General features: G+C 63.0%; 109 protein-coding genes and 2 tRNA genes (2 of these 111 only partly in view). 61 read left to right on the forward strand and 50 right to left on the reverse strand.

The window, feature by feature from the left end:
• The 7 genes from NTA49_RS08860 to purC form a co-directional block, all read right to left on the reverse strand.
• Nucleotides 1–85: the 5' portion of a Hint domain-containing protein gene (locus tag NTA49_RS08860; RefSeq protein WP_258294356.1), read on the reverse strand. 1,058 nt of this gene lie to the left of the window's left edge; 85 of the gene's 1,143 nt are visible here — the first part of the coding sequence; its start codon is at nt 83–85; its stop codon lies beyond the left edge, outside the window.
• Between the two features lie 297 nt (nt 86–382).
• On the reverse strand, nt 383–3,259 hold the full coding sequence (locus NTA49_RS08865; RefSeq protein WP_261368223.1) for a ribonuclease E/G: 2,877 nt from the start codon (nt 3,257–3,259) through the stop codon (nt 383–385).
• A 519-nt stretch (nt 3,260–3,778) separates the two neighbouring features.
• Nucleotides 3,779–5,119 carry a sigma-54-dependent transcriptional regulator gene (locus NTA49_RS08870; RefSeq protein ID WP_261368224.1) on the reverse strand — a complete coding sequence of 447 codons (1,341 nt, stop codon included), beginning with the start codon at nt 5,117–5,119 and terminating at the stop codon, nt 3,779–3,781.
• A gap of 3 nt (nt 5,120–5,122) precedes the next feature.
• Nucleotides 5,123–6,892, reverse strand: a complete 1,770-nt coding sequence (locus NTA49_RS08875) for a sensor histidine kinase (RefSeq protein ID WP_258294359.1) — start codon at nt 6,890–6,892, stop codon at nt 5,123–5,125.
• A 38-nt stretch (nt 6,893–6,930) separates the two neighbouring features.
• A complete protein-coding gene (purQ, locus tag NTA49_RS08880) occupies nt 6,931–7,599 on the reverse strand; it encodes a phosphoribosylformylglycinamidine synthase subunit PurQ (RefSeq protein ID WP_258294360.1) in 669 nt (222 codons plus the stop codon).
• A 33-nt stretch (nt 7,600–7,632) separates the two neighbouring features.
• Nucleotides 7,633–7,863: a phosphoribosylformylglycinamidine synthase subunit PurS gene (gene purS, locus NTA49_RS08885; protein ID WP_258294361.1), complete on the reverse strand. Its 231-nt coding sequence runs from the start codon at nt 7,861–7,863 to the stop codon at nt 7,633–7,635.
• 65 nt (nt 7,864–7,928) lie between these two features.
• Entirely contained in the window at nt 7,929–8,690 is a 762-nt protein-coding gene (purC, locus tag NTA49_RS08890; RefSeq protein ID WP_258294362.1) for a phosphoribosylaminoimidazolesuccinocarboxamide synthase, read from the reverse strand.
• Between the two features lie 187 nt (nt 8,691–8,877).
• Between purC and NTA49_RS08895 the strand changes: the two genes are divergently transcribed.
• The 3 genes from NTA49_RS08895 (at nt 8,878) to bmt (ending at nt 12,303) form a co-directional block, all read left to right on the forward strand.
• Nucleotides 8,878–9,204, forward strand: a complete 327-nt coding sequence (locus NTA49_RS08895) for a DUF1476 domain-containing protein (protein WP_258294363.1) — start codon at nt 8,878–8,880, stop codon at nt 9,202–9,204.
• A gap of 145 nt (nt 9,205–9,349) precedes the next feature.
• Nucleotides 9,350–11,242 (forward strand): phosphatidylglycerol lysyltransferase domain-containing protein, encoded by a 1,893-nt coding sequence (locus tag NTA49_RS08900; protein ID WP_258294364.1) that lies wholly within the window; start codon nt 9,350–9,352, stop codon nt 11,240–11,242.
• Nucleotides 11,243–11,283: 41 nt separating this feature from the next.
• Nucleotides 11,284–12,303, forward strand: a complete 1,020-nt coding sequence (bmt, locus tag NTA49_RS08905) for a betaine--homocysteine S-methyltransferase (RefSeq protein ID WP_258294366.1) — start codon at nt 11,284–11,286, stop codon at nt 12,301–12,303.
• Between the two features lie 103 nt (nt 12,304–12,406).
• Here bmt and NTA49_RS08910 read toward each other — a convergent pair whose 3' ends face one another.
• Nucleotides 12,407–13,483, reverse strand: a complete 1,077-nt coding sequence (locus NTA49_RS08910; RefSeq protein WP_258294367.1) for a PA0069 family radical SAM protein — start codon at nt 13,481–13,483, stop codon at nt 12,407–12,409.
• 200 nt (nt 13,484–13,683) lie between these two features.
• Here NTA49_RS08910 and NTA49_RS08915 point away from each other — a divergent pair, with 200 nt between their 5' ends.
• The 3 genes from NTA49_RS08915 to NTA49_RS08925 all read left to right on the forward strand — a co-directional run bounded on the left by NTA49_RS08915 (nt 13,684) and on the right by NTA49_RS08925 (nt 15,006).
• Nucleotides 13,684–14,382 (forward strand): corrinoid protein, encoded by a 699-nt coding sequence (locus tag NTA49_RS08915; protein ID WP_258294368.1) that lies wholly within the window; start codon nt 13,684–13,686, stop codon nt 14,380–14,382.
• 90 nt (nt 14,383–14,472) lie between these two features.
• Nucleotides 14,473–14,688: a hypothetical protein gene (locus NTA49_RS08920; protein WP_258294369.1), complete on the forward strand. Its 216-nt coding sequence runs from the start codon at nt 14,473–14,475 to the stop codon at nt 14,686–14,688.
• Nucleotides 14,689–15,006: a YbjQ family protein gene (locus NTA49_RS08925; RefSeq protein WP_258294370.1), complete on the forward strand. Its 318-nt coding sequence runs from the start codon at nt 14,689–14,691 to the stop codon at nt 15,004–15,006. It begins immediately after the preceding gene.
• Here NTA49_RS08925 and NTA49_RS08930 read toward each other — a convergent pair.
• Entirely contained in the window at nt 14,990–15,487 is a 498-nt protein-coding gene (locus NTA49_RS08930; RefSeq protein ID WP_258294371.1) for a hypothetical protein, read from the reverse strand. The genes NTA49_RS08925 and NTA49_RS08930 overlap by 17 nt on opposite strands.
• Before the next feature lie 107 nt (nt 15,488–15,594).
• Between NTA49_RS08930 and NTA49_RS08935 the strand changes: the two genes are divergently transcribed.
• Nucleotides 15,595–16,245, forward strand: a complete 651-nt coding sequence (locus NTA49_RS08935) for a DUF1638 domain-containing protein (protein WP_258294372.1) — start codon at nt 15,595–15,597, stop codon at nt 16,243–16,245.
• A gap of 91 nt (nt 16,246–16,336) precedes the next feature.
• On the opposite strand, the gene NTA49_RS08940 is transcribed toward NTA49_RS08935, so the two are convergent.
• Nucleotides 16,337–16,744, reverse strand: coding sequence for a SufE family protein (locus NTA49_RS08940; RefSeq protein WP_258294373.1), 408 nt, complete (start codon nt 16,742–16,744; stop codon nt 16,337–16,339).
• Between the two features lie 127 nt (nt 16,745–16,871).
• On the opposite strand from NTA49_RS08940, the gene NTA49_RS08945 reads away from it, so the two are divergent.
• Nucleotides 16,872–17,399 carry a hypothetical protein gene (locus tag NTA49_RS08945; RefSeq protein ID WP_258294374.1) on the forward strand — a complete coding sequence of 176 codons (528 nt, stop codon included), beginning with the start codon at nt 16,872–16,874 and terminating at the stop codon, nt 17,397–17,399.
• A 72-nt stretch (nt 17,400–17,471) separates the two neighbouring features.
• On the opposite strand, the gene rnd is transcribed toward NTA49_RS08945, so the two are convergent.
• The 3 genes from rnd to purM form a co-directional block, all read right to left on the reverse strand.
• Nucleotides 17,472–18,632, reverse strand: coding sequence for a ribonuclease D (rnd, locus tag NTA49_RS08950; RefSeq protein ID WP_258294375.1), 1,161 nt, complete (start codon nt 18,630–18,632; stop codon nt 17,472–17,474).
• An 89-nt stretch (nt 18,633–18,721) separates the two neighbouring features.
• Nucleotides 18,722–19,312, reverse strand: coding sequence for a phosphoribosylglycinamide formyltransferase (purN, locus tag NTA49_RS08955; protein ID WP_258294377.1), 591 nt, complete (start codon nt 19,310–19,312; stop codon nt 18,722–18,724).
• Nucleotides 19,309–20,358, reverse strand: a complete 1,050-nt coding sequence (purM, locus tag NTA49_RS08960; protein ID WP_258294378.1) for a phosphoribosylformylglycinamidine cyclo-ligase — start codon at nt 20,356–20,358, stop codon at nt 19,309–19,311. The genes purN and purM overlap by 4 nt, the downstream gene beginning before the upstream one ends.
• 126 nt (nt 20,359–20,484) lie before the next feature.
• Between purM and NTA49_RS08965 the strand changes: the two genes are divergently transcribed.
• Nucleotides 20,485–20,561: transfer RNA gene (locus tag NTA49_RS08965), tRNA-Ile, on the forward strand.
• A gap of 126 nt (nt 20,562–20,687) precedes the next feature.
• Here NTA49_RS08965 and NTA49_RS08970 read toward each other — a convergent pair.
• A complete protein-coding gene (locus NTA49_RS08970) occupies nt 20,688–22,001 on the reverse strand; it encodes an ATP-binding protein (RefSeq protein ID WP_261368225.1) in 1,314 nt (437 codons plus the stop codon).
• A gap of 46 nt (nt 22,002–22,047) precedes the next feature.
• Here NTA49_RS08970 and NTA49_RS08975 point away from each other — a divergent pair, with 46 nt between their 5' ends.
• From NTA49_RS08975 to NTA49_RS09000, 6 genes are all read left to right on the forward strand, one after another.
• Nucleotides 22,048–22,959: an MBL fold metallo-hydrolase gene (locus NTA49_RS08975; protein ID WP_258294381.1), complete on the forward strand. Its 912-nt coding sequence runs from the start codon at nt 22,048–22,050 to the stop codon at nt 22,957–22,959.
• Between the two features lie 80 nt (nt 22,960–23,039).
• Nucleotides 23,040–23,114: transfer RNA gene (locus tag NTA49_RS08980), tRNA-Asn, on the forward strand.
• A gap of 503 nt (nt 23,115–23,617) precedes the next feature.
• Nucleotides 23,618–24,853: a M24 family metallopeptidase gene (locus NTA49_RS08985; protein ID WP_258294382.1), complete on the forward strand. Its 1,236-nt coding sequence runs from the start codon at nt 23,618–23,620 to the stop codon at nt 24,851–24,853.
• A 160-nt stretch (nt 24,854–25,013) separates the two neighbouring features.
• Entirely contained in the window at nt 25,014–26,027 is a 1,014-nt protein-coding gene (gene dctP / locus NTA49_RS08990) for a TRAP transporter substrate-binding protein DctP (RefSeq protein WP_258294383.1), read from the forward strand.
• A gap of 85 nt (nt 26,028–26,112) precedes the next feature.
• Complete coding sequence (locus NTA49_RS08995; protein ID WP_258294384.1) at nt 26,113–26,595, forward strand: TRAP transporter small permease; 483 nt, start codon at nt 26,113–26,115, stop codon at nt 26,593–26,595.
• 3 nt (nt 26,596–26,598) lie between these two features.
• Complete coding sequence (locus NTA49_RS09000) at nt 26,599–27,888, forward strand: TRAP transporter large permease (protein ID WP_258294385.1); 1,290 nt, start codon at nt 26,599–26,601, stop codon at nt 27,886–27,888.
• Nucleotides 27,889–28,209: 321 nt separating this feature from the next.
• Here the strand turns inward: NTA49_RS09000 and NTA49_RS09005 are convergent, their stop codons facing one another.
• The 4 genes from NTA49_RS09005 to NTA49_RS09020 are packed head-to-tail and all read right to left on the reverse strand — an operon-like array spanning nt 28,210 to nt 32,597.
• Nucleotides 28,210–28,983, reverse strand: a complete 774-nt coding sequence (locus NTA49_RS09005; protein ID WP_258294386.1) for a hypothetical protein — start codon at nt 28,981–28,983, stop codon at nt 28,210–28,212.
• A 34-nt stretch (nt 28,984–29,017) separates the two neighbouring features.
• The gene (locus tag NTA49_RS09010; protein ID WP_258294387.1) at nt 29,018–30,586 is read right to left on the reverse strand and encodes an acyl-CoA synthetase; all 1,569 of its coding nucleotides are present in this window, start codon (nt 30,584–30,586) and stop codon (nt 29,018–29,020) included.
• Nucleotides 30,583–31,752: an acetyl-CoA acetyltransferase gene (locus NTA49_RS09015; RefSeq protein ID WP_258294388.1), complete on the reverse strand. Its 1,170-nt coding sequence runs from the start codon at nt 31,750–31,752 to the stop codon at nt 30,583–30,585. The genes NTA49_RS09010 and NTA49_RS09015 overlap by 4 nt, the downstream gene beginning before the upstream one ends.
• A complete protein-coding gene (locus NTA49_RS09020) occupies nt 31,749–32,597 on the reverse strand; it encodes an IclR family transcriptional regulator (RefSeq protein WP_258294389.1) in 849 nt (282 codons plus the stop codon). The genes NTA49_RS09015 and NTA49_RS09020 overlap by 4 nt, the downstream gene beginning before the upstream one ends.
• Nucleotides 32,598–32,715: 118 nt before the next feature.
• On the opposite strand from NTA49_RS09020, the gene NTA49_RS09025 reads away from it, so the two are divergent.
• From NTA49_RS09025 to NTA49_RS09035, 3 genes are read left to right on the forward strand one after another with little or no spacing between them, the layout of a single operon-like run.
• On the forward strand, nt 32,716–33,720 hold the full coding sequence (locus NTA49_RS09025) for a DctP family TRAP transporter solute-binding subunit (RefSeq protein ID WP_258294390.1): 1,005 nt from the start codon (nt 32,716–32,718) through the stop codon (nt 33,718–33,720).
• 54 nt (nt 33,721–33,774) lie between these two features.
• On the forward strand, nt 33,775–34,266 hold the full coding sequence (locus tag NTA49_RS09030) for a TRAP transporter small permease (protein WP_258294391.1): 492 nt from the start codon (nt 33,775–33,777) through the stop codon (nt 34,264–34,266).
• Nucleotides 34,259–35,575, forward strand: a complete 1,317-nt coding sequence (locus NTA49_RS09035) for a TRAP transporter large permease (RefSeq protein WP_258294393.1) — start codon at nt 34,259–34,261, stop codon at nt 35,573–35,575. Before NTA49_RS09030 ends, NTA49_RS09035 begins: the two co-directional genes overlap by 8 nt.
• A 303-nt stretch (nt 35,576–35,878) precedes the next feature.
• Here NTA49_RS09035 and NTA49_RS09040 read toward each other — a convergent pair whose 3' ends face one another.
• From NTA49_RS09040 to NTA49_RS09060, 5 genes are all read right to left on the reverse strand, one after another.
• The gene (locus tag NTA49_RS09040) at nt 35,879–37,003 is read right to left on the reverse strand and encodes an AI-2E family transporter (protein WP_258294394.1); all 1,125 of its coding nucleotides are present in this window, start codon (nt 37,001–37,003) and stop codon (nt 35,879–35,881) included.
• Between the two features lie 41 nt (nt 37,004–37,044).
• Nucleotides 37,045–37,968, reverse strand: a complete 924-nt coding sequence (locus NTA49_RS09045) for a CAP domain-containing protein (RefSeq protein WP_258294395.1) — start codon at nt 37,966–37,968, stop codon at nt 37,045–37,047.
• A 131-nt stretch (nt 37,969–38,099) separates the two neighbouring features.
• Nucleotides 38,100–38,453, reverse strand: coding sequence for a PRC-barrel domain-containing protein (locus tag NTA49_RS09050; RefSeq protein WP_258294396.1), 354 nt, complete (start codon nt 38,451–38,453; stop codon nt 38,100–38,102).
• A gap of 101 nt (nt 38,454–38,554) precedes the next feature.
• The gene (locus tag NTA49_RS09055) at nt 38,555–41,632 is read right to left on the reverse strand and encodes a CheR family methyltransferase (protein WP_258294397.1); all 3,078 of its coding nucleotides are present in this window, start codon (nt 41,630–41,632) and stop codon (nt 38,555–38,557) included.
• Between the two features lie 140 nt (nt 41,633–41,772).
• A complete protein-coding gene (locus NTA49_RS09060) occupies nt 41,773–42,534 on the reverse strand; it encodes a Crp/Fnr family transcriptional regulator (RefSeq protein WP_258294398.1) in 762 nt (253 codons plus the stop codon).
• A gap of 261 nt (nt 42,535–42,795) precedes the next feature.
• On the opposite strand from NTA49_RS09060, the gene NTA49_RS09065 reads away from it, so the two are divergent.
• Both NTA49_RS09065 and NTA49_RS09070 read left to right on the forward strand, forming a co-directional pair.
• Nucleotides 42,796–43,335 carry a DUF421 domain-containing protein gene (locus NTA49_RS09065; protein WP_258294399.1) on the forward strand — a complete coding sequence of 180 codons (540 nt, stop codon included), beginning with the start codon at nt 42,796–42,798 and terminating at the stop codon, nt 43,333–43,335.
• 123 nt (nt 43,336–43,458) lie between these two features.
• Nucleotides 43,459–43,755, forward strand: coding sequence for a PRC-barrel domain-containing protein (locus tag NTA49_RS09070; protein ID WP_258294400.1), 297 nt, complete (start codon nt 43,459–43,461; stop codon nt 43,753–43,755).
• Nucleotides 43,756–43,822: 67 nt separating this feature from the next.
• Here NTA49_RS09070 and NTA49_RS09075 read toward each other — a convergent pair whose 3' ends face one another.
• The 10 genes from NTA49_RS09075 to otsB all read right to left on the reverse strand — a co-directional run bounded on the left by NTA49_RS09075 (nt 43,823) and on the right by otsB (nt 54,205).
• On the reverse strand, nt 43,823–44,827 hold the full coding sequence (locus NTA49_RS09075; protein WP_258294401.1) for a glycosyltransferase: 1,005 nt from the start codon (nt 44,825–44,827) through the stop codon (nt 43,823–43,825).
• On the reverse strand, nt 44,827–45,399 hold the full coding sequence (locus NTA49_RS09080) for a nodulation S family protein (protein ID WP_258294402.1): 573 nt from the start codon (nt 45,397–45,399) through the stop codon (nt 44,827–44,829). The genes NTA49_RS09075 and NTA49_RS09080 overlap by 1 nt, the downstream gene beginning before the upstream one ends.
• Nucleotides 45,396–46,103 (reverse strand): PIG-L deacetylase family protein, encoded by a 708-nt coding sequence (locus NTA49_RS09085; RefSeq protein ID WP_258294403.1) that lies wholly within the window; start codon nt 46,101–46,103, stop codon nt 45,396–45,398. The genes NTA49_RS09080 and NTA49_RS09085 overlap by 4 nt, the downstream gene beginning before the upstream one ends.
• Nucleotides 46,100–47,176, reverse strand: a complete 1,077-nt coding sequence (locus NTA49_RS09090) for a hypothetical protein (protein WP_258294405.1) — start codon at nt 47,174–47,176, stop codon at nt 46,100–46,102. Before NTA49_RS09090 ends, NTA49_RS09085 begins: the two co-directional genes overlap by 4 nt.
• A gap of 278 nt (nt 47,177–47,454) precedes the next feature.
• The gene (locus NTA49_RS09095; RefSeq protein WP_258294406.1) at nt 47,455–49,641 is read right to left on the reverse strand and encodes a xanthine dehydrogenase family protein molybdopterin-binding subunit; all 2,187 of its coding nucleotides are present in this window, start codon (nt 49,639–49,641) and stop codon (nt 47,455–47,457) included.
• On the reverse strand, nt 49,638–50,624 hold the full coding sequence (locus NTA49_RS09100; RefSeq protein ID WP_258294407.1) for an FAD binding domain-containing protein: 987 nt from the start codon (nt 50,622–50,624) through the stop codon (nt 49,638–49,640). Before NTA49_RS09100 ends, NTA49_RS09095 begins: the two co-directional genes overlap by 4 nt.
• Nucleotides 50,621–51,127: a 2Fe-2S iron-sulfur cluster-binding protein gene (locus tag NTA49_RS09105; RefSeq protein WP_258294408.1), complete on the reverse strand. Its 507-nt coding sequence runs from the start codon at nt 51,125–51,127 to the stop codon at nt 50,621–50,623. The genes NTA49_RS09100 and NTA49_RS09105 overlap by 4 nt, the downstream gene beginning before the upstream one ends.
• 106 nt (nt 51,128–51,233) lie before the next feature.
• A complete protein-coding gene (locus tag NTA49_RS09110; RefSeq protein ID WP_258294409.1) occupies nt 51,234–51,653 on the reverse strand; it encodes a VOC family protein in 420 nt (139 codons plus the stop codon).
• An 18-nt stretch (nt 51,654–51,671) separates the two neighbouring features.
• The gene (locus tag NTA49_RS09115; protein WP_258294410.1) at nt 51,672–53,447 is read right to left on the reverse strand and encodes a glycoside hydrolase family 15 protein; all 1,776 of its coding nucleotides are present in this window, start codon (nt 53,445–53,447) and stop codon (nt 51,672–51,674) included.
• A 29-nt stretch (nt 53,448–53,476) separates the two neighbouring features.
• Complete coding sequence (gene otsB, locus NTA49_RS09120; RefSeq protein WP_258294414.1) at nt 53,477–54,205, reverse strand: trehalose-phosphatase; 729 nt, start codon at nt 54,203–54,205, stop codon at nt 53,477–53,479.
• A 198-nt stretch (nt 54,206–54,403) separates the two neighbouring features.
• Here otsB and NTA49_RS09125 point away from each other — a divergent pair, with 198 nt between their 5' ends.
• The 9 genes from NTA49_RS09125 to NTA49_RS09165 all read left to right on the forward strand — a co-directional run bounded on the left by NTA49_RS09125 (nt 54,404) and on the right by NTA49_RS09165 (nt 64,614).
• Nucleotides 54,404–55,438, forward strand: coding sequence for a DNA topoisomerase IB (locus NTA49_RS09125; RefSeq protein ID WP_258294415.1), 1,035 nt, complete (start codon nt 54,404–54,406; stop codon nt 55,436–55,438).
• Between the two features lie 156 nt (nt 55,439–55,594).
• On the forward strand, nt 55,595–57,001 hold the full coding sequence (locus tag NTA49_RS09130) for an alpha,alpha-trehalose-phosphate synthase (UDP-forming) (RefSeq protein WP_258294417.1): 1,407 nt from the start codon (nt 55,595–55,597) through the stop codon (nt 56,999–57,001).
• Nucleotides 57,002–57,210: 209 nt separating this feature from the next.
• Entirely contained in the window at nt 57,211–57,783 is a 573-nt protein-coding gene (locus NTA49_RS09135) for a hypothetical protein (protein WP_258294418.1), read from the forward strand.
• Entirely contained in the window at nt 57,780–58,178 is a 399-nt protein-coding gene (locus NTA49_RS09140) for a phage holin family protein (protein ID WP_258294419.1), read from the forward strand. The genes NTA49_RS09135 and NTA49_RS09140 overlap by 4 nt, the downstream gene beginning before the upstream one ends.
• Nucleotides 58,168–59,412, forward strand: a complete 1,245-nt coding sequence (locus tag NTA49_RS09145) for a DUF3618 domain-containing protein (protein ID WP_258294420.1) — start codon at nt 58,168–58,170, stop codon at nt 59,410–59,412. The genes NTA49_RS09140 and NTA49_RS09145 overlap by 11 nt, the downstream gene beginning before the upstream one ends.
• A gap of 64 nt (nt 59,413–59,476) precedes the next feature.
• Nucleotides 59,477–60,421 carry a YihY/virulence factor BrkB family protein gene (locus NTA49_RS09150; protein WP_258294421.1) on the forward strand — a complete coding sequence of 315 codons (945 nt, stop codon included), beginning with the start codon at nt 59,477–59,479 and terminating at the stop codon, nt 60,419–60,421.
• A gap of 68 nt (nt 60,422–60,489) precedes the next feature.
• Entirely contained in the window at nt 60,490–61,314 is an 825-nt protein-coding gene (ku, locus tag NTA49_RS09155; protein WP_258294424.1) for a non-homologous end joining protein Ku, read from the forward strand.
• Entirely contained in the window at nt 61,314–63,764 is a 2,451-nt protein-coding gene (gene ligD / locus NTA49_RS09160; protein WP_258294425.1) for a DNA ligase D, read from the forward strand. Before ku ends, ligD begins: the two co-directional genes overlap by 1 nt.
• An 85-nt stretch (nt 63,765–63,849) precedes the next feature.
• A complete protein-coding gene (locus tag NTA49_RS09165; RefSeq protein ID WP_258294426.1) occupies nt 63,850–64,614 on the forward strand; it encodes an ion transporter in 765 nt (254 codons plus the stop codon).
• A gap of 7 nt (nt 64,615–64,621) precedes the next feature.
• Here NTA49_RS09165 and hemN read toward each other — a convergent pair whose 3' ends face one another.
• On the reverse strand, nt 64,622–65,977 hold the full coding sequence (gene hemN, locus NTA49_RS09170) for an oxygen-independent coproporphyrinogen III oxidase (RefSeq protein WP_258294427.1): 1,356 nt from the start codon (nt 65,975–65,977) through the stop codon (nt 64,622–64,624).
• Nucleotides 65,978–66,029: 52 nt separating this feature from the next.
• Between hemN and fnrL the strand changes: the two genes are divergently transcribed.
• The 11 genes from fnrL to NTA49_RS09225 all read left to right on the forward strand — a co-directional run bounded on the left by fnrL (nt 66,030) and on the right by NTA49_RS09225 (nt 75,821).
• Entirely contained in the window at nt 66,030–66,764 is a 735-nt protein-coding gene (gene fnrL / locus NTA49_RS09175) for a transcriptional regulator FnrL (RefSeq protein ID WP_258294428.1), read from the forward strand.
• Between the two features lie 75 nt (nt 66,765–66,839).
• On the forward strand, nt 66,840–67,247 hold the full coding sequence (locus NTA49_RS09180; protein ID WP_258294429.1) for a universal stress protein: 408 nt from the start codon (nt 66,840–66,842) through the stop codon (nt 67,245–67,247).
• 123 nt (nt 67,248–67,370) lie between these two features.
• Nucleotides 67,371–68,966 (forward strand): cytochrome-c oxidase, cbb3-type subunit I, encoded by a 1,596-nt coding sequence (gene ccoN, locus NTA49_RS09185; RefSeq protein ID WP_261368226.1) that lies wholly within the window; start codon nt 67,371–67,373, stop codon nt 68,964–68,966.
• Between the two features lie 13 nt (nt 68,967–68,979).
• Complete coding sequence (gene ccoO / locus NTA49_RS09190) at nt 68,980–69,804, forward strand: cytochrome-c oxidase, cbb3-type subunit II (protein WP_258294430.1); 825 nt, start codon at nt 68,980–68,982, stop codon at nt 69,802–69,804.
• A 9-nt stretch (nt 69,805–69,813) separates the two neighbouring features.
• Nucleotides 69,814–70,017 (forward strand): cbb3-type cytochrome c oxidase subunit 3, encoded by a 204-nt coding sequence (locus NTA49_RS09195; protein WP_258294431.1) that lies wholly within the window; start codon nt 69,814–69,816, stop codon nt 70,015–70,017.
• Entirely contained in the window at nt 70,010–70,873 is an 864-nt protein-coding gene (gene ccoP, locus NTA49_RS09200) for a cytochrome-c oxidase, cbb3-type subunit III (RefSeq protein ID WP_258294434.1), read from the forward strand. Before NTA49_RS09195 ends, ccoP begins: the two co-directional genes overlap by 8 nt.
• A 145-nt stretch (nt 70,874–71,018) precedes the next feature.
• Entirely contained in the window at nt 71,019–72,572 is a 1,554-nt protein-coding gene (gene ccoG, locus NTA49_RS09205; RefSeq protein WP_258294436.1) for a cytochrome c oxidase accessory protein CcoG, read from the forward strand.
• Nucleotides 72,569–73,024: a FixH family protein gene (locus tag NTA49_RS09210; RefSeq protein WP_258294437.1), complete on the forward strand. Its 456-nt coding sequence runs from the start codon at nt 72,569–72,571 to the stop codon at nt 73,022–73,024. The genes ccoG and NTA49_RS09210 overlap by 4 nt, the downstream gene beginning before the upstream one ends.
• Nucleotides 73,021–75,174 carry a heavy metal translocating P-type ATPase gene (locus NTA49_RS09215; RefSeq protein WP_258294438.1) on the forward strand — a complete coding sequence of 718 codons (2,154 nt, stop codon included), beginning with the start codon at nt 73,021–73,023 and terminating at the stop codon, nt 75,172–75,174. The genes NTA49_RS09210 and NTA49_RS09215 overlap by 4 nt, the downstream gene beginning before the upstream one ends.
• Entirely contained in the window at nt 75,171–75,332 is a 162-nt protein-coding gene (ccoS, locus tag NTA49_RS09220; RefSeq protein ID WP_258294439.1) for a cbb3-type cytochrome oxidase assembly protein CcoS, read from the forward strand. Before NTA49_RS09215 ends, ccoS begins: the two co-directional genes overlap by 4 nt.
• A gap of 123 nt (nt 75,333–75,455) precedes the next feature.
• Nucleotides 75,456–75,821, forward strand: a complete 366-nt coding sequence (locus NTA49_RS09225; RefSeq protein WP_258294440.1) for a DUF983 domain-containing protein — start codon at nt 75,456–75,458, stop codon at nt 75,819–75,821.
• A gap of 34 nt (nt 75,822–75,855) precedes the next feature.
• On the opposite strand, the gene NTA49_RS09230 is transcribed toward NTA49_RS09225, so the two are convergent.
• Nucleotides 75,856–76,791 (reverse strand): aminotransferase class IV, encoded by a 936-nt coding sequence (locus tag NTA49_RS09230; protein WP_258294442.1) that lies wholly within the window; start codon nt 76,789–76,791, stop codon nt 75,856–75,858.
• A gap of 85 nt (nt 76,792–76,876) precedes the next feature.
• Here NTA49_RS09230 and NTA49_RS09235 point away from each other — a divergent pair, with 85 nt between their 5' ends.
• The 3 genes from NTA49_RS09235 to NTA49_RS09245 all read left to right on the forward strand — a co-directional run bounded on the left by NTA49_RS09235 (nt 76,877) and on the right by NTA49_RS09245 (nt 78,666).
• On the forward strand, nt 76,877–77,830 hold the full coding sequence (locus tag NTA49_RS09235; protein ID WP_258294443.1) for an aldose epimerase family protein: 954 nt from the start codon (nt 76,877–76,879) through the stop codon (nt 77,828–77,830).
• 307 nt (nt 77,831–78,137) lie between these two features.
• Nucleotides 78,138–78,308 (forward strand): YqaE/Pmp3 family membrane protein, encoded by a 171-nt coding sequence (locus NTA49_RS09240; RefSeq protein ID WP_258294444.1) that lies wholly within the window; start codon nt 78,138–78,140, stop codon nt 78,306–78,308.
• Complete coding sequence (locus NTA49_RS09245; RefSeq protein WP_258294445.1) at nt 78,301–78,666, forward strand: DUF4112 domain-containing protein; 366 nt, start codon at nt 78,301–78,303, stop codon at nt 78,664–78,666. The genes NTA49_RS09240 and NTA49_RS09245 overlap by 8 nt, the downstream gene beginning before the upstream one ends.
• 78 nt (nt 78,667–78,744) lie before the next feature.
• Here the strand turns inward: NTA49_RS09245 and ndk are convergent, their stop codons facing one another.
• Nucleotides 78,745–79,167, reverse strand: coding sequence for a nucleoside-diphosphate kinase (ndk, locus tag NTA49_RS09250; protein ID WP_258294446.1), 423 nt, complete (start codon nt 79,165–79,167; stop codon nt 78,745–78,747).
• A 132-nt stretch (nt 79,168–79,299) separates the two neighbouring features.
• Here ndk and NTA49_RS09255 point away from each other — a divergent pair, with 132 nt between their 5' ends.
• Genes NTA49_RS09255 through NTA49_RS09265 form a run of 3 tightly spaced genes read left to right on the forward strand, consistent with a single transcriptional unit; the run spans nt 79,300 to nt 82,434 of the window.
• A complete protein-coding gene (locus NTA49_RS09255) occupies nt 79,300–81,147 on the forward strand; it encodes an ABC-F family ATP-binding cassette domain-containing protein (protein ID WP_258294447.1) in 1,848 nt (615 codons plus the stop codon).
• A 52-nt stretch (nt 81,148–81,199) separates the two neighbouring features.
• The gene (locus NTA49_RS09260) at nt 81,200–81,826 is read left to right on the forward strand and encodes a MarC family protein (RefSeq protein WP_258294450.1); all 627 of its coding nucleotides are present in this window, start codon (nt 81,200–81,202) and stop codon (nt 81,824–81,826) included.
• Between the two features lie 26 nt (nt 81,827–81,852).
• On the forward strand, nt 81,853–82,434 hold the full coding sequence (locus tag NTA49_RS09265) for a retropepsin-like aspartic protease family protein (protein WP_258294451.1): 582 nt from the start codon (nt 81,853–81,855) through the stop codon (nt 82,432–82,434).
• Nucleotides 82,435–82,439: 5 nt separating this feature from the next.
• Here NTA49_RS09265 and NTA49_RS09270 read toward each other — a convergent pair whose 3' ends face one another.
• Both NTA49_RS09270 and NTA49_RS09275 read right to left on the reverse strand, forming a co-directional pair.
• On the reverse strand, nt 82,440–82,892 hold the full coding sequence (locus tag NTA49_RS09270; protein ID WP_258294452.1) for a DNA polymerase III subunit chi: 453 nt from the start codon (nt 82,890–82,892) through the stop codon (nt 82,440–82,442).
• Nucleotides 82,893–82,895: 3 nt separating this feature from the next.
• Nucleotides 82,896–84,389 (reverse strand): leucyl aminopeptidase, encoded by a 1,494-nt coding sequence (locus tag NTA49_RS09275; protein WP_258294453.1) that lies wholly within the window; start codon nt 84,387–84,389, stop codon nt 82,896–82,898.
• A 219-nt stretch (nt 84,390–84,608) separates the two neighbouring features.
• Between NTA49_RS09275 and lptF the strand changes: the two genes are divergently transcribed.
• From lptF to rsmA, 6 genes are read left to right on the forward strand one after another with little or no spacing between them, the layout of a single operon-like run.
• Nucleotides 84,609–85,742: an LPS export ABC transporter permease LptF gene (gene lptF / locus NTA49_RS09280; RefSeq protein ID WP_332844283.1), complete on the forward strand. Its 1,134-nt coding sequence runs from the start codon at nt 84,609–84,611 to the stop codon at nt 85,740–85,742.
• Nucleotides 85,739–86,836 (forward strand): LPS export ABC transporter permease LptG, encoded by a 1,098-nt coding sequence (lptG, locus tag NTA49_RS09285; protein ID WP_258294455.1) that lies wholly within the window; start codon nt 85,739–85,741, stop codon nt 86,834–86,836. The genes lptF and lptG overlap by 4 nt, the downstream gene beginning before the upstream one ends.
• Nucleotides 86,820–89,042 carry an LPS-assembly protein LptD gene (locus tag NTA49_RS09290; protein WP_258294456.1) on the forward strand — a complete coding sequence of 741 codons (2,223 nt, stop codon included), beginning with the start codon at nt 86,820–86,822 and terminating at the stop codon, nt 89,040–89,042. The genes lptG and NTA49_RS09290 overlap by 17 nt, the downstream gene beginning before the upstream one ends.
• Nucleotides 89,043–89,053: 11 nt before the next feature.
• Nucleotides 89,054–90,259, forward strand: a complete 1,206-nt coding sequence (locus NTA49_RS09295) for a peptidylprolyl isomerase (protein ID WP_258294457.1) — start codon at nt 89,054–89,056, stop codon at nt 90,257–90,259.
• A complete protein-coding gene (gene pdxA / locus NTA49_RS09300) occupies nt 90,256–91,242 on the forward strand; it encodes a 4-hydroxythreonine-4-phosphate dehydrogenase PdxA (RefSeq protein ID WP_258294458.1) in 987 nt (328 codons plus the stop codon). The genes NTA49_RS09295 and pdxA overlap by 4 nt, the downstream gene beginning before the upstream one ends.
• Complete coding sequence (gene rsmA, locus NTA49_RS09305) at nt 91,239–92,081, forward strand: 16S rRNA (adenine(1518)-N(6)/adenine(1519)-N(6))-dimethyltransferase RsmA (protein ID WP_258294459.1); 843 nt, start codon at nt 91,239–91,241, stop codon at nt 92,079–92,081. Before pdxA ends, rsmA begins: the two co-directional genes overlap by 4 nt.
• Before the next feature lie 89 nt (nt 92,082–92,170).
• Here the strand turns inward: rsmA and NTA49_RS09310 are convergent, their stop codons facing one another.
• From NTA49_RS09310 to prfA, 3 genes are all read right to left on the reverse strand, one after another.
• Nucleotides 92,171–92,920, reverse strand: coding sequence for a DUF4167 domain-containing protein (locus NTA49_RS09310; RefSeq protein ID WP_258294460.1), 750 nt, complete (start codon nt 92,918–92,920; stop codon nt 92,171–92,173).
• A 213-nt stretch (nt 92,921–93,133) separates the two neighbouring features.
• Nucleotides 93,134–93,976: a peptide chain release factor N(5)-glutamine methyltransferase gene (prmC, locus tag NTA49_RS09315; RefSeq protein WP_258294461.1), complete on the reverse strand. Its 843-nt coding sequence runs from the start codon at nt 93,974–93,976 to the stop codon at nt 93,134–93,136.
• Nucleotides 93,973–95,022 carry a peptide chain release factor 1 gene (gene prfA / locus NTA49_RS09320; protein WP_258294462.1) on the reverse strand — a complete coding sequence of 350 codons (1,050 nt, stop codon included), beginning with the start codon at nt 95,020–95,022 and terminating at the stop codon, nt 93,973–93,975. The genes prmC and prfA overlap by 4 nt, the downstream gene beginning before the upstream one ends.
• Nucleotides 95,023–95,085: 63 nt before the next feature.
• On the opposite strand from prfA, the gene NTA49_RS09325 reads away from it, so the two are divergent.
• Complete coding sequence (locus NTA49_RS09325; RefSeq protein ID WP_258294463.1) at nt 95,086–95,373, forward strand: hypothetical protein; 288 nt, start codon at nt 95,086–95,088, stop codon at nt 95,371–95,373.
• On the opposite strand, the gene NTA49_RS09330 is transcribed toward NTA49_RS09325, so the two are convergent.
• The 3 genes from NTA49_RS09330 to NTA49_RS09340 are packed head-to-tail and all read right to left on the reverse strand — an operon-like array spanning nt 95,314 to nt 97,887.
• Nucleotides 95,314–95,721 (reverse strand): DUF1499 domain-containing protein, encoded by a 408-nt coding sequence (locus NTA49_RS09330; RefSeq protein ID WP_258294464.1) that lies wholly within the window; start codon nt 95,719–95,721, stop codon nt 95,314–95,316. The two genes, NTA49_RS09325 and NTA49_RS09330, sit on opposite strands and share 60 nt — an antisense overlap.
• A gap of 45 nt (nt 95,722–95,766) precedes the next feature.
• Nucleotides 95,767–96,714 carry an agmatinase gene (gene speB / locus NTA49_RS09335; RefSeq protein ID WP_258294465.1) on the reverse strand — a complete coding sequence of 316 codons (948 nt, stop codon included), beginning with the start codon at nt 96,712–96,714 and terminating at the stop codon, nt 95,767–95,769.
• Between the two features lie 3 nt (nt 96,715–96,717).
• Nucleotides 96,718–97,887 carry a M20 aminoacylase family protein gene (locus NTA49_RS09340; RefSeq protein WP_258294466.1) on the reverse strand — a complete coding sequence of 390 codons (1,170 nt, stop codon included), beginning with the start codon at nt 97,885–97,887 and terminating at the stop codon, nt 96,718–96,720.
• Between the two features lie 75 nt (nt 97,888–97,962).
• Between NTA49_RS09340 and mazG the strand changes: the two genes are divergently transcribed.
• The 4 genes from mazG (at nt 97,963) to NTA49_RS09360 (ending at nt 101,776) form a co-directional block, all read left to right on the forward strand.
• A complete protein-coding gene (gene mazG, locus NTA49_RS09345) occupies nt 97,963–98,799 on the forward strand; it encodes a nucleoside triphosphate pyrophosphohydrolase (protein WP_258294467.1) in 837 nt (278 codons plus the stop codon).
• Between the two features lie 118 nt (nt 98,800–98,917).
• Entirely contained in the window at nt 98,918–99,883 is a 966-nt protein-coding gene (locus tag NTA49_RS09350) for a nucleoside hydrolase (RefSeq protein WP_258294468.1), read from the forward strand.
• Nucleotides 99,880–100,329, forward strand: coding sequence for a GNAT family N-acetyltransferase (locus tag NTA49_RS09355; protein ID WP_258294469.1), 450 nt, complete (start codon nt 99,880–99,882; stop codon nt 100,327–100,329). The genes NTA49_RS09350 and NTA49_RS09355 overlap by 4 nt, the downstream gene beginning before the upstream one ends.
• A 31-nt stretch (nt 100,330–100,360) precedes the next feature.
• Nucleotides 100,361–101,776: a protein adenylyltransferase SelO gene (locus tag NTA49_RS09360; protein WP_258294470.1), complete on the forward strand. Its 1,416-nt coding sequence runs from the start codon at nt 100,361–100,363 to the stop codon at nt 101,774–101,776.
• 75 nt (nt 101,777–101,851) lie between these two features.
• Here the strand turns inward: NTA49_RS09360 and NTA49_RS09365 are convergent, their stop codons facing one another.
• Together NTA49_RS09365 and NTA49_RS09370 are read right to left on the reverse strand one after the other, a co-directional pair.
• Nucleotides 101,852–102,727, reverse strand: coding sequence for a DMT family transporter (locus tag NTA49_RS09365; RefSeq protein WP_258294471.1), 876 nt, complete (start codon nt 102,725–102,727; stop codon nt 101,852–101,854).
• Between the two features lie 224 nt (nt 102,728–102,951).
• Complete coding sequence (locus NTA49_RS09370; protein WP_258294472.1) at nt 102,952–104,283, reverse strand: DEAD/DEAH box helicase; 1,332 nt, start codon at nt 104,281–104,283, stop codon at nt 102,952–102,954.
• A 368-nt stretch (nt 104,284–104,651) separates the two neighbouring features.
• Between NTA49_RS09370 and NTA49_RS09375 the strand changes: the two genes are divergently transcribed.
• Nucleotides 104,652–105,062 (forward strand): Fur family transcriptional regulator, encoded by a 411-nt coding sequence (locus NTA49_RS09375; RefSeq protein ID WP_258294473.1) that lies wholly within the window; start codon nt 104,652–104,654, stop codon nt 105,060–105,062.
• 92 nt (nt 105,063–105,154) lie between these two features.
• Entirely contained in the window at nt 105,155–105,856 is a 702-nt protein-coding gene (locus tag NTA49_RS09380; RefSeq protein WP_258294474.1) for an NYN domain-containing protein, read from the forward strand.
• Between the two features lie 3 nt (nt 105,857–105,859).
• Here the strand turns inward: NTA49_RS09380 and NTA49_RS09385 are convergent, their stop codons facing one another.
• On the reverse strand, nt 105,860–107,158 hold the full coding sequence (locus NTA49_RS09385) for a TrkH family potassium uptake protein (protein WP_258294475.1): 1,299 nt from the start codon (nt 107,156–107,158) through the stop codon (nt 105,860–105,862).
• Between the two features lie 189 nt (nt 107,159–107,347).
• Between NTA49_RS09385 and NTA49_RS09390 the strand changes: the two genes are divergently transcribed.
• Both NTA49_RS09390 and eno read left to right on the forward strand, forming a co-directional pair.
• Nucleotides 107,348–108,301: a DMT family transporter gene (locus NTA49_RS09390; protein ID WP_258294476.1), complete on the forward strand. Its 954-nt coding sequence runs from the start codon at nt 107,348–107,350 to the stop codon at nt 108,299–108,301.
• The gene (gene eno / locus NTA49_RS09395) at nt 108,298–109,572 is read left to right on the forward strand and encodes a phosphopyruvate hydratase (RefSeq protein WP_258294477.1); all 1,275 of its coding nucleotides are present in this window, start codon (nt 108,298–108,300) and stop codon (nt 109,570–109,572) included. The genes NTA49_RS09390 and eno overlap by 4 nt, the downstream gene beginning before the upstream one ends.
• A gap of 201 nt (nt 109,573–109,773) precedes the next feature.
• Here eno and NTA49_RS09400 read toward each other — a convergent pair whose 3' ends face one another.
• From NTA49_RS09400 to NTA49_RS09410, 3 genes are all read right to left on the reverse strand, one after another.
• The gene (locus NTA49_RS09400) at nt 109,774–110,367 is read right to left on the reverse strand and encodes a hypothetical protein (protein WP_258294478.1); all 594 of its coding nucleotides are present in this window, start codon (nt 110,365–110,367) and stop codon (nt 109,774–109,776) included.
• Between the two features lie 226 nt (nt 110,368–110,593).
• Nucleotides 110,594–112,312, reverse strand: coding sequence for a histidine kinase N-terminal 7TM domain-containing protein (locus tag NTA49_RS09405; protein ID WP_258294479.1), 1,719 nt, complete (start codon nt 112,310–112,312; stop codon nt 110,594–110,596).
• A gap of 276 nt (nt 112,313–112,588) precedes the next feature.
• A protein-coding gene (locus tag NTA49_RS09410) for an NAD(P)/FAD-dependent oxidoreductase (RefSeq protein ID WP_258294481.1) crosses the window boundary here: on the reverse strand, nt 112,589–113,396 show its 3' portion. It continues 308 nt past the right edge of the window; the window shows 808 of its 1,116 coding nt (coding positions 309–1,116); its start codon lies off the right edge, out of view; the stop codon is at nt 112,589–112,591.

The raw sequence follows: 113,396 nt of genomic DNA on the forward strand, positions 1-113,396 counted from the left end.
TCTTGCTGTTCACGCGTTGGTTGACGTAATCACGCATGACCGTGACGTCGTTTTTCGAGACAATATAAATTGTGCGCTCAGCCATCTCGGGCGACCTGCAATTCTCTGACGTTTTTAACCTTGCCGCAGGTCACGAAGGGTCTGGATGCCCTTGTTTTTTGTGTGTGAAACGCGGCGTGCTGCTCTCAAGGTTAAGCTACTCAGGATTGCTTTTGTCGGCAACCGCTAAACCCAGAAACCGCGCAGGATTTGCATGACTGTGGCCAGACGGCACGCGGTCAGCGGTGCTGGGTCGCGGGCCAAAGATCTGTTGTTCCCCTGCCCAGACGCAAAAAGGGCGCAGCCGGATGGCCACGCCCTTTTCTGTCAGGTGTTCGTAGGCTTAGCCCAGAGACCACCAACCCTTGCGCTTGGGTTTGGCGGGTTTGTCCTCGTTCGCGGCCTTTTCCTCAACCGGTGCAGGGGCCGGCGCTTCGGTCTTGACCTCTGCCACTTCTGCGGGTGCCTCCGGCGCTTCGGCAGGCTGTTCAGACGGCGTATCGGACACGGGCGCATCCGACACGGGTGCTTCAGAGACAGGCGCTTCGGCGGCAGAGGTTTCTGCCGGGGCGTCCGTTGGCGTAGCAACCTCGGGCGCTTCCGCTGCTGCTGCTTCCGCTTCGGCGGCGGCTTTCGCCTCGGCCTTGGCTTTGGCAGAGGTCCGCGTGCGCTTGGGCTTGGGCTTTGGCGCGGGCGCTTCGGCCTGGGTGGTCGCATCCGCCTCTGTCGCACCTTCAGCTACAGCGGCGGGTGCCGCCTTGGCCGGTTTGGCACGTGTCGAACGGGTGCGCGTCACCTTGGGCTTGGCGGGTGCATCGGCATCGCCATCCTCGGCAGCCGGTGTATCCGCGTCCTCGGCGGCAGGTTCCGCTTTCTTGGCAGGGCTGCGCGACCGGCGCTTGGCCGGAGCCTTCTTGGGTGCGGCTGCGCCCTCGGGCTTGGCTTCAGCGGCGTCTGAACCGCTTTCGGCCTTGGATGCGTCACCGGACAGGTCCTGATCGGCAGGGTCAGCCGCATTGGCGTTGGCGTCGCTGTTGTTCTCGCCGTTCTCGCCGTTCTGATCCTCGCCCGTCGAGGATTTGCTCCGCCGACGCCGACGCCGACGGCGCCGTTTCGGTTTGGCCTCTCCGTCATCGCCCTCTTCCGCAGCGGGATGCGCGGGTGCGGACTGTTCCGGTTGCTGATGCTGCGAGGCTTTGGCCTCTTGCGCGGCTTCGGCTGCGATATCAGCGGCTTCGGCGGCATCAGCGGCGCGCGCATCGGCCTCGTCGATCTGGTCCATGATCGAAGTGTCAACCGAAACCACCTGTGTCGCAGCAGTGATCGCGCGCGTGGCGGTCTTGAACTTTTCGATGTTGAAATCGGGGCTGACGAGCGAAGGGTCCCCTTCGATCCGCACCGACAGGCCATAGCGCACTTCGATCTGTGCGATGTGCTCGCGTTTCTGGTTCATCAGGAAGTTCGAGATGCCGACCGGGCATTTCACCAGCACTTCGCGCGACCGTCCGCGGGTGCCCTCTTCCTCGATCTGGCGCAGGATCGACAGCGCAAGGTTGTCGTCCGACCGGATCAGACCGGTGCCGTGGCACGCCTGACAGGGCTGTGTCGTCGCCTCGATCATACCGGGGCGCAGACGCTGACGCGACATTTCCATCAGGCCAAAGCCTGAAATGCGGCCCACCTGAATGCGTGCGCGGTCGGTCTTCAGCTTGTCCTTCATCATCTTTTCGACGGCCGCGTTGTTCTTGCGCTCGTCCATGTCGATAAAGTCGATGACTATCAGGCCCGCAAGGTCACGCAGACGCAACTGGCGTGCCACTTCGGCGGCAGCCTCAAGGTTGGTCTTGGTCGCGGTCTGCTCGATCGAGCCTTCCTTGGTGGCACGGCCAGAGTTCACGTCGATGGCCACCAGCGCTTCGGTCACGCCGATCACGATGTAGCCGCCCGAGGGCAGTTGAACAGTGGGGTTGAACATGCCCGCGAGATAGCTTTCGACCTGATAGCGGGCGAACAGCGGCAGGCTGTCTTCGTAGCGCTTCACGTTCTTGGCGTGGGACGGCATGATCATCTTCATGAAGTCCTTGGCGATGCGGTAGCCGCGCTCGCCCTCGACGAAAACCTCGTCGATATCGCGGTTGTAAAGATCGCGGATCGACCGTTTGATCAGGTCGCCCTCTTCATAGATCTTTGCTGGCGCGATGGATTTCAGCGTCAGCTCGCGGATCTGTTCCCACATCCGTTGCAGATACTCGTAGTCGCGCTTGATCTCGGCCTTCGTGCGTTTGGCACCGGCGGTGCGCACGATCAGGCCGGCACCACGGGGCACTTCGATCTCGTTGGCGATTTCTTTCAGCTTCTTGCGGTCTATGGCATTGGTGATCTTGCGGCTGATGCCACCGCCACGGGCCGTGTTGGGCATCAAAACGCAATAGCGGCCGGCCAGCGAAAGGTATGTGGTCAGCGCAGCACCCTTGTTGCCGCGCTCTTCCTTTACAACCTGCACCAGAAGGATCTGGCGCACCTTGATGACTTCCTGGATCTTGTAGCGTTTCGGGCGCGGTTTGCGCGCCGGGCGGATATCATCGCTGTCGTCTTCGTCCGCGACGGATTCGATGCTGTCATCCTTGTCGGCGGCATCGGCTGCGGTGTCTTCATCCGCATCGTCATTGTGATCGTGGTCGTGATCGTCGTCCGACGCAGGGGTTTCCACCGGCGTATCGCGCACGGTTTCCATCGGCGAAGAGCCTTCGTCGACAATGTCGTCTTCGTCCGACAGATCGATGGTTTCCATGCCGCCCACCTCGTCCGAGGATGTCACGGCATCGTCACTGTTGGTGTCTTCGGCTTGCGATCTGGACCGGCTGCGCGAACGCGACCGCGAAACCCGCTTGGGCTTCTCGTCCTCGTCGTCCTTGGCGCGCTGCGCCTCTGCGAACGCGCGCTCTTCCTCCATCAGCGCCTCTCGGTCGGCGACGGGGATCTGGTAGTAATCGGGGTGAATTTCCGAGAACGCCAGAAAGCCGTGGCGATTGCCGCCGTAATCCACGAACGCCGCCTGAAGCGACGGTTCGACCCGCGTTACCTTGGCGAGATAGATGTTACCGGCAAGCTGGCGTTTGTTTTCAGATTCAAAATCGAATTCCTCAACCTTGTTTCCGTCGACCACCACAACGCGCGTTTCCTCGGCGTGGGTGGCATCGATAAGCATTTTCTTAGGCATATTGTCCGTTTGCACGTGCGCAGCGCCACATCACCCGGGGGTGCGGCGGCTCTGGAGACGTGTCTATTTAAGGCGAATAGCGACGCGCGGCAGCACCGGCCCCTGGGGCCTGCTGCAATACTGCTCTTGGCAAGTGCGCGCGTCATCGCGGTTCTTCTCCGACACGCAAAAGCGTTTCGCCCTGCGCATCCATTCAAAAGCTGCGCATATGAACACTCATACCGCCGGCATCTCACAGCCGTTTCCGGCCCAATCGGTCTGTTCCGGGTCGGGGAGGTCTCTCCGCCAAACGCCGTTACAGCGAAACTCTCATCAGGCTCGACGTGTGGATAACGTCAAAAGCCTGCCCCTTAGTTAATGCTTTTCACTGGGCTATTACAATCGCTAACTGCCGCAGGTGCACTGCAATCGCGGTTTCAGGGGCGGAATGCAAAGGTGCAGCGGCCTGCGGGGCCACTGCACCATATGGTTGAAACGGGGTCATGCCCGAAATTGCGGCACAGCACGCCCGCACAAAGCTTAGTTCTGCAGGTAGTCTGACCGCTGCAGTGCGTATTTGGCCATCTTCTCGTTCAGGGTCCGGCGCGGCAGGCACAATTCGTCCATCACCGACGCGATCGACCCCTTGTGGCGGCGCATGGTGTTGTCGATCAGCATCCGCTCGAACGCCTCGACGTATTCTTTCAGCGGCTTGCCTTCGGTGGTCATCACTGGCTGCATTTCCTCGTGATCGGACATCAGCAGCGACGCGATGGTGCCCGTGCCGCGACGCGACTGCAGCACCGCGCGTTCCGCGATGTTGATCAGCTGGCGCACGTTTCCCGGCCAGGGCGCTTGCAGCAGCTGTGCCGCCTCCTGCGCGCTGACGTTCGGCGCTTCGCAGCCGTATTCATCTGCGAACTGTTCGCTCAGCCGGGTGAACAGCGTCAGGATATCCTCGCCGCGCTGGCGCAACGGTGGCACGGTGATGCGCAACGCCGCTAAGCGATAGAACAGATCGGGGCGCAGCGCGTCCTCGCAGGTGCGACCGGCCTCTTGCATGTTGCAGATGCCCACGATGCGGGTCTCGGCCGGGGTGCCCTGATCGTTGATGGCGCTTAGCAGACGTGCCTGCTGCGGCTCGCTCAGCGCTTCGATGTCTTCCAGAACCAGCGTGCCGCCGCGCGCCTCTTCGATGGCGGGCAGTTGCGCGTCCTCGGGCTGCATCGGGCCGAACAGGCGTTTGGCCAGCGCTTCCTCTTCCAACGCGGAGCAGCTGACCAACACAAACTTCTTGCCAGCGCGGCTGCCGACCGCGTGCAATGCGTGGGCCACCAGCGTCTTGCCGGTGCCGGTCTCGCCGTCGATCAGCACGTGGCCATCGGCCTGCCCCAGATCGAGGATGTCCTCGCGCAGACGATCCATCACCGGGCTCTGCCCGATCAGCTTTTTCATCAGCTGGCTGCCGTCCGACAGCTCGCGGCGCAAGGCGCGGTTGTCCATCACCAGACGGCGCGCGCCGGTGGCTTTCTTGGCAAGCTCGCTCATCCGGTCTGGGTTGAACGGCTTCTCAAGGAAATCGAACGCGCCCACGCGCATCGCCTCGACCGCCATCGGCACATCGCCGTGGCCGGTGATCATGATGACGGGAAGCGCGCTGTCGTTGCCCATCAGCTTCTTGAGAAACTGCATCCCGTCCATGCCCGGCATCTTGATGTCCGAGATGACGATACCGGGATAATCCGGCCCCAGAACCTTCAGCGCATCCTCGGCGCAGGCAAAGGTTTCGGTGTCATAACCCGACAGCGCCAGCCACTGGCTGATGGACTGCCGCATATCTTGTTCGTCGTCGACAATCGCTATCTTCATGGCTTGGGTCATTCTTTACTCCGCCGCTTGGCTGTTATTGCTTTCGTCATCAACGCGCGAAAGGACAGGAAGTTGCATTTCGAACACGGCACCGCCCCCCTGGCCGTTGCGTGCCGTCAGTCTTCCGCCCAGGTCGTTGACGATCCCCGAGGAAATGGCAAGGCCGAGCCCTACCCCGTCTCCGGGCTGTTTGGTCGTGTAGAAAGGTTCGAACAAGGCGTCCAGATCCTCGATGCCGGGGCCGTTGTCGCGTACCGTCAATGTCGCAGTCTGACCCGCGGACAGGATAATATCCACCTGCGGGTTCCGTTCCGATCTGGTGGCGTCGATGGCATTGCGCAAGAGGTTGACCATAACTTGTTCGATCCGCATCCGGTCGCCCATCACGAAAACCGGCTCATCAGGCAGGATGCGGGTGATCTGAACTTGCCGCTGGCGCAGCTGCGGCTCCATCATCGAGAGGCTTGATGCCAGTGCTGCGCCCATATCCACAGGCGAAAGCGCGTCGGCGCCCTTGCGCGCATAGGATTTCAACTGCCGGGTGATCGCGCCCATTCGTTCGATCAGATCGTCAATGCGGCCAAAGGACGACAGCGCTTCGTCCTTGCGGTTGCGGGTCAGCAGCAGACGCGCGCCGGCCAGATAGGTCTTCATCGCGGCTAGCGGCTGGTTCAGCTCGTGGCTGACGGCAGCCGACATTTCGCCCAAGGCGGCCAGCTTGCTGGATTGTTCCAGCGTCTGTTCGGCCACTGCAAGGGTTTCCTGAACACGCTCGCGTTCGGCGATTTCCCGCTGCAAGCGTGCGTTCAATGCGCGAAGCTCTGCCGACTCGCGTTGGAACAAGGCCATGCGAAACGCCGTGCGCCGCGACAGGAAATAGAACGCCACGGCCAGCAGAATCGCAAATCCCATGATCTCCAGCGCCAGAACACCATTCACGCGCTCGCGCACCGAGGCATAGGTGGTGAACGACGCCATGCGCCAGCCGCGGAACGGAATACGGGTTTCCAGACGCATTACGCCCTCGCCCTGGATGTAGGCATCCGGCGGCAGCGCGGTCCAGTCGGCGGTGGCCTGAATGGCGCGCTCGATGGCGCTTTGCGGGGTCTGGCGGGCCAGGGCTTCTGCCTCGGTCCGGCCCCGCCAGCGCGGTTCGGTCGCAAGGATGATCGCGCCGGTGCTGTCGGTGACCAGAACCGCGTCGGAAATCCCGGCCCAGGCCCGTTCAAACTTTTGCAGATCAACCTCGACCGCGATCACGCCCAGCACGTCACCGCCCGATTGGACGCGCCGCGAATAGGTAAAGGAATACCCGCCGCTTTCGCGCGGAATCACCGCAAAGATCGTGCCCGCCGCGCGCATTGCATCAACGAAATACTGCGCGTTGCGGTGCGACGATCCCAACCGGTTACGGTCAGTCGCGGCCACGGTGCGCCCGTCGCTGTCCAGCAGCATCAGGGAGGCAGCCCCAATTTCCTCGACAAAGGAAATCAACCGTTGCGTCGACTGCGAATAATCCTGTGAATTCAACGCGCCGATCAGCGACGGGTCGCGCGCCAGCAGTTGCGGCACGATGGCGTTCTGGCGCAGTTCCGACAGAAGGTTGCCGGAATAGAGCGCCAGCCGCAGCTCGGCCCGGTTGCGCGTGGTCTGGGTAAACCGGTCGGTCAGCAGGTTGTTGGTGAACCATACGGTGCACAGCGCCAGCACGAACAACAGCCCCAAGGCAACGCGGACGCGCCAGCTGATCGCCTTGTTGTTGCTGAAAACGCCCTGACCCTGCATAGCGCGCACCTTAAGCGCATCGGCGCCCCGCGCTCAAGTCACGCCGGTGTCAGCGCGCCCATCAACGCGCGGAAAAGCGCCGCCCCGTCGGTGCCGCCATGCCCCGCATCTGCCGCCCGTTCGGGGTGGGGCATCATGCCCAGCACACGCCGGTTTTCCGACAGGATGCCCGCGATGTCCTTGGCCGCCCCGTTGGGGTTCTCGGTATAGGTAAAGGCAATCCGGTCCTGATCGTGCAGGGCTGCGATGGTGGCGTCATCGGCGTAGTAATTGCCATCATGGTGGGCAATCGGAATTCTGATCTCGTCGCCCGCGTTATACCCTTGTGTAAACGCGCTGTCGGAGGTCACGACCTTCAGGCCGATAGTCTTGCAGATGTATTTCAGCCCCGCATTGCGCAGCAGCGCGCCGGGCAGGATGCCGGTCTCGGCCAGCACCTGAAAGCCGTTGCAGATCCCGATGGCATAGCCGCCGCGATCCGTATGTGCCTTGAGCGAATTGCAGATCGGCGAGTTGGCAGCGATAGCGCCGCAGCGCAGGTAGTCGCCGAACGAAAACCCGCCCGGCACACCGACGATGTCGATGTCGCGGGGCAATTCGGTGTCCTTGTGCCAGACCATTTGCACATCCGCGCCCGCCGCCTCGAAGGCGACAGCCAGATCGCGGTCGCAGTTCGATCCGGGGAAAACGATGACAGCAGCTTTCATGGAGGTATTCCTTGTCGCGGGCGCAGAAGCGCCTTAGCCGATTTCGACCGAATAGGATTCGATCACCGTGTTCGCCAGCAGCTTTTCGCACATGGCCGTCACGTCTGCCTCGGTGGCACCCTCGGCCAGGTCCAGCTCGATTACCTTGCCCTGACGCACGCCGTTCACGCCCGCAAAGCCAAGCGCGCCCAATGCGTGGCGCACGGCCTCGCCCTGCGGGTCCAGAACCCCGTTTTTCAACATCACATGTACCCGAGCTTTCATCGCGCCGTGGTCCTTTTCGCTATCGTGTCGTTCGCTGTCTTCGTGGTCGGTCACCGCCGCCGATCTCAGTTGATCAGCGTCGGCTTGGTGATGGGCGATGCGTTCTTGGGCAGAACGCCCAGACGCCGCGCCACTTCTGTATATGCATCGGCCAGGTTGCCCAGATCGCGGCGGAACACGTCCTTGTCCAGCTTCTGACCGGTTTCCATGTCCCACAGACGGCACGAGTCCGGGCTGATCTCATCGGCGACAATCAGACGCTGGAAATCGCCGTCGTAGACGCGCCCGACCTCGATCTTGAAGTCGACCAGCTTGATGCCGACGGCAAACATCACGCCGGACAGGTAATCATTGACCCGCAGCGCGAGGCTGAGGATATCGTCCATGTCCTGCTGGCTGGCCCAGCCGAAGGCCGCGATATATTCCTCGGTGACAAGCGGATCACCCAGGGCGTCGTCCTTGTAGCAATATTCGACGATGGGACGCGGCAGCTGCGTGCCCTCTTCGATGCCCAGACGGGTGCTCATCGAGCCCGCCGCATAGTTGCGCACGATGATTTCCAGCGGAATGATCTCGCAGGAGCGGCACAGCTGTTCGCGCATGTTGATCCGCTTGATGAAATGCGTCGGCACGCCGATCTGCGCGAGGCCGGTCATGAAATATTCGCTCAGACGGTTGTTCAACACGCCCTTGCCTTCGATCACGTCCTTTTTCTGCGCGTTGAACGCGGTGGCGTCGTCCTTGAAATACTGCACGATCGTGCCCGGCTCGGGGCCTTCATACAGGATCTTGGCTTTGCCTTCGTAAATCTTTTTGCGCCGCGCCATTCACGTTCCCCTTGGTGCTGACGGGGCCGAGTCCCTGTCAGGTTAGCGTTCTCTTAGTGCAAGGGGCGCAGTGCCGCAAGGAACAGAGGCAATCCGGGGCGCATCAGGGGACTTGTATGCCCATCCGACACACCGCATATTCCCTATCAAGACGATCAACCTGGCGCTAAATTCCAAAGGAAACACCATGAGCTCATTCGACGACCGCGAAAACGCCTTTGAATCCAGATACGCGCATGACGCGGAAATGCAGTTCAAGGCCGAAGCTCGCCGGAACAAACTTCTGGGCCTCTGGGCGGCGGACCTGATGGGCAAGACCGGCGACGACGCCAAGGCCTACGCCGTTGAAGTGGTTAAATCCGACTTTGAAGAAGCAGGCGACGAGGACGTCTATCGCAAGGTTTCGGGCGATCTTGGCGACAAGGCAGACGAGGTCACGATCCGCACCAAGATGATCCAGCTGATGGCCGAGGCCAAGGCGCAGCTTCTGGTCGAGGTCAAGAAAGACAGCTGATCCGCAAATCCGGTTTGTTTCAAACCTGTTGGATTAATCCGGCGCGCATCCCGCTTTGCGCGCCGTTTTCTTGTCTGCTGTTAACGCGCTTCTCAGTCCCTGCACTTTAGGCCTTCGGTCGGGTGTAGTCGGGGGAGCAGGCGTCATGGCGCAATTATTGAATACGAACGCGCTTTTGCGGTGCGCGCTGCGGGCACCGGTGCCGACGCTTGTGCTGGTCATCTGCCTTTGGGCGCTGGCAGCGCGGCTTGAACCTGGAACAAGCAGTGCGGTCTGGGCCTATGTGGTGCAGGTGACGCCGCTGGTCTGGCTGCAGGCGCTGGGTCTGAGCATTGCCAGCCTCTGGGCTGTCGGGCGTTATGACGGCGTGGGGCACCGCCATCTGCAAACCGGCGTGCGTGACCGGCCCGCGCGCCTCGCGGGCACCGTGTCAATTGCGCTTGCGCAGACCCTTGGCATGGGCGTGTTGACCGGTGCATTGGCCCGCTGGCGCCTTCTGCCGGATTTGACACTTGCCCAGGCGTTTCGGCTCAGTGCCTTCGTTTCGGTCTCGTTTCTGGGTGGTTGGGCGGTGGTGACGGCGATGGCCTGCCTTCTGCTGCCGTCTCCGGGCTGGACCCTGTGGCCTGCAATCGCGGTTCTGACATTGGCTGCGGTTGCGTCGGTGCTGCAATTCCTGTTTCCGGTTCTGCGGCTTTGGGGCAAAACCGTGCATCTGCCCACCCTGCCCGCCTCTGCCGCGATCATGCTCTGGACGCTGATCGACACGCTTTGTGCTGCGGGCGCGCTTTACGTGGTGCTGCCCGCCGATGCCGGCGTTACCGTCGCGCAATTCCTGCCGCTGTTCCTGCTGGCGCTCGGCTCTGCGCTGATCTCGAACACGCCGGGCGGTGTTGGCCCTTTCGAGCTTATGATGCTGGGGCTGTTGCCGCATCTGCCTGCATCCGACGTGCTGGGAAGTATCGTGGCCTTTCGCATCGTCTACTACGCCCTACCCGCGCTGCTGGCCGCAGCCGCGATGATGCGCCCCTTGCGGAACACGCAAGCGAATTTGCCCGCGCCCGCCGCCTTCGATCCGCGCACCGCCTATCGCGCCGAAGTGGGCGTGATGCGTCAGAACGGGGCGCAGGCATTCGTCTGCGGGGCATCGACACTTGTCGCATGGAAGACCGGACAGACCCTGACGGGCCTTTGCGATCCTCAGGCAGGCTGCACACCGCACACACTGAGCGCGTTGCAACACCTCGCCCGAAGCCAAAGCCGCATTCCGCTGTGGTACAAATGCAGCGCGCGCACGGCGGCACAGGCACGCAAGGCGGGTTGGGCTGTGATGCACATCGCCGATGATGCCGTCATATCCACGGCAGACTTCGACACCGACCGCCCGCTCTATCGCCGGTTGCGCCGCAAGCTGCGCACAGCACAAAAGGCGGGTGTTGTGGTTACCCAGACCTCGCTCCTGCCGATTGCGGAAATGACCCGTATCGACGCTGAATGGCAAAGCAGCCACGGGCGCGCCCGCGGCGGCACCATGGGGCAGTTCGAAGTGCGCTATGTCACCGACCAGCGTTGCATGCTTGCGCACCTGAACGGTCGGCTTGTGGCCTTCGCCACCTTTCATGCAGGCGCACATGAATGGTGTCTGGATCTGGTGCGCCACGGCGATGATCTGCCGGATGGCTCGATGTTCGCGCTGGTCGATGCGGCGATCAGTACCGCCAGAGCCGAGGGCGTGGGCAGGGTCAACCTGGCCGCGATCCCCGCCTGCGCCGATCCCGGCAACAGGTTCTGGCGCTGGTTGGGCGCGCAAATGGTCACCTTTGGCGGCGGCGCGGGGTTGAGACAGTTCAAATCGGGTTTCGCCCCGCAGTGGCAGCCGCGCTATGCCGCCGCTCCGAACTGGACTGCGCTGACGCTGGCGCTGGCCGACATCGCCCGCGCCGTGCACCATCCCGCGCCTCTGACTTCGTACCCATCTGCGCGTCCGCTTCATGAGCAAGATGAAAATTATGAGCTAGCCTCGCGCCGTGCTTCGTGAGAGATACAACGATCACGCCCGCGCGAGGAAGGCCCTGCGACATGACCAATATGCTCAGCAAACTGCTGGAAACACACGACACCCTTCTGGCCGATGGGGCCACGGGCACCAACCTGTTCAACATGGGGCTGATGTCCGGTGACGCACCCGAGATGTGGAACGAGGAGCACCCCGACCGCATCACCAAGCTCTATCGCGGCGCGGTCGATGCAGGCTCGGATATTTTCCTGACCAACTCCTTCGGAGCAAATGCCTCGCGCCTGAAATTGCACGGGGCCGCCAAACGCGCGCACGCGCTGTCGCGCATCTCGGCCGAGATTGCCCGCGAAGTGGCTGACACCGCAGGCCGCCCCGTCGTGGTCGCAGGCTCGGTCGGCCCCACGGGCGAGATCATGCAGCCCGTGGGCACGCTGAGCCACGCCGCCGCCGTCGAGATGTTTCACGAAACCGCCGACGGGCTGAAGGCAGGTGGTGCCGATGTCGGTTGGCTGGAAACCATCTCGGCCCCCGAGGAATACCGCGCCGCCGCAGAAGGGTTCGCGCTGGCGGGGCTCGACTGGTGCGGCACCATGAGCTTTGACACCGCCGGGCGCACCATGATGGGCCTGACCAGCGAAGGCATGGTCGAACTGGTGCAGGAGCTGGAAAACGCACCGATGGCATTCGGTGCCAACTGCGGCACCGGATCGTCCGACCTGTTGCGCACGATCCTGGGCTTTGTCGCTGCAGGGCCGAACCGTCCGATCATCGCCAAGGGCAATGCGGGCATCCCGAAATACCACGACGGCCACATCCACTATGACGGCACGCCGGAACTCATGGCCGATTATGCCGTGATGGCGCGCAACTGCGGCGCGCGTATCATCGGCGGTTGTTGCGGCACCATGCCCGAGCACCTGACCGCCATGCGCGAGGCACTGGACACGCGCCCCAAGGGCGACGCGCCCCTGCTGGAAGAGATCGTCGCCAAACTGGGCGCGTTCTCGTCCGAGAACGACGGCACCGGCGACCAGTCCGACGCGCCGCAACGGCGCAGCCGGAACCGCCGCAACCGAACGTAATTATAGCGTCCCGCCTTTACCCTGAAACACGATGATCGCTTTTCGCGTTGGAGGTGCCGCCGACAGGCAGCAAACAAGCGATTCAAGTTTAAGGTGGGGCGCTCTAGAACAACGACATCTGCGCGCCCGGCAACACCGGGGGCCGGAACAGATCGCAGCGCATCGGTGTTCCGGCAGTCTGCAAGCCCAGCCGTTTCACCGCCACATTGAACCGCTGCGCGACCATCTCTGCATAAGGCCCGGTGCCCCGCATCCGCCGCCCCCAGGCCGCGTCATATTCCGCGCCGCCATGCATTTCGCGCAACCGCGCCATGATCCGCGCTGCCCGGTCCGGGTAATTTTGCGCCAGCCACTCCTGCACCAGCGGCGAGACCTCACGCGGCAGGCGCAGCATGATCCAGCTGGCACTGCGCGCGCCCGCATCCTTGCCTGCCGCCAATATGGCCTCAAGCTCGGGATCGGTCAGCGCCGGGATCATCGGCGACGCCATCACCCGCACCGGAATGCCCGCCTGCGCCAGACGCCGGATCATCGCAATCCGTCGCTTGGGCGCTGGCACCCGCGGCTCCATCAGACGTGACAGACGCGCGTCCAGCGTGGTCACCGAAATACCGACCCGCACCAACCCGCGCCGTGCCATATCTGACAGGATGTCGATATCACGCTCGATCAGCGTGCCCTTTGTGACGATGGCGACAGGGTGATCCGCATCCGACAGCACCTGCAGACAGGCCCGCGTGATGCCGTGTTCCCGCTCGATCGGTTGATAGGGATCGGTGTTGGTCCCCATCGCAATCGGCGCCACCTTGTACCGCCGCGCTACCAACTCGCGCTGCAACACCTGCGGCGCATCGGGGCGTGCGATCAGCCGTGTCTCGAAATCCAGCCCTGGTGACATCCCCAGATAAGCGTGGCTGGGCCGCGCGAAACAATAGACGCAGCCGTGTTCGCAGCCGCGATAGACGTTGATCGACCGATCGAACGGCAGATCGGGCGATTTGTTGTAGGTGATGATGCTGCGCGGCACTTCGATACTGACCTCGGTGCGCAGCGGGGGCAGCGGCTCACCTGCATCCCAACCGTCGTCTTCCTCGGTCCGGTCCAACCGTTCGAACCGGCTGACCTGATTGCTGGACGATCCACGCCCGAGGGCGCGCATGGCATAGGTTTGACGTGACATGGCAAGACTATAGAACATAAGGCGAACATTCTGCCAGCGCAAAAGCCTCCGCGCGCCCACGCCCCTGATCTCCAAGTCGTTTTCGCGCACCCAAAGTCGCACTTCGCGCTGCGCATGTCGTAATTTTGACAGTCGCCCTGCGACTTTCTGTCAAAAGACAGGGAAACGCGGTTTTCGCGCACTGTCATAAAGGATCTACCATGTCAGACGAAGGCGATATCATCCTGTCGGAACTGGACGACGAAGAACTGGTTCAGCAGATGTTCGACGACCTTTATGACGGTCTCAAGGAAGAGATCGAAGAGGCCGTGCACCTGCTGCTCGAACGTGGCTGGGAACCATATGACATCCTGACCAAGGCGCTGGTCGGCGGCATGACAATCGTCGGTGCCGACTTCCGCGATGGCATTCTCTTCGTGCCCGAGGTGCTGCTGGCCGCCAACGCGATGAAGGGCGGGATGTTCATTCTCAAGCCGCTTCTGGCCGAAACCGGCGCACCGCGCGTCGGCAAGATGGTCATCGGTACGGTCAAGGGCGACATCCACGACATCGGCAAAAACCTCGTCGGCATGATGATGGAAGGTGCCGGCTTCGAGGTCGTCGATCTGGGCATCAACAACCCGGTCGAGGCCTATCTGGAAGCGCTGGAAACCGAAGGTCCCGATATCCTGGGCATGTCGGCACTGCTTACGACCACGATGCCTTACATGAAGGTGGTGATCGACACGCTGATCGAACAGGGCAAGCGCGAGGATTACATCGTTCTGGTCGGCGGTGCGCCCCTGAACGAGGAATTCGGCAAGGCCATCGGTGCGGACGCCTATTGCCGCGATGCGGCAGTCGCTGTGGAAACGGCCAAGGACTTCATGGGCCGCAAGCACAACCGCGCCAACGCCTGATCGAATTTACGTCGGCAAAAGCCCCGCCCTGATCCGGCGGGGCTTTTATTTCGGACCAGGGCACCCCAGATTAAGCTCAAAGGAGTGCCCATGCCGCTTGACCGTCTCGTTCTGATCATAGTCTGCGTGATCGCCGCCGCAGGTGCGACCATCTGGCTGGCGCTTCTGGTGCTGGCCACCTTCACTGTGCCACAAGTCGGAGTTGCCCTGCTTCCGGTCGCCCTGATCGCCTACGTGCTCATCCGCCTGATCCGCGAGCGTGTCGGCAACCCGACCGAGGATCACTATGACAACATGGACCACTGAATGCTGATCGCGACCTCGGACACCGTAGCCCCCCACCAGATTGCCGAGACGCTTGGCATCGTGCGTGGATCGACCGTGCGGTCAAAGCACGTGGGCACCGACATCGTCGCCTCGCTCAAGCAGGTGATCGGCGGCGAGCTCAAGGGCTATTCTTCGTTGCTGGCAGGCGCGCGCGAACAGGCGCTGGACCGGATGATCGAAGACGCCCGCGCACTTGGCGCGGACGCTGTGGTCGCGGTGCGGATACAAACCTCTACCATCACCCAAGGCGCGTCGGAGATCCTTGCCTATGGCACGGCGGTCAAGCTGAAGCCTTAGATCTGGTTAGCCAGACCATCACGGCAACCATCACGATCCCGTAAAGAACATGCCCCACCAGTGCGACCCAGGTGATGCCGGTAAAATTCAGGAAAAACGGCAACCCCGCAATGCTGGTGATCCCGCCGATGGCAAAGACCCAGAGGCCAAAGCCGTAGATTGCCGCCGGCACGATCCAAGCCACATCGGCACCCACAACACGGGTCCAGAGCGGCTTGAAGATGAACAACCAGCCCACCGGATAACCGATCAGCCCGACCAGATAGAAATGCATGAAATAGCCCGCAAAATCTCCGTTAGGCAGCCCCAGCGCGCCAAACAGGCTTTTGGCCAGCCCATGCGGCGACAGGTTGGCGAACCCCAGCGCAGGGCTGATCACCTGCCCCCACAGATCGAAGGCCATCGTCGCAAAACACCCCGATATGAACATCAGCCCCAAGGTGGCGGCGTCCACACCCGCTTTGGTGGTATAAGTCGTCATTTCGTCTGATCCTTATGTGAAATGTCGTATCTGTCCGATCCACCTAAGCGGCTTCCGTGCCAGACTGGCAATGATCCCCGCAGACGCCACACGCATTGGTTAGAATTGTGACAGACCGCCGCCAGACTTTCCCCGACCTTGACCAGCTGACCGAGACCGGATTGCGGGCGAAGGGTACGGGGTCTATTCTGCTGATCGCCTGCGGTGCACTGGCACGCGAAATCCTCGACCTCAAGGCGGCCAATGGCTGGACTCATCTGGACCTGACCTGCCTGCCTGCGAAATACCACCTCTACCCCGAAAAGATCACCGCCGCCGTACGCGAAGCCGTCGCGAAGCACCGCGACAGCTACGACAGCATCTTCGTGGTCTATGCAGACTGCGGCACCGGAGGGCTCTTGCAAGCCGCCTGCGCCGAGATGGGCGTCGAGATGGTGGCAGGCCCGCACTGCTACAGTTTCTTCGAAGGAAACCAAAGCTTTGCGCGCCAAAGTGAAAGCGAAATCACGACCTTCTACCTCACCGATTTCCTCGTTCGACAGTTCGAGGCGTTCATTATAAAACCGATGGGCCTCGACCGTCACCCGCAACTGCGCGACATGTATTTCGGAAATTACGAAAAACTGGTCTACCAAGCCCAGACCGACGACCCGGCCCTGACCGAAAAGGCCCGCGTAGCCGCTGCCCGCCTCGGGCTTGCGTTCGAGCGTCGCTACACCGGTTACGGCGACCTCGCGACGCATCTCGCAAAACTCTGAACTTCTTCTGGCCTAAAATATCCCAGGGGGCCCGGGGGCTGGCCCCCGGCATTCTCACGGTATGCTGGCCCCCGACATCCTCACTCCCAGACTACGCTGAGGCCGCCACTTCGCGAATACGCTCGATCATCGCGCGCAACCCGTTCGAACGTTGTGCCGACAGATGATCGTTCAGCCCCAGACGCTCCAATTCGGCGCGTGCATCGACCGACAGCACCTGCGTCACCGGCACGCCGTTATAAAGCTTGCGCAGAACCGCAATCAGCCCGCGCACGATCATCGCGTCGCTTTCGCCCTCGAAATGGAACACCCCGTCGTCGATCTGCGGATGCAGCCAGACCTGGCTTGCGCAGCCTTCGACCTTAGTTGCGGGCACCTTCAGCGCGTCGTCCAGCGGGTCCATCGCCTTGCCCTGTTCGATCACATAGCGATAGCGATCCTCCCAGTCCTCAAGGAACTCGAAATCTTCAACAATCTCTTCAAATGCGGCCTGCGCCATGAAAAACACCTCTCTGATGACATCTCGGAGGTATGTCGCCCCCGGCAAAAGGTCCACCCCCCCGCGCATGATGCTTTTCAACCAGACCCCGATGGGTTACCAAAAGCCAAACAACAGGCAGTCCGACATGCGTCTTACACTTTCCGCCCTTCTGATCTCGTCCCTCGCCCTCGGGGGCTGTGCCGCCGTGCGCGACAGCCGCGTCAATCCGTTCAACTGGTTCGGCAGTTCGCGATCCGAGCCGGTCGTGGCCGAGCCCGCCGCCAGCACCAACCCGCTGATTCCCGTGGGCGGTGTGGGCCTGTTCCAGCGCGGCCGCGCCGAGCGTAACCTGTATCAGGGCGCGCCCATCGACACAGTCTCCGATCTTGTGGTCGAGCGTGTGCCGGGCGGTGCGATCATCCGCGCCTCGGGCATCTCGCCCACGCAAGGTCTCTACGAGGTCCAGCTGACCCCCGAAAACGAAGATGACGAAGCCGTCGACGGCGTGCTGAGCTATCGTCTTGAGGGTCGCCTGCCCGAAAACGCACCTGCGGGCGGGTCCGTGGCGACACGCACCGTCACGGCAGCCCATGCGGTGACGGAACAGCAGTTGCGCGGCGTGACCACGATCCGCGTGGTGGGTGCCACCAACGCACGGACGACGCGCCGCTGACCGCGGATTAGAGGCGACCTTTAACGCATTGAAAAAGAACAATAAGATCGGCCTGCGCTGCCCGCGCAGGTTTCAGTCCAGCTCGACGACCCTGACGGTCTGACCCTTTGCCGCAAGGGCGATCTTGCCCTCGCACAGACGCAGCGCGTCCTTGCCGAACACCTCCTTGCGCCAGCCGTTCAGGGCCTGCACATCGCGCATGCCGGCAGCGATGGCATCCAGATCGGCGGCGGGCGCGATCAGCTTGGCCGCGACCCCTGCGCTTTCGGTCTTTGCCTTCAGCAAGACCCGCAGCAGATCCGCCAGCGCCGGGTTCACCTGCAGCTTTTCGCGGCTGGTGTCCGGCTTTGGCAGATTGGACGCGTCCATGTTCACGCCGCGCTTGACCGCCTCCAGGATGCCATCCGCAATCTCGCCCCGCCGCGCTTCGCGCAACAGAAGGCGCGCGCGGTTCAGCTCTTCGAGGGTCTGCGGCTTGTTGCTGGCCAGCTCGACCAGCGCATCGTCCTTGTAGACGCGGTTGCGCGGGATGTTGCGTTCCTGCGCATAGACCTCGCGGAACGCGGCCAGTTCGCGCACAATCCCCAGGAACCGCGCGCTGTTGGTGCGGGTCTTGACCCGTTTCCATGCTTGGTCCGGGGCCACGGTATAGGTGTCGGGTGACAGCAGGATCTTCAGCTCTTCCTCGACCCAGGCACTGCGCCCGGTCTCTTCCAGCCGCGCGGCGAGAAACTCATAGATCTGGCGCAGGTGCGTCACATCGGCCAGCGCATAGGTCTTTTGCGCATCGGTCAGCGGGCGGCGCGACCAGTCGGTAAAGCGTGAAGTCTTGTCCAGCGGGGCCTTGGCGATCTTGCGCACAAGGGTCTCGTAGCCGACCTGCTCGCCGAAGCCGCAGACCATCGCCGCCACCTGTGTGTCAAACAGCGGCACGGGAAACACGCCCGCATCGACAAAGAAGATCTCCAGATCCTGACGCGCCGCATGGAACACCTTGACCACGGACGGGTCGCGAAACAGCTCGTAAAGCGGCTCCATCGACAGCCCCTCGACCAGCGGGTCCAGCAGGACCGCACCGCTGTCGTCGGTGCCGGGCATCGCCAGCTGCACCAGGCAGAGTTTGGAATAATACGTGCGTTCGCGCAGGAATTCAGTGTCGACAGTCACATAAGGGTGTTTAGCAGCTTCTTCGCAATAGGCTGCCAGTTCTTCGGTCGTCGTCAGTGTTCTCATTGTCGGGTCTTAACCTTATGTCCGTTCCGCGCGGGTTTCAGATGCCTACACCAAAGGACAGGGCAAGGCCAGAGAGCACGGTGGAGCACTTACAGATCGAGACGCTGCGTATTCCCGGCGGCAAAGCGGCGCAATACGGCAGGGTACAGTCGGTGTTCCTGTTCCAGCACCCGCGCCGACAATGTGTCGGCGGTGTCTTCGGGCAGGATCGGCACCGTTGCCTGTCCCAGAACCGGGCCATCGTCCAGTTCCGGCGTGACCAGATGCACCGTGCAGCCGTGGGTCGCATCGCCCGCTTCGATGGCGCGGCGGTGCGTGTGCAGGCCGCGATATTGCGGCAGCAACGAGGGGTGTATGTTCAGCATCCGACCCGCCCAGGGGCTGACGAACCCCGCCGTCAGCACCCGCATGAAACCCGCAAGGCAGATAATGTCAGGCGCGTGTCGGGCCAGTGCCGCGTCCAGCGCGGCTTCGAAGGCAGCGCGGTCTTCACCGTATGGGCGGTGATCGACGACTTCGGTGGCAATGCCCTGCGCCTCGGCCCAGGCGATGCCGCCGGCACCTGCGTTGTTCGACACCACGACGACGGGCCGCGCCGCATGGTCACCGACCATGTCCGCGACCAGCGCGCGCATGTTCGACCCGCCCCCCGAGACGAAAATCGCGACGCGTTTGGTCACACCAGCGTCCCGGAATATGCCACGGCACCGTCGCCTGCCACGACATGACCCAATGTAAAGACTGTCTCGCCCGCCGCCTCGAGCAGCGGCACGATGCTGTCGACCGCGTCTGCATCCACGACCATGACCATGCCGATCCCGGCGTTGAACGTTTTCAGCAATTCGCCCTGATCCATCCCACCATTGTCCACCAGCCAGCGGAACACGGGCGGCAGCGTCCAGGTGTCTAGGTTGACCGTGCACGCCAGCCCCTCTGGCAGCACGCGCGGCAGGTTTTCGGTCAGACCGCCGCCGGTGATATGCGCAAGACCCCGCACGCCGCCCGCACGGATCGCTTCCAGCACCGATGTCACGTACAGCCGCGTGGGCGTCAGCAGCGCGGCACCCAATGTCGTGTCCCCCCACGGGCAGGCATCGTCCCAGCCCAGCCCCGAAAGCTCGACAATCTTGCGCACCAGCGAGAACCCGTTGGAATGCACACCGTCCGAGGCCAGGCCCAGCAGAACCTGCCCCTCTGCGATGCCCGCAGGCAGTTCCTGCCCCCGCTCCATCGCACCGACAGAGAACCCGGCCAGATCGAAATCGCCCGCCGGATACATCCCCGGCATCTCTGCCGTCTCGCCGCCGATCAGCGCACAGCCCGACGCCTTGCAGCCTGCTGCAATCCCTTCGATGATGCGCGCGGCCTGATCCAGTTCCAGCTTGCCGGTCGCGAAATAATCCAGGAAAAACAGCGGCTCCGCGCCCTGGCAAACCAGATCGTTGACGCACATGGCGACCAGATCAATGCCCACGCCATCGACGTTTCCTGTGTCGATGGCGATGCGCAGCTTGGTGCCCACGCCGTCGGTCGCGGCCACCAGCACCGGATCGGCAAAGCCTGCGGCCTTGAGGTCAAAGAGACCGCCAAAGCCACCCAGTCCCGACATTACACCGGACCGCTGCGTGCTCTTGGCCGCGGGTTTTATCCGCTCGACCAGCGCATTGCCTGCGTCGATGTCCACGCCGGCTTCGGCATAGGTGATTCCGTTTTTCGGCTCGGTCATGGCGCTGTCCTTGGGAAAATGTGACGGTTTTGACGTGCTTTTGACGGGGGGTTAGAACATCCCGCGCGCGCGCGCAACGCTCTCTCTTGACGAACCGGCTGCGGCGACATACCCAAACGCGCAAGGGGGCCTGTAGCTCAACTGGTTAGAGCAGAGCGCTCATAACGCTTTGGTTGCGGGTTCAAGTCCTGCCGGGCCTACCAAATTCCCTATATTTCGGCGCGTTGTGAGCGGACTTTAACGCAAGTTGCGCCACTCGCCAACGCGTCGCGATGCTGGGCAGTCCAGCACAACGACTCGTATCTTCCGCCGAGACGCCCCCAGAAACCTCAGCGCGCGATCACGATGTCGGCCTGCAAACCACCCAGCCGTTCGCTCTTGCCCAGACGCAGCACCCCGCCGTGGGCGCGTGCGATGTCGGTGGCGATGGCAAGTCCCAGACCGACGCCGCCGCCCTTGTCCTGATTGCGCGCAGGGTCCAGCCGCGTGAACGGGCGCTGCGCGTCGGCGCGGCGGTCCTCGGGGATGCCGGGGCCGTCGTCCTCGACCCGGAAACGCAGCGACTTTTCGGTCAAGACCACGCTGACCTCGGCCTTGGCCCCGTAGCGCACGGCATTGCTGATCAGGTTTTCGATGGCGCGGCGCATCGCGATGGGGCGCAGGTTGATGGTGCCCTCGCCCGTGGCCGTCACCAATGTCACGGGGCGCCCTGCCCGCTGCTGGTCGTCCACGATGTCGCGGATCAGGGCCAGCGGGTCGATCCTTTCCGGCTCGCCCTCCTGCGCGCCCTTGGCGAAGTTCAGGAACTCGTCGATCATGCTTTGCATCTGGTCCACGTCCTGTTCCAGCGCCTCGCGGTCGTCGTCGTCCAGCATCGACAGCGACAGGCGCATGCGCGTCAGCGGCGTGCGCAAATCGTGGCTGACGCCAGACAGCATCAGCGTGCGCGTCTCGATCTGCCGCTCGATCCGGTTGCGCATATCGACGAATGCGGCCCCGGCGGCGCGCACTTCGGTGGCCCCGGCGGGCGTATAGGGCACGTGCCGCCCCCGCCCGAACGCCTCCGAGGCGCGCGCCAGCCGTTTGATCGGGCGCAATTGGTTGCGCAGGTAGATCAGCGAAATGATGGTGATCAGAACGCTAAAAAAGATCATGTTCACAAACAGCTGGTGCGGGTTTGACGCCGACACCCGGCGCCGGTCAAAGTCCAGCTTCACCAGACCACTGGGCATCTCGACATAGACATGCACGCGCTTGTTTCTGGACAGATCAACAGTGACGGCACGTGGCACCCGTTCGTGCAGGCGTGCCACGACGTAGCTGCCCGACAGATCGTACCAGTCCCAATCATCCACCAGCGGAGCCTCCTCCACCGCGCTGGCATAGATTTCAAGCTGCGGAACGCGGGTCTGCACCGTCTGCCCGATCAGCGTACGGTCAGGGGCTTCGGCCACGGTGTCCAGCACCAGTTCGATCTCGCGCCCGACGGCGTTGGTCATCTGCGCGGTCACGCCTTCGAAATGGCGCTGGGTGAACAGTACCGATACCACGATCTGCACGAAAACCACCGGCAGCAGCAGGATCAGTGCAGCACGGCCATAAAGGCTTCGGGGCATATAGTGTTTGAGCCATTCAAAGGACATCTCTAAACCCTAACGGTGAACCGAAGCGGATAGAAGAGCCCCTGCCATGCTGCCACCCGATGATTTTGACCCCACGATCGGCGTGGCCGACACGCTGGAGCCCGGACTGCGCCGTATCGTGGCCCCGAACCCGTCGCCGATGACCTATCGCGGCACCAATACCTATATTCTGGGCACGCGCGGTCTGGCGGTGATCGACCCCGGCCCTGCGGACGATGCGCACTTGCAGGCGATCCTGTCCGCAGTGGAGCCCGGTCAGCGCATCACCCACATCATTGTCACCCACACGCATTTGGACCATTCGCCGCTGGCCCGCCCGCTGGCAGACCGCACCGGCGCGCCGGTGCTGGCCTTTGGCGATGCTCATGCGGGTCGCAGTGCGGTGATGCAGATCCTGGCCGAGGACGACACCGTCGGCGGCGGCGAAGGCATCGACGAAGGTTTTGTGCCGGACACGACGCTGCCCGATGGCACCGTGATCGACGGCGACGGCTGGTCGCTCGAGGCGATCCACACGCCCGGCCATATCGGCAACCACCTCTGCCTGGGCTGGGGCGATGCGTGCCTGACCGCCGATCACGTGATGGGCTGGGCGTCCTCGCTGGTGTCGCCGCCCGACGGCGACCTGACCGATTTCATGGCGTCCTGCGCCCGGTTGCAGGCGCGCGAGTGGCGCCTGTTCTACCCCGGCCACGGCGCGCCCGTCACCGACACCGCCGCGCGTCTCGACTGGCTGATCAGCCACCGTCTGAGCCGCGAGGCCTCGATCCTGTCGCACTTGGCCCAAGGCCCCGCAACCGCCGCCGAACTGGCTGCCGCGATCTACACCGAAACCCCGCCCGCCCTGCTGGGCGCCGCCACCCGCAACGTGCTGGCACACCTGGTGGATCTGACCGGAAAAGGCCGCGCGGAACCCCTGGGCGCCATGTCCGCAAACACCGCGTTCAGGGCGCTGTAAAAATCATCCGGGAAAAGTTGATTTTTTCCGCAAAACCCTCTGGACGGCTGAAAACACTGTTGCTATACGGCCCAGACCGTTCCGACGTAGCTCAGCGGTAGAGCAGTTGACTGTTAATCAATTGGTCGTAGGTTCGATCCCTACCGTCGGAGCCAACAAATACAAAGCCTTAGCAGTAAAATGCTAAGGCTTTTGCTTTTGGTAGTTACGTTTTAGTTACGTGTTGTATGCAAGCTTCGTTACCCTTCTGTCTCTCTCAAGACGGGTATGCGCGTCACCCCACTTCCCTCGTATACTTTCCAACCGATCTGCTCATTTAAGGAAAGGCAAACTCCGGTGTAAATCTTAAACGGAAATCGGGTGTGAACTAACGTTAATCTCCAGTATCTTACTGATGCATCCTGCATCAGTCTGGCAAACAGCGCAAGAAACCCGTAAAATACGACAAGCGCCGCTACAAAAGCCGCACGTGACAGCAAATTCCTGAGTTTCATACTTGGGCACAAGCCTGAAGAGATCAGCCTGAAGCTTGATCCGGCGGGCTGGGTTCCACTTTTGGCCAATCGTGTTGATGCGCAGGGAAACATGACGCATGTTGTCTCAAATGGTTCATGCGACTTCGTTGTGAAACAAATTAGCCTACCGAAGGAGCGCTCTCATGGCATATCTGAACCGGATAACGGCTCAGAAATTGATGCAGGCCAAAGGACTGGACGCATTGATCCTTTTCTCGCCTGAAGCCTTCGCGCACGCAACTGGCACGTCACCTGGTGTTGCAACGATGTGGCGGCGCGAGGGGGCCGTCGCGGTACTTATTCCGGCCGACCCGGACATGCCGGAAACGGTTGTCGTCAGCGATCTTTTCGCAGCAGGCGTTCGTCGCGAAAGTCATATCCAGGATGTTCGCGATACGCCTATCTGGGTCGAGGCGATGACGCTTGCGGATCCTGATCTCGACGGTTCCGTCGCCGTCGAATTCGCGCCTGTCTGGGGTTCGGCACACCGGCCGGTTAACAACGATAGACCCGAGACCTTTGACCCGGACGCATGCTTCCGCCATCTTCGCGATGCCTTGAGTGAAAAGCACATGCAGGCATCTCGTGTCGGGGTGGAGCTTGATGCCGTCTCGGCACAGGGCTGTCCGGCGCTGTCAGATGCACTTGCCCCTGCGCAAATAGTTGATGCGACCGCGATTGCACGCAGTTTGCGAGCCATGAAATCCCCAGAAGAAATAGCGCTGTTGCGCAGCGCGGTGCGTATTGCCGAAACTGGCATCGCGGCAGTTCGGGACGCCGTGACGGTCGGTGTCGCACGAAGCGATCTTGCGGAGATATGGAAGGAAACGGTTGCGGCGCATGGCGCAAATTCTCCCATGACAGGTGCATGGGAATACATTTCTGTCGGCCCCGACCCGTGGGGCGGCGATGCAATTGCAAAGTCCGGGGACCTGATCAAGGTGGATGTGGGCTGCGTGATGAAAGGATATACGTCCGACACTGGTCGCACCTTTGTCGTCGGACCGCCGCGCCGCTTGCATACAGAACTGCACGAGGCGTTGATGACCGGTTTCCGGGCGGGGTTCGCGCTGCTGCATCCAGGAGTGGCCTTGGCTGAAGTGCACCGCGCCACGCAATCCGCGATCCGCAGCCAAGGTTTAGCCGGCTACTGCAGGGGGCATTTCGGTCATGGCCTTGGAACTGGACCCGGAACCGAGGAGTGGCCATTCATCTCGGCGCAGGCCGAGACGCGAATAGAAAGTGGTATGGTGCTTGCCTTCGAATGTCCGATCTATGTGACCGGCGTAGGCGGCATGATCATCGAGGACCAGATCGAGATTACCGATGCCGGACCCGTTTCCATGAACAGCTTGTCCCGCGACCTCGTTTCCTGCTGACATCGAGGTGATCGCGAACTTAGGGCACTCGAAACCCAAGTCGAAGCTCGGCAGACATGATGCGCAACGGCTTGACCCGCCTGTGACAAACTAAAATAAGAGATGAGAACAAGACACCAAGCATAGCTGCAAGCCAAGTGACCCAACGGGAGACAAGATAATGAAAACCTCATTGCAAACCACCGCATTTGCCTTCGCGACAAGCGCCGTACTGGCCGCGCCTGCGCTGGCCGATGAATGGCGCCTCAACAATTTCCTGCCTGAAACGCGGCCGGAATCGGCACAAATCGAAAAGTTCGCCGAAGACGTGAATACGGCGCTTGCAGAAAAGGATTTTTCAATTGAAGTCTATCATGGCGGATCGCTGGGCCTGCCCAACACCGACCTTCTGCGTGTCGTGCCTACCGGGGCTGTAGAGATGAGCCTGATGTGGGCGAACTACCTTGGCCGTGATGCGCCGGCGCTCGGCTCCGTTTTCGTGCAAGGCGCAATCAGTACCGTCGATGAACTCACTGATGTGCTGCCTGTCGCACAGGAGATCTACGAGGAGGAATACAGCGAGTGGGACGTGACCACCGTCGGATTTGTAGCCATTCCGACGCTTTCGGTTTCGGTGTTCTGCCGCGATGAGCCGGTCAACACGCTGGAAGACCTTCGCAACGTCAAACTGCGTGTCTGGGCTCGCGAGCAGGTCGAAACCTTCGAGCGGCTCGGCGTCGCGGCTCAGATCATCCCACAGGAGGAAACCTACGTGGCGCTGCGTACCGGGGTCGTAGATTGTGCACTTTACCCAGCGCTCTACGCCAAAACGATTTCCTTGCAGGAAGTCACTGGATACGCATCGTTTCTATATCCCATGGCCTCGGCGCCTTACGCTCTCGGGGTGTCGGATGCTCTTTGGGAGTCCACCGATCCTGAAATCCGCGACGCGATAACGCAGGCGGCAGATGACCTGTGGGATCGCACCAACCAATATGACGCTGATATCGAGAACGAGATGGCCGCGCGCGAGAGCCTGGCAGAAGAAGGTATCGTCTGGAGTGAGGATTTCCCGGAATCCGACCGCGCCCTTTTTGTCGAAGCCGTGTCGGAGACGTGGAAAATGCTGGCCGAGGAAGCGGGTGGAAACGCGCTCGACTACCGTGAGCGCATGCTGACGGCCCTGGGACGCTGAGCCGCGGGTGGCGCGTGTTCGACGTCTCTTTACGCAAGGGCTCGATCGCCTGGCCCTTGCCTTGGCGTTGGCCGCGTCGCTGTGCATGATCGTAATTGTCGGACTGGTCACGACCAGTGTGATCATGCGTCGTGTTGCGGGCTCTCCGCTGCACATCACCGAGGATGTCGTCGGTCTTCTGTTGAGCGCGATGCTGTTTCTCGGTCTGCCGCTGGTAACGCTCAGGGCGCAGCATGTGCGCGTGTCGATTGTCTCGAACGCTCTGGAACCCCGGTTCGGGGGCGCGGTACATGTGGCGGCGGTTCTGGTCGGAATGACATTTTTTGGATGGATTTTCATCAAGGCGATGCCATGGCTTGAATTCGCATGGCAGAGGAACCTCAAGACCGAAACGGCACGCTTGCTGCTGTACCCGTGGATGACGGCCCTGCCGCTTTCAGTAGGGCTGACATGGGTGATATTTGCCGCGCGACTGACCGGCCTGCTTGAGCGTGAGCGGAATGTATCGCTGGAGGCGCTGCCCAAGGTTTCGACCGCAGAAACTGACATTGTAAAGACGGACTCCTGAGCGATGTTCTGGACGACCCTATTAGGAGTTTTGGTGGCCAGTGCAGCCACCGGGGTGGCACTCGGGGCTGCTCTTGGACTGACCGGGCTGATCTTGCTGCAGGTCTATTCCAACGGGGCTACCGCGCTCGCCGTGGACGCAATCTGGAACGTGTTCAATTCCTTTACCCTCAGTGCCGTACCGCTGTTCATCCTGCTTGGGGAAATCCTTTTGCGCAGCGGAGTCAGCAATCGAGCGTACGCTGCCTTCGCTCCGGTCTTCAGCAAGGTGCCTGGAGGCTTGCTGCATACGAACATCGCGGTTTGCACCATGTTCGGCGCCGTCAGCGGGTCCAGCCTTTCGACCGCGGCGGCGGTAGGATCGGTCGCCTATCCGGAAATGACGCGCCGCGGATATGACAAGGATGTCATCGTCGGAAGTCTCGCCGGCGGCGGCACCCTCGGTCTGCTGATCCCGCCAAGTCTCTCGTTTCTGATTTTCGGCGCTCTTACCGAAACATCCATCGGACGGTTGTTCATGGCTGGTATCGTGCCGGGCTTGCTGATCGGCGCGGCCTTCATGGCCTATATCTTCGTCAAGGCGCTACGCCATCCTCATGTCGCACCGCGCGAACAGGTTCACCTGCCCTTCATCGCTGTGGTGCGCGGGCTGGGACAGGTCTGGCCGCTGCTGTTGTTGATACTCGCGGTGATCGGCAGCATCATAGGCGGCTTGGCGACCCCGACCGAAGCTGCGGCCCTCGGTGTCGTGTTGGCGACAATCATTTCCTTTCTCTGGGGTGATCTGACGATCAAGAAATTGGGTGAGGCGATCTTTCACGCGACTCTCCTTTTTTCCGCAATCGGTTTTGTCGTGTTGGGCGCCACTGTCCTGGCGCAGTCAGTCAGCATTTTGGGAGTACCCCAGCAGATCCTGAACGGAGTAGCCGACAGCGGACTGGACCGTTACACGATCCTGTTGCTTGTTGTACTCATCTACCTCGTGCTCGGATGCTTCTTCGACGGCCTGTCTCTGATGATCATGACTTTGCCGGTGGTGTTCCCACTGCTGGTTGGGTTGGACTATGATCCCATCTGGATCGGCGTCATGATAACAATCGTGATCGAGATCGGCCAGGTCACCCCGCCGGTTGGCTTGAACCTTTCGGTTCTGGCCAGCCTGACCAACAACGAAGTCAGCCTTGGCCGCGTTGCACGTGCAACTGTGCCTTACTGGGTCATTCATCTGTTGGCCATCGGCGTGTTGAAGCTGTTTCCCGCCATCGCTCTGTTTCTTCCGGATCTCTTGTTCTGATTTCTGCCGCCAATATCCTGGCCTGGGCATTGACTTTGAACGGTCCCCTCCGAACGGTCACCATCATTTAGTTTCAGTGAACATCTCTGCGCCACAAGTTAGTGGGCCACAGTAATTGGGCAGGAACAGGCTCCGGGTCGAAACTGAGAAGCTCATCCTGATTGGGGATGACCAACCTGACCAACCGCGTTCGCTCAGCCCACCGTCAACAGATCTTCTTCCAACAGGATTGATCTAAGCCCCCGATTTCGTAGATAACCTTCACGCCATCCACAGTTCAGCAGTTCCATCTGGATTTCGGGATGGCAATATTCAGGGCGGTCAGGTCGGTTGAGACAGCAAAAGAACCTCGAAGGTAACACAGACCCGATTTGAACCCGGCGCCAGATCACCGGTGACAGCCGGTCCGTCGAACCCCACGGCGATCACACCCTGCCCCTTATCGCCTGTCAGCAGGACCTCCGTTGCATGATCGACGAGCGCTGGCTGGCGGTTCAACCGGGTGCCGATCAGGCTGCCCAGTCCCTTGAAAGCCTTGATCGGCAGACCGGAGGCTTCAGAGCACCTCGCAAGACCTTCATCAATCAAAATGTTGGGCCGGATCGTCGCGAGCACCGCGTTCGGGCTGACGACCGGCCCGGTGGAAATCGGACGAAACAGGGTGAACCCCGTCTCCGCGTCTGGCGCACTTTCCAGAAGCGCGCCGTCCAGCACCCAGACATCGACCACATGATCGACGGACAACACCGTTGCCTCAGCCAACAGATGTCCCGCATGGTGAGGCCCAAACTTCTCGGACCAAAGGCCATGAACATGGGCAAATGCCGCCCCGTCCCGCCGCCCCAGGTGCGCTCCGGCCTGCAGGACGATGGCATCTGTCAGCACTGTCTCGGCGCTGTACCAAGCCACGTGGCGATCGTCTGGGGCGCGAGCGGGGCGGACGAATGTCAGCGTCTCGACCGGCATATCGGTCAAGTCAAACCAGGCACCTGCCCCACCCGCGGCATCGGTCATCGCCTGCAAAAGCGTCGCGCCCGCCTTCAGCGTCACCCGCCGGTGCGTCGCAATGCACGGCACCGCAGTGATCCGTTCCACCGCGACCGGACCGGGGTGGATCAATGTCCGCGCCTCAGACACCGGCAAGGTCTCCGCGCGCCAGCAGTTCGGCACGGATCAGTTTCTTGGTGATCTTGCCGTAACCCGATTTCGGCAATTCGTCCCAGAACACGACAGTCTTCGGCATCTTGTACCGCGGCACCTTCGCCCCCAGCCATTCCAGCAAGGCGGCGTCATCGGGAGCAGCGCCCCGCGCGACGCAGACGGCGATGCCGACCTCGCCCCATGTCGGGTCAGGCATCCCCAGCACCGCGCATTCATTGATGTCGGGGTGTTGCAAGATCTTTTCCTCGATTTCGCGTGGGTAGATGTTGGACCCGCCCGAGATATACATGTCCGACGCCCGGTCGGTCAGGTAGAGAAACCCCTCCGCGTCCATATGACCGAGGTCACCGGTCAGGAACCAGCCGTCACGGAACGCCTTGGCGTTGGCCTCCGGGTTGTCATGATAGCCCGCGAAAACGGCAGGTCCGATGACGGCAACCTCGCCTGTCTCTCCTGCCGCGACCTCGTCCCCCGCAGCGTCCTGAACCTGAACCTGCATCCCCGTGCGCGCAAAGCCGCACGTACCGATGCGCATGGCGGCATCGTCGGTGGAGTGGTGGATCGGTGGCAGCACGGTGATGTTTCCCGTGACTTCGCCCAGCCCGAAGTACTGCACCAGGACAGGCCCCAGAACGTCCAGCGCGCGCACCTGGTCGGCGCGATACATGGGTGCGCCGGCGTAGATCACATAGCGCAGGCTGGAATGGTCGTGATCATTGACAGAAGGATGCTCGACCAGCAGCTTCACGATGGTGGGCACGGTGAAGGCATTGGTGACGCGCCACTGTTCAACAAGCTGCCAGACTTCGGCCGCGTTGAACTTCGTCCCGCCGGGAAGGATCGTCTTAACCCCGTGCGCGACCTGCGCGAGTTGGTGAATGCCTGCGCCGTGCGACAGAGGTGCGACGACGATCGAGGCATCCTCAGGTCCCGTCCCCGGCATAAGATCGCACAGGTGATTGGTCACGACGAAGGCCATCTGGCCATGGGTCAGCACCGCCGCCTTCGGCTTGCCAGTCGTGCCTGAGGTAAAGAAGAACCATGCCGGATCGTCGCGGTCCACGGCGGTGGCCGAAACTGTTTCATCCGCGTGGGCTGCGACGAGTGCGTCGTAATCGTCTTCTCCTTCACCGCCGATGGTCACGGTAAAGGCGACCCCATCGCAGGCGGCGATGTGGTCCGCGAACTCTGCCCCTGCCAGCAACCCCTTGGCCCCGGAAGAGGCGGCGAGCCAGGCAACATCTTCCGGAGATTGGCGGAAGTTGGCAGGCACCCAGACGCAGCCGAGCTTCCAGCAGGCAAAGGCGGCCTCGAACATCTGGTTGCAGTTGGCGGATTGTACCAGCAGGCGGTCGCCCTTTCGCATCCCGTAGCGGTCGCGCAGGGCGGCGGCAAAGGCGGTTGATCGCGCCTCCAATTCGGCCCAGGTCCAGGTCACGTCACCCCAGACAAGGCCGATGTCGCCTGGGTGCCGTTGGGCGGAGCCCGTCAGGAACTGCGACAGGTTCATCACGCGGGTCGAAACCGGCTGCATCATGCGACCCGTTCTAGAATGGAGGCATAGGACGCCACCGCTGCCCCGCCCATGTTGAACACACCGGCCAACCGTGCATCGGGTATCTGCATTCCCCCCGCCTCGCCCATCAGTTGCATTGCGGCCATGACGTGCATCGACACGCCGGTCGCCCCGATGGGATGCCCCTTGGACTTCAATCCGCCCGAAGGGTTCACCGGCAGCCGACCGTCCTTGGTCGTCCAGCCCTCGCGGATTGCGCGGCCGCCCTGCCCAGGTTCCGCAAGTCCCATCGCCTCGTATTCCAGCAATTCGGCAACGGTGAAGCAGTCGTGGGTTTCCACGAAACTCAGGTCGTCAATGTTCACGCCGGCGGTGGCATAGGCCTCGCTCCACGCCCGCCGTGCGCCTTCGAAACGTGTAATGTCCCGGCGTGAAAGGGCCATCGGCTCGTTGGTGTGGGCACGCGCCCGGAAACGGATCGCGCGCTGCAGTTCTGCTGCGACCTCGGGTGCCGCCAGCACCAGCGCGGCCGCCCCGTCGGACACCAGCGAACAATCCGTGCGCCGCAAGGGGCCCGCGACAAAGGGGTTCTTGTCGGACACGGTGTTGCAGAAGGCCACATCGAAATCGCGGCGCATGTGCGCGAAAGGGTTCTGCATCCCGTTGTGATGGTTCTTGGCGGCGATCATCGCCAGCTCTTCGGACCGGTCGCCATAGCGCTGGAAGTAATTTCCTGCGATTTGCCCGAACAGCCCTGCAAAGCCGCCGCGCACGTCGGATTCCTCGCGCCGGTAAGACGCGCCGAGAAGGATGTCTCCGACCTCCACGCCCGGCGTGGCGGTCATCTTTTCAGCCCCCACGACAAGCGCGATCTTGCCGCGCCCGCTGGCGATGAAATCCATCGCTCCGTGCAGCGCAGCGGATCCGGTGGCGCAGGCGTTTTCATAACGGGTGGCCGGAACACGGGCCAGAGCGTCGTTGCCCATGCCCACCAGTGCGCCCTGAAAATCCTGATCCGAAAAGCCGTTGTTGAAGACACCGACAAAGATGCCGTCGACGTCTTCCACCGCGACACCCGCATGGTCGAGCGCCGGGCCCGTGACCTCGGCCATCAGCGCCTCGGTGTCCGGGGCTTCGCTGCGGCCGAATGCAGTGTGCGCCCAGCCCACGATATAAGGGTCTGTCATCTTGGTTCCTCCTGTTCAGCGATCTGCGGCATCCGCCGCGCCAACCGCAGTTCGATATCTCGTGCCTCGCGCGTCAGCAGCGCCGCCAGTTCCGCATCGCGGGGCGGTTGCAACCGGCTGTCGATCGCCGCGATGGACAGAGCCCCGGCAACGGAACCGTCAGGGCGTCGCAAGGCCACGCCTACCCCCCAGCTGCCCGCCACAATCCGTCCAGGGTTCAATGCAAAGCCGCGTCTGCGTGTCGCCTCCACGTCGCTACGCAACAGGTCCGCGTCATAGTTCGGATAATCCGCCGCCAGCCTACCGGCGTTGTCTGCCAGCAGCACGTCGACCTCTGCGTCCGGCAGCGCGCTCAACATGGCAAGCGAACCTGCGCCGATCCCGAGGGGATGCTGCGCACCTGTCTCCAAAGCATGGGTGCGGATCGGGAATGCCCCTTCTTCACGGTGCAGGCAGACGGCGGTGGACCCGCGCCGCATATTGACGAAGGCCGTGTCGCCGCTTGCCTTCGCCAGCCGTACAACCGCATCCGCTGCTATTTCCAGCAGGCCGTGACGCGGCGTCGCCAGCGTGCCGAGAAGGTAACTTTCCTCACCCAGATGATAGAGCCGCGTGGTACCGTCCTGTTCCACCAGTCCGCGTCGGATCAGCGCCAGCATCAGCCGCCGCACCGTGGGCTTGCCCAGCCCGGAAACCGCGATCAACTCCGAGAGCGCCACACCGTGTCCGGCGTGTCGCCCGGTGATCTGCAACAACGCCAGCGCACGGTCTACCGCCTGGCTGCCGCTGGCCGGGGTCACATCGCCATGATCTTTCACAATATGGACCACACTCTCTTTGTTCACCCTTGCTTCCCTGACTTTCCCTCAAGGATCTGCGCATCTCATCTTCTAATGCAAGAAATATCTTGCCCAAGCCGTCGATCTCTGTTCCACATTGTGACTTAATGAGGGAGGAACTACCATGAAAAGTTTTGCAAAGGCCGCTTTGGCCGCCATGCTTGCCACCACCGTCCTGTCCGGCGCGGTCCATGCCGAGACCCTGCGCTTGTCGCACAACACCGGCGACACCACGACCTGGCACAAGGGAGCCGAGAAATTCGGTGAACTTCTGGCCGAGAAATCCGACGGCGCCTATGACGTCCGCGTCTTTCCGAACGCCCAGCTTTCTGGCGGCGACCAGATGAAACAGGCCGAGATGGTGGGCCGCGGTGCGCTCGACATCGTGGTGACGTCCGCGATCAACGTGACACCACTGGTGCCCGAGATGGCCGTCTTCTCGCTGCCCTACCTCTATGCCAACTACGCGCAGGTTGATGCGACGACGCAGGGCGAGCCCGTAGAGCAGCTGGAAGATATCCTGCGTGAGAAGGGCATCGAAGTGCTGGCCTGGGGTGAAAACGGCTTTCGTGAAGTCACCAACAACGTCCGTCCGATCATGTCTCCGGACGACATGAAAGGCCTGAACATGCGCGTTGCGGGTCCGATGTATATCGACGTGATGAACGCACTTGGTGCCAATCCCCAGCAGATGCAGTGGGGCGAGACGATGACAGCGCTTCAACAGGGCGTTGTCGACGGTCAGGAAAACCCGATCGGCGCGGTCATCATTCCACAGCAGGTCTTTGAGGTGCAGAAATATCTGACGACCTGGCATTATTCCTACGATCCGATCTTCCTCGGCGTTTCCACCCAAGTCTGGGATGGACTGGATGCGGACACGCAGGAGCAGATGCGCGCTGCCGCGACAGAAGCGATGGAATACCAGCGCCAGATCACCCGTGAAGGCACGGCTGAGGGTGTCGCCTTCCTGCGCGACAAGGGGATGGAAGTCTATGAGCCGTCCGAGGACGAACTCGCCGCCTTCCGCACTGCAACCCAGCCTGCATTCGATACATGGGCGGCCAAGGTTGGCGAGGACATCGTCGGCAGCTTCCAGGACGCCATCGCCGCGACCCCAACCAACTGAGGCAACGGCTCGGCCCTCTCACGGGGCCGAGCCGATCCGGGGAGGACCACTGCCATGCGCTTTGTGCTGCGTGAATTCGAAAAGATCGTCTGCGCCGTGCTGTTCCTTGGCATGACGCTTATCGGCTTCATCAACGTCGTGGTCCGCTATGCCACCCACTATTCATTCGCCGCGTCAGAGGAAGTGCTGACCAATGGCTTCCTGCTGCTGACCGTCTTTGGCGCCGCGATCGCTGCGCGGCGGGGCGAGCATCTGGCGGTGACGCTGGTGCAGGAAGCCCTTCCCCGGCGCGCGGCACAGGCGGTCTTTGTCCTCTCGGTGATCCTATCGGTCCTGTTGCTCGCGGCATCGGCCTGGTTTTCATGGGTCACGCTGATGAATCAGATCGACAGCGGCATCCGCAGCTACGCCCTCGGCCTGCCCGCGTGGTGGTATCAGATTGGCCTGCCTTTCGGCTTTGCGCTGATCATCATCCGCTACCTGCAACACGCATCAGAGACATGGCAAGCACCGCCCCAAGAACCGCAGGCGACCCCAAGTGTCTGACATCCTTGGCATGGGTGCCGGCACCCAGATGATCGTCGCCTTCTTCTTGCTGATGGCACTGCGCGTGCCCGTGGCCTTCGCGCTTGGCCTGTCGGCCATGTATGCGATGTGGAAAATCGGTTTCGGCTTTGAACTTGCCGGTGACCTGATCGCCACAGGCATCGCAAAATACGCGCTATTGGCGATCCCCTTCTTCATCCTCGCTGGGACCCTGATGGGTACATTGGGCATCGCGGAGCGGATGATCCGTTTCTTCCGCATCCTGATCGGCAACCTGCCCGGCGGCATGGGCGTCGTCGGCACGGTGGTCTGCCTGTTCTGGGGCGCAGTCTCAGGGTCCGGCCCCGCCTCGGTCGCGGCCATCGGACCCATGATCATCAAGGGCATGCAGGAGGATGGGTATCCCCGCGCCGCCGCCGCAGCCCTCGTTTGCACCGGGGCCGCGTTCTCCATCGTCATTCCGCCGTCCATCGGTCTTGTGATCTACGGCGTGATCGCGGAGACCTCGATCTCCAGCCTCTTCATCGCCGCGATCGTGCCCGGCCTCTTCATGGGGCTGCTGATGCTGGTCGTTCTGCCCTTCATCAAGCCGCGCGGCCGTGAGGGACTGGACAAGCTTTCCCCAGCGCCCGTCAGCAACGGCTACCTGCGCGACCTCGGCCGCAGCTTTCGCTCTTCGTTCTGGGGACTGATGACGCCCGTGGTGATCCTCGGCGGAATCTACTCCGGCATCTTCACGCCAACTGAGGCGGCTCTTGTCGCCACGGTCTATGCGATAGCCGTCGGTGCGTTCGCCTACCGCACGCTGACAGTCCGCGCGCTCTACGATGCGCTGACCGATGCCGCGTCGTCCTCTGCGGTTGTCATGCTGGTCGTCGCATACGCGAGCCTTTTCGGCTGGGTCGTCACCGTCGAAGACCTCGTCGGTCAGTATTCCGGCCAGTTGCTTGGCTTGTCGGACAACGGCGCGGTGATCCTGATGGTGATCATGCTGATCCTGCTGATCGCGGGCATGTTCATGGATCCTGTGACGGTCATGTTCATTTCGTTGCCGATCTTCATGCCGGTCGTGCGTGAACTGGGCTGGGACCCGGTATGGTTCGGCGTACTGGTGATGGTGAACCTCGCCATCGGCCTCATCACCCCGCCTGTCGGCATCAACCTCTACGTCGCCGCAAACATAACCCGGCTGCCGCTGGAAAGCATCGCCCGCGCGGCACTGCCGTTCCTGGCGATCAGCGTCATCGGCCTGGCGATCGTGGCGGCGGTCCCTGCCTTGTCCCTCTTCCTGCCTGAGATGCTGAAATGAATGATATCGGCGGGTTGAAGACCCGTGACACCCGCAGCATTGGACTTGCCGAGCGCCCTTGCTCCATGCCGAGGGCCACCGCGTCATCCTACCTACCTAAAACTTGGAAAACGCAAAAGATGCAGTGACTTGGCTCCCGGCAAGGAAAGCTTCGTCCATCGCTGCAAACTGTCATCGCATCACCGGCTACGGTCTGCTCCCGTCTGACCGTATCCTGATGGAGTGGGGCAGAGTTAACTTGATTAAAGCTGTAAGCCTTCGGATCTGTTCAAAACGAACCATCAGGACGGGTCACAGGCATACCTAGCCATCTTCGCCCTGCGCCATACAGTCGAGGTCATCCATGCTGTTTTCGTTGCTGAGGAACAGCGCGAAGGGCCGTAGCGGCTCGAAATGGGCGAAACCGATGATGGCCGCAATGGTGATCGGCACCGCCAGGATCGCGCCCATGATGCCCCAGATCCAGCCCCACAGAACCAGAACCACCAGGATTACCAGCGGCGAGATCGAAACCTGACGCCCCTGCACGCGCGGATCGACGAAGTTGCCCATCACCTGCTCGATCACCAAAAGGCCCGAACCGATCAGGAAGGCGGTCGAGAAATCCTTTTGAACAAAGGCATAGATCACCGGCAGCACGCCCGCGATCATCGAGCCAAGGGTGGGTATGAAGTTCAGCAGGAAGGCGAGCAGCCCCCAGACGATCAGCAGGTCCAGATCAAAGATCCACATCCAGCCCACGTAAAGCAGGGCCGTGATCAGCCCCAGGATGGTGCGGGTGATCAGATAGCGCATCAGCCGGTGGGCAAAGACGCCAAGGCCCGCACGCAGCTCTTGCGCGGTGCTCTGCGATGCGGCGCTTTGCATTTTTGCGCCCCACTTCGGCGCTTCGATCAGCATCAGCAGCGTCAGGAACAGCACCAGGATCAGCCCGCCCAGCGTGGTGCCGGCGGTGTTGACCACGCCGTTTGCAAAACCCGAAACGCGCTCCCAGATCGCCCCCTGAAGCGAGTCCACCGCACTTGCATAGGCCTGTTCCAGCTGGGTGGTCTTGCCGTCGTTGCCGTCATCTGCGGTGCCAAGATCCAGTCCCGACAGCATCGACATGTCGCCCGCGTTCTCGAACCGGGCCACGATCTGTTCTGCGGCAACCCAAAGGCAGCCGATGAAAATACCCACCCCCAGCAGCACGGCCAGCAAGGCCACCACATGCCCCAGCCAAGAGACCCTGGAGGGCAGCCGCTCCGCCGTCTTGCGGTCCAGCGGGTGCACGATCAGTGTCAGGAAGAAGGCCAGCACCAGCGGCACGAACACCGTGGCCGTCGCCCTGAGCGCCCAGCCGGACAAGATGACCACGATCACCGTCAGCAGCCACATCATCGCGGTGCGCTGAACGCGCGGGTTCTGATCCGGGTGGGTGCTGTCCATGATGTGTCCTTTCTCTCAGGTCGTTTCGATGTTCAGGGCGGTTACCGGGCCTGACCCAGCAGCAGAACGGCGATCTTGCGCCCCTGCCCGTCGGAACGAACGGTCATGCCGATCTGCGTGATGTTGCTGTCCAGCAGCGTCGCGCGGTTGGCGTTGCCCGCGTCAAGCCAGCGCGAGACAAAATCCGAGACGTCGCCCGCCACCACCTGCCCACCGCAGCCGCCGCAGGCCCCGGCAACCGAATAGAGACGCCGCCAATTGCCCTGCACGCCGGACAGGCCGCCAATGTTTTGCAATGCAAACCCGGTAAGGTCCTGTGGCAAGAGGTTTGCGGCTGACGCGGTCAGCGCGGCACTGGCAGAGAGTAGCGGCACGCCCGCCGCGCGACGGGCGGGGTTCAGGGCTTCCAGCGCGCGGGCTGTTGTTTCCAATGGGTCGATCTGACCTGTCGCATTTGTCGCGCCCGTTTCAGCGCCCTGCGACGTGCCCGGTCCGGCAAAGGTCTGGACGGCATAGATGGTGTCGTCGCCCGCCACGACCGCAAAGCCGAAACGCGTGAGCCCCGGTCGCAGGATGTTGGCGCGGTGTCCGGGGCTGTTCATCCAGCCGGTGTGAAAGGCCTCGATCCGGTCCAACGTGGGCGGGATCGGGCAGCCGGTGCACTTGGCGATGTTCTCGGCGACAAGCTCCCATTTGCTGCCGCCTTCGGCGAGGTAGCGATCACGGGGCCCTGCGCCCTCTGGCGAGACATGCGCGTAAAATCCGCGTTGCAGCATGTCCCGCGCATGGGCGCTGGCCGCACTGTTCAGCGCGGGCCCTGCGGTGAGTGTCGCCAGCCCCTGCGCGGCGCGGGCCGCGTTGACCAGTTCCAGCGCACGCGCGCGCATCTGATCGGGGCTGGCACCTTGCTGTGCTGCGGCAGCGGTGCCTGCAAGGATCAATGCGAGCAGAAACCTTTTCAGCATGCGGTGTCCTCGTTTTGGATGCGGTCCGAATGCATTCGCCACCGGGTGCGCTTGGGGCGGATCGGCCCTCCGGGGGGGAGTTTATCGGGCAAGATGAAGCGCTGGCCCGATGTTTGTCAGAGTTTGTCGCGTTATTCGTCCCAGGGGCGCAGGTTGGCCAGCTGTTCCTCGGTCATCTTGGAGACATAGGCGGTGCCGTTGTACTCCAGGGCCTCAAGTGGCACGGCGACGTCGTCATCCTCGAAGAGATGGAAGCCGTCGAATTCGATCAGCACGCCCGCCGGAACGCCTTCGGCGTTGATCAGGATTTCCTCGACCTCGCCGATCTTCTCACCGGTGGCGGAGACCACGTCGATGTCATCGGCGCTTTGCAGGAAGGCGTCGTCACGGGTGTTCACCGGCAGGTTGGAGCCCACTTCGGCGTCCTGCGCGACTGCGGGTGCGGCAAGTGTGGCACAGAGAAAGCTGAGAATTACGGGTTTCATGGGTCTGCTCCTTATTTCGGTAAATAAAAACGCGAGGGAGCTTGGGGTGGTTCCCCTTTAACTTGCGCGGGCCCGCGGAAAGCGTCAGCGCGCGCCTGTGCTTACAGAGGAAACTGCATTTTCAGAACCAAGCCGTCCCTGGCAAATTCGGCGTCCAGCTTGCCGCCCAGTTGCTGTTCGATCTGACCCTCGACCAGCACATAGCCAAAGCCGTTCTGATCCGGCGCGTCGATCTGGGGACCGTCGCGTTCTTTCCAGTCGAGTTCCAGCACGCCCTTGGCGACGGTCCACCTGATTTCGAGCGTGCCGTCGTGGTTTGAAAGTGCGCCGTATTTGACCGCATTGGTGACCAGTTCGTGAATGACCATGCTGATCGACAGCGACTGCGAGGGGTCGAGGTTCACGTTCGGGCCGGACACGTGGAACCGGTCGGCCTCGAATATCGACAGTTCCCCATTCACGATGTCGCGCATGCCCACGGTGGTCCACGATCTTTCCGACAAAAGCCCATAGGCGCGCGCCATGCCCTGCAACCTGTTGATCAGCGTCTCGAGGACGTCCGCTTCGACCCCCTTGCCGCGCAGGGATGTCTTTACGATGGTCACGATCACCGCCAGCATGTTCTTCACGCGGTGGTTCAGCTCGGCGATCAGTATCCTTTGCTGCTCTTCGGATTCGACCAGCGACGTCACATCGACCAGCGTGACGATCGCTCCCTCGACCTCTTGGTTCTCGCCCAGATAGGGGGTGATCCGCACCAGGTAGTGCGACTTGTGCTCCGAGCGCGACAGGCGGTGCTCATAGACCTCGCCGGAACTGAACACTTCGCGGATGTGTTCGCGCAGTTCGGGGTAATCGCTGACACTGGCCAGTTCGGGCAACGGCCTACCCACATCAGCGTTGCGCAGGTTGAACAGCTCGGCCGCGGCCGGGGTGAAGGTGCGGATCACCAGCTCGCCATCCAGGAACACCGTCGCGATCTGGGTCGCGTCGAACAGGTTGCGCAAATCGGCGTTGGCGCGGTCGAGATCCTCGATGTTGGTCTTGAGCTCGGCGTTGATCGTGTTCAGCTCTTCGTTGAGAGACTGCATTTCCTCTTTGGTGGCTTCAAGCTCCTCGTTCGACGACTGCGCCTCTTCGTTGACCGAGACCAGTTCCTCGTTCGAGGACTTCAGTTCCTCCAGCGCGGTCTCGTATTCTTCCACGGTGGATTGCAGACGCTCGCGCATCTCGCGCAATTCGTGCTCCACCGCTTCACTGGCCCGCTTTCCTTCTGCCGAGGCGGGCGACGCCGTTGCAGCGGGTTCTTCTCCCAGCTGGAAGAACACGATGAACAGCGCACTGCGTTCGGTCGACCAGCGCAGGGGTTCCACCGTGATGTTCATGATCTGACCGTCACCGGTCGCGGTCGTCATCGGCAGGTTCCTGCGCGTCACCGCCCGGTGGGTTTCGGCCACTTCGCGCAGTGCGTTGCGCAGCTCGATCCTCAACTCGCGGCGCACCATGTCCAGCAAATTGCGCGAGGGCGCACCGCGCGGCAGCTCCAGTACCGAACTGGTCCCCCCGGACACAAAGACGATTTCACCGTCCTGGCCTACCACGGCGTGCGGAGGCGTGTGGTTTTCCAGGATATGGCGCTCGATCCTGTGGCGCATCTGAATGTCCGTCAACCGATCCTGCATGTCGGTGCCCACGCTTCTGTCGGTCACCCGCTGGTTCAGGCTCATCGGGCTCCAGCGCCGGTTGCCGTGATCGCGCGCCTGAAAGATGCGGTGTTTCTTGTCGACGATGCTGAACAGGTCGTGAAACTGGCTGATGCTTTCCGAGGTGCCCAGAAACAGATAGCCATCCACCTTCAGCGCATAGTGAAAGGTGGGAATGACCTGGCGTTGCAGTTCGGGGCCGAAATAGATCAGCAGGTTGCGGCACGATACCATGTCCATACGCGAAAACGGCGGATCGCTTATGACGTTGTGGGGGGAAAAGATGCACATCTCGCGCACCTTCTTGCACACCACATAGCTTACGCCGTCCTGATGAAAGAACCGCTCGAGACGCTCGGGGCTGACGTCGCGGACCAGTTGCTCGGGGTATCGCCCCTGTCGGGCGATCGCCAATGCGGATTCGTCGATGTCGGTGGCAAAGATCTGCACCGGCGAGGTGATCGAATTGGCCTCGAGATGTTCGGTGATCAGGATGGCCAGCGAATAGACCTCTTCGCCCGTGGTGCACGCAGGCACCCAGATCCGAACCGGGTTCTTGGCATCGCGGTTCTCGCAGAGTTTCGGAATGACCTGCTCTGCGAGTGCTGCGAAGGCCTCGGTGTCGCGAAAAAAGTTGGTGACGCTGATCAACAGGTCGCGAAACAGCGATGTCACCTCCTCGCTTTCCTGTTTCAACAGCGCGCAGTAGCCTTCCAGATCGCTGATCTGGCGCACCTGCATCCGTCGGGCGACACGGCGAAAGAACGTCTTGCTCTTGTAGCCCGAAAAATCATGCCCGGTTTCATTTTGCAGGATATCGCAGATGGATTTCTGAACCTGGGGCGGATTGTCGTTCGGGTCCATGTCCTTGGCGATCACCAGCGCGTCCAGCTTGGCGCGGCTGTCGCGGATCTCGGCCAGCTTTTCGGGCATCTCTCCGGCAGGGATCGCAAAGTCGACGAACCCTGCGGCGATGGCGCTTTCCGGCATCTCGGAATTGAGCGGGCCGCCGCCATCCGCTGTCTGGGCAAAGGTCACGCCGCCGTGTTCCTTGATCACCTTGACGCCCAGCGTGCCGTCGCCGTCGCCACCCGACAGCACGATGGCGGCGGCGTTGTCGGTCTGGTCCTCAGCCAGTGCGCTGAAGAACGTGTCGATCGGTTTGTGTTCGCGCACGCCCGGTGCCGACTTGACCAGTTTGAGCGCGCCGTTCCTGATCGTAAGGTAGCAGCGTTCGGGCATGACATAGACCGTGTCCGCCTCGACCTTGTCACCGTCGCGCGCGACCTTGACCGTCATCTCGGTCTTTTGTGACAGCACCGAATGCAGCAGGCTTTCGCGGTCGGGATTAAGGTGGGTCACGATGACGAACCCCATCCCGCAGCGCGGCGGAATGGCCTCCAGCAACTCGGTGATTGCGTTGATGCCGCCGGCAGAGGCACCAATTCCTACGATAAGGGGCTGATCATCGTTCATGGGCGGTTATTGATCTTCCGTAGTTTGCAAGGGCCACGGACCGATGAAACGGTTTGCCGGATGAATCGCAAGCCCAAGACGTCGAATATCAGGCGAAAAGCCCCGACCCGTTAATCCATTTTAACACGCATGGGGCTTGGTCAGTTGCTCAATGCGCGGTTGCGCGCGGACTTGCCCGTGTGCGCCTGTACCGGTGCGAACATCGCCTCGGGGCGGTAGGGCACATTTTGATAGCCGATCATCTTTTGCATGTCTGCCAGACGGCGCACCAGTATCTTGCGGCCCTTGCGCTCGATGTACCCCTCTTCTGCCAGACGGCTGAACATCTTGCTGACCGATACATTCGTCAGCCCCAGGAAATCGCCGATTTCCGACTGGTTCAGGGGAATTTCGAACATCTGGTCCCCGCTGTCGCCCACCACCCGGTCGTGCAGCATCAGGATCAGCCAGACGACACGGTGGCGCGCCTCCATCCGGCCTACGGTCGCCAGCGTGCGCATCAGGATGCATTGCATCTGGGCATATTTCTGAAACAGCGCCGTGATCGTCGCCACGGACAGAAACTCCGGCGATTGCAGTTTCGAGATCGGGATCGGAAACAGCACGCAATCGCGCTGCGAGCGCAGCGAACAGCTGGCGGTTTTCGACCCCAGATCGGCAAAGCCCGCGATATCGCCCGCCTGATGCAGATAGAGGATCTGCCGCTGTCCCTGGTTGAGATCGGTGTAGGAGGCCACCCAACCGGATTCGACCAGATAGACGGTTTCCGCCTCGTCCCCTTCGTGCTGAAAATCGGTGCCCGCGGCCACGGACAGCGGAGCGACATTCAGACGGCTCAGCCCTGCGCTGATCGCGGCAGGCACCTGTGCATTGCTTGTTTTCCGATCCGCCGGGTGCGACATGTTTCGTCTCCTCCATCGACTTAAAGATGTCGACACACGCACCGCGAGTGTTTTTTGATCCCGTGCAATTGTCAAGTTTTCGTGATCACCGGCTGGCATAAACACGCTCAAACGGGGCCCATCGCAGAGCTTCGATTTGCGCAACCCGTGGGTCATACGAAGGGAACCGAAGGCCCGCTGCTCTGTTGAGACCCCAAGGCAGGGTGCGATGTGGAACATGGGCAACCCTTGCGATCCGACACCATCAAGGGGGGTTAACAAATGGAGCATTTATTTTTCGACGGGTTTGGCGATCTTGGCCGAACCTTGCTTTCGGCGTTGATCCTTTACGTCGCCGTGATCTTGTTCATTCGGATCAGCGGCAAGCGTTCGACGTCGCAGATGAACAACTTTGACTGGGTCGTGACGGTCGCCATGGGGTCGCTGATGGCCTCGGGCATCCTGCTCAAGGACATCACGATCCTGGAATCGGCCAGCGCAATCGCTGTCCTGCTGTTGATGCAATGGCTGCTGACCTTCACGATGGTCCGCTCTGCCATGGTGGCCAAGGTCGTGCGGGCAGAGCCCACATTGCTCTATCACGACGACAGGTTCCTGACCAACGCGATGCGCCGCGAGCGGGTCAGCGAATACGAGGTGCTCTCCGCCGTGCGTGAAAACGGTGTCGTCGATCTGGCCAATGTGGAAAGCGTTATTCTCGAAGCGAACGCGGCGCTGAGCGTGCTGGAAAAGACCGACAAGAAGGTCCAAAAGCCGGCGCTGCAGGACGTGCACAGTCTGGACCCCGGCGCACTGTCATAGGCAAGGATCGGTCCGCTCAGCAGGCTTCTGCCGAAGGGCAAGCGCCGTGCGCGCCGCATCGGAACAGATCGTCAGGCCGGACGTTTTTCTCACAGTTGAAACAGACGAAAAGGAGACGTGAAAATGGATCATTCCACGCATACCCCCCTGCCCCCGGAAGAGCTGAACGCTTCCAATCTGGAAGGCGCCAATGTCTATGGCCCGCAGGACCACGATATCGGCAATGTCTCGCATTTCCACGGCACCGGGCCGAATGCTCAGGTCGTCGTGGATGTGGGCGGCTTCCTTGGGATCGGCGCAAAGCCTGTTGCCCTCGATGTGTCCAGCCTGACCTTCATGCGTGACCCCAACGGCAATGTGCATGCGACGACCATGATGACCAAGGACCAGCTGAAAGAGCTGCCCGAACATCATCACTGATCGGGCGCACCAGCGCTGACGCCATCCCCCCCCGGCATCCATCAGGCGCCGGGGGTTTTTTGTGTCATCAGGTCAGCCGCCGTTCTCGCATTCCCATCGCGCCGCCCTGCGCTGCGGGTGCAGTCGCAGGCAGTTGCGCAGGCTCCGCCCCCGTCCCGGGCTGGCCAAAGTGATCCAGAACATGGCCAAGCCGCGCGATCTGCGCTGGCAGGTCCGAAGGCCGCAGGCACTGTTCCGGCGGCAATTCCGGCGGCCACACGGGCAAGGTGCCGCGCGCGGCATGCTCCAGCAGCCAGCGCACGGGCGGCAAGGTGTCATCAATGCGGAAATCCGGGTTGGAGAGACGGCCTTTGATGGTCTGGGCCATCCCGCCCTCGGCGCGCCCCGTCAACCGGCACGACGCGGCCACGCGCACATCCGCCACATGCCCGACCTTCATCCCGTTGTGCCGCATCCGGCGCACCAGATCGCGGTCTTCGCCCGTGCGGCGGTCGGAAAAGCCACCGACAGCGCAATAGGCCCCCAGCCCGAAGGCCAGACTTGCCCCCGGCGTCTCGCCGTGATGCGGCAGCGGATTGTGCGGCTCGGGGTGGATTGCATCGTAGAACCGCAGGACCAGCGCGCGGTAGGTCGCTTCCTTCCAGCCGTCCTGAGCGGGAATATGCCTCAGGATGTCACGCTCTTCGGGCATCGGATCGACGGCACCGCAGACCGCATCGAAGGCATTCAGATGCTGCCGGTTGCGCGCGACCCAATCGGGTGCCACGACGCAATCGGCATCGGTGGTCAGAAGCGACCGCAGCGCGGGGGCCGCCCGGATGGCCATCTCGCAGCCCATGCGCCGCGCCGTCCCCACGCCCTGATCAGCGCGCAACTCAAGGTTGGCCACCAGCAGGCCCGGTCCGGGCAATGCCGCGCGCGCCGCGGCTTCGGTCTGATCGGTGCAGTTGTTGGCAACCACCACGACCAGCGTGTCGCAGCCCAGTTGCGGCGCAAGGGACCGCAGGCAGGTGCCGATGCGGCGCTCTTCGTTACGGGCGGGAATGATGATCGCACTGTCGATCCTGCGCATCACGCGTCCCCCCGCCCAAGGCGACGGTCGATCCGGTAATCGGCGGTGCGCATGACCGGCGACAGCGGCACATCGAACGCCGCGTTGAACGCCTCCAGCGCCTGCGCACCCGTCAGGCTGTGCCCGGTGTCGCCCAGCCACGTCACGCAGAGCACCTCGGCCCGAGGCCACCTTGCGTCGATCTGGCCAGCCAGCCGTGCCAGCGCGGACCGGTCGAGAAAATAGAGGATCTCGGACAGCACGATCAGATCGAACGTCTCCCCCGTGACCTCGCCGGGCAAATCATCAGGCACCCAGCCCTGAACAAACCGCGCCGCCGGAACGGCCTCTTGCGCCGCGCGCACCGCACGCGCAACCGCATCTACGCCGGTATAGGCCGCGCAAAGCGGCGCAAGATGTCTTGCCAATGCCCCGTTGCCGCAGCCCAATTCAAGCGCGTGGGCATAATCCGCGCGACCCAACGCTTCCCGCGTCGCAGCGAATTTATCCTGCTCATAGCGGCTGGTGCGGAAATTCCACGGATCGTCCGTGTCCGCATAAAGCTGATCCAGGTGGCTGGGCTCGACGGTCATGGCGTGCCCTCAAAGTAGATTTCCGGCTCGATGATGAAAAAGCGGACAAAATCGCGGTCTAGGGTGAAACCTGTCGGATCATCCTTGACGATTCCGCCCAACTGGCTGGCATGGGCGTTCACCGCGCGGTGCTTTGCGTCGGACCAGGCCTGCGTATCGAACACCCGTGCTGCGGCAGGCTGATGGGCCGTGCGGTACTGCGGGTCGTGCCAGCGCGACCAGACCGGATAATACCAAAGCCGCGTGTCGGGGCGCATGGCGACCAGCGCGGCGGCGACGGCGGCGGTCGCCTCGTGGTCGCAATGCGGGTCCTGGGCCGAGGCCGCAAAGATCGTCCGTGCCCCCACCCTGTCACACAGCGCCGAAATCTGATCGCGGAGCAGATCCTGATCGACCGACGCCAGCTGCGTGTCAGGATGGCCCAGAAACGTTACATCGCCCGGCGCGCACCCCAGCCGCTTCAGCGCCTCCAGCATTTCCGAGCGGCGCTGCGCTGCCAGCCGGCCATCGGCCCATTGCACCGAGTTGGGATGCGAGCCCGCGCCGTCGGTCATCGAGACCACATGCACCGCAATCCCGTTCGCACGGCACGCGGCGATCAGCCCGCCGCACCCAAGGCTTTCGTCGTCGGGATGAGGCGCCAGTATGATGATGGGGTCGCCCCCCGTCAGATCGTTCAGCGTGGCCGAAGTGGCGTCTGTCATTGCAGCATCTCCCAGACCGAAGCATCGGCATTGAACGCGTGTTGGCCGACCCGCAACAGCAGCGCATCGCGGGCGGCCTGACGCAGGTAGACCGACAGATCGGCAGCGATCCGTCCGGTCTCGGATTGATCGTCGAAATGCACCAGACCCACGCTTTGCTCGACCGCGACGATGGCAGCTTGCGCGATTTCCTCGGTCAGCAGCCGCGCCGACGCCGACAGGGCCACGCCCCTGTCCTTATGCTCATGTATCTCGCGGCCCTCCGCAAAGCGCGCGGCCCGGATCACCAGGCCTTCGGCTCCAAGCGCGCGCATCAGCGGCGGGGTCAGGCGGATCAGCTGCGCTTCGGCCTCCATACGGTCCCGCGCGCGCAGGTGACGCGCCGCCGCATCCAGAAGCCCCAGCGTCGCCCCCAATTGCAGCGCCGCGATCCGCCAGACGCCTGACACGAACCCCGGTTCGGAGAAATAGCAGCCGGGCGGGCCGACCCATTCGACCTCTGCCAGACTGATGCCGGAAAAGTCATAGCCCCCCGAACATGTCGCGCGCATCCCCGACATCCGCCAGTCGCCGGGGCTTTGACGGGCGGCGTCCTGCACCTGAACCAGCGCGATGCGCGGGGCAGCGTCGCCACTGATCGACACGATCGCATGGGTGACCGTCCCCAGCCCGGAGGCATAGACCTTGGCCCCCTGCAAATGCGTGCCGTCCACGCGCAGCGGATCGGTGCCGTCAGCCCCCCAGACACCCAGAAACGCGCCCGCTTTCACCGCATCCGCAAGCTGTGCGCATTGCTCTTTCGTGCCGTGCATCTCAACGATCCGAAGCGCGTTGACGTGCCCCTCGTAAAGCCGCGCCGCCGACAGGTTGGCCCCCCCAATCCGCATGAGGCGCCGCGCGGTCTGCGCAGGATCGACCACGCCGCTGTCTTCCAGCATCCCGGCGGACCGCATGGCGACGACAGAGCGCCCAAGCCCCGCGCCGCTGCGATGCTGCTGCGGGGCCTGCTGCGCCAAGGCACCCAAGAGGTCACAAAACGCCGGACTGTCTGGCGTGCAATTGGGTTCGATCATCCGGCGTCTCGCGGTCTTGCAGGACGCAGGTGAACGGCGATACCGTCATTCTGCGCCGGGTCATGTTTCAACGATGCTAAGCGACACGCCACCGCATCGGCTTAAGCCAAGTTAAAATGCGCGAAACTAATATGTGTTCCATATTTTTCATGCGTTTAGCGAATTTTGTAAGGCTACGTGCCGGAACCCCTGGCGCGCGCAGGGAAATGCCCCACGAACTGTGGGGCATCGAAGGGATCAAGACACCGGCCTGCGACACCGGATTCACTGTCAGACGCTCAGAGCCCGGCCAGAACTTTGTCCAGCGTCGCGGGATAATCGCGCACGCGCACGCCGGTCGCGTTAAAGATCGCGTTGGTGATCGCCGCCGCCGCACCGCAAATGCCCAGCTCGCCTATACCCTTGGATTGCAGCGGATTGGCATAGGCGTCGCGCTCGTCCAGCAGCACCACGTCCAGTTGCGGCACGTCCAGGTTTACCGGCAGATGATATTCGGCCAGATCGCGGTTGACGATATGGCCGTCGCGCGGATCGTGCATCAATTCTTCAGTCAGCGCCATGCCAAGGCCAAAGGTCATGCCCCCCAGGCATTGCGAGCGCGCTGTCTTGTGATTCAGGATCCGTCCGGCGGCAAAGACACCCAGCATCCGCTGCACCCGCGTCTCGCCGGTCACCGCGTTAACAGCAACTTCGGCGAAATGTGCGCCATAGGTCGATTGCGTGACGTCGTCCGAAGTGTCGCCCGGCTCCACGTGCCCCTCGATCTCGATCTCTTCGTCGATCATGTCGGCCAGCCGCACCTGGCGGTTGGCATAAGACACCATCCCGTCCTTCAGCGTCAAATCGGCCTCGTCCGCATCGACTTTCTTCGCCAGCTCGCGCCGGATCTTTTCGCAGGCCAGAAACGCCGCAGTCCCGACCGATGACGCGCCCCATGACCCGCCCGACCCCGGCCCCGGCGGATGATCGGTGTCGCCCAGCGAGACCGAAACGTCAGTCTCGGGCAGGCCCAGCATCTCGGCACAGATCTGCGTCAGGATGGCATAGGTGCCGGTGCCGATGTCGGTCATGTCGGTCTGCACGCGGGCGGTGCCGTCGGGCATCAGCGTGACACGCACCCGCGCCTCGCTCAGGATGTTGACCCGCACGGCAGAGGCCATGCCCATGCCGATCAGCCAGTCGCCCTTGCGCGTCGATCCGGGCTGGGGGTTGCGCTGGTCCCAGCCAAAGCGGTCGCGCCCGGTGGTCAGCGCCTCGGCCAGCGTGTGCGACGAGAACGGCAGGCCCGAGGTCGGGTTCTTGTCCGGAATGTTCATCAGGCGCAACTCCACCGGGTCAATGCCCGTCTGATGCGCCAGTTCGTCCATCGCATTTTCCAGCACGGTCACGCCGATGGATTCGCCCGGCGCGCGCACGGATCCTGCACAAGTCCGGTTCACCCGCGCGATGTGGTGGCCGATCACGCGGTTCTCCCCGGCATAGATGAATGGCGTGGCCTGCGTGACGGGCTCGGAAAACACCTCGTCGGTCAGGTTCGAGATATAGGCGTCGTGCCCGATGCCCTGCAACTTGCCGCTCGCATCCGCAGCCAGACGCACCCGCTGGCGGCTTTCCGACCGACGCATCGTGCCCTCGAACACCTGTTGGCGCGTGAGCGCCACGCCAACCGGGCGGTTCAACTCGTGCGCGGCAAGCGCTGCTGCCACGGCCTCGGGTGCGATGCCCAGTTTCGACCCGAAACCGCCACCCACATAGGGCGCCAGGATGCGCACGCACTTGGGGTCAATGCCCAAGGCGTCCGCCAGTTCGTTGCGGTTGTATTTCAGCATCTGGTAGCTGCCGCGCAGCGTCAGCATATCCTGGTCCCACTCGGCAATCGCCGCATGCGGCTCCATCGCGGCGCTGTTGTGGCTGGGCGTGGTATAGGTCACGTCGATCGCGGTCGCGGCGTCCTTCATCGCGCGGTCCAGATCACCCTGCTGCGCCTGCTTGGCGTCAGGGCTTTCGTATCCAGCGATGTCGGGGTCGGTCTGCCCCTCCTGCGCGTCGATCTGCAAGGTCAGCATATGTGCGGCATGCCGTGCCTGCTCGAACGTCTCGGCCACGACCAGCGCGACGGGCTGCCCGAGATAGGCGATGCCCTCGCTGCCCTGAACCGGCGCTTCGTTCGCACCACCCTGGGCCGGGTTGCGCAGAAAACGCGGGCCGCACATGGCGGCAAGCACACCGGGCAGACGCAGCACGCTGTCGCGGTCAATGTCGTTCAGCCGCCCCTTCGCGACATTGGCGCGCACCAGAACGCCGTGCGCCATGCCCTCGGGCTGGTCCTCGAACGCATAGGCGGCGGTGCCCGTCACCTTGGCCTTGCCGTCGGGGCGGTCCATTCCGGCACCGATCAGCCCTTGGGCGGTGTGGTCCAGCCGGTTGCGGGTGTCGGGCTTGTCCATCTTCAGATGTGCGGTCATTGGTCGTCTCCTCGCGTGGCTTCGTTCAGCACCGCGGCAAGGGTGCGGCGCGCAAGCGGGATCTTGAAATCGTTGCTGCCCTGCCCGCGCGCGTCCGACAGCAGCAGGTCGGCGGCCTCTTCCCAAAGGTCTTCGGAGGGGGCCTTGCCGATCAGGAAATCCTCGATCTCGGTCATGCGCCAGGGCATCGGGGCGATCCCGCCAAAGGCCAGCTTGGCCTGCGAAATCACACCGCTTTCGACGTCGATCACGGCGGCAACCGAAACCAGCGCAAAGGCATATGACGCACGGTCGCGCACCTTGCGATAGATCTGGCGCCCATGCACCGGCGCGGGCAGCACCACGTGGGTGATCAGCTCGCCGGGTTTCAGGTTGGTCTCGACCTCCGGCGTGTCGCCGGGCAGCCGGTAAAGATCGCCAAGGGGCAGCGTTCGTGTCGATCCGTCCTCGGCCATCAGGTCCACATGGGCACCAAGCGCACGCAAAGCCACGGCCATGTCGCTGGGGTGGGTCGCAATGCACGCGTCACTGGCCCCCAGAATGGCATGCAGCCGGTTCATCCCGCCCATGGCGGCGCACCCGCTGCCCGGCTCGCGTTTGTTGCAGGGCATATCGGGGTCGTAGAAATAATAGCACCGCGTGCGCTGCAGCAGGTTGCCGCCCGTCGTCGCCTTGTTGCGCAACTGACCCGTGGCCCCCGACAACAGCGCCTTGGGCAGCAGCGGCCAGCCCCGGCGCACAGCCATGTCGGCGGCCAGATCGCTGTTGGTCACCAATGCACCGATGCGCAGGCCCCCGGCTTCGGTCTGGGTGATCTCGTTCAGGTCCAGATGGGTGATGTCGACCAGATGATCGGGCGTCATCACCTCAAGCTTCATCAGATCCAGAAGGTTGGTGCCGCCCGCAATGAACGTGGCTCCCTGTCCCGCGATCCGCGCGGCCTCGGCGCTGTCTTGCGCCCGTGTGTAGTCAAAGGGTCTCATGTGGTCTTCTCCGACACCTGCCGGATCGCGTCCACGATGTTGGGATAGGCAGAGCAACGGCAGAGGTTGCCGCTCATCCGCTCGGAAATCTCGGTGTCGGTCAGATCGGGCGCCGATGTCACGTCATCCGTCACATGGCTGGGCCAGCCCATGCGGGCCTCCTCCAGCATCGCGGTGGCCGAACAGATCTGACCCGGCGTGCAATAGCCGCACTGGAACCCGTCATGCTGGACGAAAGCCGCCTGCATCGGGGAGAGGTTGTCAGGTGTGCCGATCCCTTCGATCGTGGTGATCTCGTCGCCATCGTGCATGCACGCCAGCGTCAGGCAGGCATTGATGCGTCGCCCGTTGATCAGGATGGTGCAGGCACCGCACTGGCCGTGATCGCAGCCTTTCTTGGTGCCCGAAAGCCCCAGATGGTTGCGCAAGGCATCCAATAATGTCGTGCGTGTATCATGTTCCAGATCATGTTCGTTGCCGTTGATCGTAAGCTTCGTCTGCATGCCTCGCTCCAGCGTTGTCCGTCGTTGTGGATCGAACGCATCGCGAAACGGTTTTGTTCACAATAAGTCTGAATACGCGGATGACCGACGTATTACCGGGTGCGCCCTAAGTGTCGGATGTATCCGGCGCAAAGGCCGCGCAGTGCAGAAAACAAAGCTTGTTGCCTTCGGGATCGCGCACATAGGCCGCATGGAAATCATCGCTATAGACCGGGCGCTCGCCGGGTGCGCCCGCATCCGTGCCGCCTTGGGCTAGCGCCGCCTTCCATGCCGCGCCCACCGCCGCTTGCGAACGACAGGCAAAGCTGACCATCACCCCGTTGCCCGCCGACGCAGCCTGCCCGTTCTGCGGCGGGCCGATGGCAAACTGCGGCCAGCGTGATCCCGGCACCTGCCAGATGATCCCGGCGGGCCCCAAATCGTCCAGCGACGTGGTCCGGCAAAAATCCGTGTGCTGCAAAACCGCGTCATAGAACGTGACCAGGCGTTCCAGATCATTCGCGCCGACCATGACATGCGTGAACATCTGTTGCTCCTGACTGCGCTAAAGCTCCGCTTCCCAGCGGCGCGACAGGCGCATCGCGCCGTTGATGATGCCGACCATCGAATAGGTCTGCGGAAAGTTGCCCCAACCTTCGCCATTGGCAAAGGACGTGTCTTCGGACATAAGCCCAAGCGCGTTGCGCGCGGCCAGCATCTGCTCGAACAGCGCGCGGGCCTCGTCGATCCTGCCGATCCGCGCCAGCGCGTCGATCCGCCAGAAGGCGCAGACGTTAAAGCCGACCTCAGGCACGCCGAAATCATCCGCCTCTTCATAGCGCAGCATGTAAGGCCCGCGCCCAAGCACGTCTGTCAGGGTCTCGACCGTGGCCACGAACCTCGGGTCGTCAGCGGGCAGAAAGCCAACCTCGCCCATCAGCAGAACGCTGGCGTCCAGCGTCTCGCCGCCAAAGCTTTCGACAAAGGCATTGCGCGCGTCGGACCAGGCGTGTTCCAGGATCTTGTCGCGGATCACCGTTGCACGCTCGGCCCATCGGTCGCCTTTTTCGGTCAGTCCCAGATGGTGCGCGATCTTGCCCAGCCGGTCACAGGCCGCCCAGCACATCAGCGACGACGAGGTGTGGATGCGCGACCGCGTGCGCAGCTCCCAGATGCCCGCATCGGGCTGATCGTGCAGCAACCACGCCTGCTCGCCCAAGGGTTCCAGGCTTTCGAACGCAGACAGCCCTGTATGCAGCGACAGCCTGCGGTCGAAGAACGCAGGCGCAGCCCCAAGGATGATGTTGCCATAGGTGTCGTGCTGGAAATGCTCGTGCGCCTGATTGCCGATGCGCACCGGCCCCATCCCCTTGTAGCCTTGCAAGGAAGGCGAGATGCGTTCGGTCAGTGCCGTCTCCAACCCGACACCCAGGACCGGCTGGATGTGCCCACCGTTGGCATCGGCCACAACATTCATCAGCCATTCAAAATAATGCTCCAGCGTGCGGGTGGCGGCCAGGCTGTTCAAGGCGCGCACGGTAAAGAACGCATCGCGCACCCAGCAATAGCGGTAATCCCAGTTGCGCCCGCTGTCGGGCGCTTCGGGCAGCGATGTGGTCATCGCCGCGATAACGCCGCCCGTCGGCTCGTAGCTGCACAGCTTCAGCGTGATCGCCGCGCGGATCACCGCGTCCTGCCACTCGAAAGGCACCGCCAGTCGCTGCGACCAAAGCTGCCAATAGCGCAGGGTCTTGTTGTAGAACGACGTGCCGATCTCGGCGGCGCTGTCCGACAGCGTCTCGTCGGGGCCCAGAACGAACGTCGCCTCGTTTTCGAGGTTGATCAGACGCGCATCCAACACGTGATCGAGCGGCGCATCGGTGGTCAGGCGCAGCGTCTGCGAGGGGCCGACAAAACGCACGTGGTTGGAGCCGCGCGTGATGACCGGATCGACCTCGCCCCAGTCGAACCGGGGCCTGATGCGAAACCGCACCCTTGGCAGACCTTCCAGGCGGCGCACCTTGCGGATCAAAGTCTGCGGGCGAAAGCTGCGCCCCCGGTCGGCGAAGCGCGGACAGAAATCGGTGATCTCGACCGATCCTTTCGGACTGCGCAGGATGGTTTTCAGAATGGCTGTGTTCGGCTCGTAAAACTGTTCGCTGTCGGACAGTTGGTCCAGCTCGACGGCAAAGGTGCCGTCGCCTTCCGCACCTGCCCCGTGTCCCAGCACCGAATGAAACACCGGATCGCCATCCATCCTCGGCAGGCAGTACCAGCAGATCGACCCGCCCGGATCGACCAGTGCGGCCACCGCGCAATTTCCGACTACGCCAAAGTCCATGAAATCTCTCTTTCGTATTTGAAGTTCCGTCAGCGCAGGATGTCGGCCAGCCACTCCGCAAAGGCGGGGATTGACGGCAGTCGGTGACTGGCATCCGTTGCGCCTTCGCCGATCTTGATCCCGATCCCGCCAAGGCTTTGCGCCATGCGAAAACCATCCTCGTCGGTCACGTCATCGCCCACCATCACCGGCGTCCTGCCTGCAAATGGCGCTGTCTTGGCGAAAGCCGCGATGGCCGTGCCCTTGTCGCAGGCGCGCTGGGCCAGTTCACTGACCATCTTGCCATGCACCGCGCGGTAGCGGTCGTCGCCAGACACCAAACCGTCGATCAGCGCCTTGCATTCCGCCTCGTATTCAGGTGCCGAGCGGTAGTGCAGCGCGACCGATCCCGGCTTTTGCTCGGCCAGCAGGCCACGTTGTGTTGCGAATTCGGCGATAATATGTACCACATCCGGTGCAATCTCGCCGGAAGGTGCAACCGCATCCGCGCCTCCGCCGCGCAGTTCCTGCCCGTGCGATCCGGCTGCAGGCAATTCCAACGGGCTGATCAGCCTGTCGATGTCGTCGAGCGACCGGCCCGAGACGACCGCCACCGCGCCATTGGTCTGCACAGACAGACGCCGGATCAGATCCTTCATGGTATCTGCGATCATCGCCTGTTCGGGGCGTGCCACGATCTCGGCGAGCGTTCCGTCCAGATCCAGAAAGAACGCGTGGTCGCTGCAGGTGATGACGGGGGGAGTAGACCTATCTGGCATGGTACAAATTTCTATTCTGGCATGCGAATTCCGCAGGCATGTGTTACCGAAACCCGCGTTTCCGACCGTCGGGCTTTCCCTGCATTAACTATCGCCACGGCAATGAAATGCAACCAGTCGGCGCGCGCGCAGCCAACGCCGCGTCGCTTTGCGGAACCTTCAACGTCGACGGGGGTTTGGCATGACGTGGCAGATGACATGCGCCGCGAAGCTCAGCAGACAGGCAGCCGACAGATGACCGCGACACCCTCGCTTAGATACTACCCCGACAAGCGCCCCGGCATCACACGCCAGCGCTGCGGACGCGGGTTCACCTATTTCGCGCAGGACGGCACCCGCATCACCGACAAGGCAGAGCGCGCGCGCCTGAACGCACTGGCAGTGCCGCCCGCATACGAAAACGTATGGATATGCCCCTTCGAAAACGGCCACCTGCAGGCCACGGGCTATGATCCGCGCGGTCGCAAGCAATACCGCTATCATCCGGCATGGAGTGCGGCACAATCCCAGACCAAATTCGCGGGCCTTGCGGACTTCGGTGCGGCCCTGCCCCGCTTGCGGCGCGCGATCCTGCGCGATCTGCACAGCGAGGCGGGCGCGCAGCGCTTCGCGCTGGCCGCTGCCGTGGCGATGATCGACAGGCTGTCGCTGCGCGTGGGAAACCCCGAATACACCAAGACCAACGGCTCTTTCGGCACCCTGACGCTGAAAGGCCAGCACGTGCGGCTGCGCGACGACAAGCTGGAGGTATCGTTTCGCGCCAAGGGCGGAAAACGCGTGCGCCGCCAGATCGCCGACAAGACGCTGTTGCGCGTTTTGGGAGAAATTCGCGAATTGCCCGGTGCCGAGCTTTTGGCGTGGCTTGGGACGGACGGCACACCCCACACGCTGACCTCGGCGGCGCTGAACGACTATATCGCCGAGAGGTCCGGCACCGACGGCGTGACGGCCAAGACGTTCCGTACGTGGTCGGGCACCGTGGCCGCGTTCAAGGTGGCGATGCAGACCGACGCGCCGCGTATCAAGGACATGGCCGAGGCCGCCGCCGAACGTCTGAACAACACGCCCACCATCGCGCGCAGCAGCTATATTCACCCCGATGTTCTGGATCTGTGCACCACGCCGCAGCCCCTGCCACAGGCGCGCTCGCAGGACGGTCTGACCCAGCCCGAACAGCGGCTGCTGGCCTTTCTGAACCGGGACCAGGAAGGGCTTCAAGACCCGGTGACGTGACGGGAATGCCCCCGATCCGATCACTTTCAATTGAACTTTTTTTGGGCACGGTTGTTTCCCTTATAGGCGGAATTTGGGTGGATATGCCAAGACGGGCCTCCCACGATCCGATTTTCCGCACCGTGAACATGTGCGACCAAATGGGGAAAAGAGAAGATGTCCGGCAAGCTCATCGTTGTGTCCAACCGCATACCTACAGCGGCCACACCATCAGGCGGGCTTGTTTTTGCACTGCACGAGACGCTGCGCAAAACCGGCGGCATCTGGATCGGATCGGACCCCGAGTTTCAGGCCGACCCCTCTGACACGCTCAAGGAAATCGGCGATCAGTCCACCTATCAGCGGCTGGCATTCGAGATGTCCGAAACGGATTACCAGACTTTTTACCTGGGCTTTGCGAACTCGGTGCTGTGGCCCGTCTGCCACCGGCGCGGAGACCTCGTGCAGATGAGCCGCCGGTTCGAGGAAGGCTACCGCAGGGTCAACAAGCGCCTCGCCCGGCAAATCTTTGAGGTGGCAGGGCCCGAGGACATGATCTGGGTCCACGACTACCACTTTTTCCCGCTGGCCGCCGACCTGCGCGAACTTGGGTTCGAGGGCAAGATCGGTTTCTTCCTGCACATCCCCTTTCCGGCGCTGGGCGACATGGGGGCGCTGCCGCCATCGGCGAACCTGGCGCACTGGCTGGCCGACTATGATCTGGTCGGGCTTCAGACCCGGTCGGACGTGGCGCGCTGCCTCGAGATGTTCCGGTCGGAACTGGGCGCCGAACTGATGCACGACGGCAAGATCAAATACGGCGAACGCCGCGTCGGTGTGCGGTCTTTCCCCATCGGCATCGACGTCGAGGCCTTTGTCGCCACCGCCGAGAAATCCACCAACCGCGAGGAAATCGCCAAGGATCTGTCAGGCGAACTGATCATAGGCGTTGACCGATTGGATTATTCCAAGGGGCTGCCGAACCGTTTCCGCGCCTTTGGCCGCTATCTGGAAACCCGCAAGGACAAGGAACGCCGCCCCAGCCTGCTGCAGATCGCACCGCCCACCCGCGAGGAAGTCAGCGCCTACCGCGACATCCGTTTCGAGCTGGAAGAGCTGGCCGGACGTCTGAACGGCGAGAATGCCGAACTGGACTGGACCCCGCTGCGCTATATCCACCGCAACATAGACCGCGATGTCCTGGCGAAACTGTTCCGCACCGCGCGGGTCGGGTTCGTCACACCCTTTGCCGACGGCATGAACCTTGTGGCCAAGGAATACATCGCGGCCCAGGACCCCGAAGACCCCGGCGTTCTGGTCCTGTCACGCATGGCGGGTGCCGCCGAGGACATGACCGAGGCGCTGTTGGTCAACCCCTACGACATCGAAGAGATGAGCGAGGCACTGGCACAGGCGCTCGATATGCCGCTGGAGGAACGGCAGGCCAGATACACCGCCTGCATGAAACGCGTCCGCGCCACCGACGTGGGCCGCTGGAGCGAGAACTATCTGAACGCGCTGAAAGACAGCCGCCGGGATCTGTCATGGAGCAGTTTCAACGAACGCCACAAGAACAGTGCATGAGTGTGCCCGCGACGGGCGGTGAACCGCCGGTTTTTTCACGCACCGTACAGTGCCGACTGGAACAACCGCAGCCTCCACGTGTTGGGTCTTCACAACTAGTTGACTGAACACGAAAGGAAAAACCTCATGCACGGCATTTTCTACCTGATCGGCCTCATCGTGGTCGTTCTCGCAGTTCTGAACCTCTTATTCTAAGAAAGGAAGTCACCATGACGACCACTGGAAACACACCGAAGTCTCAGGGCGAGACCTTGAAGCAGGACGCGAAAAAAGCCGCTGCTTCGACATCGGAAGACATCAAGTCAGAGGCCCGCAAAGCGGCAGACACCGTGTCGGCCCAAGCCTCGGGCTATGCCGACCAGGCCAAGCAAACCGCTGCCGACGAGGTGAAGGACGTGGCCTCGGCGCTGCGCACGGCGGCTGACGAGTTGCGCAGCGGATCGCCGCAGGAACGCACCTTCAGCCAGATCGCCGATGGGCTGGCCGACGCATCTGACGCCGTGCGCGGCAAGGATCTGTCGGAAATCGTCAACGATGTGAATGGGTTCGCCAAACGCAATCCGCTGATGTTCCTGGGTGGTGCCGCGCTGGTCGGATTTGCCGCCACGCGCTTCGCCAAGGCATCGGGCACATCTGGCCGCGGTTACGACCGTACAGCCACCGGCGCCGCGTCGACCGGACGCAGCACCGGCATGGACCGTCCCGCACCCGCCCCCACACGCAGCCCCGTCGCCGGGTCCACACCCGCCGCACCACGCGTTGAAACCGGAGGAAAATCATGACCACCGATCCCAAACAATCCACAGGCGGCCTGCTGAGCGAAGCATTGTCCCACGTCAGTTCGCTGATGCGCAGCGAGGTCGATCTGGCCCGCGCCGAGATCGACGAGAACCTCAAGGCCGCAGGACTGGCCATCGGCATGATCGTCGGTGCCGTTGTCGTTGCACTGACCGCGCTAAACGTGCTGTCCGCAGCCCTCGTGGCCGCGCTGACCGAGGCTGGCATCGACGCCGGCTGGTCCGCTCTGATCGTCGGCCTGCTCTTGGGCATCATCGCCTATGTGATGGCCAACAAGGGCACCAGCGATCTGAAACTCAAGAGCCTTGCACCCAACCGCACGGCCAAGAACGTCAAGCGCGATGCGCAAACATTGAAGGAGGTCTACGATGACAAATGACTCCAGAAGCTCAGACCAAATCGAACGCGATATCGAGCGTGAACGCGAAGGCCTCGCCCATACCCTGGACGACCTGCAAGACAGGTTCTCCATCGAAGGCATCGCCCGCCAGTTCTCGGACCAGTTCCGCGAGCACGGCGGCGACTTTGGCCGCTCGGTTTCCGAGGCAGTCAAGCAGAACCCGGTGGCCCTGGCGGTCACAGGCGCAGGCCTTGCCTGGCTGATGTTCGGCGGAAGCTCCAAATCGGACGACCGCTACGAACGGCGCGACCGCGGATATGATCGCAATTACGACCGGGTCAATCCCGTCGATCCCTACCGCGACCGCAACCGTGATCGCGACGTGCAGTCGGACCCCTATTCCGAACGCTACCGTCGCACGGCACCGACGCCCGGCACCATGGAAGAGCACTCACGCCCCCGCACCACTACGGTGCCAAGCTGGGCACGCGGCACGACCGAGGATGACCACGACGACCTGTCCGACCGCGCCCGCTCTGCGGCCTCGCGCGCATCGGGCAGCGTGTCTGGTGCGGCATCGTCCGCGTCTCACGGTGCGTCGAGTGCCGCCTCTTCGGTTGCCGGGTCCGCCCGCAGCGCAGGCGCGTCCGTCGCCGGTGGGGCACGGTCGGCACGGGATTCCGCGTCGAACGCCGGTCGCTCCGTCGCCGACGGCGTGCGCAACACCGCAAGCTCTGCCGCAGACCGCGCCGCCGCCATGCGCGCGCGCCTGAGCGAAGGCACCGAAGCGCTGAGCGAACAGGCACGCGAGCGTGTCATTGCAGCACGCGAACGTGCAATGGAGGCATGGCAGGCCACGGGCCGTTACTCGCAATACGGACGCGAGCGTGCAGCCGACATGTTCGAAGAGCATCCACTTGTCGCAGGTGCCTTGGCGCTGGCGTTGGGTGCCGCAGTCGGCGCGTCCCTGCCCCGCAGTCGCACCGAGGACGCCTATATGGGCGAAACCAGCGATGCACTCTTTGACGAGGCGGAACGTATCTACGCCGAGGAAAAGGAAAAGCTGGGCAAGGTCGCCGCTGCCGCGACTGACGAGGCGAAAAACATCGCCCGTGAAACCAAGGATGAGGCGGACAGCAAGGCCGATGCCGACAACGCGGCGCAAGACGTGGCCAACAAGGCCGCCGACAAGGCCAAGGAATCCGGCCAGCGCGTCGCGGACGCTGCCAAAAGCGAAGCCGACAAGCAAAACCTCGGCGACGTGAAGAAGTAGGCCGAACCGAAACAGTGGCCTGCCCCTGATAACCGGGGGCAGGCCGCAGCACGAAAGGTATCCCATGACGCGCGGACGCGATGCACAGACCCCGAAAGAAATTCCCGCAAAAGGCTGGAAAGACATCCTTTACCGGGTGAAGGATGAAATTGCCGCTGACCACCTGTCGCTGATCGCGGCAGGTGTTGCTTTTTATGCGCTGCTGGCGCTGTTTCCGGCGATCACCGCATTGATGGCGCTGGCGGGTCTGCTGGTCGAGCCATCGCAGATCACCGGGCAGATCGAAAGCCTGGCCGCCGTGATGCCGCAAGAGGCCGCGACGATCATTCTGGATCAGGCGGTCGCGGTGACGGGATCAGAGGAAAGTGGCCTCGGATGGGCGTTCGCCCTGGGTCTGGGCCTTGCGCTCTATTCCGCGTCCAAGGGCATGTCGAGCCTGATGGAAGGGCTGAACGTCGTATATGACGAGGAGGAAAAACGCGGTTTCGTCAAACGCACGATGTGGACGCTGGGCCTGACGCTCTTGCTGATCGTGGGCCTGATCTGCGGACTGACGGCCGCCTTGGCCCTGCCAGTGATCATCAGCGTGTTCGGCCTGCCCGTCTGGCTTGAAAATCTGCTGGCTTATGGCCGCTGGGTGTTGCTTGCCGCGCTCTCGATCACGGGCCTCGCCGTGCTCTACCGCTTTGGCCCCTCGCGCGACAACGCCCGGTGGAAATGGCTGACTCCGGGCACGATGATCGCCTGCGCGATGTGGCTGTTGGCCTCGGTCGGATTCTCGATTTACGTCAGCAACTTCGGCAGCTACAACGAAACCTTTGGCAGCATGGCAGGCGCGATCATCCTGCTGATGTGGCTGTGGATTTCCGCATTTATCATCCTGATCGGGGCCGAGTTCAATTCCGAGATGGAGGCGCAGACCAGTGTCGACAGCACCACCGGAGAGCCGCAGCCCGCAGGTGAGCGCGGCGCGCGCAAGGCCGACAAGCTGGGCGAGGCACAGGTCTAGTACCTGCCTACAGGAACCAAGCCCCACCCGACGGGGTTTTCCCGCCAAGCCATAACAAGGAGAGACCTATGGCACCGCGCGCGCTTTGGAAAGGACAGCTTCGCCTGTCACTGGTGTCGATCCCGGTCGAGATATTCTCGGCCACCAAGACAGGCGCACGCGTGTCCTTTCGCCAGATCCACCAGCCCTCGGGCAAGCGCGTCCGCTACGAGAAATCGGTGCCCGGCATCGGCCCGGTCAAGAGCGGCGACATCGTAAAAGGGTACGAAACTGGCGATGATCAGTACATATTACTGGACCCCGAAGAGATCGACGCGATCAAGCTGGAAACCAAGAAGACCTTTGAGCTGGTGCAATTTGTCGACGCCAGCGAGATCGCGCCGCTCTATTACGACAAGCCCTACTACATCTCGGCCTCGGACGACTTGGCGCAGGACGCCTACCGCGTGATCCGCGACGCGCTGCGCAGCGCGAACAAGGTGGGCCTGGGCCAAGTCACGATGCGCGGCAAGGAATATCTGGCCGCCGTCAAACCCTGCGGTGACGGACTGCTGATGGAGACGCTGCACTACGCCGACGAATTGCGCGATGCCGACGATCTGTTCACCGACATCAAGGACGCGAAAACCGACGCCGAACTGCTCGAGGTCGCGACCTCGCTGATCGACCGCAAGACGGCGCCTTTCGATGCCGCTGCCTATACCGACAAATACGCCGAAGCGATGCAGGAACTGCTGAACGCCAAGATGAAGAACAAGAAGACCCCGCGCGTGAACGCCAGCGACGACACGTCAGAGCAGGGCGACAACGTGGTCGACCTGATGAGCGCGCTGAAGGAAAGCCTGAAAGAGGCCAAGACCAAGAAAAAGCCAGCCCGTAAAAAGGCATCGTGATGGCCAAGACCCCTGACAGGCTGGCGGCGTATAATGCCAAACGCGACTTTGCCCTGACCGAAGAGCCCAAAGGCCAGGTGGGTGCGGCGCAGGGGCGCAAGTTCGTGGTGCAAAAGCACGCGGCGACCCGGCTGCACTATGATTTCCGCTTGGAATGGGGCGGCGTGCTGCTGAGTTGGGCCGTGACCAAGGGCCCCTCGCCCGACCCATCCGAAAAACGTCTGGCCGTGCGCACCGAAGATCACCCGCTGGATTACGGCACCTTCGAGGGGACCATCCCCAAGGGGCAGTATGGCGGCGGCACCGTGATGCTGTGGGACAACGGCACTTGGGCCCCCGTCGGCGATGTCGACGACGGGCTGAAAAAGGGCAAGCTGAAATTCACGCTGCAAGGCCAGCGGATGCAGGGCGGATGGGCGCTGGTGCGGATGCGCACCAAGGGCAAGCGCGAGAATTGGCTGCTGATCAAGGAGCGCGACGATTACGTGGATGAGGATCCCGATGCGCTGACCGAAGGGTACGCGGTTTCCGTCACCACAGGGCGCAAGATGGACGAGATTGCCGCCGGAGCGAAGGCCCGCAAGCCGCCGAAACCCGCCCCCGACCGGAGCAGGAAGCGCCCCGCTTTCGTCAAGCCGCAGCTTGCTACGCTCGTCGACAGCGCACCCACCGGCGACGAATGGCAGCACGAGACCAAGTTCGACGGCTACCGCTGCATCGCGTCACTGGGCAAGGGCGGCGTGCGGTTGTTCACGCGGTCCGGCAACGACTGGACCGACAAGTTTCAGCCGCTGGTGTCCGCATTCGACCCGCTGCCCTGCAATTCCGCACTGATCGACGGCGAAGTGATGGCCGCACGCATCAGCGGATCGGCGTTTTCGTCGCTGCAGCGGGCGTTGAAATCCGGCGATCCGCTGGTGTTCTTCGCCTTTGATCTGCTGGAACTCGACGGCGAGAATTTCCGCAAGGAGCCGCAGGACGCCCGCCGCGCACGTCTGGCCAAGCTGCTTTCGGGCGCACCATCCGGCGGGCCTCTGCGCCTGAGCGAACACGTGGTAGGCCACGGCGCCGAAGTCTTCGCGCAGGCCTGCAAGTCCGGGGCCGAGGGGATCATCAGCAAACGCATCGACGCGCCCTATCGCGGCACGCGCAACAAAAGCTGGCTCAAGGTGAAATGCACCCGCAGGCAGGAATTCGTGATCATCGGCACCTCGCCCTCGGACAAGGCGGGGCGCCCCTTTGCCTCGCTGCTGCTGGCCAGCCGCGAGGGGGGCGCGCTGCGCTACAAGGGGCGCGTCGGCACCGGGTTTTCGCAAAGCGACATGGAGAGCCTTGCGGCGGCAATGACCGCGCGTAAGACGCCGCCCGTCAAGGACGCGCCCGATGATATCGCGCGCACCGCAAGCTGGGTGCGCCCCGATCTTGTGGCCGAAGTCGAGTTCACCGAGTTCACCGACGATGGCATCGTGCGCCACGGCAGCTTTCTGGGCCTGCGCGAGGACAAGGACGCCGAAGAGGTGCAGATCGAACTGCCACAGGAGGATGTGATGGAAACCGAAGTCGACGGTATCAGGATCAGCAGTGCCGACAGGCAGGTTTTTCCCGATGCAGGCTGCACCAAGGGCGATGTCGCGCGCCATTACGCCCGTGTAGGCGAGCGGATGATCGCGCTGGCCGGGCACCGCCCGCTGTCGCTGTTTCGCTGCCCCTCCGGCATCGACGGCCAGTGTTTCTTTCAGAAACACGACAGCGGCGGCATGCCCGACGCGCTGTCGCGGGTCCAGATCGCAGAGAGTGACGGCGACGAGGCCGATTATTTATACGCCACCCGCCCGCAAAGCCTGGTGGCCGCCGCACAGATGGGCACGCTGGAATATCACATCTGGGGCGCGCGCACCGACAGGCTGGACCGGCCCGACCGGCTGGTGTTTGATCTGGACCCAGACGAGGGGCTGGACTGGGACCGGGTGAAGGCCGCCGCCTTCGAGACCCGCGATATTCTGGCCGAACTCGGCCTGAAATCGGGTGCCATCGTCACCGGCGGCAAAGGCGTGCATGTCTGGCTGCCGCTGCGCCGCACCCGTGGCTGGGAGACGATCAAACTGTTCTCCAAGACCCTCGCCCACGTCATGGCCGCACAGCATCCCGACCGCTACACCGCGACGATGTCCAAGGCCAAGCGCAAGAACCGCATATTCATCGACTGGCTGCGCAACGAGCGTGGCTCGACAGCCATCGCCCCCTATTCCCTGCGCGCGCGCCCCGGTGCGCCCGTCGCGGTGCCTGTCACCTGGGCCGAGCTGGAAAAGCTGGAGGGCGCCAACCGGTTCACAATGTCCGACATGGCCGCACGGATGAAATCACAATGCCCGGCGATGGCGTTGCAAGGCGATCTGCAAACCCTGTCCGACGGCGTCATCGACGCGTTGCAAGACATGGCGGACCGGTAATCTTGGCGTCACTCCGGGAACTTCGGGCTTTTCACAGGACAGGCCATGTGGTCACGTCAGGCGCGGCTGTCGGGGAGTGCTGTCTGTGAAGAGCCTTTTGGAAAATCTCTACGAAGGCCATTCGCACAGGGCCCGGCTGTTTCGCACCTGTCTGCTGGGCTTCGACATCCTGACCATCGCCTATTTTCTCTTCACCGCCGCCGCCGATCTGGACGTCTCTCTGGTCGCTCTCGATCTGGGTGTCGGCCTCGTCATCCTTGCGGACGTGGCAGCACGCACCTGGATCGCTCAGAACCGGCTTCAGTTTCTCTGGTCGATGACCACGATTTGCGACCTGATCGTGATCGCCTCGCTGTTCGCCCCGTTGATCACCGGCTCGAACCTGGGCTTTCTGCGGGTGCTGCGGATGCTGCGCCTGGTCAGGGGGTTTCGCATACTCGAGCGTCTCGACAGCCTGAGCACCGACGTCGCGCTCAACATTCGTGTCATCCGTGCCGCCGCCAACCTGTTGGTGTTCATCTTCATTGTCACCAGTCTGATCTGGGTGTGGGAGCATGACCGCAACGAGAATATCGCGACCTACCTCGATGCGCTCTATTTCACCATCACCACCCTGACCACGACCGGCTTCGGAGACATTACCCTGACCGATCGCACCGGACGGCTTCTGAGCATCGGCGTGATGATCTTCGGCGTGGGGTTCTTCCTGAACCTGCTGCAGGCGATCTTTCGCCCCTCGAAGGTGGAAATTCCCTGCCCCAGGTGCGGGCTCAGGCTGCACGACCACGACGCGAGCCACTGCAAGCATTGCGGCAGCGTGGTCTACATCGAGACCGAGGGGAACACGTGACCGCCTCTCAGATGGCGGAGCTGTGCGCGACCTGCCCTGCCCGGTAGCGGTCGATATGGCTGGCCATGATCCGCACCAGCGGGGCAAAGCCCGCGCGCAGTTGCATCCCCGCGCCCTGTTGAAAGCAGGCATCGGGATATTCCGCGACCAGTGCCGCGACCGCTTGGGATATCGCGGCGGTCTGGTCGGGAAATTCAGCCGCCAGCACTTCGGCGTCAATGGCAAAGCTGCACATCAACTGCTCGATCATCCGTGCGGTCAGCCGGTCCTGATCCGTCAGCAGATGGCCGCGCGCACCTGCCAGATGGCCCTGCCCGATCGCTGTGGTATAGCCCGCCGTCGCCGACTGGTTCTGCACATAACCTTGGGGGAATTGCGAGATCGCAGATGCCCCGAGCCCGATCAGAACCTCGGCGCGGTCGTCGGTATAGCCCTGAAAATTGCGCCGCAGATTGCCCGTAAGGCACGCCTGCGCCAGACTGTCGCCGGGACGCGCAAAATGGTCGATGCCGATGGGTTTGAACCCGTCCAGACAGAGCATCTGCCGCGCCATTTCCGTCAGGCCAAAGCGCACCTCGGGCGTGGGCAGCGCGTCGCCGTCGATCATCACCTGCCGCTTCGACATCCACGGCACATGCGCGTACCCATAAAGCGCCAGCCGGTCCGGTTGCAGCGCCAGCACCTGCTCCAGCGTGTCGACCAGCGTTGTCTGTGTCTGATGCGGCAACCCGTAGAGCAGGTCCATGTTCAGACTATGGACCTTGGCCGCACGCAATATCTCGATGCACTCATGGGTCTGGGCGTATGTCTGCACCCGCCCGATGGCCTCCTGCACCTTCGGGTCAAAATCCTGCACCCCGATGCTTGCACGGTTCATGCCCTGGGCCGCGAGGGTTTCCAGCAGGTCCGGGGCAGCCTCTGTCGGGTCGATCTCGACCGAGAATTCGAACCCTTCGGCGCGCTGGAATGTGTCGAAAACCCGCGTCAGCAGGCGCGTCATGGTCTGCGACGACAGAATCGTCGGCGTGCCGCCGCCCAGATGCAGCCGCGCCATACGCACGTCCGCTGGCAGATGCCGTGCCACCAGCGCGATCTCTTGCAACAGCACCTCGACATAGGCATCGACGGGGCGCAGCGTCTTGGTGCCCTGGGTCCGGCAGGCGCAGAACCAACACAGCCGCTTGCAAAACGGGATATGGATATAAAGCGAGATGTTCGTTCCGGGCTGGACCGCGCCCAGCCAATCGGCGTGATAAAGCGCGCCAGTGTCCGGCCCGAAGTGGTTGGCGGGCGGATAGCTGGTGTATCGCGGGGCGGTCGCGTCAAAAAGACCATAGCGGCGGAGTTGATCAATCTGTTCCATCACGCTACCGTTACGTGAAAATATCCTCCTCCTCTTTGACACAGATCAAGCTATGAGCATCGACCTTCTGACGCGCCCGAAATGCAGCGAGTGCCCGATCCGGCACCGTGCCGTCTGCTCGCGCTGTGACGAGGACGAATTGCTGCAACTCGAAGTGATCAAGTCCTACAAGAGCTTTGCCGCAGGCGACCAGATCATGTGGCGCGGCGACGAGCTGACCTATGTGGCGTCGGTGGTCAAAGGGGTCGCTACACTCAGCAAGACGATGGAAGATGGGCGCGTGCAGATGGTCGGCCTGTTGCTGCCGTCGGATTTCATCGGCAGGCCTGACAGACGGACGATAGACTTTGACGTGGTCGCAGCCACCGACGTCACCCTGTGCTGTTTCGCGCGCAAGCCATTCGACAAGCTGCTGGACACCGTGCCGCACGTCTCGCAGCGGCTGATGGAAATCGCATTGGACGAGTTGGACGCCGCACGCGACTGGATGGTCCTTCTGGGCCGCAAGACGGCCCGCGAAAAGATTGCGACTTTCGTCGAGATGATGGTGCGCCGTCAGCACGTGGGCGGGCTGGGGCTGGACAAGCATCCACTGGTTCTGCCCCTGACCCGCGACGAAATCTCGAACTACCTGGGGCTGACGCTGGAGACCGTCAGCCGCCAGCTCAACGCGCTGAAAAAAGAGGGCGTGCTGCGCTTCAACGACCGGCGCAGGTTCGAAGTCATTGATATGCAAGCGCTTCATGCCGCAACAGGCGATGATGCCGACGGCGGCGTTCTGTCCTGAAAACCTGATCTGGATCAAAGCAGCGGTTGTCGGGGTGCTGTTTACTCCTTGTGAACTCACAAGGAGCATCGAGCGATGTACACCAACATTCTGATCCCCGTCCTTCTTGGCGAAAGCCGTGACAACCAGACTGCATTCAAGGCCGCCAAGGCGCTTGCAAGCGAAGGCGCGCAGATCACCCTGCTGCACGTGATCGAGACCGTCCCGGTCTATGGGTCCGAATATTTTCCGCCCGATTTCATCACCACCGCACGTGACACCGTGCAGACCGCGCTGGATGACATGGTCGCTACCCTGCCCGGTTCGCGCGCTGCCATCGCCGAAGGCAAGGCCGGCAACCGCATCTGCCGCTGGGCCGAAGAGAACGGCTGCGACTGCATCGTCGTCGCCTCTCACCGGCCCGCACTCTCGGATTTCTTCCTCGGCTCGGTCGCCCATCATGTTGTCGGACACGCCGCCTGCGCGGTGCATGTGGTGCGCTGACCCCACGAACTGATCGCGCAAAGTTGACTCAGATCAAAGTAAGCGCGCCCCGCCAGGGCTATCCAGACCCTGCGAACAGAACCGCAAGCCCGCACAAGGCGCTTGCGTAAAAGAAGGTGCCATATGGAATATATCAAGTTGATCGCACTGGGGCTGGTGGCCCTGGTCTCTGCGATGGGGGCGAATTTTGCCCATGACCTTGCCTATCAGGTGCACGCTGTCATCATCATGGTGGTGGCGGCAGGCATGTTTGTCTGGGTGCTGCGGGGCATCGACGAGCCGCGCGAGGTGCACGACGTCTCTGGCTATTCGGACGGGGTGATCCGCGCGGGCGTCATCGCCACCGCGTTCTGGGGGCTGGCCGGATTTCTGGTGGGCACCTTCATCGCCTTTCAACTGGCATTCCCGGTCCTGAACTTCGACTGGGCGCAACCCTTCACCAACTTCGGACGGCTGCGGCCGCTGCACACCTCGGCGGTGATCTTCGCCTTCGGGGGCAACGCGCTGATCTGCACGTCGTTCTATGTGGTACAGCGCACCAGTGCTGCGCGTCTGTTCGGCGGCAATCTGGCGTGGTTCGTGTTCTGGGGCTATCAGCTCTTCATCGTGCTGGCTGCGACCGGCTACGTGCTGGGCGCGACCCAGTCCAAGGAATACGCCGAACCCGAATGGTACGTCGACATCTGGCTGACCATCGTCTGGGTCGCCTATCTGGTCGTGTTCCTGGGCACCATCTTCATGCGCCGCGAGAAACACATCTACGTGGCGAACTGGTTCTACCTGAGCTTCATCATCACCGTCGCGATGCTGCATATCGTCAACAATCTGTCGATCCCCGTCAGCTTCTGGGGCAGCAAATCGGTGCAGGTGTTCGCAGGCGTACAGGATGCGATGACCCAGTGGTGGTACGGCCACAACGCCGTGGGCTTCTTCCTGACGGCGGGCTTCCTGGGCATGATGTACTACTTCGTGCCGAAACAGGCCGAACGTCCGATCTATTCCTATAAACTCAGCATCATCCACTTCTGGGCGCTGATCTTCCTTTATATCTGGGCGGGTCCACACCACCTGCACTACACCGCCCTGCCCGACTGGGCGGCGACCCTTGGCATGGTGTTCTCGATCGTGCTCTGGATGCCCAGCTGGGGTGGCATGATCAACGGTCTGATGACGCTGCAAGGCGCCTGGGACAAGCTGCGGACCGATCCCATCATGCGGATGTTCGTGATCTCGCTGGGCTTTTACGGCATGTCCACCTTCGAGGGTCCGATGATGTCGATCCGCGCGGTGAACTCGCTGTCGCACTACACCGATTGGACCATCGGTCACGTCCACTCCGGCGCATTGGGCTGGAACGGCATGATCACCTTCGGCGCGCTTTACTTCCTGACACCGCGTCTTTGGGGCCGTGCGCAGATGCATTCGATGTCGGCGATCAACTGGCATTTCTGGTTGGCGACCATCGGCATCGTTCTCTACGCGTCCTCGATGTGGGTGACCGGCATCATGGAAGGTTTGATGTGGCGCGAAGTCGATGACCAGGGGTTCCTCGTCAACACCTTCGCCGACACCGTGGCCGCGAAATTCCCGATGTATGTGGTGCGCGGTCTGGGTGGGGTTCTGTACCTGACCGGCGGGATCATCATGTGCTGGAACATGTGGATGACAGTCCGTGGCGGTGCCAAGCACAGCGCCCCGGTCGGCGTCCCGGCAGAATAAGAGAGACAGGCAAATGGCTGATAATGAAAAAGTAACCGACAGCGAAAAAGACCCGAAGGTCTCGACTGTCTCCGATCTGCCGAACGAGGTTCCCAACGAACTTCCGCATCACACCGCGCTGATCAACCGCCACGCGATCCTCGAGAGAAGCCCGACGCTGCTGCTGATCTTCTCGCTGCTGGTCGTGACCATCGGTGGCATCGTCGAGATCGCGCCGCTGTTCTGGCTGGAAAACACCATCGAGGAAGTCGAAGGCGTGCGCCCCTATTCACCGCTGGAGCTGACCGGGCGCGAGATCTACGTGCGCGAGGGCTGCTATGTCTGTCACAGCCAGATGATCCGTCCGATGCGCGACGAGGTGGAACGCTACGGCCACTATTCGCTGGCGGCGGAATCCATGTACGACCACCCGTTTCAGTGGGGGTCCAAGCGTACGGGGCCGGACCTTGCACGAGTGGGTGGCCGGTATTCCGACACCTGGCACGTCGATCACCTGAGCGATCCGCAATCGGTCGTGCCGGAATCGATCATGCCCAAGTACGCATTTCTTTCCGACACGGACATCCAGCCGACCCATATCGAAGCGCTGGTAAGCACGCACCGCTTCGTCGGCGTCCCCTACACCGACGAGATGATCGAGAATGCGGTGTCCGATTTCCGAGTGCAGGCCAATCCCGATGCCGACTACGACGGCCTGCTGGAGCGCTACCCCGGTGCGGCGGTGTCCAACTTTGACGGCCAGCCGCAGCTGACCGAAATGGATGCGCTGATCGCCTATCTGCAGGTGCTCGGCACCATGGTCGACTTCTCGACCTTCACCCCAGACGCCAGCCGATAGGAGGCTTTGATGGACACCTATTCCTTCCTTCGACAACTTGCCGACAGCTGGGTGCTTCTGGCGATGTTCGGATTTTTCGTGGCCGTGATCCTCTGGGCCTTCCGCCCCGGTGGCGGCGCGACCTACGACAGCATCGCAAACATACCGCTGCGCGACGACGCGACCCTGCGCGACACCCGCAGCCCCACCGAGAAAGGAGCGACCGATGACTGAGCGCAAGACCGACGACGTCACCGGCGTCGAAACCACCGGCCACAGCTGGGACGGCATCGAAGAGTTGAACAACCCGCTGCCACGCTGGTGGCTGTGGACCCTGTACCTGACGATCATCTGGGGCATCGGCTATACCATCGCCTATCCGGCCTGGCCGATGATCTCGGGTGCCACCTCGGGCGTGCTGGGCTGGTCGACGCGGGCCAATGTCGCCGCGGAAATCACCGAGCACGAGGGGCGCAATGCCGAACTGGTGGCGCAACTGGTCGCGGTCGACATGCCCGCCCTGCCCCAGGACCCCGACCTGAACCGCTATGCCATCGCGCGCGGTGGTGCTGTCTTCCGCTCGAACTGCTCGCAGTGCCATGGATCGGGGGCCGCTGGTGCCAAAGGCTATCCCAACCTGCTGGACGACGATTGGCTTTGGGGCGGCGACATCGACACGATCATGTACACCGTGCGCCACGGCATCCGTAACACCATCGACGCCGACGCACATTATTCCGAGATGCCCGCCTTTGGCGACATCCTGGAACCTGCGGACATCGACGCGGTGGTCGAGCATGTGGTGTCGCTGTCGAGCCCGACGTTCGACGCGGCCCTCGCCGAAGCGGGTGCGGTGGTCTTTGCCGACAACTGCGCGGCCTGCCACGGCGAGGCCGCGCAGGGCGACCGCACGATGGGCGCCCCCAACCTCGCCGACGCCATCTGGCTTTATGGTGGCGACCGCGAGACCCTGCACAATACGGTTGAAATGTCGCGCTTCGGCGTCATGCCCCCTTGGGGCCCGCGCCTGAAAGAGGCCGACATCCGCGCCGTTTCCGCCTACGTTCATAGCCTTGGAGGAGGCGAATAAGGCGGAAAAAGACTGCCCCTCGGGGCAGTCCACTCCGAAGCGGCCCTGTTCGCACATTGCGCCGCTTCGGAGATGTTCTTGATGCAGATCAAGGCGACCTGGCCCGACCTGGCCTAGACAGGCGATGCGAACAGGATCAACAGACATGACAACTCAGCCAGACAAACCTCTCTATGCCGCACGCACGCCGATTTTTCCGCGTCGCGTGAACGGGTTCTTCCGCCGTTTCAAATGGTGGATCATGGCCGTCACGCTCGGCATCTACTATCTCACGCCCTGGCTGCGCTGGGACCGTGGCGCCAGCCTGCCCGACCAGGCGGTGCTGATCGACCTTGCCAACCGCCGCTTCTATTTCCTGTGGATCGAGATCTGGCCGCACGAGTTCTACTTCGTCGCCGGATTGCTGATCATGGCGGGACTGGGGCTGTTCCTCTTCACCTCGGCCCTGGGCCGGGTCTGGTGCGGCTATACCTGCCCACAGACCGTCTGGACCGATCTGTTCCTGCTGGTCGAACGCTGGATCGAGGGCGACCGCAACGCGCGCCTGCGCCTGCACAAGGCCAAATGGGACCTGCACAAGTGGCGGCTGCGCGTCACCAAATGGGTGGTCTGGCTGCTGATCGCCGTGGCCACCGGCGGCGCCTGGGTGTTCTATTTTACCGACGCGCCCACCTTGCTGCGCGATCTGCTGACGCTCGACGCGCATCCGGCGGCCTATGTCACCATCGCGATCCTGACCGCGACGACCTTCATCTTCGGCGGCTTCCTGCGCGAACAGGTCTGCATCTACATGTGCCCCTGGCCGCGCATCCAGGCCGCGATGATGGACCCCGACACGATTACCGTCGCCTACCGCGACTGGCGCGGAGAGCCGCGCGGCAAAGGCAACGTGAAGAACCGCAAGGCCGCCGAAGCCGAACGCGCCGCGATCGAGGCACAGGCCGCAGGGGCAGGCTCTGCCTTTTATGCCGGCACGCCCTATCCGGGTCAGAAAACGCCACCCTCCACCCCGCTGACGATGGCGACCACCAACGAGAAGGGCGACTGCATCGACTGCATGGCCTGTGTCAACGTCTGCCCGATGGGCATCGACATCCGCAAGGGTCAACAGATGGAGTGCATCACCTGCGCGCTGTGCATCGACGCCTGCGACGACGTGATGGCAAAGATCGGCAAGCCGCGCGGGTTGATCGACTATCTGGCACTCTCGGACGAACCCGCCGAACGTGCCGGTGCCGCACCGAAACCGCTTTGGCGGCACGTGATGCGCCCGCGCACCATCCTTTACACCGCTTTGTGGCTGCTGGTCGGCTTGGGTCTGCTCTATGCGCTCTTCATCCGCTCCGAGATCGAGCTGACGGTCAGCCCGGTGCGCAATCCGACCTACGTGGTGCTGTCGGACGGCGACGTGCGCAACATCTACGATGTGCGCCTGCGCAACAAATCAGGCGAAGACAGGATTTTCCGCATGAACCTCAGCAGCGAAGACATCCTGCGCATCGACCTCGAGGGCAAGGACACGCTGAACGTGCCCGTGCCCGCCGACACCACCGTGCTGCAAAGGGTCTACGTGACCGCGCGCGCCGGTGATCCGGCGGCCACCGGCGACACGACCGACCTGCGCCTGTGGGTCGAGGATCTCTCGGCGCAAGTGCGCGCCTCCAAGGCCACAACATTCAACGGAAGGGGCGCAGAATGATACGCGAACTCAAGGGCTGGCATGTACTCTCGGGCTTTGTCGGAGCGTTCGGCATCATCATCACGGTGAACCTGACGCTGGCCTACAACGCCGTCGCGACCTTTCCGGGGCTGGAAGTGCGCAATTCCTACGTCGCCTCGCAAAGCTTTGACGTGGACCGCGCCGCACAGGAATCGCTGGGCTGGAACGTCAGCGCCGAAGTCACCGAAGACACCTTGCGCCTGTTTGTCCATCAGGCGGGTCAGGCCATCGCACCGACCGTGGAAGAGGCCACCTTTGGCCGCGCCACCAGCGTCGCCGCCGATCAAAAGCCGGACTTTGTCTTTGATGGCGCAGCCTTCGTCGCTCCTGTGACCGCTGGCCCCGGCAACTGGAACCTGCGCGTGAAACTGCGCGCCCCAGACGGCACGTTGTTCCAGCAGCGCGTGATCGTCACGCACGTGGCATCATGACCACGCTCTCGGCATGTCCTGCCTGTGCCGCGGCACCGCTGGCCGAACGTGTGGCTGCACCGCGGGTCGCGCAGCCCGACATCATCCTGTCGCTGCCCACGATCCACTGCGCGGGCTGCATCGCGGGAGTCGAGCGGTCCTTGCGCACCCTGCCGGGGGTCAAGGCTGCGCGCGTGAACCTGTCGCTGAAGCGGGTCAACGTGCAGACAGAAACGCTCACCGATGCCCAACTGGTGACCCGTCTGCGCGATGCGGGCTTTGAAGCACATCCGCTGGACCGCAGCGTTCTCGACACCGGAAAGGATGCCGAAGGTCAGCGTCTGCTGGTCAAACTCGCGGTCGCCGGTTTCGCGATGATGAACGTGATGCTGTTCTCTGTCGCGATCTGGTCTGGCGCATCCGATTCCACCCGCGAATTGTTCCACATGATTTCAGCGGCGATTTCGCTGCCTGCCGTGCTGTTTTGCGGCCAGCCCTTCTTTGCAAACGCCTGGAGCGCGCTGCGGGTGCGCCGCCTGAACATGGATGTGCCGATTTCGCTCGCCATCCTGCTGGCCGCGGGCATGTCGCTCTACGAGGTGTTGAACCACGGCCACCACGCCTATTTCGACGCGGCGCTCTCGCTGACGTTCTTCCTGCTGGTCGGGCGCTATCTCGACCACCGCAGCCGCCGTGCCGCGCATTCCGCCGCCCGCGATCTGGCTGCATTGGAAGTGCACAGCGCCCTGAGACTGACCAAAGACAGCGCTCAATCCGTCCCGGTCAGCGATCTGCGCGTCGGCGATTTGGTTCTCATCCCCACCGGCGTACGTGTGCCAGTCGACGGCACGCTGATCAGCCTCGAGGCCACGACTGACCGCGCCTTCCTGACCGGGGAGAGCGCCGCAGTGCGCAGCCTGATGGGCGCCGAAGTGCAGGCGGGCGAGATCAACCTGGGCGCACCGTTCAAGGTGCAGGCGACTGCCGTGGGCGCGGACACCACCCTGCGCCGGGTCGCGGCCATGGTCGAGATGGCCGAGAACAGCCGCAACAGCTATACCGCGCTTGCGGACCGCGCGGCGGCGATCTATGCGCCGGCCGTGCACCTGCTGGCGCTTTTTGCCTTCATCGGCTGGGCGGTCATCGGCGGCGACATCCGGCAGGCGCTGAACGTGGCCGTGGCCGTGCTGATCATCACCTGCCCCTGTGCGCTGGGTCTGGCCGTGCCTGCGGTCTCGACCGCCGCCATCGCGCGGCTCTACGGCAAGGGGTTCCTGGTCAAATCCGGCACCGCTCTGGAACGGTTGGCCGAAACCGACACCGTCATGTTCGACAAGACCGGCACGCTGACCGTACCTGCCTCCAAGGCCGTCGCGGACTTGTTGACCCCCCGCCAGCAGGCCGTCGCCCGCGCCTTGGCCCAAAGCTCGACCCATCCGGTGTCGCGCGCCGTTCTGGCGGCCCTGCCTGCGGGCGAACCTGCCACGCTGAGCGGCATCGTCGAGGTCGCGGGGCGCGGCGTCGAGGGACTGGGCACCGAAGGTCTGGTGCAACTGGGCAGCGGCGCCTGGCTGGGGGCGGAATTCGAAGGCCCCGGCCTGCGCATCGGCTGCGCCCCCGCCATCGCCCTGCCCCTGACCGAAACCCTGCGCGCCGGTGCGCAGACCGCCATCGACGGGCTTCGCGCCCAAGGGCTGCACCCCGGCATCATCAGCGGCGACCGCGCGTCTGCCGTAACCCCGCTGGCCGATACGCTGGGTGTTGCAGACCACAGGTCGGGCATCACGGCGACCGAGAAACACACGCAACTTCAGACGCTTGCCAAGCAAGGCCACCGCGTCATGATGGTGGGCGACGGGCTGAACGACGCCGCAGCCCTTGCCGCCGCACATGCATCCGTGGCCCCGTCGTCCGCGCTGGACGCCGCGCGCAATGCCGCCGATATCGTGATCCTGAACGACAGCCTGGCCGATCTGCCGCTTCTGATGTCTGTCGCCCGCGCCGCCACCCGCCTGTCGAAACAGAACTTTGCCATCGCAGCACTTTACAACGTCATTGCGGTGCCTGTAGCCCTTGCCGGGATGGCGACACCGCTGCTGGCAGCAATTGCAATGTCGGTTTCGTCGATCACGGTTCTGGCCAACGCCATGCGCATCCGGAGGGTTAAATGAACATTCTTCTGATCCTGATCCCCGTCTCGATCATTATGGGCGCCCTCGGCCTATGTGCGTTTCTGTGGACGGTGCGCAGCGGACAATACGACGATGACGCGGGCACATCCGCACGGATCCTGATGGACGATGACGACAACCAGCCGGGTCGGAATTAGACTCGTGGCACCTCAATCTGTGTAAACCGACGCGTCTCAGCGCGCGCAATCGCAGATTGCAACCTGCGTCAGGTCCACTAGGCTGCCCCCCTGAGGCGCACACCATCAACAGAACCGGGTCACATGAGCGAAGAAGACGAACGCAGCACCAAACAGGCAATCGTCCGCGGGTTCATGCTGCGGTGCCCCTCCTGCGGCGTCGGAAAAACGCTTCACTCCTACCTGAAGGTGAAGGACAAATGCAGTCACTGCGGCATCGACCTTACTCATGCACGCACTGACGACGGCCCGGCCTATTTCACCCTGATGGCAGTCGTTGCAATCATCTTTCCGATGTTTGCAATAATCTACGCCAATTATGACCCAAGCCCGCTGGTTGTGGCACTGTCCCTGATGGGCGCGGCCACCGGTCTGGCGCTCTGGCTTTTGCCGCGCGTGAAGGGTGTGTTCATCGGCCTGCAATGGGCCGCGCGACTATACGGGTTCTGAATCCGCAAGACACGAGGCCTTGCAGAGCCACCCCCTAGCCCCTGGCCAACGCCACCTGCTCCGCGATCAGATCCTTGTAAAACGCGCGAATGCGGTGAAACACCGGCCCCGCATTGCCGCCACCGATTACCCGTCCGTCAATCTCGAACACCGGTGTCTGCGCGCCGAAAGTGCCGGTCAGAAACGCCTCGTCCGCGCCATAGGTGTCCACCAGCGAAAAGTTCCGCTCGTAGACCGGGATCGCGTTTTCACGGCACAGGTCGATCACCTTTTGCCGGGTGATGCCGTTCATGCAGTAGTCCCCCGTCGAGGTCCAAACCGCCCCCTTGCGCACGATGAAGAAGTTGCAGGCGTTGGTGGTGTTCACAAACCCGAACGGGTCCAGCATCAGCGCCTCGTCGGCCCCGGCCCGGATCGCATGGTTCAGCGCGATGATGCAGTTCAGTTTCGAATGCGAGTTCAGCTTGGCATCCTGCGTCAGCGGCAGCCCGCGATGATGTGGCACCGTGTGCAGGCGGATACCGCGCTGCACCATGCTCTCGTCGGGTTTTGAGTGTTCCGCGATGATCACGATGGTGCTGCCCCAGATGCTCAGGTGTGGATGCTGGAACGGTTTGCGCTTGCGCCCGCGCGTGACCATCACCCGCAGGTGCACGTCGGTGTGCATGTCGTTGGCGCGCAATGTATCGCGGATCGCTGCCGTCAACTGGTCGCGGTCCATCCCGATATCCAGATCCAGATACAACGCCGCCTCATAAAGCCGGTCCAGATGCGCATCCAGAAAGCTGAGCACGCCGTCATAAAGCCGCAGACCCTCCCAGATGCCGTCGCCCAGCATGAAACCACTGTCGTAGACCGACACCTTGGCGTCGTCGCGGTGCACGATATCGCCGTCGACGTAGATCTTGATATGGTCGTTGCGGTCATCTGCGGCGGCGTCGTGGGTCGATACGTGGTCGGGGTCTGTCATCGGGGGCATCCTTTTCGCATTCGGGCCCAAAAGAGCGATGCAAAGGTCTATGGTCAAGCGCTGATCGCTGCGGCAGGATGGCGGCATGACTGAAGATTACATCGAGATTTCAAACGGCACCCTGCGCGCGCGGCTCTTGGCCCACGGGGCGCGGCTTGGCGGGCTTTGGCACGGAACAGACACGCGCAGCGTGGTGCTGGGCTGGGCCGAAGGGTCCGACGGCACCTATATGGGTGCGCTGGTCGGTCCGGTCGCCAACCGGGTCACGGACGCCGCCATCGACATCGACGGCACCCGCTGGCAGATGCAGCGCAACGAAGGGGCCAATTGCCTGCACAGTGGCGATGATGGCCTGCACGCCCGCACATGGGAGGTGACCGAGCACAGCGAAACCGCGGTGACATTTTCGCTGACCCTGCAGCACGGCGATTGCGGCCTGCCCGGCCTGCGGCAGATCTCGGCGCGCTATACGCTGCAGGATACATCGCTGCGGCTGGACATCGACGCCGCCACCGACCGCACGACGGTGATGAACATCGCCCACCACCCCTATTGGAACCTCGCGGGCGACGGTGACATCCGCGACCACGAACTGCTGGTCTTTGCCGACACATACCTGCCGATCATGCCCGACAAACTGCCCATCGGAACGCAAGCGCCGGTCGAGGAACTCGGGCTGACCGCCCGCGCGCCGACACTGTTGCGCGACGCCGCGCCGCTGGATCATAACCTCTGTCTGGCCGGTGCGCGCAGCGATGCACTGCGCACCGCCGCGCGGCTGACCGGCCCGAACGGGATGCAATTGACCATCGCAACCACCGAACCGGGCTTGCAGGTCTATGACGGATCGCTTTTGACCGCTGCCACCGGACGGACCCACCTGGGCGCGCAGACGGGCCCCTTCGCGGCCATGGCGCTGGAGCCGCAGGGGTGGCCGGACGCACCGCACCATGACGGTTTTCTGCCGATTGTGCTGAAACCCGCCGAAGCGTACCGCCAAAGCACAATCTACACGCTGGAGCCGTCACAAATACCTTGATTTTGCCTCAATTTCGGCATCAGAGCTTTCGGGCGGGCGTGCATATTGGTCCGCATCGGTCCCACATCCTGTCGCCCCCCGGCAGGTCCGGCCCCAAGCAAAAAGGTACGACCATGTTTCAGCCCGAGCAGCACCAGCCCAAACCATCCGTATCCGCGCAAGGCAGCCAGCCGCAGGCGGCCAAACCCCAACCCGTCATCACGGATTACGCCAGCCTCTGAGCAGCCTCTGAGCAACCCATGAAGGGAACCGGAACCTTGGGTTCGACGTTGCATCGGTAACGTGAACACAAGAACGGAGCCCTGACATGGACCTGCTACGCATCCTGATCGCCATCCTTCTGCCGCCCCTTGGCGTCTTCCTGCAGGAAGGTTTCGGCAAACATTTCTGGCTGAACATCCTGCTGACCATTCTGGGCTATATCCCCGGCATCGTCCACGCGGTCTATATCATCGCCCGCAGCCCACGCCATGCCTGAACGCAGCCGTGCCGAACAGCTCGATCATCTTGATCGCGTGGCACAGCAGATGGACCGCGCCTTTCGCGTGCCGCTGATCGGCGTGCGCGTCGGCTTTGACAGCATCATGGGCCTCGTGCCCGGTGTCGGGGATTTGCTGGCGCTGGGGCCTGCGGGCTATATCGTGCTGCAGGGGCGGCGCATGGGCGCGCCCAACCGTCTGGTGGCGCGGATGGGGTTCAACATCGGCGTCGACGCGCTGATCGGGTCGATCCCGCTGGTCGGTGACATCTTTGACGTCGGCTGGAAGGCGAACACACGCAACACCAAGCTGCTGCGCGAACACTTCGCCGCACAAGAGGTCGTGCGGCAACTCTGAGCCGGAATGCAATACGGGCCAGTGCTATTCGCGCCGGCCCGTTCAATTTCCCCAGGGCCGAAGCCCCGTGAAGATGGCTTAGCCCACCAGTTCCAGACCCGAGAAGAAATACGCGATTTCCACTGCGGCTGTCTCAGGCGCGTCCGAACCGTGAACCGAGTTTTCGCCAACGCTTTCGGCAAATTCGGCGCGGATGGTGCCCGCGGCTGCGTCTGCGGGGTTGGTCGCACCCATGACTTCGCGGTTTTTCGCGATTGCGCCTTCGCCTTCCAGCACTTGCGCGACGATGGGCGCGGACGCCATGAACTCGCACAACTCGTCATAGAACGGACGCTCGGAGTGCACCGAATAGAACTCGCCCGCTTGCGCCTTGGTCAGGTGAATGCGCTTTTGCGCGACAATGCGCAGGCCCGCTTCTTCGAACTTGGCGTTGATCGCGCCGGTCAGGTTGCGGCGTGTTGCGTCGGGCTTGATGATCGAGAATGTGCGCTCAAGGGCCATGATAGTGCTCCAGATGTTCGGGCACCACACCCTGCGGCCCCCGTGAATTGAAATCGCGGCTCGGATAGCATGGGGTTTCACGCTTGAAAAGCGGCGATTGACGGCGTCGCCGCATTGCGGCACACCGCGTCCATGTTGCGCATATCAGATATATCCTATTCCATCGCCGGTCGCCCCTTGCTTGAAGGGGCCTCTGCAGTCATTCCCGACGGTCACAAGGTGGGCCTGATCGGGGCCAACGGCACGGGCAAGACCACCCTGTTCAAGCTGATCCGCCGCGAGCTGGTTCTTGAGGGCGGCAGCATCACCCTGCCGACCAAGGCGCGTATCGGCGGTGTGGCACAAGAGGTTCCCGCCTCGTCCACATCGCTGCTCGACACGGTTCTGGCCGCCGACACCGAACGTGCCGAGCTGATGGCCGACGACAGCACCGACCCCGCCCGCATCGCCGAAATTCAGACGCGTCTCGCCGACATCGACGCATGGTCCGCCGAAGCACGCGCCGCCACAATCCTCAAGGGGCTGGGCTTCGACGATGCCGAACAGCTCAAACCCTGTTCCGACTTCTCTGGCGGCTGGCGGATGCGCGTGGCGCTTGCCGCCGTGCTGTTCTCGCAGCCCGACCTGTTGCTGCTCGATGAGCCGACCAACTATCTCGACCTTGAAGGGGCGCTGTGGCTCGAGGCCTATCTGGCGAAATACCCTCACACGGTCATCATCATCAGCCACGACCGGGGCCTGTTGAACCGTGCAGTGGGCGCGATCCTGCATCTGGAAGAGCGCCAGCTGACCTATTACTCCGGCCCCTACGACCAGTTCGCGCGCCAGCGTGCCGAACGCCGCGCCGTACAGGCCGCGATGGCTAAGAAGCAACAGGCGCGCCGCGAGCACATGCAAAGCTTTGTGGACCGTTTCAAGGCCAAGGCCTCCAAGGCGAAACAGGCGCAATCGCGTCTGAAGATGATCGAAAAGATGGACATGATCGCGGCCCCCGAAGAGGCAGCCAAACGCGTGTTCACCTTTCCCGAGCCCGAAGAGCTGTCGCCGCCCATCATCAATATCGAAGGTGGTACAACGGGTTACGGCGACACGGTGATCCTGTCCAAGCTGAACCTGCGCATAGATCAGGACGACCGCATCGCCCTGCTGGGCAAGAACGGTCAGGGCAAGTCGACCCTGTCGAAACTGCTGTCCGACCGCCTGCCGCTGATGTCGGGCAAGGCGACACGCTCGACCAAGCTGCGCATCGGTTATTTCGCCCAGCACCAGGTCGACGAGCTGCACATCGACGAGACGCCGCTGCAACACCTGCAGACCATGCGCCCCGGTGTGATGCAGTCGAAACTGCGCGCCAATCTTGCGGGCTTCGGGCTTGGCCCCGATCAGGCCGACACCGCCGTGGGCCGTCTTTCGGGCGGCCAGAAGGCACGTCTGTCACTGCTGTTGGCCACCATCGACGCGCCGCATCTTCTGATCCTCGACGAGCCGACCAACCACCTCGATATCGAATCCCGCGAGGCGCTGGTCGAGGCGCTGACCGCCTATACCGGGGCGGTGATCCTGGTCAGCCACGACATGCACCTGCTGGGTCTGGTCGCCGACCGGCTGTGGCTGGTGTCGGACGGCACCGTGCGCCCCTATGACGACGATCTGGAAAGCTATCGCAAGATGCTGCTGTCGGCGGACAAACCGGCCAAGCCCGCCAAACCGCAGGAACCCAAAGTCAAGCGCGCCAGCCGCGAACAGGTGCTGGAACTGCGCGCCGAGGCCCGCAAATCCGAAGCACGCGTGGACAAATTGAACGAGATGCGCGACAAACTGGCCAAGAAACTGGCCGATCCCGCGCTCTACGAAGACACCAAGACCGGCGAGGCCGAAGTCTGGCAGAAGAAATACGCCGAAGTGATGAATGCGCTCGACCGTGCCGAAGCGATGTGGATGGCGTCACTGGAAAAGCTGGAACGCGCCGAAGCAGTCTGATCGCTGTCAGGGTCGCAAAAGGCCCCCAAAACACGCCCCTTCGGAGACCACGATGATCGACACCGCCTTCCTGATCACCGCATTCGTCACCATGTTCGTGGTGATCGACCCGCTGGGGATGGCACCGCTGTTCGTGGCACTGACCCAAGGCATGACCAACCACCAGCGTCGCAGCATCGCGGTGCGCGCCTGCGTGACGGGGTTTCTGGTGCTGGTGGCCTTTGCCCTGGTCGGCGAGAAACTTCTTGGGTTTATCGGCATTTCCATGCCCGCATTTCGCGTTGCGGGCGGGATACTCCTGTTCATCACCGCCCTCGACATGCTGTTCGAGCGTCGCACGAAACGGCGCGAGGATACGTCCGAAGCCCCCGGCGACGACCCGTCGGTGTTTCCGCTGGCGATCCCGCTGATCGCGGGCCCCGGTGCCATCGCCTCGGTGATCCTGCTGACCGGTCAGCAACCGGGGTTTGCGGGTCTGGGCATCGTGATCGGCATCACGCTGGCGGTTCTGCTGGTGGTCTTCGTGCTGTTTCTTGCCTCCGGCCTGCTTGAGCGTGCCTTGGGCAAGACCGGCATCACCGTGGTCACGCGACTGCTTGGCATGTTGCTTGCCGCGCTGTCGGTGCAGTTCGTGCTGGACGGGTTGCGCGCCTTCAGTTTCTACGAAGGTCTTGGTTAACCCGCGCGGCTGCCTATATTCCTCGCATGGATACATTCGACACGGGCCGCCTGATCTATCTCGTTCTGCTTCTGGTGATGGTCGTCGCCTGGGGCTTTGCCGCGCGGCGCCAATCAATGAACAAGACGTTGCAATATGCCGCCGTCTGGGGGCTGATCATCGTGGGCGCGATCGCCGCCGTTGGCCTTTGGGACGACATCACCCGCGCCTCGATGCCCTACCGCGCCAGCGTGGTGGGTGAAAACGCGGTGTCCGTTCCGCGCAGCCCCGATGGCCACTATTACGTCAGCCTGGATATCAACGACACCAACATCCCCTTCGTTGTGGACACGGGTGCAACCGACATCGTGCTCAGCCAACGTGACGCGCGACGTGCAGGCATCGACCCGGAAACGCTGAACTATATCGGTCGCGCGCGCACCGCCAACGGCGAGGTCGCATTGGCCCCGGTACGGCTGGACCGCGTGGCGCTTGGCCCGATCGAGGACCGCAACGTGCCCGCGGTGGTCAACGCAGGAGAGATGGACGGATCGCTTCTGGGGATGGGATACCTGCAGCACTTCGGCACCATCTCGATCAGCCAGGACACGCTGACCCTTACACGCTAAGCCGTTCAGGTTTCGGCCTTTTTCTCCCAGCGACCGGATTCTTCGGACCAGTATTGCGCTGACACCCCTGCGTTTTTCAGCGCCTTCCACTGGCCCCGCGCGGTGTCCAGCGCCTGCGGGTCCATGCCATCGAACAGGATGCAGACCCGTTCCATCGCCGCGACCTCGTCGGCGCTGACCTGTGCGCCGTCGATGGACATCACGCAGGTCGCTCCGTTTGGACAATCGGCATCGGTGGTCAGCAGGATCGGCTGCGCTGCATCATGCGCCCCACCGGCCACGCCATGCGCCACGAACCCGTCGCCCTGCCACAGCCGGCTGTCCAGCTGCGCCATGCGCGACATCTGAACCCCGCGCACGGCGACACGCCAACCAGCACCTCGGGCCTTGCCCAGCAGCATGGTCAGCGTGTCCTCCATCGACCGCTGCGTCAGATGATAAAAATACGCAGCCCCCATCACCTATTTGCTCTCGAACTTGTCCGCGACCAACCGGTTCAGCGCAGCCACGCCCCATCCGGTCGCGCCCTTGGGTGCCAGCATCGTGTCGGATTTGACCGAAGCGACCCCGGCGATGTCGAGGTGGATCCAAGGCGTGCCGTCCTTCACGAACCGTTTGAGGAACTGCGCCGCGGTGATCGAGCCCGCAGGCCGTCCGCCCACGTTCTTCATGTCGGCGATGCGGCTTTTCAGCTGATCGTCATAGGCCTTGCCCAGCGGCATCCGCCACGCACCTTCGTGCTCGGTCTGTGCGGACTTCAGGAAGGCATTGCACAGATCGTCGTCGTTGGAAAACACGCCCGCGTTCTCGTGCCCCAGACCGACGATGATCGCACCGGTCAGCGTTGCCAGATCAATCATGCCCGCCGGTTTGAACCGCTCCTGCGCGTACCACATCACGTCGCACAGCACGAGCCGCCCCTCGGCGTCGGTGTTGATCACCTCGATGGTGTCGCCCTTCATCGAGGTCACCACGTCGCCGGGACGCACCGCGTTGCCCGATGGCATGTTCTCGACCAGACCGACCAGCCCGACCACGTTCGCCTTCGCCTTGCGCAGCGCAAGTGCGCGCATCACGCCCGAGACGACGCCCGCACCGCCCATGTCCATTGTCATGTCTTCCATGCCGGCACCGGGTTTCAGGCTGATGCCGCCGGTGTCGAACACCACGCCCTTGCCGACCAGGGCCAGCGGCGCATCGCCCTCGGTGCCGCCATTCCAGTGCATGACAACAACCTTGGACGGGCTGTCAGACCCCTGCCCAACGCACAAAAGTGCTCCCATTCTGAGGCTTGCAAGCTGCTCCTCATCCAGAACCTCAACTGTCAGCCCGATGTCTTCCATCGCTTTCAGACGGTCCGCAAATTCGGTGGTGGTCAGCACGTTCGCGGGCTCATTGATCAGGTCGCGGGTAAAGAAAGCACCCTCTGCCACGGCCATCAAGGGTGCTGCTGCGGCTGCGGCCTCTTCGTGCTTGGTGCACATGATCCGCACGGACCCTTTGGCGGGTGTCGCGTCGGTCTTGTGGGCGTTGAACCCATAGTCGCGCATCGCCAGACCAAAGCCCAGTTCGGCCATGTGGTTGATGTTGCCCATGGCGATCAGCATGTCGGCGGTGCCACGAACCTTGGCCAATGCCGCCCCGGCCTTGCGCGCCTCTTCGGTCGATGCGCGGCGCGGCAGGCACACGACGTCGACCGCGTCGGCGGCCATGTTGGCGGGGACGGATATGCTGACCAGCCCACCCGGTTTGAAATCGGCGAAGTCCTTGCTTGCCGCCAGCCGCACCATCCGTTCCAGCGCGCCGCGGGTCAGCTTGTTGATGCGCCGCGCGGCGGCGTCCATCTTGCCGTCTGGGGAAAGCACGATGGCGACGCGCCCCTCGGCGGTGGCCAGGGCGTCGATGTCCAGTGCCTCGAAGGTGATTTTGGTCATCGGTGTCGGTTTGGCGGGCATGGGGCATCCTTTCGCGGGATTGTTTTGAGATTTCGGTTTTCCAACTGTTAGCGTGCAGGTGCCGTCATGGCCAGAGCGACCGATACCCGCCGATGCTCCAAGTGCCTGCGCCGAGCCGCCTGTGCCTGATAGTGGGCGGATTTACCGGTTTCCCACCGCGATGCCATGGGCTAAGTTGCCGCCAGTCTTGCACGTCAATGCGCAACCTTGGGGGGGTATGTGGCCAGATTCGACAGGTACATGCTGTCGCAGTTTCTGCTGTTGTTCGGCTTTTTCTCACTGGTGCTGGTCGCGGTGTTCTGGATCAACCGTGCGGTGGTCCTGTTCGACCGGCTGATCGGCGACGGCCAGACCGCATTGGTGTTTCTCGAATTCACCTCGCTGAGCCTGCCCAAGCTGATCGTGACGGTGCTGCCAATCGCCACATTTGCCGCATCGGTCTACGTGACCAACCGGCTGTCGGGCGAATCCGAACTGGTGGTCATGCAGGCCACCGGCACGGGGCCCTGGCGCATGGCACGGCCTGTGCTCGCCTACGGGTTGATAGTGGCGGCGATGATGACCCTGCTGGCGCATGTGCTGGTGCCTGCGGCCCAGGGCCAGCTGAGCATCCGCGAGGCCGAGATTTCGCGCAACGTCACCTCGCGCCTGCTGACCGAAGGCACGTTCCTGTCGCCCGCAGCGCAGGTCACCTTTTACACCCGCGCGATCGGCGAGGACGGTGTGCTGCGCGATGTGTTCTTGTCGGACCGGCGCAACCCCGAGCAGCGCGTGATCTACACCGCCGCCGAAGCCTATCTGGTGCGCAATGACGCGGGCACCACGCTGATCATGGTCGACGGGCTCGCGCAGCGGCTGAACATTGCAGACAACCGGCTGTCGACCGCAAAGTTCGTTGATTTCTCGTTCGACATCTCCCGGCTGGTCAGCAGCGACACCCAGGTCACGGGCTCGATCCGCAACATGAACACGCTGGCGCTGCTGACAGATTGGGACCGCATCTCGGACGAGACCGGCGCGCGCCACGGCGATATCGCCGAAGAGGTTCACAACCGCTTTGCCCAGCCGCTGTTCTGCATCGTGGCCGCACTGATCGGGTTTTCGACGCTGATGATCGGCGGCTATTCCCGCTTCGGCGTCTGGCGCGAGGCGGTGATCGCCTTTGGCCTGCTGATCGGCATCGACGGGCTGCGCAGCACCTTTGCGCAGATGGTGCTGGAGGATGCGGCCCTGTGGCCGATGATGTACCTGCCCTCGTTGATCGGGCTGGTGCTGGTCATCGGAATGCTGACATGGGCAGCCTACCCCGGCCTGCTGCGCCGACGCAGGCCCCGCATGGCGGAGGCCACATGATCCTGCACTTCTACTTTGCCCGCCGCTTTGCCATGGCGTTCCTGATGCTGACGGGCGTGTTCTTTGCGCTGATCGCACTGGTCGATCTGATCGAGCAGACCCGCCGATTTGCTGACTACGACGTGAGCTTTGCCAACCGCATCGGTCTGACGCTGCTGCACACGCCTGAAACCATCAACGAGATCCTGCCGCTGATCATGATCCTCGCAACCGTGGTGCTGTTCATCGGGCTGGCGCGCAGCTCCGAGCTGGTGGTGACCCGCGCCGCAGGGCGTTCCGCAATAAACGCGCTTTTGGCCCCAGTGGCGGTGGCACTGGTCATCGGCGCGCTGGCGGTGACCATGCTGGGGCCGATCGTGGCCTCGACGACCAAGCGCTATGCGGTGTTGTCGGACAGCTATCGCAACAACGGACAGGCCACGGTTCTGGTCTCGGGCGACGGTGTCTGGCTGCGTCAGGGCGGTGCCGACGGGCAGACGGTGATCCGCGCCGCCCGCTCGAACGCCGACGCCTCGGTTCTATATGACGTGACGTTTCTGGAATATGCGCCGCTTGGCGGCCCGCAGCGCCGGATCGAGGCGGACAGCGCCGCATTGGGCAACGGAGCCTGGGCGCTGCGCGCGGCAAAGGTCTGGCCGCTGGCCGACGCCGTGAACCCCGAAGCCAGCGCCGAGACATATACGATGCTGCAGGTGCCCTCGACCCTGACTTTGGAACGTATCCGTGACAGCCTGGGCACCCTGGGCGGCGTGTCGATCTGGGACATGCCCGACTATATCAGACAGCTGGAACAGGCGGGCTTTTCCGCGCGGCATCAGATCGTCTGGTTCCAGTCCGAACTGGCGCGGCCCGCGTTCCTGATGGCGATGGTTCTTGTTGCCGCTGCCTTCACCATGCGGCATACCCGGTTCGGGGGCACCGGAACGGCGGTGCTGGCAGCAGTGCTTTTGGGGTTCGGTTTGTATTTCATTCGCAGTTTCGCACAGATTCTCGGCGAGAACGGGCAGATCCCGGTGGCCTTGGCCGCCTGGGCACCGCCCGCCGCCGCGATCTTTCTGGCGCTTGGGCTGTTGCTTCATGCCGAGGACGGCTGAGGTGGTGCGCACGCTCTCCCATATCCTGCGGCCCCATATCCTGCTGGCCGCCGCCCTGATGGCCACGCCGCTTGCCGCACAGAACCGCGCAGTGCCACCGCAGCCCGTGGCGGGCCAGCAACAGACCCCTGCGGTGCTGGTGGCCGACGACGTGATCGTGACCCGCGACCGGGTGCTGACCGCGCGCGGCAATGTCGAGGCCTATCACGGCACCACCCGCCTGCGCGCCTCCGCGATCAGCTATGACGAAAAGACCGGCGTGCTGGACATCACCGGCCCGATCACAATCGAGGACGGCGACGACGTGGTGATCGTCGCCGATCAGGCTGAACTCAGCCGCAACCTGCAAGACGGTCTTCTGGTCGGTGCGCGCATGGTCCTGAACCAGCAGTTGCAACTGGCCGCGGTCGAGATGAACCGCGTCGGCGGGCGCTATACCCAACTGTATAAAACTGCCGTAACCTCGTGCCATGTCTGCGACGATGGCCGCCCGCCCCTGTGGCAGATCCGTGCCCGCCGCGTGGTGCACGACAAGCAGGCGCAGCAGCTGTATTTCGACGACGCGCAGTTTCGCATCGGCAATGTGCCCGTGTTCTATATCCCACGCCTGCGCCTGCCCGATCCGACGCTGGAGCGTGCTTCGGGCTTTTTGATCCCGTCCCTGTCCAGCGATACGCAGCTGGGCACTGGCATCAAGGTTCCATACTTCATCAAGCTCGGCGATCACCGCGACCTGACCCTGACGCCCTATCTGACGGGGCGCACCAAGACGCTGGAATTCCGCTATCGTCAGGCGTTCCGCAACGGGCGCATCTCATTTCTGGGGGCGCTGTCCGACGACGAGCTGCAACCGAGCGACACCCGTGGCTATCTGTTCGGGAACGGCCGGTTCGATCTGCGCCGCGACTTTGTGCTGACCTTCAACATCGAAACCACGACCGACACCGCCTATCTCACCGACTACGGCTATTCCGGCAAGGACCGCCTGGAAAGCGCGGTCGAGCTGGCGCGGGTCCGGCGCGATGAATACATCAGCTTTCGGTACACAAATTTCCGCAGCCTGCGCGACAGCGAAGACAACGACACCATCCCGACCAACGTGCTGAACGCGACGTTCGAGCGACGCCATTTCCCGCGCGCCTTCGGCGGCGAGCTGCGTTTCACCGGCAACGCCCACGCGCATTACCGCAATTCCGACGTGGACACCGATGCCAACCTCGATGGCATCGTGGACGGGCGCGATGTGCAACGCATCAATGTCGAAGCCGAATGGCTGCGCAGCTGGACCCTGGTAGGCGGCGTGCGCGCCGAAGCCTCATTGGGCATAGAAGCGGATGCGTTCACAGTGGCGCAGGACGCGTTCTTTCCCGACAGCGACGCAGGGCTGACACCGCAGGCGCAACTGGTTCTGCGCTATCCGCTGGTGCGCCACGGGGCCGATGGATCGACGCAACTGCTGGAACCGCTCTTGCAGGTCGGCTTTATCGGCGGCAGCGATCTGGACGTGCCCAACGACGAAAGCACACGGGTCGAATTCGACGAGGGCAACCTGCTGACGCTCTCGCGCTTTCCGCGCCCCGACCGCCGCGAGCGCGGTGCGGTGGCGGCCTACGGCGTGAACTGGTCACGCTTTGACCCCGCCGGATGGGAGGCCCGCGTGACACTGGGACAGGTGGTGCGCCGTCAGGCAGCGCTGGACTATTCCGACACCTCGGGCCTGTCGGGCACGACGTCGGACATCCTCTTTGCGGGACAGTTGAAAAACCGCAACGGGCTGGCGGTGACGGGGCGGACGGTCTTCAACGACGGGTTCGACGTGGCCAAGGCCGAGCTGCGCGGTGACTGGATCGGCCAGCGCGCGACCGTCGGCGGCAGCTATGTCTGGCTGGGCGAAGACCCCGCCGAAGACCGCGCCATCGCGGTCTCCGAGCTGACGCTGGCCAGCAGCTATGACCTGAACCAGAATTGGACCGCCGCCGCCAACTGGCGCTATGATCTGGCCGACAACCGGTCCGCCTATGCGGGTGCGGGCCTGACGTACAACAACGAATGTGTGTCGGCGAGATTCTCCGTCAGCCGGCGGTATAGTTCCTCGACAAGTATTGAGCCCTCGACCAATCTGGGCTTTACAGTGTCCCTGCGGGGCTTCTCGGTCTCGCAAGGAACCGAAAAATACGTTAGATCATGCGGAAAGCAGGCGAAATGAGCGGGAAAACGATGAAACGATTTGGACTGACCCTCGCGGTAACCCTGACGGCGGCCCTGCCGCTTGCGGCACAAAACCTGTTCGCGCCGGTGGCGCGGGTCGATGACAGCGTGATCACCGAATTCGAAGTGCAGCAGCGTGTGCGGTTCCTGCAGGTGCTGAATGCCTCTGGCGCCACCCGTCAAAGCGCCATCGACGCGCTGATCGACGACCGGCTGCGGCTGGCCGAGACGCTGGATGTCGGGCTGGTGCTGACACCCGAAGGGCTGGCCAACGGGCTGGCCGAGTTCGCGGGCCGCGCCAACCTGAGCACCGAGGAGTTCGTCGAGGGACTGGAATCCGCCGGTGTCGCAGGCGAGACCTTCCGCGATTTCGTGCGTGTCAACCTGGCCTGGCGCGAACTGATCCGGGGCCGCTATGCCAACCGCGTCGAGGTTTCCGAAGCCGACATCGACCGCGCTCTGGCAGCGACGGGCAACGCAGGCGGCATCCGCGTGCTGATCTCGGAAATCATCATTCCCGCCCCGCCCAACCAACAGGCCTCTGCAATGGCGCGCGCCGAGCAGGCGGCAAGCAGCACGACAGAAGCCGAATTTTCCAGCTACGCCCGCCAGTTTTCGGCCACCGCGTCGCGCGACAACGGCGGGCGGTTGAACTGGGTCGATCTGAACACCCTGCCCGAAAGCCTGCGTGGCGTGCTCTTGGGCCTGACACCGGGCGAAGTGACCGACCCGCTGCCGATCCCCAACGCCGTGGCCCTGTTCCAGCTGCGCGGGATCGAGGAAACCGACGCGCCCAGCCCCGACTATGCCGCCGTCGAATATGCTGCCTATTACATGGCCGGCGGGCGCAGTGCCGATACGCTGGCACGCGCACAGCAGCTGAAGGCCGAAGTGGACGTCTGCGACGATCTCTACGGCGTGGCACAGGGCCAGCCCGAGGAAGTTCTGGACCGCACCAGCGCGGCCCCGTCCGAACTGCCGCAGGACATCGCGTTCGAGCTGGCCAAGCTTGACCCCGGCGAGGTGTCCACCGCCCTCACCCGTGCCGACGGCCAGACGCTGATGTTCCTGATGCTCTGTGGCCGCACCGCCGCGCTGAACGAGGATGTGAACCGCGAGGACATCGCCTTGCAACTGCGCCAGCAGATTCTGACCGGCTATTCCGACAGCCTGCTGGAAGAATTGCGCGCCGACGCCCGCATCATCCGCGAATGACCCCCGCGCCTGCGCTGCCGGTTGCGATCAGCTGCGGTGAACCAGCAGGGATCGGACCTGAAATCGCGGCAAAGGCATGGGCGGCACTGCGCGGCGACGTACCGCTGTTCTGGATCGGAGAGCCTGCGCACCTGCCCGCTGATCTGCCCTTTTTGCTGATCGACACGCCCGCACAGGCCGCCGAGGCGCTGCCGCGCGGCCTGCCGGTTCTGCACCACGCATTCGCTGCGCCAAACACCGCAGGCGTCGCCAATCCCGCCAACGCAAGGGGGGTCATCGACGTCATCGCGCGCGGCGTGGATCTGGTGCGAACCGGTCAGGCTGCGGCCCTGTGCACGGCACCGATTCACAAGAAGGCGCTGCAGGACGGTGCGGGCTTTGCCTATCCCGGTCACACCGAATACCTGCAGGCGCTTGCAGGCGCCGACCGTGCGGTGATGATGCTGGCCTCCGAACAGTTGCGCGTCGTGCCGACCACCATTCACACCGCCCTGTCCGATGTGCCCCGCGCGCTGACGCCCGCCCTGCTGCGCGACACCATCCGCATCACGGACGACGGCCTGCGCCGCCAGTTCGGCATCGCACAGCCGCGCATCGCGGTCGCGGGCCTGAACCCTCACGCGGGCGAAGGTGGCGCGATGGGCCGCGAGGAAGTCGACTGGATCGCCGCCCTCGTCACCGAGATGATCGCCGAAGGCTATGACCTGCGCGGCCCCCTGCCCGCAGATACCATGTTTCACGCCAGCGCCCGCATGGCCTATGATTGCGCGGTCTGCATGTACCACGATCAGGCGCTGATCCCGATCAAGACGCTGGATTTCGACCGCGGCGTGAACGTGACGCTGGGGCTGCCGTTCATCCGCACCTCGCCCGACCACGGCACCGCCTTCGACATCGCGGGCACCGGCGTCGCCAACCCGTCGTCGATGATCGAAGCCATTCGCATGGCGCACCGGATGGCACAAGGAACGTACCGCACATGAACACGATCGACAGCCTGCCGCCGCTGCGCGAGGTGATCGACACCCACGACCTGCGCGCGCGCAAGTCATTGGGCCAGAACTTCCTGCTGGACCTCAACCTGACCGCCAAGATCGCGCGGCAGGCAGGCGACCTGACCGGCTGCGACGTGCTGGAAATCGGCCCCGGTCCGGGCGGGCTGACACGCGGATTGCTCTCCGAAGGCGCGCGCCGCGTGCTTGCCATCGAAAAGGACGCGCGCTGCATGCCTGCGCTGGCCGAGATTGCACAGGCCTATCCGGGCCGCTTGCAGGTGATCGAAGGCGACGCGCTTGATATCGACCCGCTGGCCCATCTGACGCCGCCCATTCGCGTGGCGGCCAACCTGCCCTACAACGTCGGCACCGAACTGCTGGTGCGCTGGCTCACGCCAAAGGACTGGCCACCCTACTGGCAATCGCTGACGCTGATGTTCCAGCGCGAGGTCGCACAGCGCATCGTCGCGGCACCGGGGTCCAAGGCCTATGGGCGTCTGGCCCTGCTGGCACAGTGGCGCGCCGATGCGCAAATCGTGCTGAACCTGCCGCCCGAGGCGTTCACGCCGCCGCCAAAGGTGTCCTCAGCCGTGGTCCATCTGACTGCGCTGCCGCAACCGCGCTATCCCGCCGATGCCGCCGTGCTGAACCGCGTGGTCGCCGCCGCGTTCAACCAGCGCCGCAAGATGCTGCGCTCCGCCTTGAAGGGCGTGGCCCCGGATATCGAGGACCGCCTGCAGGCTGCCGGTCTCAAGCCGACGGAACGCGCCGAACAGATCTCGCTGGAAGGGTTCTGCGCATTGGCGCGCGCCGTCGCAGCGCCTTGAGGCACGGTTTTTCCGCTTATCCGAAAACCAAAAAAGGCCCCGCATCATGCGGGGCCTTTTTCGTATTCTGTCAGATCGGTGCGGGGCGACTACTCAGCCGCTTCCGGTGTGCCGCCGCTGTTGCCCTGACCGTCATCCGCATCCGAAGCGGCAGACTTCTTGCTTGGACCTCTTGAAGTGGTCTTTGCGGCAGGCTTGTCTGAGTTCTGGTCGGCGTTTTGGTCAGCGGCCTTGTCAGCCGGGGGCTTGGGCTTGCGCCGGGCGCGTGTCGGCTTGGGCTTGGGCGCGCTTTCGGGCGTGTCCACCAAACCGCTGTCGCTGTCGTTCTCGATGACATCCGGCTGGGATTGCGGCTGCGACTGGGGTTGCGACTGCGGCTGAGATTGGGGCTGCGAATGGGGCTGCGGCTGCGACCCCTGATCGTGCCCGCCGTTGCCGCCGGAATTGTTGTTCTGCGATCCACCGGACTCGCGTTCCTGGCGTTCGGTGCGCTCGCGATCACGCTCGGCCTGACGGTCACGCTCGGCCTGGCGTTCGCGGTTCTGACGCTCCTGATCTTCGCGCTTGGCGTCGATCTCGCGTTGCGCCTCGCTCAGCAGACGCAGGTAATGCTCCGCGTGCTGCTGAAAGTTTTCCAAAGCAACACGGTCACCGGACAGCTGTGCGTCGCGCGCCAGCTGGTTGTACTTGTCGATGATCTGTTGCGGTGTGCCGCGCACCTTGCCTTCGGGGCCAGAGCTGTCGAACACACGGTTGACGACGTTGCTGCCACCCCCGCTGTTGTTCGGGCTGCGGTTGCGCGTGTTCTTGGACCGGGACCGGGATCTCGAAGATTTCATGAAATAGCTTAGCCTTGTTATGCCTATCGCTGCGATTTTCGGATTGCGCGACATGCGCCATCTTTTGTCCGAATATGCGATGTGTTGGGCTTGACGCCGAGCGGGACCACCAACAGGTATCCACCGCTGCAACACCTTTGAATAAACATGCACGGCGGTGCGGGACAAGCATTATTTGCGCCGATGCGTCACTTTTCCACGGTTTGTGCGGGTTTATGCCGTTTGCGGCGGGGTTCTGGCACAGATCACGCGGTCGCGCCCGTCCAGATCGGGCAGGCAGATCACCTGCTCCCATCCCGCGCGATGAAAGATTTCCACAACATCCGCCGCCTGCGTCCAGCCGATTTCGCAGATCAGCCGACCGCCCGGCTCAAGATGCGCAGGCCCCATCGCCGCCAGCACGCGGTAGGCGGTCAGCCCGTCGGCCTCGTCGGTCAGCGCCATGCGCGGCTCGTGATCGCGCAACTCCGGCGCGACGTGATCCATTTCTTCCGAGGCAAGGTAAGGCGGGTTCGACACGATCAGGTCATAGTGGCCCCGCACCGTGCCGAACCAGTCCGACTGGATCACCTCGGCACGCGGCGCGACGCCGTGCAGCACCGCGTTGGCGCTGGCCTGCAGGCAGGCGGCCTCGCTCAGGTCGGTGCCGGTGCCCACCGCCGATGTCCGTTCGGCCAGCAGCGTCACCAGAATGCAGCCCGATCCCGTGCCGATGTCCAGCACGCTGGCGAATGGCTCGGCCAAGGCCGCCTCGATCAGGGTTTCGGTTTCCGGGCGCGGGTCCAGCACGTCGCTGCTGACCTTGAAGCGGCGGCCGTAAAAGCTGCGCTCCCCGACCAGATGGCTGACCGGCACCCGCACAGCGCGCAGGCTGATCAGCGCGTCGTAGCGTTCGGCAATCTCGGGGGCGATGTCCTCGGGCGCGATCAGGGTCACGCGGGCGGCGTCGACCTGTGCGGCATGGGCCAGCAGCAGCCGCGCATCGCGCGCAGGGTCCGGCACACCCGCCGCACGCAGCCGCGCGGTCGCCGCCGCCATCGCTTGTGCGGCGGTCATTGTCCCATCTCGGCCAGCAACCGCGCCTGATCGTCGGCGCGCAAGGCATCTATCACCTCGTCCAGATCGCCCTGCATCACCGCATCCAGCTTGTAGAGCGTCAGGTTGATCCGGTGATCGGTCATGCGCCCCTGCGGAAAGTTGTAGGTGCGGATCCGCTCGGAGCGGTCCCCGCCACCCACTTGCGATGCACGGTCCGCACTGCGCGCCGTGTCGATGCGGCTGCGTTCCATGTCGTAAAGCCGCGCGCGCAGCACCTGCATCGCCTTCTCGCGGTTGCGGTGCTGCGATTTCTCGGAACTGGTGACGACGATGCCCGTCGGAATATGCGTGATGCGCACGGCGGAATCGGTGGTGTTGACGTGCTGTCCGCCTGCCCCTGACGACCGCATGGTGTCGATGCGGATGTCATTGGCGTCGATATGAATGTCGACCTCTTCCGCCTCGGGCAGCACGGCCACGGTGGCCGCCGAAGTGTGGATACGCCCACCGCTTTCGGTCGTGGGCACCCGCTGCACCCGGTGTACGCCGCTCTCGTATTTCATCCGCGCAAAGACGTTGTCGCCCTTGATATGGGCCACGACTTCCTTGATCCCGCCCAGTTCGGTCGCCTGTTCCTCGATGATCTCGAAACCCCAGCCGCGTGCTTCGGCATAACGCATGTACATCCGCAGCAGATCACCCGCAAACAGCGCCGCCTCGTCGCCGCCCGTGCCGGGGCGAATTTCCAGCATCGCAGGCTTGGCATCGGCGGCATCGCGCGGCAACAGCGCCAATTGCAATGCGGCCTCGGCGGCGGGCAAGGCCGCCTTGAGACGCGGTATCTCCTCGCGCGCCAGATCGGCCATTTCGGGGTCGTTCAGCATGTCGCGCGCATCCGTAATGTCGCGGTGCAACTGCCGATACAGGGCAATCTGCTCGACCACAGGGCGCAGATCGGAATATTCCTTGGCCAGGGCCGCAATATCCCCGCCGCCCGCTGACATCGCGGCTTCGAGGTACTCGAACCTTTCGGTGATTTGCTGAAGGCGCTCTGACGGGATCATTCGCGTTCCATCTGATATTGAAGGGCTTTGGTCAAGGGCAAGCGCTGTGGTATGCTATGGGCCATGATACGCAGCATCGCACTTGTTCTGGCACTCACCACACCCGCACTTGGCGACGTCAAGGCGCCGGGTGGCAAGACCATCGACTGCTTTTGCACCGACAAGGCCGGCGCCCGGATCGAACTGGGGGAAACCATCTGCCTGCAGGTCGATGGCCGCATGTTCATGGCGCAATGCCAGATGTCGCTGAACGTGCCGATGTGGCGCGAAGTGCAAAAGGGCTGCCTCAGTTCATCGTTGAACAGTGGCCAGCAACCCCTTCAATCTTTTAGCATTTACCCCCATATCTGACGACCCGAACCGGGACCGCGCCAGCATGCGCACCTGTCCGTCTGCCTGCTCGATGGTGGTGTAATCGGGAAAGCCTACATTGGCGGTGCGCGTCATGTAGGTGATCCGCCCCGCGTCCACCGACCCCGCCAGCACTTCGGTGCGGGGCAGATCGCGCATCGCCGTGTCCAGCCGGGCCATCAGACCGTCGTTGGCGGGCAGCACCCGCACGGCACCGTTGCCAAAATCCTTGTCCTCGGTCGCCGTCACAGGCTGATTCCACCGCGCCGTGTCGGACGGGGCCAGCCGCACATAAGCCACGGCCGCAATGGCAGTGACCCCCAAGAACACCAAAATCCAGATAAACATGCCAATAAATCCCTTACTCTTCTTCATTTCGGTCCCACTGCCTTTCTAGCGATAGGCCACACCCGGCAGGACACACAACAGCTCGAACAGGATATTCGCCCCGGTCAGCGCCGTGTTGCCCGAGGTATCATAGGGCGGGCTGACTTCCACCAGATCGCAGCCGACGATGTTCAGACCACGCAATCCGCGGATCAGCTGCAGCGCCTGCGGCGTGGTCAGCCCGCCGATCTCCGGCGTGCCGGTGCCGGGCGCATAGGCGGGGTCAAGGCTGTCTATATCATAGGTTACATAGACCGGCGCATCACCAATGTCGCGCCGTATTTCGGCGCCCAGCGTGTCCAGCGGACGATGCCACAGTTCAGACGCCTGCCATTGCTGAAAACCCCAGCCTTGCGCCTCGGTAAAGTCGGTGGCGGCATAGCCAGTGCCACGCAGGCCCACCTGATAGACCTTCTGCGGGATCACCAGACCCTCTTCATAAGCGCGGCGGAAAACGGTGCCGTGGGTCTCGCGCTCGCCGAACATCTCGTCGTTCACATCAGCATGGGCATCGACATGCACCAGCGCCACGGGCCCGTGGCGTTTGGCAATCGCACGCAGGATCGGCAGGGTGATCGAATGATCGCCACCAATGGCCACGGGCATCACGTCATACTTGAGGATCGCATCATAACTCTTTGCAATGATGCGTAAACTGTCAGCCAGAGAAAACGTGTTTATCGCCAGATCGCCAATGTCGGCCACCTGCAGACTGTCAAAGGGGGCGGCCCCCGTCTGGATGTTATAGGGCCGGATCATCGCGCTTTCCGAGCGCACCTGTTTGGGCCCGAACCGCGTGCCTGACCGCCACGAGGTGCCGATATCCATCGGCACGCCCAGCACGCAGACGTCCAGCCCCTTGAGGTCATTGACAGACGGCAGGCGCATGAAGGTGTTGGGGCCGGAAAACCGGGCAAGATCGTTGCCGCTGACGGGTTGGTTCTTGCCCGTCATCCCTCAGGCTCCCTTGACTGGCTGTGCGGTCTCGACCAGCCGCACGAAGAACGAGGCGCCAACAGGCGACGTCGCATCGTTGAAGTTGTATTTCGGGTGGTGCAGGCTTGGCCCCTCGCCGATCCCCATGAAGAAATAGGCACCGGGCCGCGCCTCCAGCATATAGGCAAAGTCTTCCGCCCCCATGTTGGCGGGGCTGTCCACATCAACCGCCGCCTCGCCCGACACGTCGCGCGCCGCCCGCGCGGCAATCTCGACGCTGTCTGCGTGGTTGACGGTGGGCGGATAGCCCAGCACAAAATCCACCGTGGCCGTCAGCCCAAAGCTCGCAGCTTGTCCCGCGACGATCTCTCTCATGCGCCGTTCCGCTAATGTACGCATTTCGGGCGTAAATGTACGTACTGTGCCGTTCAGATAGGCTGTTTCGGGGATCACGTTGTCGATGGTGCCGGTGTGGATCTGCGTGACCGAGATCACAAGCTGTTGGCCCGCCTCGATATTCCGGCTGACGATGGTCTGCAGCGCCTGGGTGATCGACGCGGCACAGACCACCGGATCAACCGCATCCTGCGGCTGCGCCCCGTGCCCACCACGCCCCGTAAGGTGGATGTGAAACGTGTCCGCCGCCGCCAGCAGCGGACCGGGGCGTGCATGAAACGTGCCCTCGTCAAAGCCGGGGACGTTGTGAATGCCATAGACCTGCGCGATGTCGAAAGTGTCCATGATCCCCTCCTGCACCATCGCCTCGGCCCCGCCGGTCGCCTCTTCGTCGGGCTGAAAGATCAGCGCCACGCGGCCCGCGAAATTACGCGTCTCAGCCAGGTATTTTGCCGCCCCCAGCAACATCGTGGTGTGCCCGTCATGGCCGCAGGCGTGCATCCGACCTTCGTGGGCGCTGGCATAGGGCAGCCCGGTCATTTCCGTCATCGGCAGCCCATCCATATCGGCGCGCAGGCCTATGGTCGGCCCCGCGCCCTGCCCGTTGATGATCGCGACGATCCCGGTCTCGGCAAAGCCCTCGTGGATCTCGTCGACACCGAATTCGCGCAGACGCTCCGCGACGAAAGCCGCTGTCTTGTGACAGGCACGGCCCAGTTCGGGAATGGTGTGCAGATGTTGTCTCCACTCGGCCATTTGCGGTGCAAAATCTGCGATACGGTTGACGACGGCCATTGGGTGGACTCCTTGGGTAATTTGCGGCTTGGTGCATCTGACACCGAAGTGATCCGGGCTGCAATGGGGGCTGAAATGACGAACGATCTGATCCACGACCAATCCGCGGGGATCGAGCGTCTGCTGGAGATCATGCGCCGCCTGCGCGACCCCGAAACAGGCTGTCCCTGGGACATCGAGCAGACCTTCGACAGCATCGCACCCTACACGATCGAGGAAGCCTATGAAGTGGCCGACGCGATCGAGCGGCGCGACTGGCCAGAGCTTGAGGGCGAATTGGGCGATCTGCTGCTGCAATCGGTCTATCACACCGCCATCGGCGAAGAGGCCGGGCATTTCACGTTTCAGTCGGTTGTGCGCAACATCAGCAACAAGATGGTCGCACGACATCCCCATGTCTTCGGCGACGAAAGCCGCGACAAATCCGCCGAACAGCAGACTGCGGACTGGGAAAAGATCAAGGCCGCCGAGCGCGCGGGCAAGGCGCAGCGCGGCACGCTGGACGGTGTGGCAATCGGCCTGCCTGCCCTGATGCGGGCGGTCAAGCTGCAAAAAAGGGCAGCGCGCGTGGGCTTTGACTGGCCCACGACCGCTCAGGTCATCGACAAGATCACCGAAGAGGCAGCCGAACTGGTCGAGGCACGCGACACGCTGAGCCACGCCGAGGTGACCGAGGAATTCGGCGATCTGCTGTTCGTCATGGCCAATCTCGGGCGGCACCTTGGCGTCGATCCCGAGGAAGCCCTGCGCGCGGCAAACGCCAAGTTCACCCGCCGGTTCGAGGGGGTCGAGCGTCGGCTGGCAGATATGGGCAAGACCCCCAACGACAGCGATCTGGCCGAGATGGACGCGCTGTGGGACACGGAAAAAGCGGTGGAAAAAGCCGCCGAGAAGGCGCTCAAACGCGGCTAGGCGCAACGGTTAGCGAACCCTTGCCGTGACGTGGCACCCCCACTAGACATCGCCGCCGCCAATTGCGAGTGTCGCGCACTGCCCCGAGGGCTGATTTTCTCACGACCAAGGACCCGCCATGACGCCCACAACCGGCCCCGCCTCTACACCGCGCAAGATCATCATCGACACCGATCCCGGTCAGGACGACGCCGTGGCGATCCTGCTCGCCTTCGGCAGTCCCGACGAGATCGAGGTGCTGGGCATCACCGCCGTCGCAGGCAACGTGCCCCTGGCGCTGACCGAAAAGAATGCGCGCATCATCTGCGAACTGGCGGATCGGCGCGACATTCCCGTCTATGCAGGCTGCGACCGGCCGCTGGGCCGCCCGCTGGTCACGGCGGAACATGTGCACGGCAAGACCGGGCTCGACGGCCCGTCGCTGCCTGATCCGACCATGCCCCTGCAAGAGCAGCACGCAGTCGATTACATCATCGAGACCCTGCGCGCCCATGATGCGGGCACCGTCACGCTCTGCCCGTTGGGGCCGCTCACCAACATCGCCACGGCCCTGCAGTGCGCGCCGGAGATCGCCGAGAAAGTCCAGCAGATCGTGCTGATGGGCGGCGCCTACTTCGAGGTCGGAAACATCACCCCCGCTGCCGAGTTCAACATTTACGTCGATCCGCAAGCCGCTGATATCGTGTTCAAATCCGGTATCGACATCGTGGTGATGCCGCTCGATGTCACGCACAAGGCGCTGGTGACCTCTGCCCGCAACGCAGCCTTTCGCGACCTCGGCACGCCGGTGGGCATCGCCGTAGCACAGATGACCGAATTCTTCGAGCGGTTCGACAAGGAGAAATACGGCAGCGCCGGTGCGCCCCTGCACGACCCTTGCGTGACCGCCTATCTGATCCGCCCCGAACTGTTCACGGGCCGCCATGTCAACGTCGAGATTGAAACCACCTCCGAGCTGACGCTGGGCATGACCGTCGCCGACTGGTGGGGTGTCACCGACCGCGCGCCCAATGCGACGTTCATCGGCGATCTGGACGCCGACGTCTTCTTTGCCCTGCTGACGGAACGGATCGCCCGGCTATGAGCGCGGTGCTCACCCTTGCCACGCCCGACCATCTCGATGCCCTGCTGGCGCTGGTCGCGCGGTTCCACGAGGAACAGGGCATCGCCAGCACGCCCGACAGCCGCCGCGCCGGTATCGCGCCGCTGCTCGACGGTATTCCGCACGGGGCCGCCTATCTGATCGGCCCGCCCCGCGCGCCCATCGGCTACATCATCGTGTGCTTTGGCTGGTCGGTCGAATTCGGCGGCATGGAGGGCTTCGTCGACGAACTTTACATCCGCCCCGGCGTGCGCGGACGCGGTGTCGCGACCGAAGTGCTGATGGCCCTGCCGCGCGCACTCGGCGCTGCGGGCATCAAGGCGCTACACCTCGAAGTGGCCGCCGGTAATGACACGGCCCAGCGGCTTTACAAGCGCGCGGCGTTCCAGATGCGCGACGGCTACCACCTGATGACACGGATGCTCTAGAATCCAGAGCCAGAAGGCTTATGTGAACCCCATGACCTTACACATCCCTTTCGACAACACCTACGCCGCCCTGCCGTCCGGCTTTTACAGCGCACAGCCGCCCGTCGCGGTCAAGGCACCGAACCTGCTGGCGTTCAACCAGGCTCTTGCGACCCAGCTTGGCATCGTCGCGGACCCTGCCGAACGCGCCGAGGTCTTTGCCGGCAATAAGGTGCCCGAGGGGGCCGCCCCTCTCGCGCAGCTCTATGCAGGCCACCAGTTCGGCAACTTCAACCCGCAACTCGGCGACGGACGCGCGCTGCTTTTGGGCGAGGTGATCGACCAAAGCGGCCTGCGACGCGACATCCAGCTCAAGGGCTCTGGCCCCACGCCCTACTCCCGCATGGGTGACGGACGTGCCTGGCTCGGGCCGGTCCTGCGCGAATACGTGGTGTCTGAGGCGATGCACGCCTTGGGTATCCCGACCACCCGCGCACTGGCTGCCGTCGCCAGCGGCGAGCCGATCTGGCGCGAACAAGGCGCTCTGCCCGGTGCGGTGCTGACCCGAGTCGCTTCAAGCCACCTGCGCGTGGGCACCTTCCAGGTCTTCGCGCACCGGGGTCAAGTCGAGGAGTTAAAAACCCTCACAGATTACGCCATCGCACGCCATTATCCGCAAGCCGAGGGACCGATGGGCCTGCTCGCGGCGGTCTGCGCCGTGCAGGCCGAACTGATCGCCGCATGGATGTCAGTGGGCTTCATCCACGGGGTAATGAACACCGACAACTGCGCGATCTCGGGCGAAACCATCGACTACGGGCCTTGCGCCTTCATGGACGCCTACGACGAGGCGCGCGTGTTTTCCTCCATCGACCAGCAGGGCCGCTACGCCTTTGGCAACCAGCCGCGCATCGCGGTGTGGAACTGCGCGCAGCTGGCCACAGCACTGATCCAGCAGATGGACGACGCGGACGCCGCAATAGAAGAGGCCACAACGATCGTGCATGCCATGCCCGGCCAACTGCAAGCCGCGTGGCTGAAACGCTTTGGCGCGAAACTGGGGTTGGCAGAGCCCACGTCCGAGGACCAAAAGCTGATCGAAGACCTGCTTGCCCTGATGCAATCGAACGGTGCCGATTTCACCAACAGCTTCGCGGCCCTCGACACGGACCGCGCACAGGATCAGTTCACCGACCGCGCAGCCTTTGACGCGTGGCACAGCCGCTGGCAGGCCCGCATCGCGTCGGAGCCTGAACCCACGGCCCTGATGGCGCGCAGCAATCCGCAGATCATCCCGCGCAATCACCGCATGGAACAGATGATCGAGGCTGCGGTTGCAGGCGACATGGCCCCCTTCCAGCGCGAGATGATAGCACTTGCCACGCCCTTCGATCCCGCGTCCGATCCGGATCTCAAACGCCCGCCGACCCAGCAGGAAATCGTGCCCGCGACCTTCTGCGGCACCTGACCTTCATCTTGCAGGACAAACTCCGGGGGGCGGCCAAAGGCCGGGGGGCTGGCCCCCTTCTTCCCCCTGCAAAATTCACTTGCGGTTGATCAGAAATATCCCCGCCGCAACCAGCCCAAGTGCGGCCCAGATCGTCCAGCCCACATGCTCGCCCAGTATGAACCAGCCCAGAATCACCGCGAACACCGGTGACAGAAAGCTGAACGAAGCGACCGAGGACGCAGGATAGATCGACATCAGCCAGAACCACGCCAGAAAGCCGAAACTCGCCACAGCGATGATCTGGAACCCCAGACCCCACAGGTGGATCGGCTGCACGTCGCGCAACAGGTCTCCGAACAGCGGTGCGACCAGCAACAACAGCGGCGCCGAGATGACCAACTGCCACAGCAGCTGTTGTTCAGGCGGCACACGGGCCAACGGGGTCACCCGCACGCACAGCGCAATCCCGGCCCAGCAGAACGCGGCGAACAGCGCCAGCAGATCGCCCACCAGCGATGCCTGCCCGTTGCTGCGATCCACCAGCGCCAGCACCACGCCCCCCATCGCCAGCACCAGCCCGATCATGCGCACGACGCTCAGCCGCTCGGACGGGAGCAGCACATGCGCAGCCAGCGCCAGCCAGACCGGCATCGAATAGAAAATGATCGACACGCGCCCCACCGTCGTCAGGTCCAGCGCAATGAAAAGACACATGAATTCAACGGCAAACAACAAGCCCGAGACGATGCCGCCCCAGTAGCTGCTGCGCGGCAGCGCAAAGGACACCCCGCTTGCCTTCATCCAGATCATCAACACGACCGCGCCGCCAACCGACCGAAGACCGGCCAGGAACACCGGGCCGAAACCGCCGTTCGTGACCTTGACCACCACCTGATTGAACGCGAGGTTCAGCGCAAACACGATCAGCGCGACCGCGCCCAGCGTGTCCATATGTTTTTTACGTTCCATACCCGCCAACAAGCGGCGCACGCGGGACAAAGTCAATCCTGCCGCTGCGGCTTAAGTTCAGGCATACCAACCGAAACGTCCCCGGTTCGGGTTGAAACCGTCAGCCTGCGTGTGAGAAACGCAAAGGTACCGCGTCGGCAGCACCCGATCCACCGTGCCCCCGCGCATGAAAAAGGCCCGAACCACCTAGGGGTCCGGGCCTCGTATCATCTCACCCTTACAGATCAGGCCGCCTGGCTGCCGCCGCCACCGGGCTTGCCGCCACCGCCGCCGCGACGTCTGCGGCGTGGGCCGCCACCCGCAGGTGCCCCGCCACCACCGCCACCGCCGCCGCCAGGGCGTCCACCGCCACCGCCACCGCCACGACGACGACCGCCACCGGGTTTACCGCCCGGCTTGCCGCCACCAGCGGGCAGATCGACGGATTCCCATGCACGGCCCGTGGCAATCGGTATTTTCACGCCCATGGTCTTCTGGATGTCGCGCAACTGGTCGATCTCGTCAGGCGCGCAGAATGCAACCGCCGCCCCGTCCTTGCCTGCGCGCGCGGTCCGACCGATGCGGTGCACATAGCTGTCCGGCACGTTGGGAAGCTCGTAGTTGTAGACGTGCTTCACGTCCGGAATGTCCAGACCCCGCGCTGCGACGTCCGTCGCCACCAGAACCTTGATCTCGCCCGACTTGAACGCAGCGATGGCGCGGTCGCGCTGTCCCTGGCTCTTGTTGCCGTGGATGGCCCCGGCGGCAAAGCCCGCCTTGTCCAGCATCCGGCTGAGTTTTTCCATGCCGTGCTTGGTGCGGCCAAAAACCAGTGCGCGTTCATCGCGGTGCTTGTCCAGCAGTTCCATCAGGAATTTGGATTTCTCGGCCTTGGCGATAAAGTGCACCTCTTGGGTCACCTTGTCGGCTGCCTTGCCCGGAGGGTTCACTTCGATGCGGATCGGGCTGTTGAGATAGCTGTTGGCAATCTCGTTCATCAGCTTCGGCATGGTCGCCGAAAACAGCATCGTCTGACGCTCCTTTGGCAGCACCGCCGCGATCTTGCGCAGATCGTGGATAAAGCCCATGTCCAGCATCTGGTCGGCCTCGTCCAGCACCAGGAACGTGGTTTCGCGCAGGTCCACCGCACGGCGGTCCATCAGGTCGAGCAGCCGGCCCGGTGTTGCCACCAGCAGGTCGACACCGCGTTCCAGACGCTTGATCTGCGGGTTGATCGACATGCCGCCGACGACCATCTGCGCCTTAAGCGGTGTGCCCGCGCAGAATCCTTTCAGGTTTTCCATGATCTGGTTGGCCAGTTCGCGCGTCGGTGCCAGCACCAGGCCGCGCACTGTGCGCGGGTTCGGGCGGCCCTGCATCTGCAGCATCTGTGCGACCAGCGGCACGCCGAAGGCAGCCGTCTTGCCGGTGCCGGTCTGTGCCAGCCCCATCACGTCGCGCCCGTTCAGGGCGTGCGGAATCGCTTGTTTCTGAATTGGCGTCGGGTCTTTCAGACCCATGTCCGCCAGCTTTTTGACCAGCTCGGCAGGCAGGTCCATCATATCGAAATCGCTCATGTCATATCCTTCGGCCGCACGCAGGTGCGCACGGCATCACATAAGGTGAAGCGGCCGGAAAATCAGCGAGCGCGGGCCACATGCCAACGCCCCGTCCGGTCGCGTTGCCCCATGCGTGATATCGGGAACAGATGGGCATCCGCTGGTCCTGACCTCCCCTTATCCCAAGGGTGCGGTCGGCGGGTGTGATCCCGCTCTTTCCTGTCTCTGCTCACGCGGCAGACGGTAACGCCTGAGTGGCACATGGACTTTTGCTGGGGATAAGTCAACCATTGCCTCTGGCCCCGATGATCAAAGAAAGTTACACCAAGGTCCGAATTACACCCTTTTGACCGCAGCCGACGCCCGCACCGACCCCGGAGACCGCCATGAGCCTACCGATCATTGCCCGCTGCGAGGCCAAGGGCCTGCGCGTGACCGGCCAGCGCCGCGTGATCGCGCAGGTGCTTCAGGACAGCGAAGACCACCCCGATGTTGAACAACTCTATGCGCGCGCATCAGCCATTGATGCGGGCATCTCGATCGCCACCGTCTACCGCACCGTGAAGCTGTTCGAAGAGGCGGGCATTCTCGACAAGCTGGAATTCGGCGACGGGCGCGCCCGCTACGAGGACGCCGAGCGCGACCACCACGACCACCTGATCGACATGAACTCGGGCGAGGTGATCGAATTCGTCGATGACGAAATCGAAGAGCTGCAGGAACGGATCGCCGCCAAGCTGGGATATAAGCTGCGCGGTCATCGGCTTGAACTTTACGGCGTGCCGTTAAAGAAATAGGCGTCACATCTGAACATGCCTGAACAGGTCATGTCTCGTTAATCTACAGGCTGCTAAACCTGTAAAAGCCATCAAGCGAATTGGACCCAATTATGCCCGTTGACCGCGACCGCCCGCTTCTTGCCGTGTTGATCGACGCCGACAACGTCCCCGCCAAACACGCAACCGCCATCCTGCGCGAAGTGACCTCGATCGGCGAGCCCGCGCTGCGCCGCGTCTATGGCGACTGGTCGTCGGGCCGTCTGCGGAACTGGTCCGAGCATGTGTTGTCGCTGGGTCTGGTGGCGCATCAGGAAACCGCGAACACCTCCGGCAAGAACGCCAGCGACATCGGTCTGGTGATCGACGCGATGGACATCCTGCACACCCGCCGGTTCGATGGCTTCGTGCTGGTCTCCTCCGACAGCGATTTCACCTCGCTCGCCAACCGCCTGCGCGAGGATGGCCTGACCGTCATCGGCATCGGCGAGAAAAAAACGCCAGAGGCGCTGCGCAACGTGTGCAACCGGTTCATCTTTATCGAAAACCTCGGGCCCACGGCAGATGGCCCCGCGCCGGCCCTGCGCGAAAAATCCCGCGACGCCCTGCCCCTGATCGAGGCTGCGATGGAAAAGATCGAACGCGAGGACGAATGGTATTCGCTGGGACAGATCGGCCAGACAATCCAATCATCGCACCCCGATTTCGACACCCGCACCTATGGCCACTCCAAGCTGAGCGCGCTGGTCCGCGACATCACCGAGATCGAGACCCGCAAGGACGGCAATCAGCTGATGATCCGCCTGCAGGCCTGACGCCTAGAGCACAAGGTTGTCGTCCTGCTCTTCCGCGCGGCTTTCGTCGTGGGTTGCCAGCGCCATGCCGAAGGTCAGGATGCCGACGCGCCCCGCCGTCATCAGCACGATCACGACCAGCTTGCCCAGATCGGACAGATCGCCGGTGATGCCGGTGCTCAGCCCCACCGTGCCCATCGCTGACACCGCCTCGAACAGCAGCGCCTCGAAGGGCTGCGCCGCATCTGTCAGCAGCAGCAGGAACATCGCCAGCGCACACAGGCCCGCATAATAAGCCAGCGAGGCCGTGGCGGTCTTCAGCTTTTCGTCCGAAACGCGCCGCTTGAAGAACCGCACGGCCTCGCGCCCTTTCAGGGTCGAGCGCACCAGCCCCAGAAGGGCCGCGAACGACGTCGTCTTCAGCCCGCCACCGGTGCCCGCAGGCGACGCGCCCACCACCATCAGCACCATCAGAACCATCAGCACCGCCTGCGAAATCCCCGAGATCGACACCGTGTTGAACCCCACCGTAGTGCTGGCCGACATGGTCTGGAAAAACGCCGCCATCAGCCGCTCGGACGGCGGCAGGATGCGCAGTTCCGGCTCGGTCACGAACAGGATCACCGTGCCAAAGGCCAGAAACGTCAGCGTCATGCGCACGATCACCTTCGAGGTGAAGCCCAGAACCCGCCTGCGCCCCAGCAGCGCACGCCAACCGTCCACCACGATCAGAAACCCCATCGCCCCCAGCAGGCTGAGGATCGAGATCGCGATATTGATCCCTACATGATCGTGGAACGCTTCGAGCGAGCTGTCGAACAGGCTGAAGCCCGCCGTGCAAAACGCTGAAATGCTGTGGAAAATCGCCATCCACAGGGCGTCGGGAACGCCCGCGTGATGGAACATCAGATACAAGGCCAGAGCGCCCACCGCTTCGCACAGGAACGTGAACCACACCACCGAACGCAGGAACACCACGGGCGAGATGCCTTCGGGCAGGTTGAACGCCTGCCGCACCGTGTGGGTGCGCATCCGCCCCAATCGGTGATAGACTGACAGCACCGCGAATGATCCGATGGTCATATAACCAAGCCCGCCCGCCTGGATCAGCAGCAGGATCACGACCTCGCCAAACAGGCTGAAACTGCCGCCGACGCTCAGCGTGGCAAGCCCGGTGGTCGACACCGCCGACACGGCCGTGAACAGCGTATCAAGAGCTGCGACAGGCACGGTCTGCGCCACCGGCAGCGCCAGCAGCGCCCAGCCCAGCAGCATGTAGGACACGTATCCGAACAGCAAGAGCCGCGCAGGGGCTGCATGCATCACACTGACACGGGCCGCCAAGGCGGCCCTGCGAACGAACCTTCTAATCTTCACCACGCGTGCCTTTGTGCGGTTTTCAGCCATAACGCTGCAGCGCGGCAAACGGTTCGGTCGATCTTGCCGATTTTGCGTCTTGCAACTGCGCCCGATTATCCCCATCCCCTCGGCAACACAAGCATGGGGCTGAGAATGGACAATCTACGCGGTGCGCTGATCATGGTGCTGGCGATGCTGGGCTTTGCCATAGAAGACAGCTTTATCAAGCTGTTGTCGACCGATCTTCCGGTCGGTCAGATCCTGGGCCTGCTGGGCATCGGCGGTGCTGCGATTTTTGCCGTGATGGTGCGCGCGCAAGATCAGGTGTTGTTTCCGCGCGCGGCACTTTCCGGCCCCGTACTGCTGCGCAACGCGGGCGAACTGCTGGGCACGCTGGGGTTCATCACCGCGATCGCGCTGATCCCGCTGTCCACCGCGTCGGCCATCCTGCAGGCGACGCCGCTGGTGGTCACACTGGGGGCTGCCCTGTTTCTGGGCGATCCCGTGGGCTGGCGGCGCTGGACCGCGATTCTTGTGGGCTTTGCCGGGGTGATGCTGGTGATCCGTCCGGGTCTCGACGGGTTCGACATCCTGTCGCTTTTTGCCCTGCAGGGCGTGCTGGGTCTGGCGATCCGCGATCTTGCGACACGCCGCGTGCCCGCGACGACCTCGTCGATGCAGCTGAGCTTCCTTGCGTTCCTGATGCTGATCCCTGCGGGGGTCTTCCTGCTGCTGGTAAGCGGCACGCCCCTGGTCCGGCCGGAACCGCTGCACTGGCTGCTGATGGGCGGTGCGGTCGCGTTCGGCGTGGTCTCCTATTACGGGATCGTCGTGGCCATGCGCATCGGCGAGATCAGCTTCGTCACGCCGTTTCGCTATTCGCGGCTGGTCTTCGCGCTGGTCATCAGCATCGTTGCCTTTGCCGAGGACGTCGATCTGCTGACCTATGTGGGGGCGACCATTATTGTGGCATCCGGCATCTACACGGTCTGGCGCGAACGCCGCGTGGGCCGCAAAACCACGGCAGGGCCGATCACACCCCTTCCCCTGCGGATCGACCCAAGTTATGACGCAGCCGAGCCCAGCACAAAGGACATTTCCCAATGAGCACCATTATTGACATCCACGCCCGCGAAATCCTCGACAGCCGGGGCAATCCCACCGTCGAAGTTGACGTGATCCTCGAAGACGGCACCATGGGCCGCGCCGCCGTTCCCTCGGGTGCCTCAACCGGTGCCTACGAGGCGGTTGAAAAGCGCGATGGCGACAAGTCGCGCTATATGGGCAAGGGCGTGCTGGAAGCCTGCGCCGCCGTCAACGGCGAGATCGCCGAGGCGCTGGTGGGCATCGACGCCACCGAACAGGTCGAGATCGACGCGATCATGATCGAACTGGACGGCACCGACAACAAAAGCCGCCTGGGCGCCAACGCCATCCTGGGCGTTTCGCTGGCCGCAGCCAAGGCGGCGGCAGATTACTGTTCGCAGCCGCTCTACCGCTATGTCGGCGGCACCTCGGCGCGGGTTCTGCCTGTGCCGATGATGAACATCATCAACGGCGGCGAACATGCCGACAACCCCATCGACATTCAGGAATTCATGATCATGCCGGTGTCGGCCACCAACATCCGCGAAGCGGTGCGCATGGGTTCCGAAGTGTTCCACACCCTGAAAAAAGAGCTGTCCGCCGTGGGCCTGTCCACCGGCATCGGCGACGAGGGCGGCTTTGCGCCCAACATCAGCTCTTCGCGCGACGCACTTGATTTCATTCTGAAATCCATCGAGAAGGCGGGTTATAAACCCGGCGAGGATATCTATCTGGCGCTCGACTGTGCCGCCACCGAATACTACCGCGGCGGCAAATACGAGCTGTCTGGCGAAGGCAAATCACTGAGCTCCGAGGAAAACGTGGCCTACCTCGCGGCACTGGTGAACGACTATCCGATCATCTCGATCGAGGACGGCATGTCCGAAGACGACTGGGACGGCTGGAAGGCTCTGACCGAGGCGCTGGGGGACAAGGTGCAATTGGTTGGCGATGATCTCTTCGTGACCAACCCTGTGCGTCTGGCAGACGGCATCGCGCGCGGTTGCGCCAATTCGATGCTGGTCAAGGTCAACCAGATCGGCACCCTGACCGAGACGCTGAAAGCCGTCGATATGGCCCACCGTGCAGGCTTTACCAACGTGATGTCGCACCGCTCGGGCGAGACCGAGGACGCGACGATTGCAGACCTTGCTGTCGCGACCAACTGCGGCCAGATCAAGACCGGCTCGCTGGCGCGCTCGGACCGGCTGGCGAAATACAACCAGCTGATCCGCATCGAGGAAGCCCTGGGCGAGACCGCCGAATTCGCGGGCCGCAGCATCCTGCGCTGATACCCTGACAATCCGCCCCGCCCGGTTTCCGGGTGACGCAGAGGCGCCGGCGCGCCTTTGCCGGGGCTAATACGATCTGCTGGCGGCGCGCTGTACCGCGTCGCTGGCCATTGTGGAAACCTATGAAAGTACAAAAGCGCGCCAGCCCCCCTGCGCGCTTTTGCCTTCGGGTGATGCGGGGTCTTAACCCCTCCCCGAACTTCAGCCCTTGATCTGCGACAGCAGCCAGGCTTGCGTATAGCCCAATTGCAGCCTGTCGCTGTCACGCATGGGCCGAGTGGTCCGCAGCCGCACGGTGGGCCGGTTTGCGCCAAAGGCCACGTTCATGCGGATGACCGTGTCGATCGTGCCGTTCGGCCCTTCCGTCACGTTCTCGACCATGCCCACGACCTTGCGGTCCGAGGTCAGGACGGTCGCGCCCAGCATATCGGCCAAGTTGACCCTGCTGACGCTTATCATCGGGCTGCCGTTGGTGGACGACCTGCCCTGGGACGATGTGGCCGTTTGCGTACCGGTGCCCATTCCAGAGCCTGTGCCCGCACCTGTACCTGTGCCCGTACCGGAACCAGTCCCCGAACCTGAACCGGTGGAGCCCACCTCGACGCTGACGTCGGCGTTCACACCATCGGTCCCTCCGACCGAGGCGCCGACATCCGCCCCGATGCCGCCCGATCCGCCAACACTGACGCCGACATCCGCGGACACGCCGCCGATACCGACACCGACATCTGCGGACACACCGCCGCCGTTGCCGATCCCGACATCAAGCGCCTGAGCGCTTGTGTTTGCGAACATCATGGCGGTCGCTGCGCCTGCGAGAGTTGTGGTAAGACCTTTCATCACGAGTTTCCTCCTTCAAGGTTGACATGGAGCATGCCCGTGATGCGCCGGAATGACGCCCCCTTCTCAGGCTGTTCCACATCATAAGACACGCAAAATTCAACCAAAGAGTTTCAATTTAAAAGTGTAAACAAACTGTTTTGCGCAACTCGCAGGCGCAGCATTTTTGCACGAGGCCCCTCTACCCCCGGTAGATCGGCATTGTCACCGTAAACGTCGACCCCTCTGCGGGCGCGCTGACATAGTGGATGCTGCCCCCGTGGCGCACGATCAACTGACGTGAAATATGCATGCCCAGACCGCTGCCATAGACCTTCTTGGTGTCCGACGCATCGACCTGAGTGAACCGGCCAAACACCATTTCCTCGGACCCCGGCGGGATGCCCAAACCGCTGTCCCGGACGTTGACATAGGCCCGGTCGCCCTCGGAATAAAGCTGTACGTCAACACTGGCGCCGGGGTGCGAAAACTTCATCGCATTCGACAGGACGTTGACAATGACCTGCCCCAGCCTGTCCGCATCGGCCCAGACCGGCACTTCCTCAAGCTGGCGTTTGTACAAGATCCGCAGCCCCTTGTCCGGCAGATAGGTCTCCATGCTGTCCACCGCACCCGAAACGATGTCGGCCAGGTTGCACCGCGCGAAGGTCAGCTTGAAGTCCGAGCTGTCCAGCCGCTGCGTCTCGAGCAGATCATTGACCAGCTTGGCCAGCGTGGTCGCGTTCTTGGTGGCCAGTTCCAGCAGGCGCTCGGCCTGTTCCTGGGATGTGTTATCGCGGTTCATCGTCAGCAGCTGCAGCGACCCGTTGATCACCGTCAACGGCGTGCGCAATTCGTGGCTGACCGTGGACAGGAACTGCGATTGCAGACGCTCTGACCGGATGGCCCGTTCGGCGGCGATCTTTTGCATGGTGACGTCGATGAACGACACCGCCCAGCCCAGCCGCCGCTGCCCCTTGCCCACCGAAATCGGATAGGCACGCGGCACGAAATGGCGCCCGCCGTTTTCCACCTCCATGGTCTCGGGCAGCCCCTGATGTTCGATCAGTTGGCCAAAGACCGCGCCCAATCCGCCGATATCCGCCAGCGCATCCCTGGGAACGCTCTGCTCTTGCATCAGCCGCTGCGCGGCCTGGTTGGTCTCCAGCAGTGCGCCCTCGGCATCGACGACAAAGATCAGCTCGCGCGAGTTATAGAACAGCAGATCGCGCGCAATCGCCTTCACATCGACCCAGCGGCTGTCGAGGATGATCCACGACACCAATGAGATCGACAGCGCAAAGGAAAACGGCGTCGGGTCGACGCCAAAGATGCGGAAGCCGAAGAAATTATAGGAAATGCTGAAGACGATCGGGATCGCGGTCACCAGGAATATCCGCAAAAAGAACCCCTTGATCACAGGATTGGCAGCCCAGACCGCACGACCCGAGATCAGGCAGCTGATCAGGATGATCAGGTACAGGTAGATCACCGCGACATAAAACACGGCCCCATGATCATAGCGGACATAGGCGGTGGCCCCCTCGACGACCAGCTGCGTGTCGGGGCCGTACATCAGCCCGTGGAGCGGGTTGGTCAGCGCCACGATCAGGATGAAAATAGGATGGATCACCGCCCCCAGCAGCGCGACAGAGCGCGCCACGGTCCGCGACAAGGCGTATTCATAAAGAAAATACGCCCAGACCGTCGGCATCAGCACGATCCCCGGCCAGGCCAGCTTTGCCCAGAGCACCTTGCAGGCCTCGGTCGGGCCCGACAGTTCCATGCCGATGCACACCAGCCACCACAGCACGCCGAACTTGGCCAGGATGAACCACTTGTGCCCCGGCAATCCGTCATGGGCCCGCGCCCATACGATCACCGCGATGACGACAAGTGCCGTGGCAAACACGAACTGCACGGCGGGCAAGCTTAGGTCAGGGACCAAGCATTGAGAAAATTCACTGAAAATAACAGGTTCCACATTTGAAATTCGCGGTTTCCGCATAGAAATAAAGTCAACGGAACAGGCCCTCCGCGCTTTGCCAAAGCACTAGTTCAGAGACCCGATAATCACAACCTACAACTGATTTTGTTATTAGAATTTCTCGTCTTAGCTGCTTTTTGCGCCATTCGGGAGGCAGCATGAAAATTGCGTGTTCCGTGCGTCTGATATTGCAAACTGCCGCGGCAGCTATCACGACATTTGGTCAAAAATATGACCGCTTCGGTCTTGAAAGCGCTGCGGCGCATAGGGTGCGATAAGATCGTTTTGATGGTTGGTCAGCGGTTGGTCCAGCACCCCCGCCGCCACCAGCTCGCCCGCCAGCGGGGCCAGCGTGATCCCCGAATGCATCACCGCCGTGTGCAGCCCCTGCGGCCCGCACGGCCCCATCACCGGCAGCCCGTCCTGCGGCACCGGGCGCATTGCCTGGGTGACCTGCTCCCAGCGCAGCGCAACCTCGGGCAGCATTGCCTGCAGACGTGCCATCGCGGCATCGGCCAGCAGGTCGGGCCGCTCGGTCACCTCGTCCGCACTGTCAGACTGGTGGTTCGGCGAGGTCGGCGCGATGATCCGGCCCGCGACGTCCTGGCGGAACTCCTGTCCGGGGGCTGCCATCACATGCGACAGCACCGGTGCCACGGGCGCGCTGCGCAGCAGCAGACCGGGCCGCGACAGCATCGGCAAGGCCACGCCGACGCCATCCAGCAGCCCGACACTGCCGGTGCCGCCGCAGATCACCACACGGTCGGCGGGGATGACCCCTTGCGCAATCCGCACGCCGCAAACCGCATCACCCCGCGTCTCGACCCCCAGCGCCTGAACGCCCAGCAGCAGCCGCGCCCCCAGACCCATGGCGGCCTCGATCAGCGCATGCGCCAGCGGCGCGGTTTCTGCCACGCCTTCGGCCTCGAATGCCAGCGCGCGGTCCGGCGGGTTTGCGACATGCGGCTCGCGCGCGGCGAATGCGGCGCGGTCGATGATTTCAACGCCGTAGCCCAAG

The organism is Pseudosulfitobacter koreensis (assembly GCF_024733015.1).
Lineage (GTDB): Bacteria > Pseudomonadota > Alphaproteobacteria > Rhodobacterales > Rhodobacteraceae > Pseudosulfitobacter > Pseudosulfitobacter koreensis.

Bases quoted from the DNA above. Each gene is read 5' to 3' on its own strand.
- NTA49_RS09080 (WP_258294402.1), bottom strand. From the start codon at position 45,399: ATGACCGTCGAGCCCAGCCACCTGGATCAGCTTTATGCGGACACGGAC.
- NTA49_RS08865 (WP_261368223.1), bottom strand. From the start codon at position 3,259: ATGCCTAAGAAAATGCTTATCGATGCCACCCACGCCGAGGAAACGCGC.
- NTA49_RS09225 (WP_258294440.1), top strand. From the start codon at position 75,456: ATGAGCGAAGAAGACGAACGCAGCACCAAACAGGCAATCGTCCGCGGG.
- prmC (WP_258294461.1), bottom strand. From the start codon at position 93,976: ATGACCGCCGCACAAGCGATGGCGGCGGCGACCGCGCGGCTGCGTGCG.
- purS (WP_258294361.1), bottom strand. From the start codon at position 7,863: ATGAAAGCTCGGGTACATGTGATGTTGAAAAACGGGGTTCTGGACCCG.
- NTA49_RS09015 (WP_258294388.1), bottom strand. From the start codon at position 31,752: ATGACAGACCCTTATATCGTGGGCTGGGCGCACACTGCATTCGGCCGC.
- NTA49_RS09010 (WP_258294387.1), bottom strand. From the start codon at position 30,586: ATGATGCAGCCGGTTTCGACCCGCGTGATGAACCTGTCGCAGTTCCTG.
- NTA49_RS09070 (WP_258294400.1), top strand. From the start codon at position 43,459: ATGGATCATTCCACGCATACCCCCCTGCCCCCGGAAGAGCTGAACGCT.
- purQ (WP_258294360.1), bottom strand. From the start codon at position 7,599: ATGAAAGCTGCTGTCATCGTTTTCCCCGGATCGAACTGCGACCGCGAT.
- NTA49_RS09255 (WP_258294447.1), top strand. From the start codon at position 79,300: ATGTTGCGCATATCAGATATATCCTATTCCATCGCCGGTCGCCCCTTG.
- purC (WP_258294362.1), bottom strand. From the start codon at position 8,690: ATGGCGCGGCGCAAAAAGATTTACGAAGGCAAAGCCAAGATCCTGTAT.
- NTA49_RS08915 (WP_258294368.1), top strand. From the start codon at position 13,684: ATGTCAGACGAAGGCGATATCATCCTGTCGGAACTGGACGACGAAGAA.
- NTA49_RS09140 (WP_258294419.1), top strand. From the start codon at position 57,780: ATGACCACCGATCCCAAACAATCCACAGGCGGCCTGCTGAGCGAAGCA.
- NTA49_RS08920 (WP_258294369.1), top strand. From the start codon at position 14,473: ATGCCGCTTGACCGTCTCGTTCTGATCATAGTCTGCGTGATCGCCGCC.
- ligD (WP_258294425.1), top strand. From the start codon at position 61,314: ATGGCCAAGACCCCTGACAGGCTGGCGGCGTATAATGCCAAACGCGAC.
- fnrL (WP_258294428.1), top strand. From the start codon at position 66,030: ATGAGCATCGACCTTCTGACGCGCCCGAAATGCAGCGAGTGCCCGATC.
- NTA49_RS09310 (WP_258294460.1), bottom strand. From the start codon at position 92,920: ATGAAATCTTCGAGATCCCGGTCCCGGTCCAAGAACACGCGCAACCGC.
- NTA49_RS08900 (WP_258294364.1), top strand. From the start codon at position 9,350: ATGGCGCAATTATTGAATACGAACGCGCTTTTGCGGTGCGCGCTGCGG.
- NTA49_RS09340 (WP_258294466.1), bottom strand. From the start codon at position 97,887: ATGGCCGTCGTCAACCGTATCGCAGATTTTGCACCGCAAATGGCCGAG.
- NTA49_RS09040 (WP_258294394.1), bottom strand. From the start codon at position 37,003: ATGGACAGCACCCACCCGGATCAGAACCCGCGCGTTCAGCGCACCGCG.
- NTA49_RS09275 (WP_258294453.1), bottom strand. From the start codon at position 84,389: ATGCCCGCCAAACCGACACCGATGACCAAAATCACCTTCGAGGCACTG.
- ku (WP_258294424.1), top strand. From the start codon at position 60,490: ATGGCACCGCGCGCGCTTTGGAAAGGACAGCTTCGCCTGTCACTGGTG.
- NTA49_RS09390 (WP_258294476.1), top strand. From the start codon at position 107,348: ATGGACAATCTACGCGGTGCGCTGATCATGGTGCTGGCGATGCTGGGC.
- hemN (WP_258294427.1), bottom strand. From the start codon at position 65,977: ATGGAACAGATTGATCAACTCCGCCGCTATGGTCTTTTTGACGCGACC.
- NTA49_RS09370 (WP_258294472.1), bottom strand. From the start codon at position 104,283: ATGAGCGATTTCGATATGATGGACCTGCCTGCCGAGCTGGTCAAAAAG.
- NTA49_RS09060 (WP_258294398.1), bottom strand. From the start codon at position 42,534: ATGTCGCACCCGGCGGATCGGAAAACAAGCAATGCACAGGTGCCTGCC.
- pdxA (WP_258294458.1), top strand. From the start codon at position 90,256: ATGACCCCCGCGCCTGCGCTGCCGGTTGCGATCAGCTGCGGTGAACCA.
- rnd (WP_258294375.1), bottom strand. From the start codon at position 18,632: ATGAGAACACTGACGACGACCGAAGAACTGGCAGCCTATTGCGAAGAA.
- NTA49_RS08930 (WP_258294371.1), bottom strand. From the start codon at position 15,487: ATGACGACTTATACCACCAAAGCGGGTGTGGACGCCGCCACCTTGGGG.
- ndk (WP_258294446.1), bottom strand. From the start codon at position 79,167: ATGGCCCTTGAGCGCACATTCTCGATCATCAAGCCCGACGCAACACGC.
- NTA49_RS09065 (WP_258294399.1), top strand. From the start codon at position 42,796: ATGGAGCATTTATTTTTCGACGGGTTTGGCGATCTTGGCCGAACCTTG.
- NTA49_RS09375 (WP_258294473.1), top strand. From the start codon at position 104,652: ATGAGCCTACCGATCATTGCCCGCTGCGAGGCCAAGGGCCTGCGCGTG.
- NTA49_RS09350 (WP_258294468.1), top strand. From the start codon at position 98,918: ATGACGCCCACAACCGGCCCCGCCTCTACACCGCGCAAGATCATCATC.
- NTA49_RS08875 (WP_258294359.1), bottom strand. From the start codon at position 6,892: ATGCAGGGTCAGGGCGTTTTCAGCAACAACAAGGCGATCAGCTGGCGC.
- lptG (WP_258294455.1), top strand. From the start codon at position 85,739: ATGATCCTGCACTTCTACTTTGCCCGCCGCTTTGCCATGGCGTTCCTG.
- NTA49_RS08995 (WP_258294384.1), top strand. From the start codon at position 26,113: ATGATCGTAATTGTCGGACTGGTCACGACCAGTGTGATCATGCGTCGT.
- prfA (WP_258294462.1), bottom strand. From the start codon at position 95,022: ATGATCCCGTCAGAGCGCCTTCAGCAAATCACCGAAAGGTTCGAGTAC.
- ccoO (WP_258294430.1), top strand. From the start codon at position 68,980: ATGGCTGATAATGAAAAAGTAACCGACAGCGAAAAAGACCCGAAGGTC.
- NTA49_RS09400 (WP_258294478.1), bottom strand. From the start codon at position 110,367: ATGTTCGCAAACACAAGCGCTCAGGCGCTTGATGTCGGGATCGGCAAC.
- NTA49_RS08870 (WP_261368224.1), bottom strand. From the start codon at position 5,119: ATGACCCAAGCCATGAAGATAGCGATTGTCGACGACGAACAAGATATG.
- NTA49_RS09030 (WP_258294391.1), top strand. From the start codon at position 33,775: ATGCGCTTTGTGCTGCGTGAATTCGAAAAGATCGTCTGCGCCGTGCTG.
- NTA49_RS08925 (WP_258294370.1), top strand. From the start codon at position 14,689: ATGCTGATCGCGACCTCGGACACCGTAGCCCCCCACCAGATTGCCGAG.
- ccoP (WP_258294434.1), top strand. From the start codon at position 70,010: ATGACTGAGCGCAAGACCGACGACGTCACCGGCGTCGAAACCACCGGC.
- mazG (WP_258294467.1), top strand. From the start codon at position 97,963: ATGACGAACGATCTGATCCACGACCAATCCGCGGGGATCGAGCGTCTG.
- rsmA (WP_258294459.1), top strand. From the start codon at position 91,239: ATGAACACGATCGACAGCCTGCCGCCGCTGCGCGAGGTGATCGACACC.
- NTA49_RS08985 (WP_258294382.1), top strand. From the start codon at position 23,618: ATGGCATATCTGAACCGGATAACGGCTCAGAAATTGATGCAGGCCAAA.
- bmt (WP_258294366.1), top strand. From the start codon at position 11,284: ATGACCAATATGCTCAGCAAACTGCTGGAAACACACGACACCCTTCTG.
- NTA49_RS09110 (WP_258294409.1), bottom strand. From the start codon at position 51,653: ATGTTCACGCATGTCATGGTCGGCGCGAATGATCTGGAACGCCTGGTC.
- NTA49_RS08910 (WP_258294367.1), bottom strand. From the start codon at position 13,483: ATGTCACGTCAAACCTATGCCATGCGCGCCCTCGGGCGTGGATCGTCC.
- purM (WP_258294378.1), bottom strand. From the start codon at position 20,358: ATGACCGAGCCGAAAAACGGAATCACCTATGCCGAAGCCGGCGTGGAC.
- speB (WP_258294465.1), bottom strand. From the start codon at position 96,714: ATGACGGGCAAGAACCAACCCGTCAGCGGCAACGATCTTGCCCGGTTT.
- NTA49_RS09355 (WP_258294469.1), top strand. From the start codon at position 99,880: ATGAGCGCGGTGCTCACCCTTGCCACGCCCGACCATCTCGATGCCCTG.
- NTA49_RS09095 (WP_258294406.1), bottom strand. From the start codon at position 49,641: ATGACCGCACATCTGAAGATGGACAAGCCCGACACCCGCAACCGGCTG.
- NTA49_RS09325 (WP_258294463.1), top strand. From the start codon at position 95,086: ATGATACGCAGCATCGCACTTGTTCTGGCACTCACCACACCCGCACTT.
- NTA49_RS09055 (WP_258294397.1), bottom strand. From the start codon at position 41,632: ATGAACGATGATCAGCCCCTTATCGTAGGAATTGGTGCCTCTGCCGGC.
- NTA49_RS09195 (WP_258294431.1), top strand. From the start codon at position 69,814: ATGGACACCTATTCCTTCCTTCGACAACTTGCCGACAGCTGGGTGCTT.
- NTA49_RS09075 (WP_258294401.1), bottom strand. From the start codon at position 44,827: ATGCGCAGGATCGACAGTGCGATCATCATTCCCGCCCGTAACGAAGAG.
- NTA49_RS09115 (WP_258294410.1), bottom strand. From the start codon at position 53,447: ATGGACTTTGGCGTAGTCGGAAATTGCGCGGTGGCCGCACTGGTCGAT.
- NTA49_RS08970 (WP_261368225.1), bottom strand. From the start codon at position 22,001: ATGTCCTTTGAATGGCTCAAACACTATATGCCCCGAAGCCTTTATGGC.
- NTA49_RS09100 (WP_258294407.1), bottom strand. From the start codon at position 50,624: ATGAGACCCTTTGACTACACACGGGCGCAAGACAGCGCCGAGGCCGCG.
- eno (WP_258294477.1), top strand. From the start codon at position 108,298: ATGAGCACCATTATTGACATCCACGCCCGCGAAATCCTCGACAGCCGG.
- NTA49_RS09000 (WP_258294385.1), top strand. From the start codon at position 26,599: ATGTTCTGGACGACCCTATTAGGAGTTTTGGTGGCCAGTGCAGCCACC.
- NTA49_RS08945 (WP_258294374.1), top strand. From the start codon at position 16,872: ATGCGTCTTACACTTTCCGCCCTTCTGATCTCGTCCCTCGCCCTCGGG.
- NTA49_RS09050 (WP_258294396.1), bottom strand. From the start codon at position 38,453: ATGAAACCCGTAATTCTCAGCTTTCTCTGTGCCACACTTGCCGCACCC.
- NTA49_RS09210 (WP_258294437.1), top strand. From the start codon at position 72,569: ATGATACGCGAACTCAAGGGCTGGCATGTACTCTCGGGCTTTGTCGGA.
- NTA49_RS09270 (WP_258294452.1), bottom strand. From the start codon at position 82,892: ATGGGGGCTGCGTATTTTTATCATCTGACGCAGCGGTCGATGGAGGAC.
- NTA49_RS09180 (WP_258294429.1), top strand. From the start codon at position 66,840: ATGTACACCAACATTCTGATCCCCGTCCTTCTTGGCGAAAGCCGTGAC.
- NTA49_RS09090 (WP_258294405.1), bottom strand. From the start codon at position 47,176: ATGATCGAACCCAATTGCACGCCAGACAGTCCGGCGTTTTGTGACCTC.
- NTA49_RS09330 (WP_258294464.1), bottom strand. From the start codon at position 95,721: ATGTTTATCTGGATTTTGGTGTTCTTGGGGGTCACTGCCATTGCGGCC.
- NTA49_RS09130 (WP_258294417.1), top strand. From the start codon at position 55,595: ATGTCCGGCAAGCTCATCGTTGTGTCCAACCGCATACCTACAGCGGCC.
- NTA49_RS08940 (WP_258294373.1), bottom strand. From the start codon at position 16,744: ATGGCGCAGGCCGCATTTGAAGAGATTGTTGAAGATTTCGAGTTCCTT.
- NTA49_RS09360 (WP_258294470.1), top strand. From the start codon at position 100,361: ATGACCTTACACATCCCTTTCGACAACACCTACGCCGCCCTGCCGTCC.
- NTA49_RS09045 (WP_258294395.1), bottom strand. From the start codon at position 37,968: ATGCTGAAAAGGTTTCTGCTCGCATTGATCCTTGCAGGCACCGCTGCC.
- NTA49_RS09125 (WP_258294415.1), top strand. From the start codon at position 54,404: ATGCGCCGCGAAGCTCAGCAGACAGGCAGCCGACAGATGACCGCGACA.
- dctP (WP_258294383.1), top strand. From the start codon at position 25,014: ATGAAAACCTCATTGCAAACCACCGCATTTGCCTTCGCGACAAGCGCC.
- ccoN (WP_261368226.1), top strand. From the start codon at position 67,371: ATGGAATATATCAAGTTGATCGCACTGGGGCTGGTGGCCCTGGTCTCT.
- NTA49_RS09150 (WP_258294421.1), top strand. From the start codon at position 59,477: ATGACGCGCGGACGCGATGCACAGACCCCGAAAGAAATTCCCGCAAAA.
- NTA49_RS09215 (WP_258294438.1), top strand. From the start codon at position 73,021: ATGACCACGCTCTCGGCATGTCCTGCCTGTGCCGCGGCACCGCTGGCC.
- NTA49_RS09385 (WP_258294475.1), bottom strand. From the start codon at position 107,158: ATGCATGCAGCCCCTGCGCGGCTCTTGCTGTTCGGATACGTGTCCTAC.
- NTA49_RS09240 (WP_258294444.1), top strand. From the start codon at position 78,138: ATGGACCTGCTACGCATCCTGATCGCCATCCTTCTGCCGCCCCTTGGC.
- NTA49_RS08895 (WP_258294363.1), top strand. From the start codon at position 8,878: ATGAGCTCATTCGACGACCGCGAAAACGCCTTTGAATCCAGATACGCG.
- NTA49_RS09365 (WP_258294471.1), bottom strand. From the start codon at position 102,727: ATGGAACGTAAAAAACATATGGACACGCTGGGCGCGGTCGCGCTGATC.
- otsB (WP_258294414.1), bottom strand. From the start codon at position 54,205: ATGCCAGATAGGTCTACTCCCCCCGTCATCACCTGCAGCGACCACGCG.
- NTA49_RS09265 (WP_258294451.1), top strand. From the start codon at position 81,853: ATGGATACATTCGACACGGGCCGCCTGATCTATCTCGTTCTGCTTCTG.
- NTA49_RS09230 (WP_258294442.1), bottom strand. From the start codon at position 76,791: ATGACAGACCCCGACCACGTATCGACCCACGACGCCGCCGCAGATGAC.
- NTA49_RS09235 (WP_258294443.1), top strand. From the start codon at position 76,877: ATGACTGAAGATTACATCGAGATTTCAAACGGCACCCTGCGCGCGCGG.
- NTA49_RS09105 (WP_258294408.1), bottom strand. From the start codon at position 51,127: ATGCAGACGAAGCTTACGATCAACGGCAACGAACATGATCTGGAACAT.
- NTA49_RS08975 (WP_258294381.1), top strand. From the start codon at position 22,048: ATGCTGCCACCCGATGATTTTGACCCCACGATCGGCGTGGCCGACACG.
- NTA49_RS09085 (WP_258294403.1), bottom strand. From the start codon at position 46,103: ATGACAGACGCCACTTCGGCCACGCTGAACGATCTGACGGGGGGCGAC.
- NTA49_RS09260 (WP_258294450.1), top strand. From the start codon at position 81,200: ATGATCGACACCGCCTTCCTGATCACCGCATTCGTCACCATGTTCGTG.
- NTA49_RS09380 (WP_258294474.1), top strand. From the start codon at position 105,155: ATGCCCGTTGACCGCGACCGCCCGCTTCTTGCCGTGTTGATCGACGCC.
- NTA49_RS09145 (WP_258294420.1), top strand. From the start codon at position 58,168: ATGACAAATGACTCCAGAAGCTCAGACCAAATCGAACGCGATATCGAG.
- NTA49_RS09290 (WP_258294456.1), top strand. From the start codon at position 86,820: ATGCCGAGGACGGCTGAGGTGGTGCGCACGCTCTCCCATATCCTGCGG.
- NTA49_RS09135 (WP_258294418.1), top strand. From the start codon at position 57,211: ATGACGACCACTGGAAACACACCGAAGTCTCAGGGCGAGACCTTGAAG.
- NTA49_RS09025 (WP_258294390.1), top strand. From the start codon at position 32,716: ATGAAAAGTTTTGCAAAGGCCGCTTTGGCCGCCATGCTTGCCACCACC.
- NTA49_RS09245 (WP_258294445.1), top strand. From the start codon at position 78,301: ATGCCTGAACGCAGCCGTGCCGAACAGCTCGATCATCTTGATCGCGTG.
- ccoS (WP_258294439.1), top strand. From the start codon at position 75,171: ATGAACATTCTTCTGATCCTGATCCCCGTCTCGATCATTATGGGCGCC.
- ccoG (WP_258294436.1), top strand. From the start codon at position 71,019: ATGACAACTCAGCCAGACAAACCTCTCTATGCCGCACGCACGCCGATT.
- NTA49_RS09295 (WP_258294457.1), top strand. From the start codon at position 89,054: ATGAAACGATTTGGACTGACCCTCGCGGTAACCCTGACGGCGGCCCTG.